The 115,343-nt window shown below is 38.0% G+C and carries 112 protein-coding genes and 1 other annotated feature (2 of these 113 running past the window's edge); of the genes, 91 read left to right on the forward strand and 21 right to left on the reverse strand.

The window, feature by feature from the left end; genetic code table 11:
• The 3 genes in view from AC6BKE_RS11555 to AC6BKE_RS11565 are tightly spaced (at most 1 nt apart) and all read left to right on the forward strand, a layout consistent with a single transcriptional unit that may run on beyond the window.
• Window positions 1–476 carry the final stretch of an ABC transporter substrate-binding protein gene (locus AC6BKE_RS11555; RefSeq protein ID WP_058843452.1) on the forward strand. Its footprint begins 517 nt before the window's first position, so the window shows 476 of its 993 coding nt (coding positions 518–993); its start codon lies off the left edge, out of view; it ends in the stop codon at window positions 474–476.
• Window position 477: 1 nt separating this feature from the next.
• The gene (locus tag AC6BKE_RS11560) at window positions 478–1,245 is read left to right on the forward strand and encodes an ATP-binding cassette domain-containing protein (RefSeq protein WP_141903382.1); all 768 of its coding nucleotides are present in this window, start codon (window positions 478–480) and stop codon (window positions 1,243–1,245) included.
• Entirely contained in the window at window positions 1,238–2,032 is a 795-nt protein-coding gene (locus AC6BKE_RS11565) for an ABC transporter permease (protein ID WP_036125362.1), read from the forward strand. Before AC6BKE_RS11560 ends, AC6BKE_RS11565 begins: the two co-directional genes overlap by 8 nt.
• Before the next feature lie 779 nt (window positions 2,033–2,811).
• Here the strand turns inward: AC6BKE_RS11565 and AC6BKE_RS11570 are convergent.
• Together AC6BKE_RS11570 and AC6BKE_RS11575 are read right to left on the reverse strand one after the other, a co-directional pair.
• The gene (locus AC6BKE_RS11570; RefSeq protein ID WP_036125360.1) at window positions 2,812–3,015 is read right to left on the reverse strand and encodes a YlaI family protein; all 204 of its coding nucleotides are present in this window, start codon (window positions 3,013–3,015) and stop codon (window positions 2,812–2,814) included.
• Window positions 3,016–3,026: 11 nt separating this feature from the next.
• A complete protein-coding gene (locus AC6BKE_RS11575) occupies window positions 3,027–3,527 on the reverse strand; it encodes a molybdopterin-binding protein (RefSeq protein ID WP_036125357.1) in 501 nt (166 codons plus the stop codon).
• A 182-nt stretch (window positions 3,528–3,709) separates the two neighbouring features.
• Here AC6BKE_RS11575 and AC6BKE_RS11580 point away from each other — a divergent pair, with 182 nt between their 5' ends.
• The 5 genes from AC6BKE_RS11580 to AC6BKE_RS11600 all read left to right on the forward strand — a co-directional run bounded on the left by AC6BKE_RS11580 (window position 3,710) and on the right by AC6BKE_RS11600 (window position 9,613).
• Window positions 3,710–3,991 (forward strand): Fpa/YlaN family protein, encoded by a 282-nt coding sequence (locus tag AC6BKE_RS11580; RefSeq protein ID WP_036125355.1) that lies wholly within the window; start codon window positions 3,710–3,712, stop codon window positions 3,989–3,991.
• 60 nt (window positions 3,992–4,051) lie between these two features.
• Entirely contained in the window at window positions 4,052–5,233 is a 1,182-nt protein-coding gene (locus AC6BKE_RS11585; RefSeq protein WP_101966399.1) for an FtsW/RodA/SpoVE family cell cycle protein, read from the forward strand.
• Between the two features lie 12 nt (window positions 5,234–5,245).
• Window positions 5,246–8,680 (forward strand): pyruvate carboxylase, encoded by a 3,435-nt coding sequence (gene pyc / locus AC6BKE_RS11590; RefSeq protein ID WP_499856850.1) that lies wholly within the window; start codon window positions 5,246–5,248, stop codon window positions 8,678–8,680.
• A gap of 131 nt (window positions 8,681–8,811) precedes the next feature.
• On the forward strand, window positions 8,812–9,432 hold the full coding sequence (locus AC6BKE_RS11595) for a TetR/AcrR family transcriptional regulator (protein WP_036125348.1): 621 nt from the start codon (window positions 8,812–8,814) through the stop codon (window positions 9,430–9,432).
• Window positions 9,425–9,613 (forward strand): hypothetical protein, encoded by a 189-nt coding sequence (locus AC6BKE_RS11600; protein WP_036125343.1) that lies wholly within the window; start codon window positions 9,425–9,427, stop codon window positions 9,611–9,613. The genes AC6BKE_RS11595 and AC6BKE_RS11600 overlap by 8 nt, the downstream gene beginning before the upstream one ends.
• A 54-nt stretch (window positions 9,614–9,667) precedes the next feature.
• On the opposite strand, the gene AC6BKE_RS11605 is transcribed toward AC6BKE_RS11600, so the two are convergent.
• A complete protein-coding gene (locus tag AC6BKE_RS11605) occupies window positions 9,668–10,591 on the reverse strand; it encodes a COX15/CtaA family protein (protein ID WP_499856851.1) in 924 nt (307 codons plus the stop codon).
• Between the two features lie 336 nt (window positions 10,592–10,927).
• On the opposite strand from AC6BKE_RS11605, the gene cyoE reads away from it, so the two are divergent.
• The 7 genes from cyoE (at window position 10,928) to AC6BKE_RS11640 (ending at window position 17,534) form a co-directional block, all read left to right on the forward strand.
• Window positions 10,928–11,845, forward strand: coding sequence for a heme o synthase (gene cyoE, locus AC6BKE_RS11610; RefSeq protein WP_036125331.1), 918 nt, complete (start codon window positions 10,928–10,930; stop codon window positions 11,843–11,845).
• A gap of 99 nt (window positions 11,846–11,944) precedes the next feature.
• Complete coding sequence (gene coxB, locus AC6BKE_RS11615; protein WP_036125330.1) at window positions 11,945–13,033, forward strand: cytochrome c oxidase subunit II; 1,089 nt, start codon at window positions 11,945–11,947, stop codon at window positions 13,031–13,033.
• Between the two features lie 40 nt (window positions 13,034–13,073).
• A complete protein-coding gene (ctaD, locus tag AC6BKE_RS11620) occupies window positions 13,074–14,957 on the forward strand; it encodes a cytochrome c oxidase subunit I (protein ID WP_036125328.1) in 1,884 nt (627 codons plus the stop codon).
• On the forward strand, window positions 14,957–15,583 hold the full coding sequence (locus AC6BKE_RS11625; RefSeq protein WP_036125326.1) for a cytochrome c oxidase subunit 3: 627 nt from the start codon (window positions 14,957–14,959) through the stop codon (window positions 15,581–15,583). Before ctaD ends, AC6BKE_RS11625 begins: the two co-directional genes overlap by 1 nt.
• A complete protein-coding gene (locus AC6BKE_RS11630; protein ID WP_036125323.1) occupies window positions 15,583–15,927 on the forward strand; it encodes a cytochrome C oxidase subunit IV family protein in 345 nt (114 codons plus the stop codon). Before AC6BKE_RS11625 ends, AC6BKE_RS11630 begins: the two co-directional genes overlap by 1 nt.
• A gap of 181 nt (window positions 15,928–16,108) precedes the next feature.
• On the forward strand, window positions 16,109–17,032 hold the full coding sequence (gene ctaG / locus AC6BKE_RS11635) for a cytochrome c oxidase assembly factor CtaG (protein WP_036125321.1): 924 nt from the start codon (window positions 16,109–16,111) through the stop codon (window positions 17,030–17,032).
• A gap of 40 nt (window positions 17,033–17,072) precedes the next feature.
• Entirely contained in the window at window positions 17,073–17,534 is a 462-nt protein-coding gene (locus tag AC6BKE_RS11640; protein WP_036125319.1) for a DUF420 domain-containing protein, read from the forward strand.
• Between the two features lie 18 nt (window positions 17,535–17,552).
• Here the strand turns inward: AC6BKE_RS11640 and ytvI are convergent, their stop codons facing one another.
• Complete coding sequence (gene ytvI, locus AC6BKE_RS11645; protein WP_080717108.1) at window positions 17,553–18,611, reverse strand: sporulation integral membrane protein YtvI; 1,059 nt, start codon at window positions 18,609–18,611, stop codon at window positions 17,553–17,555.
• Window positions 18,612–18,758: 147 nt separating this feature from the next.
• The gene (locus AC6BKE_RS11650; protein WP_051891699.1) at window positions 18,759–19,160 is read right to left on the reverse strand and encodes a YugN family protein; all 402 of its coding nucleotides are present in this window, start codon (window positions 19,158–19,160) and stop codon (window positions 18,759–18,761) included.
• Window positions 19,161–19,307: 147 nt separating this feature from the next.
• Here AC6BKE_RS11650 and AC6BKE_RS11655 point away from each other — a divergent pair, with 147 nt between their 5' ends.
• The gene (locus tag AC6BKE_RS11655; protein WP_036125317.1) at window positions 19,308–20,495 is read left to right on the forward strand and encodes a CAP domain-containing protein; all 1,188 of its coding nucleotides are present in this window, start codon (window positions 19,308–19,310) and stop codon (window positions 20,493–20,495) included.
• A gap of 150 nt (window positions 20,496–20,645) precedes the next feature.
• A complete protein-coding gene (locus tag AC6BKE_RS11660) occupies window positions 20,646–22,118 on the forward strand; it encodes a UDP-N-acetylmuramoyl-L-alanyl-D-glutamate--2,6-diaminopimelate ligase (protein WP_036125315.1) in 1,473 nt (490 codons plus the stop codon).
• Here AC6BKE_RS11660 and AC6BKE_RS11665 read toward each other — a convergent pair.
• Entirely contained in the window at window positions 22,099–22,596 is a 498-nt protein-coding gene (locus AC6BKE_RS11665) for a PaaI family thioesterase (protein WP_499856852.1), read from the reverse strand. The two genes, AC6BKE_RS11660 and AC6BKE_RS11665, sit on opposite strands and share 20 nt — an antisense overlap.
• Window positions 22,597–22,686: 90 nt before the next feature.
• Between AC6BKE_RS11665 and AC6BKE_RS11670 the strand changes: the two genes are divergently transcribed.
• On the forward strand, window positions 22,687–23,133 hold the full coding sequence (locus AC6BKE_RS11670; protein WP_036125306.1) for a YlbF/YmcA family competence regulator: 447 nt from the start codon (window positions 22,687–22,689) through the stop codon (window positions 23,131–23,133).
• Between the two features lie 520 nt (window positions 23,134–23,653).
• Here AC6BKE_RS11670 and AC6BKE_RS11675 read toward each other — a convergent pair.
• Window positions 23,654–24,568 (reverse strand): glycerophosphodiester phosphodiesterase family protein, encoded by a 915-nt coding sequence (locus tag AC6BKE_RS11675; RefSeq protein ID WP_036125304.1) that lies wholly within the window; start codon window positions 24,566–24,568, stop codon window positions 23,654–23,656.
• A gap of 327 nt (window positions 24,569–24,895) precedes the next feature.
• Here AC6BKE_RS11675 and AC6BKE_RS11680 point away from each other — a divergent pair, with 327 nt between their 5' ends.
• Window positions 24,896–25,168, forward strand: coding sequence for a YlbG family protein (locus tag AC6BKE_RS11680; RefSeq protein WP_036125303.1), 273 nt, complete (start codon window positions 24,896–24,898; stop codon window positions 25,166–25,168).
• A gap of 2 nt (window positions 25,169–25,170) precedes the next feature.
• Here the strand turns inward: AC6BKE_RS11680 and AC6BKE_RS11685 are convergent, their stop codons facing one another.
• Window positions 25,171–25,560 (reverse strand): DUF7147 family protein, encoded by a 390-nt coding sequence (locus AC6BKE_RS11685; protein ID WP_499856853.1) that lies wholly within the window; start codon window positions 25,558–25,560, stop codon window positions 25,171–25,173.
• A gap of 56 nt (window positions 25,561–25,616) precedes the next feature.
• Here AC6BKE_RS11685 and AC6BKE_RS11690 point away from each other — a divergent pair, with 56 nt between their 5' ends.
• The 3 genes from AC6BKE_RS11690 (at window position 25,617) to coaD (ending at window position 28,170) form a co-directional block, all read left to right on the forward strand.
• Complete coding sequence (locus tag AC6BKE_RS11690) at window positions 25,617–27,038, forward strand: hypothetical protein (RefSeq protein ID WP_036125299.1); 1,422 nt, start codon at window positions 25,617–25,619, stop codon at window positions 27,036–27,038.
• A gap of 72 nt (window positions 27,039–27,110) precedes the next feature.
• Window positions 27,111–27,677, forward strand: coding sequence for a 16S rRNA (guanine(966)-N(2))-methyltransferase RsmD (rsmD, locus tag AC6BKE_RS11695; RefSeq protein WP_058843462.1), 567 nt, complete (start codon window positions 27,111–27,113; stop codon window positions 27,675–27,677).
• Between the two features lies 1 nt (window position 27,678).
• Window positions 27,679–28,170 (forward strand): pantetheine-phosphate adenylyltransferase, encoded by a 492-nt coding sequence (gene coaD / locus AC6BKE_RS11700; protein ID WP_036125293.1) that lies wholly within the window; start codon window positions 27,679–27,681, stop codon window positions 28,168–28,170.
• Between the two features lie 57 nt (window positions 28,171–28,227).
• Here coaD and AC6BKE_RS11705 read toward each other — a convergent pair whose 3' ends face one another.
• Window positions 28,228–29,127, reverse strand: coding sequence for a hypothetical protein (locus AC6BKE_RS11705; RefSeq protein WP_230593889.1), 900 nt, complete (start codon window positions 29,125–29,127; stop codon window positions 28,228–28,230).
• Window positions 29,128–29,245: 118 nt separating this feature from the next.
• On the opposite strand from AC6BKE_RS11705, the gene AC6BKE_RS11710 reads away from it, so the two are divergent.
• Window positions 29,246–30,292, forward strand: a complete 1,047-nt coding sequence (locus tag AC6BKE_RS11710; RefSeq protein ID WP_036125288.1) for a SepM family pheromone-processing serine protease — start codon at window positions 29,246–29,248, stop codon at window positions 30,290–30,292.
• 51 nt (window positions 30,293–30,343) lie between these two features.
• On the opposite strand, the gene AC6BKE_RS11715 is transcribed toward AC6BKE_RS11710, so the two are convergent.
• Window positions 30,344–31,555, reverse strand: a complete 1,212-nt coding sequence (locus tag AC6BKE_RS11715; protein ID WP_089931931.1) for a nucleotidyltransferase — start codon at window positions 31,553–31,555, stop codon at window positions 30,344–30,346.
• Window positions 31,556–31,722: 167 nt separating this feature from the next.
• Between AC6BKE_RS11715 and AC6BKE_RS11720 the strand changes: the two genes are divergently transcribed.
• The 31 genes from AC6BKE_RS11720 (at window position 31,723) to ileS (ending at window position 61,951) form a co-directional block, all read left to right on the forward strand.
• A complete protein-coding gene (locus tag AC6BKE_RS11720; protein WP_036125282.1) occupies window positions 31,723–32,256 on the forward strand; it encodes a YceD family protein in 534 nt (177 codons plus the stop codon).
• Between the two features lie 24 nt (window positions 32,257–32,280).
• Window positions 32,281–32,454: a 50S ribosomal protein L32 gene (gene rpmF, locus AC6BKE_RS11725; protein WP_010858320.1), complete on the forward strand. Its 174-nt coding sequence runs from the start codon at window positions 32,281–32,283 to the stop codon at window positions 32,452–32,454.
• A 163-nt stretch (window positions 32,455–32,617) separates the two neighbouring features.
• The gene (locus AC6BKE_RS11730; protein WP_058843463.1) at window positions 32,618–33,385 is read left to right on the forward strand and encodes an enoyl-CoA hydratase/isomerase family protein; all 768 of its coding nucleotides are present in this window, start codon (window positions 32,618–32,620) and stop codon (window positions 33,383–33,385) included.
• Between the two features lie 110 nt (window positions 33,386–33,495).
• Window positions 33,496–33,873, forward strand: a complete 378-nt coding sequence (locus AC6BKE_RS11735) for a transcriptional regulator (protein WP_036125273.1) — start codon at window positions 33,496–33,498, stop codon at window positions 33,871–33,873.
• Window positions 33,874–34,085: 212 nt separating this feature from the next.
• Window positions 34,086–34,988, forward strand: coding sequence for a ketopantoate reductase family protein (locus AC6BKE_RS11740; RefSeq protein ID WP_340812630.1), 903 nt, complete (start codon window positions 34,086–34,088; stop codon window positions 34,986–34,988).
• Entirely contained in the window at window positions 34,985–35,380 is a 396-nt protein-coding gene (locus AC6BKE_RS11745; protein ID WP_036125267.1) for a DUF3397 domain-containing protein, read from the forward strand. The genes AC6BKE_RS11740 and AC6BKE_RS11745 overlap by 4 nt, the downstream gene beginning before the upstream one ends.
• 271 nt (window positions 35,381–35,651) lie before the next feature.
• Window positions 35,652–37,268 (forward strand): bacillithiol biosynthesis cysteine-adding enzyme BshC, encoded by a 1,617-nt coding sequence (gene bshC / locus AC6BKE_RS11750; protein WP_499856854.1) that lies wholly within the window; start codon window positions 35,652–35,654, stop codon window positions 37,266–37,268.
• 253 nt (window positions 37,269–37,521) lie between these two features.
• Window positions 37,522–37,953, forward strand: coding sequence for a division/cell wall cluster transcriptional repressor MraZ (gene mraZ / locus AC6BKE_RS11755; protein WP_036125263.1), 432 nt, complete (start codon window positions 37,522–37,524; stop codon window positions 37,951–37,953).
• A gap of 61 nt (window positions 37,954–38,014) precedes the next feature.
• Window positions 38,015–38,965, forward strand: a complete 951-nt coding sequence (gene rsmH, locus AC6BKE_RS11760; RefSeq protein ID WP_036125261.1) for a 16S rRNA (cytosine(1402)-N(4))-methyltransferase RsmH — start codon at window positions 38,015–38,017, stop codon at window positions 38,963–38,965.
• The gene (gene ftsL2, locus AC6BKE_RS11765; RefSeq protein ID WP_036125259.1) at window positions 38,966–39,337 is read left to right on the forward strand and encodes a cell division protein FtsL; all 372 of its coding nucleotides are present in this window, start codon (window positions 38,966–38,968) and stop codon (window positions 39,335–39,337) included. It abuts the gene before it with no gap.
• Window positions 39,334–41,556: a penicillin-binding protein gene (locus AC6BKE_RS11770; RefSeq protein ID WP_051891697.1), complete on the forward strand. Its 2,223-nt coding sequence runs from the start codon at window positions 39,334–39,336 to the stop codon at window positions 41,554–41,556. Before ftsL2 ends, AC6BKE_RS11770 begins: the two co-directional genes overlap by 4 nt.
• Window positions 41,557–41,613: 57 nt before the next feature.
• On the forward strand, window positions 41,614–43,530 hold the full coding sequence (locus AC6BKE_RS11775) for a stage V sporulation protein D (protein WP_036125256.1): 1,917 nt from the start codon (window positions 41,614–41,616) through the stop codon (window positions 43,528–43,530).
• A 125-nt stretch (window positions 43,531–43,655) separates the two neighbouring features.
• Window positions 43,656–44,627: a phospho-N-acetylmuramoyl-pentapeptide-transferase gene (gene mraY / locus AC6BKE_RS11780; RefSeq protein WP_036125252.1), complete on the forward strand. Its 972-nt coding sequence runs from the start codon at window positions 43,656–43,658 to the stop codon at window positions 44,625–44,627.
• The gene (murD, locus tag AC6BKE_RS11785; RefSeq protein ID WP_036125250.1) at window positions 44,627–45,976 is read left to right on the forward strand and encodes a UDP-N-acetylmuramoyl-L-alanine--D-glutamate ligase; all 1,350 of its coding nucleotides are present in this window, start codon (window positions 44,627–44,629) and stop codon (window positions 45,974–45,976) included. The genes mraY and murD overlap by 1 nt, the downstream gene beginning before the upstream one ends.
• A gap of 40 nt (window positions 45,977–46,016) precedes the next feature.
• The gene (gene ftsW / locus AC6BKE_RS11790) at window positions 46,017–47,096 is read left to right on the forward strand and encodes a putative lipid II flippase FtsW (protein WP_089931941.1); all 1,080 of its coding nucleotides are present in this window, start codon (window positions 46,017–46,019) and stop codon (window positions 47,094–47,096) included.
• Window positions 47,097–47,116: 20 nt separating this feature from the next.
• Window positions 47,117–47,947 (forward strand): cell division protein FtsQ/DivIB, encoded by an 831-nt coding sequence (locus AC6BKE_RS11795; protein ID WP_036125245.1) that lies wholly within the window; start codon window positions 47,117–47,119, stop codon window positions 47,945–47,947.
• On the forward strand, window positions 47,928–48,653 hold the full coding sequence (locus AC6BKE_RS11800; RefSeq protein WP_036125243.1) for a DUF881 domain-containing protein: 726 nt from the start codon (window positions 47,928–47,930) through the stop codon (window positions 48,651–48,653). The genes AC6BKE_RS11795 and AC6BKE_RS11800 overlap by 20 nt, the downstream gene beginning before the upstream one ends.
• A gap of 121 nt (window positions 48,654–48,774) precedes the next feature.
• On the forward strand, window positions 48,775–49,494 hold the full coding sequence (locus AC6BKE_RS11805; RefSeq protein ID WP_036125239.1) for a DUF881 domain-containing protein: 720 nt from the start codon (window positions 48,775–48,777) through the stop codon (window positions 49,492–49,494).
• Between the two features lie 3 nt (window positions 49,495–49,497).
• The gene (locus tag AC6BKE_RS11810) at window positions 49,498–49,869 is read left to right on the forward strand and encodes a small basic family protein (RefSeq protein WP_036125237.1); all 372 of its coding nucleotides are present in this window, start codon (window positions 49,498–49,500) and stop codon (window positions 49,867–49,869) included.
• A gap of 95 nt (window positions 49,870–49,964) precedes the next feature.
• Window positions 49,965–51,248: a cell division protein FtsA gene (gene ftsA, locus AC6BKE_RS11815; protein WP_036125235.1), complete on the forward strand. Its 1,284-nt coding sequence runs from the start codon at window positions 49,965–49,967 to the stop codon at window positions 51,246–51,248.
• A 53-nt stretch (window positions 51,249–51,301) separates the two neighbouring features.
• On the forward strand, window positions 51,302–52,459 hold the full coding sequence (gene ftsZ, locus AC6BKE_RS11820; protein WP_058843469.1) for a cell division protein FtsZ: 1,158 nt from the start codon (window positions 51,302–51,304) through the stop codon (window positions 52,457–52,459).
• A gap of 191 nt (window positions 52,460–52,650) precedes the next feature.
• Complete coding sequence (locus AC6BKE_RS11825; protein ID WP_499856855.1) at window positions 52,651–53,484, forward strand: sigma-E processing peptidase SpoIIGA; 834 nt, start codon at window positions 52,651–52,653, stop codon at window positions 53,482–53,484.
• Between the two features lie 13 nt (window positions 53,485–53,497).
• Window positions 53,498–54,205, forward strand: a complete 708-nt coding sequence (gene sigE / locus AC6BKE_RS11830; RefSeq protein WP_009373518.1) for an RNA polymerase sporulation sigma factor SigE — start codon at window positions 53,498–53,500, stop codon at window positions 54,203–54,205.
• A 114-nt stretch (window positions 54,206–54,319) separates the two neighbouring features.
• Window positions 54,320–55,093 carry an RNA polymerase sporulation sigma factor SigG gene (gene sigG, locus AC6BKE_RS11835; protein WP_004227313.1) on the forward strand — a complete coding sequence of 258 codons (774 nt, stop codon included), beginning with the start codon at window positions 54,320–54,322 and terminating at the stop codon, window positions 55,091–55,093.
• A 128-nt stretch (window positions 55,094–55,221) separates the two neighbouring features.
• Window positions 55,222–55,464, forward strand: a complete 243-nt coding sequence (locus AC6BKE_RS11840; protein ID WP_230593885.1) for a PRC-barrel domain-containing protein — start codon at window positions 55,222–55,224, stop codon at window positions 55,462–55,464.
• A 117-nt stretch (window positions 55,465–55,581) separates the two neighbouring features.
• Complete coding sequence (locus AC6BKE_RS11845) at window positions 55,582–56,286, forward strand: YggS family pyridoxal phosphate-dependent enzyme (protein ID WP_499856856.1); 705 nt, start codon at window positions 55,582–55,584, stop codon at window positions 56,284–56,286.
• Window positions 56,270–56,767 carry a cell division protein SepF gene (locus tag AC6BKE_RS11850; RefSeq protein ID WP_036125175.1) on the forward strand — a complete coding sequence of 166 codons (498 nt, stop codon included), beginning with the start codon at window positions 56,270–56,272 and terminating at the stop codon, window positions 56,765–56,767. Before AC6BKE_RS11845 ends, AC6BKE_RS11850 begins: the two co-directional genes overlap by 17 nt.
• Window positions 56,768–56,787: 20 nt before the next feature.
• On the forward strand, window positions 56,788–57,069 hold the full coding sequence (locus AC6BKE_RS11855; protein ID WP_058843470.1) for a YggT family protein: 282 nt from the start codon (window positions 56,788–56,790) through the stop codon (window positions 57,067–57,069).
• A 273-nt stretch (window positions 57,070–57,342) separates the two neighbouring features.
• The gene (locus tag AC6BKE_RS11860) at window positions 57,343–58,131 is read left to right on the forward strand and encodes a YlmH family RNA-binding protein (RefSeq protein ID WP_089931945.1); all 789 of its coding nucleotides are present in this window, start codon (window positions 57,343–57,345) and stop codon (window positions 58,129–58,131) included.
• Between the two features lie 95 nt (window positions 58,132–58,226).
• Window positions 58,227–58,751 (forward strand): DivIVA domain-containing protein, encoded by a 525-nt coding sequence (locus tag AC6BKE_RS11865; protein ID WP_036125171.1) that lies wholly within the window; start codon window positions 58,227–58,229, stop codon window positions 58,749–58,751.
• Between the two features lie 96 nt (window positions 58,752–58,847).
• Window positions 58,848–59,071: a binding site (T-box leader), on the forward strand.
• Window positions 59,072–59,182: 111 nt separating this feature from the next.
• A complete protein-coding gene (gene ileS / locus AC6BKE_RS11870) occupies window positions 59,183–61,951 on the forward strand; it encodes an isoleucine--tRNA ligase (RefSeq protein ID WP_499856857.1) in 2,769 nt (922 codons plus the stop codon).
• A 104-nt stretch (window positions 61,952–62,055) separates the two neighbouring features.
• Here the strand turns inward: ileS and AC6BKE_RS11875 are convergent, their stop codons facing one another.
• Window positions 62,056–63,252 (reverse strand): helix-turn-helix transcriptional regulator, encoded by a 1,197-nt coding sequence (locus AC6BKE_RS11875; RefSeq protein WP_036125166.1) that lies wholly within the window; start codon window positions 63,250–63,252, stop codon window positions 62,056–62,058.
• A gap of 203 nt (window positions 63,253–63,455) precedes the next feature.
• On the opposite strand from AC6BKE_RS11875, the gene AC6BKE_RS11880 reads away from it, so the two are divergent.
• The 14 genes from AC6BKE_RS11880 (at window position 63,456) to pyrE (ending at window position 78,715) form a co-directional block, all read left to right on the forward strand.
• The gene (locus tag AC6BKE_RS11880; protein WP_036125161.1) at window positions 63,456–63,791 is read left to right on the forward strand and encodes a DUF485 domain-containing protein; all 336 of its coding nucleotides are present in this window, start codon (window positions 63,456–63,458) and stop codon (window positions 63,789–63,791) included.
• Between the two features lie 24 nt (window positions 63,792–63,815).
• Entirely contained in the window at window positions 63,816–65,384 is a 1,569-nt protein-coding gene (locus tag AC6BKE_RS11885) for a sodium/solute symporter (protein WP_499856858.1), read from the forward strand.
• A 167-nt stretch (window positions 65,385–65,551) separates the two neighbouring features.
• Window positions 65,552–66,031, forward strand: coding sequence for a signal peptidase II (gene lspA, locus AC6BKE_RS11890; RefSeq protein WP_036125155.1), 480 nt, complete (start codon window positions 65,552–65,554; stop codon window positions 66,029–66,031).
• On the forward strand, window positions 66,028–66,939 hold the full coding sequence (locus AC6BKE_RS11895) for an RluA family pseudouridine synthase (RefSeq protein ID WP_036125153.1): 912 nt from the start codon (window positions 66,028–66,030) through the stop codon (window positions 66,937–66,939). The genes lspA and AC6BKE_RS11895 overlap by 4 nt, the downstream gene beginning before the upstream one ends.
• Window positions 66,940–67,179: 240 nt before the next feature.
• Entirely contained in the window at window positions 67,180–67,725 is a 546-nt protein-coding gene (gene pyrR, locus AC6BKE_RS11900; RefSeq protein ID WP_089931954.1) for a bifunctional pyr operon transcriptional regulator/uracil phosphoribosyltransferase PyrR, read from the forward strand.
• 17 nt (window positions 67,726–67,742) lie between these two features.
• On the forward strand, window positions 67,743–69,053 hold the full coding sequence (locus AC6BKE_RS11905) for a uracil-xanthine permease family protein (RefSeq protein WP_058843474.1): 1,311 nt from the start codon (window positions 67,743–67,745) through the stop codon (window positions 69,051–69,053).
• Window positions 69,054–69,247: 194 nt separating this feature from the next.
• Complete coding sequence (locus AC6BKE_RS11910) at window positions 69,248–70,126, forward strand: aspartate carbamoyltransferase catalytic subunit (RefSeq protein ID WP_271913535.1); 879 nt, start codon at window positions 69,248–69,250, stop codon at window positions 70,124–70,126.
• A 1-nt stretch (window position 70,127) separates the two neighbouring features.
• Window positions 70,128–71,405 carry a dihydroorotase gene (pyrC, locus tag AC6BKE_RS11915; protein ID WP_499856859.1) on the forward strand — a complete coding sequence of 426 codons (1,278 nt, stop codon included), beginning with the start codon at window positions 70,128–70,130 and terminating at the stop codon, window positions 71,403–71,405.
• Window positions 71,405–72,505 carry a glutamine-hydrolyzing carbamoyl-phosphate synthase small subunit gene (gene carA, locus AC6BKE_RS11920; protein WP_271912489.1) on the forward strand — a complete coding sequence of 367 codons (1,101 nt, stop codon included), beginning with the start codon at window positions 71,405–71,407 and terminating at the stop codon, window positions 72,503–72,505. Before pyrC ends, carA begins: the two co-directional genes overlap by 1 nt.
• The gene (gene carB, locus AC6BKE_RS11925; protein WP_499856860.1) at window positions 72,498–75,695 is read left to right on the forward strand and encodes a carbamoyl-phosphate synthase large subunit; all 3,198 of its coding nucleotides are present in this window, start codon (window positions 72,498–72,500) and stop codon (window positions 75,693–75,695) included. The genes carA and carB overlap by 8 nt, the downstream gene beginning before the upstream one ends.
• Window position 75,696: 1 nt before the next feature.
• On the forward strand, window positions 75,697–76,470 hold the full coding sequence (locus AC6BKE_RS11930) for a dihydroorotate dehydrogenase electron transfer subunit (RefSeq protein ID WP_036125045.1): 774 nt from the start codon (window positions 75,697–75,699) through the stop codon (window positions 76,468–76,470).
• Entirely contained in the window at window positions 76,467–77,378 is a 912-nt protein-coding gene (locus tag AC6BKE_RS11935) for a dihydroorotate dehydrogenase (RefSeq protein WP_499856861.1), read from the forward strand. Before AC6BKE_RS11930 ends, AC6BKE_RS11935 begins: the two co-directional genes overlap by 4 nt.
• On the forward strand, window positions 77,378–78,082 hold the full coding sequence (gene pyrF / locus AC6BKE_RS11940; protein WP_499856862.1) for an orotidine-5'-phosphate decarboxylase: 705 nt from the start codon (window positions 77,378–77,380) through the stop codon (window positions 78,080–78,082). Before AC6BKE_RS11935 ends, pyrF begins: the two co-directional genes overlap by 1 nt.
• A 3-nt stretch (window positions 78,083–78,085) precedes the next feature.
• Complete coding sequence (gene pyrE, locus AC6BKE_RS11945) at window positions 78,086–78,715, forward strand: orotate phosphoribosyltransferase (protein WP_036125070.1); 630 nt, start codon at window positions 78,086–78,088, stop codon at window positions 78,713–78,715.
• 73 nt (window positions 78,716–78,788) lie between these two features.
• Here pyrE and AC6BKE_RS11950 read toward each other — a convergent pair whose 3' ends face one another.
• A complete protein-coding gene (locus AC6BKE_RS11950; protein WP_036125068.1) occupies window positions 78,789–79,577 on the reverse strand; it encodes an MBL fold metallo-hydrolase in 789 nt (262 codons plus the stop codon).
• A gap of 735 nt (window positions 79,578–80,312) precedes the next feature.
• Between AC6BKE_RS11950 and AC6BKE_RS11955 the strand changes: the two genes are divergently transcribed.
• The 5 genes from AC6BKE_RS11955 to AC6BKE_RS11975 are packed head-to-tail and all read left to right on the forward strand — an operon-like array spanning window position 80,313 to window position 85,998.
• Window positions 80,313–81,326, forward strand: coding sequence for an ABC transporter ATP-binding protein (locus AC6BKE_RS11955; protein WP_089931966.1), 1,014 nt, complete (start codon window positions 80,313–80,315; stop codon window positions 81,324–81,326).
• Window positions 81,323–82,258 (forward strand): ATP-binding cassette domain-containing protein, encoded by a 936-nt coding sequence (locus tag AC6BKE_RS11960; protein ID WP_089931969.1) that lies wholly within the window; start codon window positions 81,323–81,325, stop codon window positions 82,256–82,258. The genes AC6BKE_RS11955 and AC6BKE_RS11960 overlap by 4 nt, the downstream gene beginning before the upstream one ends.
• A gap of 1 nt (window position 82,259) precedes the next feature.
• On the forward strand, window positions 82,260–83,222 hold the full coding sequence (gene opp4B / locus AC6BKE_RS11965; RefSeq protein WP_089931972.1) for an oligopeptide ABC transporter permease: 963 nt from the start codon (window positions 82,260–82,262) through the stop codon (window positions 83,220–83,222).
• A 35-nt stretch (window positions 83,223–83,257) separates the two neighbouring features.
• Window positions 83,258–84,157 (forward strand): ABC transporter permease, encoded by a 900-nt coding sequence (locus AC6BKE_RS11970; protein WP_036125031.1) that lies wholly within the window; start codon window positions 83,258–83,260, stop codon window positions 84,155–84,157.
• Window positions 84,158–84,174: 17 nt separating this feature from the next.
• Window positions 84,175–85,998, forward strand: a complete 1,824-nt coding sequence (locus tag AC6BKE_RS11975) for an oligopeptide ABC transporter substrate-binding protein (RefSeq protein ID WP_499856863.1) — start codon at window positions 84,175–84,177, stop codon at window positions 85,996–85,998.
• A gap of 269 nt (window positions 85,999–86,267) precedes the next feature.
• Here the strand turns inward: AC6BKE_RS11975 and AC6BKE_RS11980 are convergent, their stop codons facing one another.
• The 7 genes from AC6BKE_RS11980 to AC6BKE_RS12010 form a co-directional block, all read right to left on the reverse strand.
• Entirely contained in the window at window positions 86,268–87,194 is a 927-nt protein-coding gene (locus AC6BKE_RS11980; RefSeq protein WP_499856864.1) for an ABC transporter ATP-binding protein, read from the reverse strand.
• Entirely contained in the window at window positions 87,187–88,242 is a 1,056-nt protein-coding gene (locus tag AC6BKE_RS11985) for an ABC transporter ATP-binding protein (protein WP_499856865.1), read from the reverse strand. Before AC6BKE_RS11985 ends, AC6BKE_RS11980 begins: the two co-directional genes overlap by 8 nt.
• 13 nt (window positions 88,243–88,255) lie before the next feature.
• Window positions 88,256–89,176 (reverse strand): ABC transporter permease, encoded by a 921-nt coding sequence (locus AC6BKE_RS11990; RefSeq protein WP_499856866.1) that lies wholly within the window; start codon window positions 89,174–89,176, stop codon window positions 88,256–88,258.
• Window positions 89,176–90,105, reverse strand: a complete 930-nt coding sequence (locus tag AC6BKE_RS11995; RefSeq protein ID WP_043989660.1) for an ABC transporter permease — start codon at window positions 90,103–90,105, stop codon at window positions 89,176–89,178. Before AC6BKE_RS11995 ends, AC6BKE_RS11990 begins: the two co-directional genes overlap by 1 nt.
• Window positions 90,106–90,243: 138 nt before the next feature.
• Window positions 90,244–91,905 carry a peptide ABC transporter substrate-binding protein gene (locus tag AC6BKE_RS12000; protein ID WP_499856867.1) on the reverse strand — a complete coding sequence of 554 codons (1,662 nt, stop codon included), beginning with the start codon at window positions 91,903–91,905 and terminating at the stop codon, window positions 90,244–90,246.
• Window positions 91,906–92,814: 909 nt separating this feature from the next.
• Window positions 92,815–94,500 carry a methyl-accepting chemotaxis protein gene (locus tag AC6BKE_RS12005; protein WP_036125015.1) on the reverse strand — a complete coding sequence of 562 codons (1,686 nt, stop codon included), beginning with the start codon at window positions 94,498–94,500 and terminating at the stop codon, window positions 92,815–92,817.
• A gap of 247 nt (window positions 94,501–94,747) precedes the next feature.
• Window positions 94,748–96,442: an Rqc2 family fibronectin-binding protein gene (locus tag AC6BKE_RS12010; RefSeq protein ID WP_036125010.1), complete on the reverse strand. Its 1,695-nt coding sequence runs from the start codon at window positions 96,440–96,442 to the stop codon at window positions 94,748–94,750.
• Between the two features lie 261 nt (window positions 96,443–96,703).
• On the opposite strand from AC6BKE_RS12010, the gene AC6BKE_RS12015 reads away from it, so the two are divergent.
• From AC6BKE_RS12015 to spoVM, 15 genes are all read left to right on the forward strand, one after another.
• On the forward strand, window positions 96,704–97,579 hold the full coding sequence (locus tag AC6BKE_RS12015; protein WP_036125007.1) for a YicC/YloC family endoribonuclease: 876 nt from the start codon (window positions 96,704–96,706) through the stop codon (window positions 97,577–97,579).
• 43 nt (window positions 97,580–97,622) lie between these two features.
• Window positions 97,623–98,240, forward strand: coding sequence for a guanylate kinase (gene gmk / locus AC6BKE_RS12020; protein WP_036125005.1), 618 nt, complete (start codon window positions 97,623–97,625; stop codon window positions 98,238–98,240).
• A 4-nt stretch (window positions 98,241–98,244) separates the two neighbouring features.
• Window positions 98,245–98,472, forward strand: a complete 228-nt coding sequence (gene rpoZ / locus AC6BKE_RS12025; protein ID WP_036125003.1) for a DNA-directed RNA polymerase subunit omega — start codon at window positions 98,245–98,247, stop codon at window positions 98,470–98,472.
• A gap of 125 nt (window positions 98,473–98,597) precedes the next feature.
• Window positions 98,598–99,602 carry a bifunctional phosphopantothenoylcysteine decarboxylase/phosphopantothenate--cysteine ligase CoaBC gene (coaBC, locus tag AC6BKE_RS12030; RefSeq protein WP_271912496.1) on the forward strand — a complete coding sequence of 335 codons (1,005 nt, stop codon included), beginning with the start codon at window positions 98,598–98,600 and terminating at the stop codon, window positions 99,600–99,602.
• Entirely contained in the window at window positions 99,599–102,010 is a 2,412-nt protein-coding gene (priA, locus tag AC6BKE_RS12035; RefSeq protein WP_036124935.1) for a primosomal protein N', read from the forward strand. Before coaBC ends, priA begins: the two co-directional genes overlap by 4 nt.
• Window positions 102,011–102,096: 86 nt before the next feature.
• On the forward strand, window positions 102,097–102,591 hold the full coding sequence (gene def, locus AC6BKE_RS12040) for a peptide deformylase (protein ID WP_036124934.1): 495 nt from the start codon (window positions 102,097–102,099) through the stop codon (window positions 102,589–102,591).
• Between the two features lies 1 nt (window position 102,592).
• A complete protein-coding gene (gene fmt / locus AC6BKE_RS12045; protein WP_036124932.1) occupies window positions 102,593–103,534 on the forward strand; it encodes a methionyl-tRNA formyltransferase in 942 nt (313 codons plus the stop codon).
• On the forward strand, window positions 103,531–104,892 hold the full coding sequence (rsmB, locus tag AC6BKE_RS12050) for a 16S rRNA (cytosine(967)-C(5))-methyltransferase RsmB (protein WP_499856868.1): 1,362 nt from the start codon (window positions 103,531–103,533) through the stop codon (window positions 104,890–104,892). The genes fmt and rsmB overlap by 4 nt, the downstream gene beginning before the upstream one ends.
• On the forward strand, window positions 104,892–106,034 hold the full coding sequence (gene rlmN, locus AC6BKE_RS12055; RefSeq protein WP_036124927.1) for a dual-specificity RNA methyltransferase RlmN: 1,143 nt from the start codon (window positions 104,892–104,894) through the stop codon (window positions 106,032–106,034). Before rsmB ends, rlmN begins: the two co-directional genes overlap by 1 nt.
• A gap of 6 nt (window positions 106,035–106,040) precedes the next feature.
• Complete coding sequence (locus AC6BKE_RS12060; RefSeq protein WP_058843486.1) at window positions 106,041–106,790, forward strand: Stp1/IreP family PP2C-type Ser/Thr phosphatase; 750 nt, start codon at window positions 106,041–106,043, stop codon at window positions 106,788–106,790.
• 2 nt (window positions 106,791–106,792) lie between these two features.
• On the forward strand, window positions 106,793–108,778 hold the full coding sequence (gene pknB, locus AC6BKE_RS12065) for a Stk1 family PASTA domain-containing Ser/Thr kinase (RefSeq protein ID WP_499856869.1): 1,986 nt from the start codon (window positions 106,793–106,795) through the stop codon (window positions 108,776–108,778).
• An 11-nt stretch (window positions 108,779–108,789) separates the two neighbouring features.
• Window positions 108,790–109,674, forward strand: coding sequence for a ribosome small subunit-dependent GTPase A (rsgA, locus tag AC6BKE_RS12070; RefSeq protein WP_036124921.1), 885 nt, complete (start codon window positions 108,790–108,792; stop codon window positions 109,672–109,674).
• Window positions 109,675–109,676: 2 nt separating this feature from the next.
• A complete protein-coding gene (gene rpe / locus AC6BKE_RS12075) occupies window positions 109,677–110,345 on the forward strand; it encodes a ribulose-phosphate 3-epimerase (protein ID WP_058843488.1) in 669 nt (222 codons plus the stop codon).
• Window positions 110,342–110,992, forward strand: coding sequence for a thiamine diphosphokinase (locus tag AC6BKE_RS12080; protein WP_058843489.1), 651 nt, complete (start codon window positions 110,342–110,344; stop codon window positions 110,990–110,992). The genes rpe and AC6BKE_RS12080 overlap by 4 nt, the downstream gene beginning before the upstream one ends.
• A gap of 18 nt (window positions 110,993–111,010) precedes the next feature.
• Window positions 111,011–111,112, forward strand: a complete 102-nt coding sequence (spoVM, locus tag AC6BKE_RS12085) for a stage V sporulation protein SpoVM (RefSeq protein WP_099805045.1) — start codon at window positions 111,011–111,013, stop codon at window positions 111,110–111,112.
• Window positions 111,113–111,208: 96 nt separating this feature from the next.
• Here the strand turns inward: spoVM and rpmB are convergent, their stop codons facing one another.
• Window positions 111,209–111,397: a 50S ribosomal protein L28 gene (rpmB, locus tag AC6BKE_RS12090; RefSeq protein ID WP_004227417.1), complete on the reverse strand. Its 189-nt coding sequence runs from the start codon at window positions 111,395–111,397 to the stop codon at window positions 111,209–111,211.
• A 185-nt stretch (window positions 111,398–111,582) separates the two neighbouring features.
• Entirely contained in the window at window positions 111,583–112,326 is a 744-nt protein-coding gene (locus tag AC6BKE_RS12095; RefSeq protein ID WP_058843516.1) for an IclR family transcriptional regulator, read from the reverse strand.
• Between the two features lie 267 nt (window positions 112,327–112,593).
• Here AC6BKE_RS12095 and AC6BKE_RS12100 point away from each other — a divergent pair, with 267 nt between their 5' ends.
• The 3 genes from AC6BKE_RS12100 to AC6BKE_RS12110 form a co-directional block, all read left to right on the forward strand.
• Entirely contained in the window at window positions 112,594–113,466 is an 873-nt protein-coding gene (locus tag AC6BKE_RS12100; protein ID WP_499856870.1) for a dimethylarginine dimethylaminohydrolase family protein, read from the forward strand.
• Between the two features lie 14 nt (window positions 113,467–113,480).
• Entirely contained in the window at window positions 113,481–114,242 is a 762-nt protein-coding gene (locus AC6BKE_RS12105) for a dimethylarginine dimethylaminohydrolase family protein (RefSeq protein WP_036124824.1), read from the forward strand.
• Between the two features lie 101 nt (window positions 114,243–114,343).
• Window positions 114,344–115,343: the 5' portion of an amino acid permease gene (locus AC6BKE_RS12110; protein WP_036124822.1), read on the forward strand. It continues 422 nt past the right edge of the window; only the first 1,000 of its 1,422 coding nucleotides appear in the window; the start codon lies at window positions 114,344–114,346; the stop codon falls past the right edge of the window.

Genomic DNA, 115,343 nt, shown 5'->3' on the forward strand with positions numbered 1-115,343 from the left:
CCAATATTGCTACTGCTTTTGCCTCAGGTACTGGTGACTATGTACAATTATTTGAACCAACTGCGAGCGTCTTTGAGAAAGAGGGGAAAGGCTATATCGTAGCTTCGTTTGGAACGGAGTCTGGCAATCTTCCTTACACGTCTTTTATGGCAAAAAGTAGTTATTTAAAGGATGAAGCGAAAACGGTTCAGGCTTTTACAAATGCATTGCAACGAGCACAGGATTTTGTACAAAATGAGAGTTCAGCAGAAGTAGCAAAAATGATTCAGCCATATTTTGAAAATGTCGATATAGCGATCATTGAAACCGTGATTGAGCGTTACAAAGCGCAGGGCTCTTATGCTACTGACCCAGTTCTCGATGAAGGAGAGTGGGATAACTTGCAAACAATTATGGAGGAAGCAGGTGAACTTCCTCAACGAGTGGAATATGACAAACTTGTGAATACAACCTTTGCCAAAAAGGCTGCTGAGTAATATGGAATTTTTACAGCTGGAGAACATTCACCATAGTTATTTTTCAAACACACAGGCAAAGGAAGTATTACGTGATATTAGTCTAGCGATTCGTGAAGGAGAATTTGTGTCCTTTATTGGACCGAGTGGCTGTGGGAAAACAACATTATTATCAATTATTGCAGGATTATTTCCTGCAACTGAAGGCAAGGTCTATATAGATGGTGAAGAGCTATCAGCACATAATCAATCTAGCATTGGCTATATGCTTCAGCAAGATTATTTATTTCCGTGGAAGACCATTGAGGAAAATGTAACAATTGGTTTGAAAATTATGGAACGAAGCAATAAAACACATAAAGTGACAGCCAATGCACTGTTACAGGAAATTGGCTTACCACATGTCGGGAATAATTATCCACGAGAATTATCAGGAGGTATGCGACAGCGTGTGGCTCTTGCTCGCACATTAGCCGTAAACCCAAAAATATTATTATTAGATGAACCATTTTCCGCTTTGGATTATCAGTCGAAATTAAAGCTTGAGGATTTAGTTGTGGAGACCTTAAAAACGTATAAAAAGACGGCTATTCTTGTAACACATGATATTGGCGAGGCTATCGCGATGAGTGAGCGTGTCTTTCTATTTTCAGCCAATCCCGGGGCATTGCACAGAGTGTTTGAAATACCTGAAGCTCTTCGTGAGCTATCACCCTTTGATGTAAGACAGCATCCAGCCTATACAGATGTTTTCCAAACCATTTGGAAGGAGCTGGAGAGTCTTGGATAACACATTATTTAAACAATATCAGCAATTACTAAAAAAAGAAAAACGCTTTGTACGGTTATATCAGCTTATCATTCTACTGCTATTCTTTGGTGGGTGGGAGCTTCTTTCAAGACTAGAGTGGATTGATCGTTTAATATTTAGCTCACCGACGCATGTTTGGCATACATTTATTGAAAAAGTAAGTGATGGTACATTAACATTACATGTTGGTGTGACATTAATGGAGACGGTGATTGGTTTTATTGCTGGTACTTTACTAGGAACATTAATCGCTATAGTATTGTGGTGGTCTCCGCTACTATCAAAGGTTCTCGACCCGTATTTAGTAATTTTAAATGCGATGCCGAAAGTTGCGCTTGGCCCTATTTTGATCGTTGCGCTCGGACCAGGCTATTTTTCCATTATCGCCATGGGTGCATTGATTTCCATCATTATTACAACCATTGTTGTGTATACAGCTTTCAAAGGTGTCGATCCAAATTATAGTAAGGTCTTACAAACATTTGGGGCAACTAGATGGCAAATCTTTCGTGAAGTAATTTTGCCAGCTTCATTTCCTACGATTATTTCAACTTTGAAAGTTAATGTTGGCTTATCATGGGTAGGGGTGATTGTAGGTGAATTTTTAGTAGCTTCAAAAGGGCTTGGTTATTTAATTATTTATGGCTTCCAAGTTTTTAATTTTAACCTTGTGCTCATGTCGCTTCTGATCATTGCGTTTTTTGCGACCATTATGTATCAAGTAGTTGAATTGGTTGAAAAAATAATTATTAAAAATAACGGATAAAAGAGGTTCTCTATAGTTGAGGTACTTCTCAGACTGTTGACAAAAGGAATCGAGTGTGAACTTCTCGATTCCTTTTGTCATTTTTGATACCTTTTTTTCCATTCGCAAAGACATGCTTCAAGGTTCCTCTGCGCTTTGCATAGATTTGTTTAATATTATAAGGATGTTGTAAATATTCAACTTCCGCTACCACGATTCCCCAATAGGACGTTGAATGAGTTTCTGATGATTATTACTTTTTATTCATTGTAATAAGGCTTAGGCGAGGGCACTTAATACAAATCAAAGGATTTGGTTTATTTGGGTAATAGTCCACATTGAATGCGGTTTCTTTCATAGTTTGGGCATGGAGCCAATGCCAAAGATAAATAGAATAAATGTAAGAAAACATACTTGGACGTCCATAAGCTGAAGGGAGTTTTTCTACTAAGTTAAACGACAATCGATAGCAGCCTCTAGTATTCATACTAAGTAAACTTTGGGTATTAATGGATCAATCGCTAATTGTTCACGTTTATTGGTTTGCTTCATGGATTATCACCACAAAGGTTTACTTTTCATCAATACATGTAGATGGAGTACTTTATGTAAAAGTTGATTGGAACGAATGGCAGTGACTCCGCCCACGAAAAGCGTCCACCTGTAGTGGAAATCAACGGCTTTACTTTGTTTATTGTAAAAGAAAAAGACTGAAGGCAAACGCTCGATTTTTTTGAGTTTGTCTTCAGTCTGAGAGGTGTCTTTATAGTTGAGGCACTTCTTTTTAATCTGTCATTTAGTTAAAATTCTTTATCCATTTGAGGTGAAGTACGATAAAAACGGAAATTGCCCGTTTCTATCCGTGCAAACGTATTTTCTTTAATACGATCATGACAAATTGTACACATATACGTATGAATTGGACGGTTACGTAACTTCTTGGCTAAAGGCAGATTATCATCTAAATTATCAATCGTATCGCAAATAACGCATTTTACGCGCATTGCATTCCCTCCTATTCAGCGCGAATGGCTGATATGTTTTTAATAGGATTGTCAATATTTGAACCATCTTTTAATAATACATGGATTGGGCCATCTTCTAAAAGAGGCTTGCCGTCTTGGCTATATTTTAATATTAGTGTTGAAGCTTCTTCAATTGTGAATGGAAATTCTTGTCCATCTTTGCATTCTAAAACGATTTTTGTCGCTTCAGGTTTAATTTCAGCATTCTTCAAGAAATGACTTAATTGGATACCAAAAGTACCTGTTTCCATTCCTTTACGGTCAAATTTACGCTCTGATTTTAATGTAGGTGGGAATGTGGCCCCCTCCATAATTTCACGAGACCAGTGAGCACCAACCTCACGCATATATTTGATGTCAGAATCTTCCTCAATGTTTTGTGTCGTAAAGTAAGTGTTTAAATCTAATTTACGATCGTCGAATATCCATACAGTGGGATCTAATGTTAGTTGGTATGAGACGGCACCTGTGATAGGAATTATTGTTTCCATAATAGAAATCCTCCTTAAATCTTGTATATCCATGACATAGTATAACGCTAATGCCTAGAGATAATAAAGAAATATAAACCGAATTCTCTATTTTCCAATGAAGACACTTGCATTTTTAACGACTAGAAGATAAACTTTATTAAGATAGAATCGAAGAAATATCAGATAATGGGGGCGTCCTCATGGATACGAAATCACAAACTTCTTTTCAAGAGAAGGCTTTGGAGCTATTAGTTGCTGATGCAGACAAGATTGCTCGCCTTATTCGAGTACAAATGGATCATTTAACAATGCCACAATGCCCTTTATATGAGGAAGTATTAGATACACAAATGTTCGGCCTATCACGTGAAATCGATTTTGCTGTGAAGCTTGGACTGATTGAACGTGATAAAGGCAAAGAAATTCTCGATTCACTCGAGAAGGAACTGTCTGTGTTGCACGATGCGTATACAGACAAATAAAAAGAAAAACTCAAACGCTTCTTTGCGCTTTGAGTTTTTTTACTAGAACGAGGTTTTCTAATGAGACAATACTTAAAACGATATGCACAAAATTTTGATTACCCCTTATTTTTTACGGTCCTATTATTAAGTTTATTTGGGTTAATAATGATTTACAGTTCAAGTATGATGGTAGCGATTGCGCAAAAAGAGCAAGCACCTGATTTTTTTTATCAAAAACAAGTTACCAATTTATTGGTGGCATTTATTGGTTTTATAGTGGCAGCCTTTTTCCCCTACAAGCATTATGCGAATAAGAACATTATGTTATTACTAACGATCATACTAGCGGTGTTATTCACATGGTTAAAATTGTTTGGTCACGGGGCAGATCAAGTAGGCTCTCAGAGTTGGATTGCTATTCCAGGATTAGGGAATTTTCAACCTTCGGAATATGCGAAACTATTTATTATTTTATATTTTGCAGCTGCTTTTTATAGAAAAGCGCAAAAACATACGTTTGAAAAGCTACAACCAACTGAAATTTTTTATCCCATTTTCCTATGGATTTTAGTGGTTGCTGGGGTAGCTTTCGAAACAGACTTGGGAGCAGTTATTATTCTGTGTGGAATAGCTGTATCTGTAGTAGCTTCAAGTGGCATTCCCTTTAAAACATTTTGGAAGTTCTTTGGTGTATTAGTAGCCTTCGGTACAGCAATCCTTGGTATCCTTTTGCTATTCAAGGGGGAACTACTAACTGATAACCGTAAAGGACGGATTCTATCTTATTTAAATCCGTTTGAATATGAGAGTGGTAGTGGTCACCAAGTGGTGAATAGTTATTATGCCATTGGCGGAGGTGGCTTAGAAGGACGTGGTCTTGGTCAATCGATTCAAAAATTAGGGTACTTACCTGAACCACAAACAGATTTTATAATGGCGATTATAATGGAGGAATTGGGAATATGGGGAGTTTTAATTGTCTTAGGTGGTTTAGGATTTATTGTATATAAAGGTTTTTCCATTGCATTACGAACAAAAGATCCGTTGGCACGCATGATTGCAGCTGGTATTGCGAGTTGGATAGGCTGGCAATCGTTTATTAATCTTGGGGGGATAACCGGGTTAATCCCGTTAACCGGTGTAACGTTACCTTTTATAAGCTATGGCGGTACATCTATAATCATTCTATCTTTAGCGATGGGAATATTAATCAATGTTTCTATGTTTGAAAAGGTAGAGAGGAAAAAAACACAATCATAAAGGGGGATATCTATGGAATCAATCAACAAAATTCTCGTAGCCAATCGAGGAGAAATTGCAATTCGTATTTTCCGTGCCTGTACGGAGCTGAATATCCAAACCGTTGCCATCTATTCAAGGGAAGATAGTGGTGCCTTTCATCGCTTTAAAGCAGATGAAGCTTATTTAGTGGGAGCTGGCAAGAAACCAATTGATGCCTATTTAGATATTGAGGGTATTATTGCCATCGCAAAAGATGCAGATGTTGATGCGATTCATCCAGGGTATGGTTTTTTATCAGAAAACGTGGAATTTGCACGTCGCTGTGAAGAAGAGGGGATTGTCTTTATTGGACCAACTTCTCAGCATTTAGATATGTTTGGGGATAAGGTCAAAGCACGTTCGCAAGCTATTGCGGCTGAGATTCCTGTTATTCCTGGTACAGATGGTCCTGTAGCCGATCTAGCAGAGGTAGAGGCATTTGCTAACGATTATGGCTTTCCAGTTATGATTAAAGCGGCACTTGGCGGTGGTGGGCGTGGGATGCGTCTTGTGCATACACCAGAGGAGCTTGCTTCTTCTTACGAAAGGGCAAAATCAGAGGCAAAGGCTGCTTTTGGATCTGATGAGGTGTATGTTGAAAAGGCCATCATCAAACCAAAACATATTGAAGTACAAATTATTGGCGATCAGCAGGGCAATATTGTGCATTTATATGAACGTGATTGCTCGATTCAACGTCGTCATCAAAAAGTGGTTGAGATTGCGCCATCCCATTCGATTTCACAAGAGTTAAGAAATCGTATTTGTAATGCTGCTGTGAAATTAATGAAGAATGTCTCGTACATAAATGCAGGGACAGTGGAATTTTTAGTTGCAGGAGAAGATTTTTATTTCATCGAGGTGAACCCTCGCATTCAAGTAGAACATACGATTACAGAAATGATTACAGGTGTCGATATTGTCCATGCCCAAATTAAGGTGGCAGCAGGCTATGGTCTACACAGTGAAGAAATTCATATGCCGAAGCAAGAGGATATGCCAATGATTGGCTATGCTATTCAGGCTCGTGTGACAACGGAAGACCCTGCTAATGACTTTATGCCGGATACAGGAAAATTAATGGTTTACCGTTCAAGTGGCGGTTTCGGTGTGCGTTTAGATGCAGGGAATGGATTCCAAGGTGCTGTCGTTACACCATACTATGATTCTTTACTAGTGAAAATCTCAACATCAGGCATGAACTTTAAAGAAGCTGCTGCGAAAATGGATCGTAATTTAAAAGAATTCCGTATTCGTGGTGTTAAAACAAATATCCCGTTTTTAAATAATGTCGTCACACATGAAAAATTTTTATCAGGTGCTTTTGATACAAGCTTTATTGATACAACACCAGAGTTATTTGAATTCCCTGTTCGAAAGGACCGAGGAACTAAGCTGCTAAGCTATATTGGGAATGTTACATTAAACGGCTTCCCTGGAGTAGAGAAAAAATCTAAGCCCATTTTTGTGCGACCGAACATACCTAAAATCGATCCACTTATTGTGCCACCAGCAGGTACAAAGCAAATTTTAGACACACAAGGGGCAGATGGCTTAGTACAATGGATTTTAGCACAGGATGATGTACTGCTAACAGATACAACATTCCGTGATGCTCATCAATCCCTGCTCGCTACACGTGTTCGATCACAGGATATGTATCAAATTGCTGATGCAACAGCTCGTATGATGCATCAACTATTCTCGCTGGAAATGTGGGGTGGAGCAACATTTGATGTAGCCTATCGTTTCTTGAAAGAAGACCCGTGGGAGCGTTTAGCCAAACTACGTGAGCAAGTGCCAAATGTGTTATTCCAAATGTTATTGCGTGGAGCCAATGCTGTTGGTTATACGAACTATCCTGACAATTTAATCCGTGAATTTATCGCCGAATCGGCAGCATCAGGCATTGATGTCTTCCGCATTTTTGATAGCTTGAACTGGATTAAAGGCATGGAAGTAGCTATTGATGCAGCGCGTCAATCTGGAAAAATTGCGGAAGCGGCGGTTTGCTACACAGGAGATATTCTGGACGACAGTCGTGCCAAATATTCGGTGCAATATTATAAAGATATGGCGAAAGAGCTTGAAGCAGCAGGTGCCCATATTTTAGCGATTAAAGATATGGCTGGTTTATTGAAGCCAGAAGCAGCTTATCGTTTAATTTCCGAGTTAAAAGAGACGACAAGTCTGCCAATCCACTTGCATACACATGACACAAGTGGTAACGGGATTTATTTATATGCGAAAGCCATTGAAGCAGGAGTAGATATCATTGATACAGCTCTTGGCTCTATGGCTGGCTTAACATCTCAGCCAAGTGCAAACTCTTTGTACTATGCGATGAAGGGCGGTAAACGCGAGGTACGTGCGGATATAGATGTTTTAGAGAAATTATCGTACTACTGGGAAGATGTACGTAAATACTATAAAGATTTTGAAAGTGGTATGATCAGCCCACATTCTGAAATTTATGTGCATGAGATGCCTGGTGGACAATATAGTAACTTACAGCAGCAAGCAAAAGCAGTGGGTCTTGGCGATCGTTGGGAAGAAGTAAAACATATGTATTCCCGTGTAAATCTACTATTTGGTGATATTGTTAAAGTAACACCATCTTCCAAAGTGGTAGGCGACATGGCACTTTTCATGGTGCAAAATGATTTAGATGAAAACACAGTGCTAACTCGAGGGCAAACGATTGATTTCCCAGATTCTGTTATTGAATTCTTCCAAGGCTATCTTGGACAGCCACATGGCGGATTCCCAGAGGCACTACAGCAGGTTGTGCTCAAAGACCGCCAAGCAATTACAGTTCGTCCAGGAGAGTTATTAGAGCCTATTCAGTTTGAACAATTAGAGACTGTACTGGAGGATAAGTTAAATCGTCCTGTTACGAAAAAGGATGTATTAGCCTATGCACTCTATCCAAAAGTCTTTGAAGAGTACGCGAAAACGGAAGAATCCTTCGGCAATATTTCGGTTCTAGACACACCTACATTCCTATATGGCTTAAAGCTAGGGGAAATTATTGAAGTCGAAATCGAAAAAGGAAAAACGTTAATTATTAAACTTGTTTCCATTGGTGAACCTCAGCACAATGGGACGCGTGTTCTGTACTTCGAGTTAAACGGACAATCTCGTGAATTGGTTATTCAAGATATGACTGTAGAGGTAGATGGTAATCTAGCTTTAAAAGCAGATCCAAGCAATCCAAATCAAATTGGTGCTACAATGCCAGGTACTGTGTTAAAAGTCGTTGTTTCCAAAGGTAGTCCAGTTAAACGCGGTGACCACCTATTAATCACAGAAGCAATGAAAATGGAAACAACCGTTCAAGCACCGAAAGACGGCGTTGTGAAAGAGGTTTATGCAAGTGCAGGGGATGCCATTTCAACAGGGGATTTATTGATTGAAATTGAATAAATAATCATGAAAAAGGTTATGAGATGCTATTTGAGTATCTACATAACCTTTTCCATTGTATTTAGACATTAAATCCTTTAAAATTTGATTAAGTAATCAAAAAAATAATTAATCAATCAAAAGGAGGATCTATGGATAGCCATAAAAACACGTTTATTCAGGAAGCTAGAAAGCAACAAATTATTGCAGCAACTATAACGACGCTAGATGATATTGGTTATATCAAGGCAAGTTTAGCACAAATTGCTAAACGGGCTACTATCAGTACAGCATTAATTTCATACCATTTTGCAGATCGTCAAGATTTGATCGACCAAAGCCTGCAAGCGTTACTTGAACAATCCGCAACATTTATTTTGACAAAAACATATGCTGCCGATGATCCAGCTACACAATTGGCAAATTTCATAGAGGCAAGTATTGCTTATCAAGCGACACATCCGAAGGAGAATGCGGCATTATTAGAAATTATATTCAATGCTCGTACAGCTGAGGATGTTCCTTATTATAAAATTTCGGATGATGGTGAAGATCCTTTATTGAAGGCTTTATGTAAAATATTAGAGGATGGTAAAGAACAGGGGACATTTACTGTTGACTCTGTCCAGGTGATGGCAAAAGTGATTCAAGGTGCTATTGGTGAATATATGCTAATAGGGGGACCGATTTCGGTTGAGGCAGAGGAATATAGTCAAGAAGTAATTAAGATTATGTGGACAGCAATGAAAGTAGAGGGACATAAAAATGCTTAAAGCACTATTTAATTGGATGTTTGTCATTGGTTTAATTCTATTAGGAGGTCGTCTTGTAACGGTTATTTGTCGATATTTCGATATTCCTTTTACAACATTTTTTAAAGACTATGCGCTAGTATCTATGATTATTTTAATTGTAGGAATTATAGGAACGGAGACCTTGAAGAAACAAAAATAAGAATCATAGAAAAAAGATTCGTCACATAATAGGTGGCGAATCTTTTTTGATAGCCTATTTCTTTTTTTCATTATAATTACTACGAGCAACTAACATGATCATGTAGCATAATAGACCGAATAAAAGGGAAATGAATAATGAATGCAGTAAAGCGACTGTTAAATTCAGTCTAGTGAGGACTACTAACATACCAGCAACCACTTGTAAAACTACTATAGTAAAGGCAATAACCCATCCATAGTAAATAACACGTTGATTTTTATATTCTTTCACAGCGTGCAAAGTTATGTATGCAATCCAAATGAAAATAATAAGAACAGCTAGTCGATGTCCCATTTGCACCCACTCGTACATGTTATTCGGTAGTGCGAAAGGTGTTTCATTATAGCAAAATGGCCAGTCAGGACAAATTAAGCTCGAATCTGTATGACGAACCAACGCCCCTGTATAAACAACTAAATAAGAATAAATTGTGACAGCAATTGTATGCCAACGTAACTTTTTACCAATAAATACGTTATCGGCATCAAATTTTCGATCGACCTCAAATACAATCATAGAAAGAAGAAGAACCGCAGCAAAGGAAATAAGAGAAATTCCAAAATGAAGTGCAAGGATGAAATCACCTTGTCCCCATAATACTTGAGCTGCTCCAATAAGAGCTTGCGCGATTAAGAAAAACATCGCTAAGAAACCTAATAGCTTTACTTCACGAATATGTCCGAGTTTACGCCATGTCCAAATGGTTAACACAAGAATTGAAATAGATACGACTCCAGTTACAAGACGATGTGAAAATTCAATCAGGACTTCTGGTGTAATCTCCTTTGGAATAAGAGATCCATTACAATCAGGCCAGTTTCGACCACAGCCTAAGCCACTATCTGTTTTGGTAACGAGAGCTCCACCTAGTAATATAAGGAGCATCCCTACTGTAGCGGCAACAGCAAACCACTTTAAATACCTGTTGTGTTGCATAAAATGAGTCACCTACTTTATCTATCAACATTACAAGAGCGTAATGTTTCTGCTACTAGATAATATCGAAAATACGTATAAAAAACAACTTGTAAAGAGAAGGGAGTAATAGATGTCGAATCCATTTCACAAATTGTTCATAATTTCGTGCTTTAACCTTCACAATTCATTTTAGAAAATGTTTTACTATAGATATGTTGTTTTTATTTATATTTCTAGACAAAACTAATTTTTACAACTTCATCTAAATTTCACTTAATGTCTAGAAATCAATCGCAAATTTCGCTATAGTTATTGTTAGCGGAATATGCTTACAAAAATGAAAGGAGAGGTATTATGTCAAACGGTCGTACACTGGCGGCTACTAGAAATACTGGCCCAGAAACAACATCTGTTGTAAAAGATTTCTTAGCACTAATAAAAATTGGCATCGTTAACTCGAATCTTGTCACAACGTTTACAGGGATGTGGCTGGCTTTTCAGTTTACTAGTAGACATTTCTTGCAAGAGCTTGATGTTATATTCTACACCATGCTGGGTGCGGCATTAATCATTGGTGGCTCAGGTGCAATGAATAATTTCATTGATCAGGATATTGATCCTATCATGAAAAGAACAAAAGCAAGACCGACAGTGACTGGCAGATTCAAGCCGAATTTTGTATTGACCATTGCCCTCTCATTTTTAATTGTAGGTGAAATTTTGTTATTTGCGGCATCGTTTGCAGCCGGCATGTGGGGACTAGCAGGAATATTTGCTTATGTCGTTCTGTATTCAATGTGGTCAAAGAGGAAGCATGTTAGTAACACGGTTGTAGGAAGTATTTCAGGGGCTATACCTCCGGTTATTGGATTTGCAGCGGTTGAACCTGCTTTAGGTCTAGGAGCACTTGCCTTATTTCTTATTATGTTTGCATGGCAGCCACCACATTTTTATGCGCTTGCTATGAAACGTACGGAGGAATATCGTGCAGCTAAAATACCAATGCTACCTGTAGTAAAGGGATTTAAACGTACAAAGTACTCAATGTTATTCTGGATTCTTTTATTATTACCGTTACCTTTCCTTTTACCAGAGCTTGGAATTGGCTTTTTAACTCTTGCCACTGCATTGAATTTGGGTTGGTTAATACTAGCTCTGAAAGGCTTTACAACAAAAGATGATATGAAGTGGGCAAATAAAATGTTTATTTATTCGTTGAATCATATGACCATACTATTTGTAGCCATCATAATATTTGCGCTGTTTAGCTAAAGTTAGGAATTCTTTCTTTTTTTTAAGAATTCATATAGACAGAACTAATGTCCTAGGAACACATGAAAATACAACAAAGAAAGAGGGGTTTAATTAAGCATGATGAAAGGGCTTAAAAAATGGCGTCTTTTTTCACTTCTAGCAGTGATGATGGTTTTCCTTTCAGGTTGTGGTGAAGATTATCTTTCTACACTAAAACCATCTGGAGAAGTAGGTAAACAACAATTAAATTTATTACTGTTAACTACTATAATTATGACGCTAGTAGTAGTAATCGTATCCGTTATTTATTTACTTGCATTCCTAAAATACCGTCGTTCACGCGTTGGTGAAAATGTTATCCCTAAGCAAGTAGAGGGTAGTCACACATTAGAAGTGATTTGGACAGTTATACCGATTATTTTATTATTAATTATCGCTGTACCAGTTGTTACAACTACTTATAAATTTGCAGATGTTGCTGCAATGGATGAGGTAGATGAAGAAGGGAATAAAACTGCCCTAACGATCAATGTAACAGCAAAATTATACTGGTGGGAATTCGAATACCCTAACCAAGGTATCGTAACGGCTCAAGAGCTAGTAGTACCAACAGGTGAAAAGGTTTACTTTAATTTAAAAGCTGCCGATGTTAAGCACTCATTCTGGATTCCTGCTGTAGGCGGTAAAATGGATACAAACGTAGAAAACTTAAACAAATTCTACTTAGTATTTGATAAAGAATCTAAAGATCTTAAAGATGGCGTATTTTATGGAAAATGTGCTGAATTATGTGGACCTTCACATGCATTAATGGACTTTAAAGTAAAAGCATTAAGCCCAGATGCATTTGACGCATGGGTTGATGCAATGAAAGCAACAGAAGGACAAATTGCTGACAAAGCTTCAACAGATCTTGGTGAAGCAACTTTTGCTAACAGCTGCTTAGGCTGTCACGCTATCTCAGGTTCAGGAGCAGGCGGTACACCAGGTCCAAACTTAACTACGTTTGGTGACCGTAACCGTGTTGCTGGTTTCTTAGAACACAATGAAGAAAACTTAAAAGCTTGGATTAAAAACCCAGAGGAATTTAAACCAGGTAACTTAATGATGAACGCTGAAGGCACTGCGCCTATTTACGGTGATTTATCTGATGAAGAAATTGAAGCTCTTGCAACTTATATCATGAGCTTATCAGTTGAAAAATAAATTTCGTTCTATGTAACAAATTTTGAGGGAGGTAAAAGTTGTGAGCTCATACACACAGAAAAAGGGCTTTGGAGCAACTGTCTGGGATTACATTACTACTGTTGACCATAAAAAGTTAGCAGTCATGTATTTATTAGCCGGCACATTGTTCTTCGCTATCGCTGGTTTTGAAGCGTTATTAATGCGTATTCAGTTAATGAAACCAAATAACGATTTCGTGTCAGCTGGTTTTTTCAATGAATTATTAACAATGCACGGAACAACAATGTTATTCCTAGCTGCTACTCCATTACTATTCGCATTTATGAACATGCTTGTACCATTACAAATTGGTGCGCGTGACGTTGCATTCCCGTTCCTTAACTCTTTAGGGTTCTGGTTATTCTTCCTAGGTGCTGTATTCCTTCACCTGTCATTCTTTATGGGTGGCGCTCCTGATGCGGGCTGGACTTCTTATGCATCATTATCTTTATATTCTCCAGGACATGGTATTGACTTCTATGTTCTTGGTTTACAAATTTCAGGGGCAGGTACATTAATTTCAGGTCTTAACTTCATCGTTACGATCATTACAATGCGTGCTCCTGGTATGACATTCATGCGTATGCCATTATTCACATGGACAGCTCTTGTATCAAGTGCATTAATTTTATTCGCATTCCCTCCATTAACAATTGGTTTATTAATGATGTTATTCGACCGTATGTTCGGTGGTAACTTCTTTGACCATACAATGGGTGGTAACACAGTAATTTGGGAGCACTTATTCTGGATCTTCGGACACCCAGAGGTTTATATCTTAGTATTACCGGCGTTCGGTTTATTCTCTGAGATTATTCCAGCGTTCTCTCGTAAACGTTTATTCGGATACTCTTCAATGGTATTCGCAACAATTTTAATTGGTTTCCTAGGGTTCATGGTTTGGGCTCACCATATGTTTACAGTTGGTCTTGGGCCAACAGCAAACGCAATCTTCGCTGTTGCAACAATGGCAATCGCGGTTCCAACAGGTATGAAAGTATTCAACTGGATCTTAACTATTTGGGGCGGATCTATTAAAGTTACAACACCAATGCTTTATGCACTTGGTTTCATCCCGTCATTCGTTGCGGGTGGTGTTACAGGGGTAATGCAAGCATCTGCACCTCTCGACTATCAATTACACGATTCTTACTTTATCGTTGCTCACTTCCACTACGTAATCGTTGGTGGTATCGTTACAGCATTATTTGGTTCAGCGCACTTCTACTGGCCAATTTTCTTCAACCGTATGTTAAACGAAACGCTTGGTAAAATTACTTTCTGGGTATTCTTTATTGGATTCCATTTAACGTTCTTCGTTCAACACTTCTTAGGTTTAATGGGTATGCCACGTCGTGTATTCACTTACATGGAAGGTCAAGGTTGGGATCAGTTCAACTATATCTCTACAATCGGTGCATTAATGATGGGTGTAGGGGTTATCTTAATGGTAATCAACTGCTTAATGTCTATTAAAGGCAAGCCAGCAGGTCGCGACCCATGGGGCGATGGACGTACTTTAGAATGGTCAATTCCACAACCAATTCCATTCTACAACTTCCGTCAAACGCCACTTGTACGTGGTTTAGATCCATGGTGGATTGAAAAACAAGAAGGTAATAAAGAAGTGACATTTGCAGAGCCAATCGGTGATATTCATATGCCAAATAACTCAGCGATTCCATTCGTTATTTCATTAGGTATGTTTATTGCAGCATTCGGTGCACTTTACAATCCAGATGCAGATAAACCATGGTCTATCTATGTATTAATCATTGGTTTAGCTATTACATTTGGGGCGATGATTGTTCGTTCAGTTAAAGACGATCATGGTTTCCACTTACACAAAGAAGAAATTCTTGAAATTGAAGAACATCTTTACGGCAAAGGAGGAAATAAATAATGGATTTCAATACTAAATTTACTCCTCATACTTGGCCAGATCATCCTGAACAAGCTACGATGGAAGGTAAAAATAAAGTCGTTGGTTTCTGGATTTTCCTTGCCTGTGAAGTTGTACTTTTCGCAAGTTTATTCGCTACTTATTTAGCGCTTAAGAACAAAGGGCCAGCTGGCATGGAGTTCACAACTCAAGGTTTATTTGAATTACCATTAGCATTTGCTATGACGATGTTATTATTAACATCATCACTAACTTCTGTTTATGCAATTTACCATATGCGTAACTTTAACTTTAAAGGGATGCAAACTTGGTTAGCCATTACTTTAGCTTTAGGTCTTGGATTCTTAGCACTTGAAATCTATGAATTCCAACACTATGTGCACCTTGGTTTTACATTTAACCAATCTGCATTCGCAACTGCGTTCTATTCTTTAGTTGGTACACACGGTTTCCACGTAACTTTAGGACTTGTATGGATTGCAACTTTAATGATCCGTAATGCGAAACGTGGTTTAAACTTGTACAATGCACCTAAATTTTTCGTAGCTGCTTTATATTGGCACTTTATTGACGTTGTTTGGGTATTTATCTTTACAGTAGTTTACTTGATGGGAGTGATCGGATAATGTCTTCACACGATACACCTATAGTTGCTAAGTCACAGGCACAGTATGAGTATGATCGTCATCATAATGCCGTTCATATGCGTAAACAAGTAATCAACTTTGCGATCATGATTTTCTTTACGTTTATCGCATTCGCAGTAGTTGCAGCTGATTTTTCTAAATACTTAATCATGCCATTCGTATTATTATTGGCTGGTGTTCAAGTTGTACTTCAGCTTTATTCTTTCATGCACTTAGAGGACAAAAAAACACACTTTGGTGGTGTTATTGGCTTCTTCATGTGGATGGGGATGTTAATCGCATTTACATTCTTCTTAGCATTTTTAACAATCATTTGGTGGTAATCACCAAAAGAGCACGTTCGTTATTTGTACGAACGTGCTTTTTCTTATGTTTTAAAGTTGTGAAGGTTTCAAAAAGAGACAAACACTGTTAAACTTAACATTTGTTCACCTTTCGTTCATTGCAGTATAGCTGTAAGCGTTTTATAATAGGAGTACTGAAGTTTAAAGGAGTGCGTTCTATATGCCACTTAGTATATTTGGTTTCCAAGCATTGTGGAGTCCCTATTTAATAGGAGTTCTTGTTTTTATAACGATTATCTATTTTTTAGTCACAGTAAAGTGGCGTAATGATTTTAAAGTAAGTGAACCTTTGAAAAAGGGAGAAGCCATTTATTTCGTGTTAGCCATGATTACTATTTATATCATTAAAGGTTCTCCAGTTGATTTAATGGCTCACATTATGTTTACCATGCATATGGTTCAAATGGCGATCTTATTATTGCTTGTTCCGATTTTCTTAATTAAAGGAATCCCTTGGTGGGTTTGGAAAGTTGCGATTGAAGCACCGGTTGTTAGAACGTTGTTTAAAGTACTGACATTACCAGTTGTTGCAGTCTTTGTGTTTATTGGTCTATTTTCCTTCTATCATTTGCCTTCAGTATTAGATTACATTAAATTAAATGAAACATTACATGGTACCTATACATTTGTATTATTTCTTTCAGCTATTTTTATGTACTGGCCTTTAATTCAAAATATGCCTAATAGTGCTAAAATGAAGCCTTTGCATAAATTAGCCTATATTATTGCAAATGCTGTGTTAATTACACCTGCTTGTGGATTAATCATTTTTGCTCCTAATGCAATGTATGAGACATATACAAATGGTGATGCATGGTTAAAAGCAATGGAGCTGTGTGTACCAGCCTCTACATTATCAGGCTTATCATTATCAGGACCAGAGCTGTTTACAGACATGAAACCTGTTGCAGACCAGCAATTAGGTGGCGTATTAATGAAAATCTTACAAGAGCTTATTTTTGGTGTATTAATTGGGACAATCTTTACGAGATGGTATCGTTCTGAACAAAAAGATCCAGATAAAATTACGGCTGATGCATTAGCTGCACACCAAAAAAAATGGGAAAGTCAACAGCAACATTAATTGTAATATAGAAATTTACTTTGTATAAGGGGTTTTGACAATGGAATTGCAAATTTTGCCTACTATTAGTACATCGTTTATCGTCATTAGTGCTGTACTAGTAGCGATAGGATGGGGCTTAATTATAAAAAGAAATGTAGAGGGGCATAAGAAAGTAATGCTTGCTGCAGGTGTTGCGGCACTTATATTCTTTATTATCTATGCATCCCGTACAATCTTTATTGGAAATACGGCTTTTGGCGGTGGAGAACATTTAAAACCATATTATACGTTCTTTTTGATTTTCCATATTATTTTGGCGACATCTGGAGCCGTGTTTGGTATCGTTAGCATTATTTCGGGTTTGAAAACAAATATTAAGTTACACAGACGTATTGGACCAATCACAAGTATTATTTGGTTCTTTGTTGCCATCACTGGTGTACTTGTTTATTTATTGCTATATATTTTATTTGAACCAGGTGAAACAACATCCGTTATTAAAGCCATTTTAGGGTTTTAAAAAAAATCTCCCTCTTTATTATTGTAAAGGTGGGAGATTTTTTGTAGTTGGTTGAAATATAGAAAGTATCACTACAACAAGTAAAGGGCCTATTAATATCCCAAGAAAACCAAATATTTTAAAGCCGATAAACATGGCAATGAAGGTATTTAAGGAGGAAAGGCCAATTTTATCACCAATAATTTTTGGTTCAATCATTCTGCGGACTAGAAATTGCCCCACATTTAGTAACGTTAGAACGACAGCATATATATAGTCGCCTGCAAATACTTGATAAATGGCCCATGGGACTAAAAGGATAAATGAATCGAGAAAAGGGATAAAATCTAATACAACGAGTGATAAAGCTAACAGTATGGGAAATGGCGTTTTTAAATAATAAAATGCTGCGAAGGATATCGCAAAGATACTAGCACCAACAAGCAATTGTGCTTTTAAAAAGCCGAATAAGGCTAGTTTAACGCGCTGCCCAATAAAAATGATTTTTTGATGATAGTGAAAAGGAAAGGGCATTAATAATTTACGATTAATGGCTGGCAAATCTAAGAGCAACATATACAAGACAATCCAATAAACAAAAACATCAAATAAAAGGGAGGGGATATATGTTAGTAAAGTAGACAATACATTCACATTTGTTAAGGATATGGCGAATTTTTCTATAGAGGCTAAAGCATTTTCAATCATGAATTGAATTTGTAAAACGAGTTCTACAGGTAAATGATAGGTGTAGTTACTGAGCTTGGATTGCATTTGAATCCATAAGGCCGATAGTTGATTAAGGTACTCAGGAATATCGATGATAAAAGAAGAAAATTGTTTCCAGCTTATATAGAGTATAAGTGTACATAATAATAAAGAGATACTGAGAAAAAATAAAAAAAAGATGAAAACAACTATTTTACGTTTTTTTCGAAACCGTTTGCACATTCGAACAATAATCGGTTCTAAAAGTAACGCGGTTAAGTAGGCAAGGAGGATTGGTAACGATATAGAAATGAACCAGAGAAGCAGAAGCCCAATCGCTATGACGATTATGGGATGCCGAAAAAAAGGACGATTAAAAAAAGATAACATTTTTCTCACCTACATCCATGTAATAGATATAGGTAGTATGAGGAGAAAAAATTTTTTTACTCAAAATAAAAAAAGACTGGACCACCAGTCTTTTCATAAAATGAAGCTACTTACGCTATACTTGCTGTCACTTTAGTTTATTAAAGATTAGCGTGCGTTAACAGGTTCGAAGTTATTTTTATTTGTTGGCTCAATTGAGAATTGATCTAATTCTAATTTAACCTTTTTTAAGATTTCTTCACATTTTGTTACAAGATGTGCTGGGTAAACTTCATCATCCCCATATTCAACACCATGTGGGTAATAGTATTTACCTAGGGCTGGTTTCATTAACGTAAGGATGGCATCGTGTGCACCTACATCACCAGAAATGGCATATGCGAATACGCGTAGGTAATAGCGACCTTCACGAGTATCGAAACGTTTATCGAATGTCATACGTTCGTAATCCCAACCGCCATCACATTCTAAACCATGCTTTTTCATAATGCTGACAATTAGTTCTTGATCAGCTGTTAAATTTTCAAGGTTAGTATTTTCAAAATACATGTATAGTCCTCCTTTAGGTTCTCGTACAAAGTATACGCTCATTTTTATAATAGAGCATATTCGACATTGTTGCAATGACAACATTGTGTCAACCCAATTACAATTGATATAATAACTTACAATAATGGTGATGAAAAGGAGTCCTGTATGAAAGCTTTATTCCGCATTTTAATGGTTTGTGGCGCAATTGCATTAATTGGCTTTATGTTTTTCAATACCCCGCAGGAAAATGAGCCGTTAGAAGGACCAAATACCAATTCTAATATAATCCCTCAAACACAACTAAAGCAACAGTCTGCTGTAGGAGCAATGACACGTCCTCAAACAGGCATATCAACTTTGGTAGGAAAAGGCATTCAAACCGTTTTAGAGCAATATGGGGAACCAACGAGAAAAGAACCGTCTTCATTTGGCTATCAATGGTGGGTCTACAATAAAGATGTTGCTACGTTTTTTATGATTGGTGTTGAAAATAATATTGTAACGCAAGTTTACATAGCTGGACAAGAAATCGATGCATTTCCTTTTAAAGTTGGACAAAAACGCGATGAAATATACCGTATGACGATTATTGATTATGAGGTAGCGGCCACTGTGGGAGAAAATATTTTCATTTTCTCGATGAGTGAAGAAGATATGCAAACAAGGTTGCTTGTCAAATTTGATGGCCTTTATGCACAGCTTTATATAGATAGGGAGACAAGTGAGCTACAGGGAATACGTTATACAGACAGTGAAACACTTGTCCTTCATCAACCATATGAAATGAGTTATCAAGGTGAACTAGTGAGACGTACGCCACCGTCCTCATTTTTGCAGCAAGAAATCGATGTAGCTAGCGCCAAACAGCTTGATGATCTCTTAAATGTTACGAGGGTACATCATGAATTACCACCTTTAGCAATGGATGAATCATTAGAAGAAGCTGCAAAAATGCATAGTGAAGATATGAAGGTGCAAAATTTCTTATCACATGAGTCTCCAACTAATGGAGATTTAAAAAAGAGATTACAGGCACATGACATCGACTATAGTGCAGCGAATGAAAATCTTGCCACTGCTTATTTTGATGCGATAGAAGCTATGCATGGTTGGACAAATTCGCCTGAACATAGGAAGGTGTTATTGGATGATCGATATACACGCGTTGGTTCCGGTGCTTTCGTAGATTATTATACGCAAATCTATATAGAGCCTACTGCACAGACGATGGATAGTGAAGAGCAAGATAGAAAAAAACAAGATATTGAAGAACAGGATAACGAAGAACAGAGAAATAAAGAACCAGATAGTGAGGACCCTGTAGAGAATACAGAGCAATCCTCCTCATCCTAACAACAGAATATCAGTTTGAAGACAAGCTCGAATAGCCGAGCTTGTCTTTATTTTTTTATAAGGTAGTACTTTCACTGTGGGCTTCTATATTTTTCGTCACACCGTTACAAACGCCGTCATATGATAGAGAACGGAAAGGGGGAATGAGGCTTGCAACTAGCTGAGTTATTAAAAGATTGGCCATGTAGTGTGACAGGAGGATCCATTCGAACAGAAATTACAGGCGTAGAAGATTATGCACAGGCCGTACAACCCGGCGACATTTTTATTGTACGAAAGGGCAAAAAAACATCAGGAAGTCGTTTTGTTAAAGAAGCGTTGGCACGGGGGGCTGCTGCCATTGTTTCGGAAGAAAGTATTTCTTTGCCGATTATGGATAAAGAAATTCCTTTTGTGTGGGTTCCGAATACAGCATTATTTTTATCGTATGCGAGTGCGAAGCTTGCTGCTTTTCCAGCAGAGGCTTTAACGGTTATTGCCATTACCGGTACAAATGGAAAGACCACGGTGAGCCATTTTGTTAGTCAGCTTCTAAATGCCTTACATAAAAAAGCAGCAGTTATTGGAACGGTTGGCTTTTTCATCAATGGCGAGAAACAACAAACGGCTTACGAGCAACTAACAACATTGCAGGCCAAAGAATTGCATCCGATATTAAAGCAATGTGTACGAAAAGGGGTTACACATGTTGTGCTAGAAGCTTCTTCAATGGGCTTACAGCAGCATAGACTCGACCATTGCGATATTGACTGTGGTGTATTTTTAAATCTATCAGAAGACCATTTAGAAGATCATGGTGGTTTAGAAGCATATAAACGTGCAAAAAAAAGATTAGCCGATTTATCCAAAAAGTTAGTATTAAATGGAGATGATAACTTTTGTCGTTCTGTAGGGATTTATGATAAGAAAAAATCCTGTTCATTTGGCTTTGATAATCACAATGATCTACATATTCAAATTGTCAGTGAAACAGTTGGAAAAACCGTACTTTGCTTACAAACAACAGCGAGTGAGCATATTGTGGAAATTCCTTTTGTCGGAAAATATCATGTACAAAATACTATTGCTGCCTTAATGGCTATATGGCGCCTAGGTGTCCCGATGGAAGATCTAGTTGGTCATATGTGGTCCTTAAAACTACCAGAAGGACGACTTGAGAAGATTGATAATCCTTTGGGTATAGAGGTTTATGTAGATTATGCGCATACAGCAGAAGCCTTACAAGCCGTTTTACAAACCTTTAATCGTTCCAAAACAATTTACCTTGTTTTTAGTTGTGGTGGAAATCGTGATAAGGCGAAGCGCTTCGCCATGGGAGCGGTAGCAAGTAAATACGCGGACGTTATTTATTTAACAACAGATAATCCACGAGATGAAGATCCAATCGTGATAAATGAAAGCATTATTGCAGGCTTTACAGAGCAACAATATTATGAAATTTACTTAGATCGGAAGCTTGCTATCCATCAAGCGTTAGCAAAGGCGAAAAAGGGCGATATTGTCCTTGTGGCCGGAAAAGGGCATGAACAAACACAGCAAATTAAAAATCAAAAATTGCCTTTTTCCGATCAACAATGCATCAAAGATTATTTTGCCAGTCTCATTACAGACGACGCTGAATAATAAAGAAAGATCCTGTAGCAATAGCCAGCTTGCGACCTGTCTCATCTTCGATATCACATGCCATGACGAGTGTTTGACGTCCTTTATGAACAAAACGACCGCGCGCAATCAATTCTTTATTCGTTGTTGTGGCAATATACGATAGATTCATATTCGTTGTAACCACATTATATCCCTCTGGTACAGAGCGTGAAGCAAGTCCGCCCATAGCTGCATCGGCAATTGTTGCAATAATGCCACCATGAGGCACCTTAATTGTATTATGAATAACTGGTGTAATAGGGATACGAACCTCACTAATTTCAGGCTCAAATTTACCTGCCATATGTAGGGCAGCATTAAGATAACGACGATGAATGCCTTGCTGCTTCTCTCTTAGCCCATTTAAAAGATGTAATAAAACTTCTTCATCTTCCTCAGTACTTTCTTGTAAAATTTCAGCTAGTAATTGTTCTATCTGTCCTTTAGATGTTGTCATTAATTGGCAAACCTCTTTCATTAAAAGTATCAATAATGTAAAATTACCATAAAATCTGTTATGATGGGAAAGAGATTGGGGGAATTAAAAATGATGATGACCTCTGACTGGGTACTCATTTTGGATGAGACCGAAGCGCTTTGTGAGATGATTCTTTCCTCAGAACCTGCGATTGCGCTACAGCAAGCGTATGATGCAGTCTATAGTGATGCACAAATTGTAGAAGCTATTTACGCATTTAATCGCATGAAAGAGCAGTACGAAGATGTACAACGTTTCGGAAAATATCATCCAGACTACCATACAATCATGAAGTCAATTCGCCAACAGAAAAGGGCACTTGACTTGAATGAAAAAGTTTCAGCTTTAAAAATTGCTGAAAACGATTTTCAGGATTTACTCGATGAGATTAGCCTATTAATAGGTAAAACAGTCTCTGAAGCTGTAAAAGTTCCTGTTAGTAACCCATTCTTTGCATCTGGTTCATCTTGCGGAGGAGGATGTGGCTCGGGCGGCTCATGCTCTTGCTCAGCATAAAATACGATGTGTATGTTACACATCTCTTCTAGACTGTAGACAACTCCAAGTATTCACAGGAGGTTGTTTACAGTCTTTTTTCAATTGATAGGAGGAAACATACTTGAATGGCTGTCATCCCTGGTGACAGGATAGGAAAAAAGTTGTTTAGGCTGCTAAAAAGGTTCTAAATCAAGCAGCTTTATTGGATGGCCTTACAAATATCCTTTTATATTATAGTAAAGTTGGATCCGTGGTATGCAAGGTCAAAAGGATTGGATACTTGATTTGAGGATTATTAAGATTTAGAGGCTTTCCTCAGATTTAAGACAGGGAGTTGGCCTATTTTTAAGGAGCTATCGTGGGAACCATGACGAGTTAGTAACGGTTTCTGGGGAAGAAAACGATACAGTAATTCTTCAATATATTATTGCTCATGAAATCCATCAGATTAGACAAGCCCATATCTGCTCATTATATAGGTAGAACATTCAAATGAAGGGAAGGCACGTAACTAGTGTCCTTCCCCTTTATGTTCGTATCATGATAACGACTCTTGTTCCTGTAATAATTCAGCAGCTATATCAGGGCGATCTGTAATGATCCCTTTGGCGCCATTATGGATTAATTTTTTCATCGTGTCGATATCATTGATTGTCCAATAGTGGACAGGTATGTTGAGATGATTCAAAAATTGAATAAATTTAGGTGAATCTAATGCGATAACGCCTGATTTAGGTGGGATTTGGAAAACATCAACTTTCGGATGATATAAGTGCCCAAATTGACTTGAGAAGGAGGCAAATGCTTTTCTCACATCTGATTCACCGGCACCAAGTGCTACTTGATTTTGGGCATATAAATTAAAACGATCGATTTGCTCACCATAGAAGCTTGTCACAACGACACGCTGTTCAGCGCCTAGCTCTTCGATTAAGCGCCAAAGTTTAGAAGGCATCAAACTTCCCTCATAAGTATCTGGAGCATCTTTAATATCAATATTGATGAGCATATTTGGATAAGTTTCAAGTAGCTCTCGTAATGTCACTACATTAATTTTTTCCTCTCGATATGGAAAAGCGCCATCCAAATCTTCAAATTGATAGCCGTGATTTAAGGCATTGATTTCTGCTAAGGTCATATCGGCAATGAGACCATAGCCATCCGTTGTACGATCAACTGTATCATCATGGAAAACAATGATTTCCTCGTCTTTTGTTAAACGGATATCAATTTCAAAGCCATCGACTCCTAACTGTGCTGCTTTTTCAAATGCGATCATTGTATGCTCAGGTGCTAAAAGAGCCCCGCCACGATGCGCCAGAATGATGGGGCGATCAAATTGCAATGCTTGTTTGCCTTCACGTTGCTGTGGTTTAGAAATAGCTTTACTACCTGCCCAAGCCGCTGCACTTGCCGCAGCAATAGCAAGGGCAATTTTTGTTTTCTTACCCATATTCGTCCTCCTTAACAATTATCTTCATATAAAAAGTAATGGTGAATTCATTGTCAGTATTGATAATTAAAGTACCTACTAAAACTAATAGCTAGTAGAAGTGAATGATGCCTTTTTCATGCTGATATATGCAAAAGCAAAAAAATACGGAGCTATTACGCGGAGGCGTAAATGTTCCATGAAAACAACTAATTCATATCTCTACGATGTTTCTCGCAGTATGCTTTTCCATTATAACGGAAAATTGAGCTTTCTGTCAGCTAAACTCTGTTGCTATCATTTTCCGGTCTATGGTATTCTTTTATGTAAGAAATGAGGGAATCCAATATGAACGAACGACAAGGGCTAATCGTTTACGTCCATCAATTAAAACATGCTAAATCTCTTCGGAAATATGGTCATGTTCTTTATATTTCAAGAAGGCAAAAATACGTAGTGCTTTACTGTAATCGTGAGGACATTGATATGATGACAACAAAACTACAACGCCTTCCATTTGTGAAAGACGTTGTGGAGTCTTATCGTCCATTTGTGAAAACTGAATATGAAAATGCAAAACCAGATAAAGCAAAGGAATATGACTACAAAGTAGGTCTATAATCTTACGTCAATGCAGGTATATAGTTATTTAGTCTTAATATACCGATTAAGTATTGATAAAATAGTTTTGATTCCGAAAATATAGATGAGTGCTTTATTTCTACAACAACTGCTTTCCGATCGAGTTGTTCTATTTGTACTTCAAACATTTTTTGTCGCATTGTAGGTTGTTCTTCATTATATGGGATGCCTTCTCGGCAAATATAGATAGGCATGAACTTACTTTCACCAACTGGTTTGAGAGCTACAGCTAATGAGATCACCTTTTTATCTTCTTTTGTAGATGTTAGTATAAAGGCTTGATGAAAGCGTTCCTGATTTGTTTTGATAATTTCGAGTAACTCGTAAACATCACCATAGCCTTCTCCTAATTCTATAAATTGTTGTGGCATAATAATTGCACATCCTTTCCAATACTCATAGTATCATGCTGCGGGAGGTCAAGCACATGAAATTTGCATTAAGCTTTTTTTCTATTTTAGCACTAATTATTACAGGAACGATATTTTTCCAGTATCATGCTTATTCATCTGATTTAGAAACAGGCATAGGGGATTTTCATTACTCTCAAGAAATAGAGATTGTCTATCGTGAAAATAGCTTAGATATTCGCCAGCATTTTAAAAATTTACCAAATCAAAAGGTGAAAATTAAATGGCCAGAAAAAGCGACAAATCCTAGTTGTTTTATCGAGAGCGAAAATAGCTGTGATCGTTTATCAGATGAGGTCTCTTATTTTGCCAAAGGGGAAACGAAATCACAATCTGTGTCATACATAATTCCAATTGAGGGCGGCTTAAAAAATAAGATGCTCCTTCAAAATGTTTTTGCTACACTAATAAATGGTGAAGCATCGTATTCAATTGTTCATATTTCTACAGATAGTAAAGTGAATGGACAGTGGATTACAGGTTTACCTTTAGTAGGGCAACAACAACTGTCTCTTGTGAATTACACAATGTTTAAAGGAAACGGTACCGTTCAAGATCTTTATTGGCAAGCAGGTAAACTTAAAGTACAAGAGCAAACACCGATTTTATCTATCTATGCACAGCAGTCAATTCCTAATGATTTCCTAAAATCATTAGAAAGCTTGCAGTTTTTGAATGATGAGCATATTGCTATTATTCAAGAAAAAAGTCCGGTAACAGCTCATGATGAAAGATTGTTATTTTTACCAACTCTTACTGCACAAGCCGTTGAGCAGGAAGTGATTTTATCACAAATCAAATCACAATTTAAATTTGTAGATTCTCCAGAATGGTTGCCTGAAGTTGTGGCATCCTATTTAGTAAACGATTCAATTGGTGGAGACAAAACAAAGAAAATGGTTAAGACATTAAATGACTATATGACAGATAGTCAACAGCAAGCTTGGCAGGAAAAGCTGAAAAACCTTGGGGAAGAACCGCTTTCGCCTGATACATTGGACAAGTATTTATCACAAGCGTTAGATGCGAAAACATCTTATTTTACATTAAACGCAGCTCAGAAAGATGGAACATATCCGCTCTTATTTGAGGATGCTCGTGATGTGTATGTGGATGATGTATTAAAAGAAGACGTTCATGTTATTCTATATGAGGGTCAAGTGTTGTATACGGCAGATACGTTATTGCCTTATCTTGGCTATTCGGCTGAGGAAGGGAAGAATGGCTATTACGTAAATAGCGAGCATCGCACATTCCGATTCCCGAAAGAGCCTGGTTTCTATGTATTTAATCAGCGGAGATATGCAACAATTTCAGAGCCAATTATTAAAATTGCTGATCATTATTATGTGGAAGAAGCTTGGTTGCAACGTTTATTCCTAGTTGAACTACAAAAGAAGGACGAGCGAATTCAAGTATTAACACAAGAACAACAATAACTTTTGCAGCGGAGGGTCATCCTTTCGCTGCAAAAATACTTTATATGGATGAAAGTACGGTGATATGCTGTTATGAGAGTTGTAGCAGGAGAGCGCAAAGGAATGCCGCTAAAAGCAATAGCTGGAAATACGACAAGACCTACAACGGACAAAGTGAAGGAATCGATTTTTAATATTATAGGTCCGTTTTTTGATGGAGGAATCGCGCTTGACCTGTTTGCAGGAAGCGGTGGCTTGGGCATTGAATCACTAAGTCGTGGGGCAGAGCAAGCAATCTTTATTGAAAAAGATGCAAAAGCATTCCAAGTGCTACAAGAAAATATAAAAAAATGTCGTTATGAAGAAGATACAGAGCTTTTTCGTATTGATGCAAAGCGTGCTGTGAAAGCGCTGTTAAAACGTGATCTTACGTTTAAATATGTCTTTTTAGATCCACCTTACCATCAACAGGAATACTATGATTTAGTTCAGATTCTTGTGGACAATGATAAAGTTCAACGAGATGGTATTATATTATGTGAACATGCGAAAGAGGTACAATTGCCTCGAAATTTTGGTGAGTTTGTGTTAACAAGACAAGAAACATATGGCGGAACAATTATTTCTGTTTATCGCTGTACAGAGGAAGAGGGAGAATAAGTTGTCTGAGAAAATTGCTGTAGTTCCAGGAAGTTTTGACCCTGTCACATTCGGCCATCTTGATATTATCAAACGTGCGGCAGATGTGTTTGACATCGTATATGTAGCAGTATTAAACAATTCAGCAAAGAATCCGTTGTTTTCTGTAGAGGAACGCATGGCCTTAATGGCTGAAGTAACAAAAGCATTACCGAATGTCCGTATAGAAAGCTCTTCAGGTCTTTTAATAGACTATGCTAAAGAAAAAAAGGCGAAGGCCATTGTACGTGGTTTACGAGCTGTTTCAGACTTTGAATATGAAATGCAAATTACCTCTATGAACCGTTTTCTAGATGAAACAATTGAAACATTTTTCATTATGACGAAAAACCAATATTCATTCCTAAGTTCCAGTATAGTAAAAGAGGTTGCGAAATACGGTAGCGATGTTAGTGAGCTAGTTCCTACTTGTGTCGTAAAGGCTTTACAAGATAAATATGATTTTGCGCAATAATTATGCAGAGGATGTCAAAGCAAAGTGACATCCTCTTTTTGGTACATAGAGCGATCATTATTTCAGAAAAAATAGAGCATAAATAGTCGGAACAATGATTATGCTAAGGAGGCGGAATTTGATATAGGGTCTGACAGAAAGTTTTGCTGATTTTGCGATAACGAAGATTTGTAAGTGAATACTAATACTTTGCATCGTTAATAAAATGACAACTAGTAAGGTGATATGTGGAAGATCTGGGAAGGCTGTAACGGTCATTTTAAGACCATTCGTCACCTCAAGAATAGCTGCAAGAGAAAGTTCAATCGTATAGGGAAGTTTAGGGATTAGTTGATCTAGCCCCTGTTGGACAATGGTCTGAATGGTTGTGAAAAAGATGATGGTTGTACCAACTAACAGAATTGTTGGAGCTGTTTCTTTAATACTTTCTGAAAATGGTGCACTATACAGTGGTGTGTTGTGTACGGAAATAGTGGGTGGGTCAGTTTTGCGAAATAAGTAGTAGCCAATTACTAAGCAACAAATATTAAACGTATGTAGTAAACATAAAAACAACCATCCAAACGTATTACTGTGTAGTAAATCAAGACTTACAAAACCTAAAACGAACAGTGGACTTGGTGCATGACAAACAGCTAGTAGAAAATTTGCCTCTTTGGGGTGTAATTGACCACTATTTTTTAAATAAACAATGGTTGTTGCCCCTGTTGGATAGCCTCCAAGTGCGCTAATAATGTAGGCTTGTACGTATAATGAGGCCCTTTTCGTTTTAGTACGCATAGGGGCAGTTAAACGCAGAAGCCATTGTGTTAATACTAGATACGGCAATAAATACGGAAAAAGTGCTTCCATGAAAAGGTTAACGCCTAAATCAGTACCACTATGAGCGGTTTGTGGGAATAACAAGAGTAAGAGAATTAGAATTACGCAGAGCACTATTTGAATTGTAGCAAACATGTTATCAACTCGTTTCAACTTTTTGTCATTCACATAGGCAAATGCTAAAATCAATATATGTGAGAAAGGCAAAAACATGAACGTATGGTTTTGCAAGCGTCCTAGGAGGTGTTTTCAAGTGAAGAAAAAAATTGGTATTTATGCAGTGTTAATAGTCGTGATTTGTTTTATGATGTTATACCGACTAGACGCGTATATTATGAAACCTGGAAGTGCATATGATGTCAGTAAATTCGTGACGGTAGATAGCAAAGAGGCTGATAGTGTGGGGTCTTTAAGCTTAATGACTGTCGCGATGCAGCAAGCCACCCCATTTTCGTATTTGTGGGCTAAAGTTCAAAAATATCAAAAGCTAATGGATATTGAACAAGTACGCAATCCTTTAGAGGATGATGAGGAATATAATATTCGACAGTTAAAATTAATGTCTGATTCCCAATTTAATGCGAAATATGTAGCTTTCCAAAGAGCAGGATTAGAGACTAAAGTTCATTTTAACGGTGTATTTATATTAAATGTGTTAGATGGAGGAGCGTCTGATGGCATTTTAAAAGCTGGGGATGAAATTATCGAGGTTGACGGTCAAAAAATAACTAGTCAGCAAATGCTTGTTGACCTTTTAAAACCTAAACAGCTTGGAGATAAGGTAACAATACAATTTATACGTAATGAAGAGCAAAAACAGGAGACGATTACCTTACAGGAGATTCCGAATACACAGGAACATAGAGCAGGGTTAGGTATTTCTTATACGGAAAGTAAATCGATTGAAACAATGCCAAAAGTGACGATGAAAACAGAGGATATTGGAGGGCCCTCTGCTGGCTTGATGTTTACACTTGAAATATTGGACCAGCTTCTTGATGAAGATTTAACAAAGGGTTATGCTATTGCTGGTACGGGTGAAATGTTAGTAGATGGATCGGTTGGTAGAATTGGCGGGATTGATTATAAGGTCATTGCCGCTGATCGGGACGACATGGAAATCTTCTTCGCGCCCGATGATGAAATTTCTCAAGAAATGAAAGCGAAATACCCAGAGCTAGAATCTAACTATTCGACGGCTGTTAAAACGGCCAAAGAGATCAAAACTAAAATGAAAATCGTTCCGGTGAAAACGGTTGACGATGCCATTAGCTATTTAAAGCAACTACAGCCGAAATAATAGAGCGAAAAAGGGATGCTAGAATTTTACTAGCATCCCTTTTGATAGCCATTAACAACGGATAGGGGGTGTTTGATAATCTTTGGGAAGAGTCCAATCCTTTGTGCCTTGTTCGATACTTAAATTGTATAGCTCTGCTGCATGTATATCTATTGCTAACATTGCATCATTGGTAGCTGCCACTCGGCTAATTAAAGGTAATTGGATATCCTTTTTTTGCTTACCTAAATAAGCTTGCCCCACCGAGCTCATACCTAATAGCCGAATATAAGAGGGTGCTTCGAAACTTTGAAGCTGCTCTTTTGTAAACCCCGTGTATATATGTGTTATCATGCGTTGAAGGCGGGTCCATGTATAACGTTTAGATTTAATTTTTTCCATAAAGCTATTGAAGGAGGAGCTAGTTTTGGCTGCTTTCACAATAGCATTTTCAATTCCCTCTGTTACTTCTGCATAACGAGTCAGTTCTGAAGGCGTGTGTCTGATGATGGTAAACTGTAATAACGGCCAAAATGCTTCCCAGCTTGCAAATTGACTATACTGTTTATGCCAGTCTGTTAAATAACTATAAGTAGTCTCAGGAACAACATTTTGCACACTCTGTAAAGAATTTGTAGACGCAAGTGCTTTACGTATACCAGTGGCACTTGCAATCGATGTGTCTTCCTTTAATGCATCATGGTATCCTGCAGCTACGCGAGAAATAGTTAGTGGTTTGATGTGACTGTTAAGTGATTTCGCTGCTTCAAGATAATGAAAGCCTAGTATATTATTTGGCTGTGCGAGATCAATGTATGGAGCAGGGAACTTCTGAGAAAGCTGTTCATAGGCATAATGTAGGCTTTTCGGATAGCTTGCACCTGTTTTAAGGCTGTTTTTAATAAGCATGTCATATTCTGCACGGTTGTGGTCTATCAACTCATATGTGTTTAAAAAGGGTTGAATCGAGCCGTCTTCACTTCCGAAGGCAAATGAGTCACAGCCAACGGCGCTTAATAAGGAAATGGCACCTTTTGCGAAATCTGTGGCTGGTGCTGTACTATAGACGTAGGGCAGCTCAATAACAATATCTACACCACCAGCAAGCGCCATTTTAGTACGTGTCCATTTATCTACCATGGCTGGCTCTCCACGTTGTAAAAATGTGCCGCTCATAACAGCGATAACAAGTTCCGCCTGTGCTACTTTTTTAGCCTGTTTTAAATGATAAGCATGTCCGTTGTGAAAAGGATTATATTCAACGACAATTCCAACTGCTTGCATGCTTTTCCCCCTTATAATTTGTGTCATTATTTGAAACTGTTAGGAGCAAATACACTTCTCATAGTATTTAATTATAAGTGGGTTTTTAAGTGGTGACAAGAAATTATCTTGACATCTATTTTTACACATTATATAATCAACATTGTTGTCTCGAGGTGATTAAACGAATGAAATGGTCAATTCATCAATTATCTAAATACCGCCAAAACGGGATGCCAATCGATGCCTTTGTCCAGCTGGACGAAGTGATGGAGCGAAACCAGGATATTCGAGCAATTTCGCCCGTTCATGTAAAAGGGCTATGTACTTTTGGTGCATCGCAAATGACATGTCAGTTAACTGTGACAGCAACGTTAACACTGCCATGTGCTCGCACGTGGGAGGATGTTGAGTTTCCAATTGAAGTCGAAACAGTTGAAATTTTTAGCTGGATTGATGAAGATAAACGAGGAGACGATGACGGAGACATTCACTATATAGAAGGTGAAGTCATCGACATGAAACCAATTCTCGAGGAATTAGTATTGCTTGAGGTACCAATGCAAGTGTTCAAGGAAGATTCTGAAGGACAAGTGCAGGGCGGTAAAAACTGGTCTTATGCAACAGATGAAGACGTAAAGCTACACAAAAAAGCTGACGAACAAAAAGTGGATCCAAGACTAGCTTCTTTAGCTAAGTATTTTGATCAAACAGACGAATAGACGATCTGTAAGGAGGTGCCATCAATGGCTGTACCATTTAGAAGAACTTCTAAAACTGCAAAAAGAAAGCGTCGTACGCATTTCAAATTATCTGTACCTGGTATGGTAGCTTGCCCTAACTGTGGTGAGGCAAAATTATCACACCGTGTTTGCAAAGCTTGCGGACAATACAAAGGTAAAGAAGTAGTAAGCAAATAATACAGTGTTTGCTCACTTAAAAGGCTAGTAGAGAGACCATGGCTCTTTACTAGCCTTTTTGTTAGCTTGAAAAGACGGAATATTTCGTTGATTATGAAGTTCTTTACAATAGTAAAATAATTGTGTGATACAATTTATTCACAGGAATAAAGGGGGTAACAGTATGTCTTACACAATTGATAATCATGATGGCATTATGACATTTACCATTAACCGTGAAGAGAAGCGGAATGCTGTCAATGATGAGGTTATGAATGGTCTTCAAGAAGTCATTACATATATTCGTCAGCATGAAGATGTGCGTTTTTTGGTAGTGACAGGTGCAGGCGATAAATCATTTTGCTCAGGAGGGGATTTATCTGAGTTTCATTCACTGGAAACAGAGGATGAGGCATTTGGTATGTTAAGTAAGATGGGGAAAATATTATACGATCTTGCTACGTTACCTGTGCCCACTATAGCGCTTATAAATGGTACTGCTGTTGGCGGCGGCTGTGAAATTGCAACAGCTTGTGATTTCCGTTTAGTGGCAAGTCACGCGAAATGTGGCTTTATTCAAGGTACATTAGCCATTACAAGTGGATGGGGTGGCGGTACATATTTATTTGAACGAGGTTTACGCCATGATCGCGCGATGAAGATGCTAGTAGATGCAAAGCCGTATCCTGCACAGCTACTATATGAAATTGGATGGGCGATGCGTGTATTTGAAGGCTCAAAAGAAGAGGCTTTAAATGATTTTATTGAACATATGCGAAAAATTCATCCTGCTGTTCATAAAGCCTATAAGGAAATTGAACTTCGGAAGTGGCGTGAACGCAATATGTATGAGCGTGTGATGGAGGAAGTTCGTACTTGCGCGAAGCTGTGGGAAAGTGAAGCGCATCACCAAGCAGTTAATAATTTCTTGACCAAGAAGAATAATAAGTAATGTATAAAGGCAGTGATGAGAGGGAAACATCATCACTGTCTTTTTTCATGCAATGATTCTATTTTGCCCACTTGTGCATATAGTAGTAAAAAATGCGAGGGTGATAGATTATGGAATTGAAAAAAAGAAAAGATCAATGGACAAAGGAAGACGATGAAAGACTAGCAGAAATTGTGTTGCATAATGTGCAAAATGGCAAAACACAGCTAGAAGCCTTTGAAATGGCGGCTGTAGAATTGGGTCGTACAAAGCAAGCTTGTGGCTTCCGCTGGAATAAAACATTGCGTGGTCAATATAGTCAGTCACTATTAGCTGTTCGAAATCAGCCCCAACAATCTATGCGAAGTCACTTGAAATTGGCATTGACAAGTTTTGACGAATTAACGGAGGCTTATCAAACGCTTGAGATGAAGCATCGTGAATTGCAAAATGAGCATGATAAGTTAGTGAAATGGCTACAACAGGGCTACTCATTGATGAAAGATTAAAGTTCTAAGTATGATGACTACATTATTTTTCTTTCCTGGCGATAAAACCCTTTCAGTGTATCGTCAACAATCGGTCTATCCTGTATAATAAAAGAACCTGCATAGAAGGTGCCTTAGAAGTAATCTGAGGCACCTTATTCTTATAGTTTTATTTTGGTTTAGCAATTGTTTTTTTGTGCCGAAAACATTCAAACGAAGGAGGGGTGGAGAAGATGGACGTAGCGGTAATTGGTGCAGGAGCGGTAGGTCAACTAACAGCGAGCTTTTTAGCGGAATCGGGTATGTCAGTAACGTTGGTTGCAAGGAGGCAGGAACAGGTCAATGAACTAAATACAAAGCAGTTAACACGTATCAATGTTGATGGTACCAAAACTGTGCAAAATGTTGTTTCTACTACAGATTTGGCCACTCTACCACCACAAGATTTACTTGTGATTGCTGTTAAATATGGTCATTTGCAAAAGCTCTACAAACAATTTGCTGCATTATCGAGTGATATGCCATTGCTTTTTATGCAAAACGGCTTAGCGCATTTCGAGGAGGCACTCACCTTACCACAAAAAAATATTGCCTTTTGTTCAATTTCTTTTGGTGCTCAAATGATGGGGCAAGCAACAGTTCAACATAGAGGGGTGGGACACTGTAAACTTGCGGTAGAAAGAGGGGATCAACGGATCTTTCAAAAGCTATTACAATTACAAAATTCTTTGTTTCCTGTTGAGCTGGTTCGTAATGCTGAGCAAATGCTTTTTGAAAAAGCAGTGCTAAATAGCTTAATTAATCCATTATCAGCTGTATTGAAAGTGAAGAACGGTGAGTTGGTAACGAATCAACAGGCGTTTTTACTTATGGAAACTATTTATAAAGAGCTTACAGAAGCTTTTGAAGCTATTGAACAGACTATACCTTTTACTGATGTGGTAGACTTATGTAGGAAAACGGCCAAGAATACATCATCTATGCTTACAGATCGTCTACAGGGTCGAAAGAGTGAAATTGAAACAATTGTTGGTGTCATTCTAAACAAAGCTTTGGCTAACGGTCATAATTTACCTACTTTGCGTACTTTATATCACCAAGTACTTGCAATAGAGGAGAGCGGTGAACGAAGTTGAAAGACTTTTTACATATACTGATTAGTATCATCATTTTTTGTCCAATTGTTCTTTTTGTCATTGTTTATCTTGTTGGCAGAAAGGTTAAAATTCGCGGCACACATGCTTTTGGAGCAGCATCTGATGTGACGACATTGTGCTTGTTTTTTTCTGTTCCATTAGCTATTGGGGTGCTGTGGCGCGTGAATGTAGGAGCACTTTTAGTCATGCTTGCGATAATGATGGCTATGATTTTTACATATATTGATTGGAGAACTAAAAAGGAAATAGAAGTAAAGCCGTTACTAAAGAAAATTTGGCGTTTTTTATTTTTAATACTTAGTACAGCCTATGTAGTGATCTGGATAGTGGGGGTTATTCAATCCATTGTAGAATATTTACAGGTTGTCTAAGCATTTTCTTTTCATGTTGAAGCTATAAGCGTTAAAATAATAGCATCAAAATTAGTTATAAAAAAATCATTCTTTATGAATGGGAATATTGATTAAATTCATAGATCTTAGTGCTATAAGCATAGTTTAGTCATCTTGTGCTGTTGCTAGCTTATGTAATGATGAAAGATGGGCTAAAAACATTTAAGACATCATGTGCATAGTATGAATGGAATTAATTTCTCATTATGGAGTAAGAAAATGATTTAGTGAGTAGAGGAGTTTATGTTAAATGAAACTGGAGTCTATCCAAGTACCTATAAAAAATCATGTGCTAGCAGATTACTGGTCGCCAAATACCGCCATTCATCAATTTTTTGAGTATGAGTATAATGATCAAGCTTTTGAGGAAAGAGCGAAGCATTTAGCACAACATGCTCGAGACCAAAAAGAATTAACAGCCATCATTCGTCAATTTATGGAGCCGCTTGGGCTTTCTAACAAGGCGAATGAACATTTAGAACAACTAGAGCAAGGAGCTATGGTGGTAGTCGGTGGACAACAAGCAGGTATCTTAACTGGCCCTCTTTACTCCGTTCATAAAGCTATTTCAGTGATAGCATTAGCGAAAGAGCAAAGTGCTAAGCTTCAACAGCCTGTCATTCCTGTTTTTTGGATAGCTGGAGAGGATCACGACTTAGAAGAGATTAATCACACTTATACAGTACATGGAGAATTACTAAAAAAGCGTGCGTATAGTGAGCGCTCTAGACGTAAAACGATGGCTTCTGCAACAGTTCTAAATAAAGAGTTGATGACGCAATTGATTAATACAATTGTTCGGGATATTGGTGAGACAGAGTATACGGAAGCGTTGATGAAGCAACTAGTAGACGCGCTGAACGAAAGTGAAACATTTACAGACTTCTTTGCCTGTTTGATGAATCAACTATTCAAAGAGGAAGGTCTGCTGTTAATTGATGCAGCCAACTTCCAATTCCGTAAATTTGAAAGCAAATATTTTGCGCAAATTATCCACTACAATGAAGAAATTGCTAGAATAGTAACGGAACAGGAAGAGGAACTGGAGCGTGCTGGCTATGGTAAGCCTATTTTGGCGACATATGAAGCGGCCAATTTATTTTATGTAGAGGATGGAGAACGTCATCTTTTAGAAAGAAAAAATGAGCTATTTGTTAATTTAGCGGCAAATCTCAAATTTACACAGGATGAGCTGTTGGCAATTGCTGACAAGCATCCTGAACGTTTAAGTAATAATGTAGTGACTCGTCCGTTAATGCAGGAGATGACACTGCCTGTGTTGGCATTTGTTGGTGGCCCAGGTGAATTGGCTTATTGGGCAACACTGAAAAATGCATTTTCAGCATTAGATTTACAAATGCCGATTTTTGCGCCTCGTCTTCATATCACAATTGTTACACGTCACGCAGAGCAATTATTACGTGAGCATCAACTAACTGTGACGGATGTATGGGAAGGCAAAGCATTGCAGTTAAAAGAACGTTTTATTGCAGACGTGCAGGACAGTGAAGCAAAACGACAAATACAAGCTATGCAGCAGATAGTAACAGAAAAATATGAGGAGCTAGCTTCCTATTTAGAAAAACAGCATTTGCATTTAGAAAAGATCCTTGTGAAAAACCAAGAAAATCATGAGAAGCAATTTGATTATCTACAGCAAAAAATTGAACAAACTGTACTAAGCAAGCATGAAGCGACGATTCGTAAATTTATGACGCTGCAACATGAATTGTATCCAAATGATGGTTTCCAAGAGAGAACCTATAATCCATACCAATATATCAATGAGTTTGGACCTATGCTAATTACCGAAATGCTGAAACAAAATTACAGCATTGGTAAGCACCACTATTTACTCTATTTATAAATAATGAAATAAGTTCTTTTTACCTAATTATTTGTTTACCTCCATATGGATTTGGTGAATAATGTCGAGAAAAATAGTATATAAAGAGCTATCCTACTAAGGGTAGCTCTTTTCTTATGTCCTTTAGCATATATCAAAAAAAATCCTAAAGGCCAAATTGCATATTAAGTGATAAAATGTCAAGTTTTTTTTAAAAAAAGTGGAGGAAAGTGGGGGGATGTGGTACATTATTTAATAAAGTGGGGTGAGTAGTATGTTCATGGGAGAATATCAACACTCCGTTGATGCAAAAGGGCGAATAATCGTACCGGCAAAATTTCGTGAAGCTTTAGGCGAAACGTTTGTTGTCACAAGAGGTCTCGATAACTGTCTATTTGGCTATCCTATGAATGAATGGCGAAAACTCGAAGAAAAATTAAAAGGTTTACCAATGACCAAAAAAGATACCCGAGCATTTGCAAGGTTTTTCTTTTCTGGAGCAACAGAGGTAGAAATAGACAAGCAAGGGCGTATCAATATCCCAACTACTCTCATGCAACATGCACATCTTGTAAAAGAGTGTGTGGTGTTAGGGGTTTCAAATCGAATTGAGATTTGGGCAAAAGATGCTTGGGAAGCTTACTTTAGTGAGTCTGAACAATCTTTTAATGAAATTGCAGAAAATATGATTGGCTTTGATTTTTAACTTTTATAGGTATTACAACGCGATAGTTGTATGAGGTTAAGGCCTGAAAGGAGCGTGTGGTATGTTCGATCATACAACCGTGTTATTAAAAGAAACTGTTGATGGGTTGAACATCGATCCTGATGGTGTATATGTGGACTGTACGCTAGGTGGTGCAGGTCACAGTGAATATTTAGTACAACAATTATCAGATAAAGGTCGTTTGATTTGCTTTGACCAAGATACGACGGCCATTGAAAATGCGAAAATTCGATTAGCGCCCTATATTGAGCGTGTTACATTTATTCATTCGAATTTCCGTTATTTAAAAGAGGAACTAGTAGCTCATGGTTTCGAGCAGGTTGATGGCATTTTGTATGACTTAGGCGTATCTTCTCCACAATTAGATACACCTGAACGAGGCTTTAGCTATCACCATGATGCACCACTTGATATGCGTATGGATCAAACAGCAACGCTGACAGCATTTGATGTTGTCAATCATTGGGCATATGAAGATCTCGTTCGGATATTTTTCCGTTATGGGGAAGAAAAGTTTTCAAAGCAAGTGGCTCGTAAAATCGAAGAAGCTCGTAAAGTAGCTCCAATTGAAACAACTGGTCACCTTGTAGAATTAATTAAAGAGGGTATTCCAGCAGCGGCACGCCGAAAAGGTGGACATCCAGCAAAGCGCATTTTCCAAGCAATACGAATTGCTGTCAATGATGAGCTAGGCGCAGCAGAGGATTCATTAGTCGATGCGATTGATATGATTAACGTAGGGGGGCGCATTAGTGTCATTACGTTCCATTCATTGGAGGACCGCCTATGTAAGACAATCTTTAAGGAAGCGTCATCATTACCGGAATTACCACCAAACTTACCTGTAATTCCTGATGACATGAAGCCAACTTTAAAGCTGATTACACGAAAGCCAATTATTCCTTCTGATGAAGAATTGGCAGTCAATAATCGTGCACGTTCAGCGAAGCTTAGAGTGGTGGAGAAAATTAACGACAAAGGGCGTGAGTAAATGGCAGCAGTTCGTGTAAGGCAACAGCACCAACATCAACAAGTGCAACAACCGATAACACCACCTAGTCCACAACCCACTATCATACGTCGTAAAAAACCGAACCAGAAGTTTGAAAAGACAATGCTACTTGCTTTAGTTGGCATTATTATAGTTTTAGGAGTAATAGTGTTAAATAAACAAGCAGCTATTCAAACAACAAGTATAGACATTCAAAACATTGAATCAGAAGCAGAAGAGATTGCGAAACAGAATGTTGACTTGACGGTTCGTGTGAGTGAACTTTCTACATACGAAAACATATGGAAAAAAGCGAAAGAACTCGGTTTAACTCAAAATGAGAAAAATGTAAAGGTAGTGCCGGGAGAATGAAAAAAAAGAGATTTCGATTCCAATGGGGAGCCTTTCTATTATTAATTTTTTATGGAGGGCTCTTTTTTCTATTATTTACAAGAATGGTGACGATTCAGGCGACAGGGGAAGTAGAAGGACAAGAGCTTGCAGCGAGAGCCGCAGCGAAGTATGGTAAAGAAAGTGTACTTACAGCAAATCGTGGGAAGATTTATGATCAAAATGGGCAAGTAATTGCGGAAGATACATTAAGTTACCGCATAATTGCCATTGTAAGCGAAAAGGCTACGACAGATCCTAAGAAACCAAGACATGTAGTAGATTCTGAAAAAACGGCCGAGGTTTTGGCTAAGTATATTCCAGCAATGAAGGACAATGAAGAAGAGATTGTTAAAAAACTGAACAATCGATATAGAAGTGATGGCGAGCCTTTATACCAAGTTGAGTTTGGCAGCGCTGGACGAGGCATTAGTCACGAAGTCATGAGTAAAATAAAGGATGAAAAATTACCAGGAATCCTATTTGTCAGTGACTTAAAACGTTATTATCCAAATGGTGTATTTGCCTCCCATTTAATAGGCTATGCACTGAAAAAGGATAATGAAGATGGAACAGTTACAACAAAGGGAGAAATGGGCCTAGAGTATACGTACGATAAAGAGCTAACAGGCGTCAATGGCAAGATTAAATATGAGACGGATGCATTCCATTACTTACTCCCAAATAGCGAGAAAATGGTGACACCTGCCAAAAACGGGAATGACATTTATTTAACGCTCGATAAAACAATCCAAAGCTTTTTAGAGGAAGCAATGACAAAGGTTGAACAGGAATATAATCCTGAATCTATGACAGCGGTCGTAGCAGATCCGAAAACAGGGAAAATTTTAGCGATGTCTCAGCGTCCTACGTTCAACCCTGAAACACGTGAAAGTCAAAATATGAAGTGGTTGAATGAGGTGATTGAGGAGACAATCGAGCCTGGATCAACGATGAAAACATTCACGCTTGCTTCAGCTATTGATACAGGAAAATGGACACCGAATGAATGGTTTATGTCAGGATCATATACAGTATTTGACCGTACGATTCGAGATCACAATAGATATGGTTGGGGACCGATTACTTATTTAGAAGGGTTCCAACGATCTGCCAATACGGGTATGGCCCATTTATTAACGAAGATTGGTGATGATGTCTTTATTGAATATCTGGACCGCTTTGGTTTTGGTCATAAAACAGGTATTGATTTACCGAATGAAGCGGCAGGTACTATTTTATCGAAGTATCCTATTCAACGAGTGACAACAACTTACGGCCAAGGTTCTACAGTAACGCCTATTCAGTTAATCCAAGCGATGACAGCAATTGCGAATGATGGAAAAATGATGCAGCCGTATGTTATTGATCGTATTGTCGACTCATCAACTGGAAAAGTTATTCAAAAGCATGAGCCCGTGGAAAAAGGACAACCAATTAAAGCTGATACAGCGAAACAAGTACGAGAAATCCTTGCTTCAACGTTAACCTCAGAAAAAGGTACGGCGAAGGATTTTATACTGGAGGATTATGAGGTTGCTGGGAAAACGGGGACTGCCCAAATTCCAAAAGCTAGTGGTGGATATCTTTCAAACCAATACCTCTATTCATTCTTAGGCTTGGCTCCTGTAGACGATCCACAGTTAATTGTCTATGTCTCAGTGAAAAAACCTAAGTTGAGCAACGAGCTTGGATCTGTACCAGTGTCAAAAGTATTTAACCCAGTTATGTTAAATAGCTTAAAGCATCTTAACATCAATCCAGATGATGTACAGCATGTCAATAAAGTTAGTATACAAGATTATACAGGTCAAAGTGCTGAAGCGGTGGAGGTAGAATTAGCGAATGATGGTTTACAGCCAATCATTGTTGGCGCTGGTGGTAAAATTATTGAACAATATCCAACGAACACTCAAAAACTTGTAAAAGGTAGTTTTATATTTTTAAAGACAGATGGCGAAATAACATTGCCAGACTTTACGAATTGGTCATTACGCAATTTACTTGTTTTTAAATCTATGACAGGGCTAGAGATGGAAATTTTCGGTGAAGGCTTTGTAGCGAGTCAAAGTGTATCCGCAGGAACTATCATCACTGATAGTTCACCGATTGTTGTCAAGCTCAAAACACCTGCAGAAAGCTTTGTGCAAGATGTTGAAGCCCCCGCTGAGGGTGAAGTTGAAGAAATAGAGGATGAATAATACTGAATAGAAGTCCACTTTATTTCATACGTTGTAAAAAACAAGGTGTGATGTCGAATGAAGTGGATTTCTATCCATTCTAAAAAGCGTTTACGTATTTTATATGTGTTGTTTATGTGTGTGGCTGTGGCAATTATTGTAAGACTGCTCTTTTTGCAAGTATTAGATCAAAAAGAACTGACAACGAAGGCAGAGGAGAATTGGGACCGAGAAATTCCATTTGCAAATGAACGTGGGCATATTACAGATCGAGATGGTGAAAGCATCGTAACCAATAAGCTAGCTCCAACCTTGTATTTCATGCCTTCACAAAGTAAGGATATTGAAGGGGCTGCAGAGAAAATTGCGCAAGTTCTGGAAGTAGACAAAGAGAAGCTACTAGAGAAAATGCAGAAAAAAGCCTATTTAGTGAAGTTAGCGCCGGAAGGGAAAAATATACCCTATGAAAAAGCGGTGGAATTACAAGGTATGCAAATTGAAGGATTATACAGTGGTGTGGACTATTCTAGGGATTATCCTTACGGCACACTCTTATCTCGATTTTTAGGCTTTACTGGCTATGATGCTCAAGGCTTAGCTGGGATTGAATATGAATATGATAAATTATTGCAGGCTAATTCTTCTGCGATTCGCCTCTTTACAGATGCAAAAGGTAATAATTTACCAAATGTTTCGAGTGCATGGAAAGCGGGAGAGGATGGTGCAACGATAGAGTTAACCATCGATGTCGATGTCCAGCAGGTTGTTGAGCGTGAATTGTCACAAGCTATGAAGCGCTATGAAGCTGACCAAGCATTGGCTATTGCTATGAATCCAAATAATGGTGAAATTTTGGCATTAGCCTCCTATCCGACTTTCCATCCAGCTGAATATCAATTAGTAGAGCCTGCGATTTATAATCGAAATTTACCTGTATGGATGACATACGAGCCTGGTTCAACTTTTAAAATTATTACCTTGAGTGCAGCCTTGGAAGAAAATTTAGTGGATTTAGAACATGATACTTTTTATGACCCAGGCTATACAATGGTTGCTGGTGCAAGGCTTCGCTGTTGGAAGCGTGAGGGGCATGGGCATGAAACATTTTTAGAGGTAGTTGAAAACTCCTGTAACCCAGGTTTTATAGAATTAGGACAGCGGTTAGGTAATGAGCGGTTGTTGCAATATATTAAAGATTTTGGTTTTGGTCAAAAGACAGGATCTAATATTGCTGGTGAAGCTTCAGGGATTTTATTTTCTAAGGAAGCCTTTGGACCTGTTGAGCAGGCCACCACTTCATTTGGGCAAGGGGTAGCCGTGACACCTATTCAACAAGTGCAGGCAGTAGCTGCTGCAATCAATGGAGGCAAGCTCTATACGCCATATGTTGTGAAAAAGGTATTTAATCCGAATACAGGGGAAGTTATACAAGAGACGGAGCCAGTTGTTAAAAATCAGGTGATTCGTGAGGAGACATCTGCCAAAGTACGAGGCGCATTAGAATCGGTAGTGGCGAATGGTTCAGGTCGACAAGCCTTTCGTGATGGCTTACGAATTGGCGGTAAAACAGGAACCGCACAAAAGGTTGAAAATGGTCGTTATAAAAGTGGAGAATATATCGTATCATTTATAGGCTTTGCGCCTGCAGACAATCCGCAAATTGTCGTCTATGTAGCTGTTGACAATCCGAAAAAGACAACACAGTTTGGCGGTGTTGTAGCAGCACCGATTGTTGGGCAAATTATTGAGGATGTTGCACCTTTTGTAGGTATTGAAAAATCGAAGGAACAGCTTGAAAAGGATTATCGTTATGGTGATCCAATTACTGTGAAGGTACCGAATTTTATTGGTCAAACAAAAGATGATATTGCCAAGCAATTTTATCCATTCCGCATAGAATGGCATGGGGAAGGGACCAAAATTGGTAACCAATTACCTGAAGTGGATAGTGTTATCAAACAAGATGGTACCATTCATTTATATTTGGAGAACTAAAATAACTTTACCTTTAAAAAATGGGAAAGAACCACTATTATTATGAAGGGTAGTAATAAATAAATGAAAGTTTATGCTTTTTTCTTAAAGAAGAAAGTGAAACAAGATTTAAAGGAGATTTTTCAATGAAACTCGCAACAACACTTACCATTTTAGCTCTTGCTTTTATAGTAACAGTTATCCTGGCACCAATTAGTATTCCACTTCTTCGTCGTCTAAAGTTTGGGCAAAGTATTCGTGAAGAGGGACCAAAATCACATATGAAAAAAGCTGGTACACCAACAATGGGAGGAATCATTTTTTTAATATCTATCGTCCTTACAACTGTTGGTGTAGGTAGCTTTTTAGATTTATTAACGACACAAACCGTAGTACTTTTATTAGTATTAGCAGGGTTTGGTTTAATAGGTTTATTGGATGATGGTTTAAAAGTTGTATTTAAAAGAAATTTAGGTTTAACTTCTCTTCAGAAGTTGATTGGTCAAATTGTTATTGCTATTCTTGCTTATTTCCTGCTGTATGTAGGATCATTTGATACAACGCTCGCTATTCCGTTTACTGAGTGGACAATAGATCTTGGGGTATTCTATGTAGCCTTTTTAATTTTCTGGCTAGTAGGCTTCTCCAATGCCGTAAATTTGACGGATGGTTTAGACGGGCTAGTGGCAGGCACTGCTTCAATTGCCTTTGCAGCATTTGGCGTTATTGCGCTCTTCCAAAATCAAGCGGATATTGCACTATTTACATTTGCTGTAACAGGTGCTTTATTAGGATTTTTATTATTTAATGCCAATCCTGCCAAGGTATTTATGGGAGATACGGGTTCGTTAGCATTAGGTGGGGCATTAGCGATGGTATCTGTGCTAGTAAAGGAAGAATTCTTGCTTTTGCTAGTTGGTTTAGTGTTTGTTATCGAAACATTATCCGTTATTTTACAGGTAGGTAGCTTTAAGCTTCGCAAAAAGCGTATTTTTAAAATGAGTCCTATCCACCATCACTTTGAATTATCAGGTTGGTCAGAATGGAAAGTCGTGCTTGTCTTCTGGTCAACTGCTCTAGCAGTAGCATTGATTGCAGTCTTATCGGAGGCGTTCTAATGAAAAACTATACAGATTTACAACATAAAAAAGTACTTGTGTTAGGTCTAGCAAAGAGTGGTGTAGCCGCTGCTGAAATTTTACATGAGCTTGGCGCCTTTGTAACCGTCAATGATTCCAAACCATTTGATGAAAGTCCAGATGCACAAGGTTTATTACAAAAGGGGATTACAGTGATTTGTGGTCGTCATCCTGAAGATTTACTAGATGAAGGCTTTGAATTAGTAGTCAAAAATCCTGGGATACCATATAGCAATCGAATTGTGGCTGATGCCCTTCGTCGTGAAATACCTGTCTGGACAGAGATTGAGCTTGCTTATTTAATTAGCGATGCGCCATTTATTGGTATAACAGGATCAAATGGCAAAACCACAACGACAACTTTAATTTTTGATATGTTAAATAGTGGGAGCAAAAATCCTCTAATTGCGGGGAATATTGGGACAGTAGCCTGTGGTGTCGCAAAAGAAGCTAATAAAGATGACATCATTGTAACTGAATTGTCTTCATTCCAATTGATGGGAATAAAAACGTTTAAGCCAAAAATCGCTATTTTAACAAATCTTTATGATGCACATCTTGATTATCATGGGACATTTGACAATTATGCTGGAGCAAAGTTTGGTGTGACACGTAATCAAGATGATAGTGATTATTTTATTTATAATGCGGATCAACCGATTGTTGTTGGATATGCAGCACAATCGAATGCTCAAAAAGTTCCATTCAGTTCAAAGGGACGTACTACAAGCGGCATTAGTGCAGATGAGACAACGATTTATTGGCAAGGTGAGCCATATATGGAGCGTGCTCATATCGCCCTGCCTGGCAAGCATAATTTAGAAAACATCCTAGCAGCCGTTGCAGCTTGTATTTTAGTTGGCTGTGACAAGGCGAAGATGGAAGAGGTGTTAGCGACTTTTGGTGGCGTTCGTCACCGTACACAATTCGTTCGCGAATGGAATGGTCGAAAGATTTACAATGATTCTAAGGCAACCAACTGCTTAGCAACAAAGAGTGCTTTAGATGCTTTCCAAGCACCTATTATTTTACTCGCAGGTGGCTTAGATCGTGGACATTCTTTTGAAGAACTTCGCCCTTGTATGCAGCATGTAAAAGGTGTTGTTGCATTTGGAGAAACAGGCTTACGCTTTGTAGAATTTGCAAAGTCGTGTGGTGTCCAACAGACAGTCATTGCCCAAAATGTAGAAGACGCTGTACACTATGCAGCACCGATGTCGGCAGAGGGAGATATTATCTTACTATCTCCAGCATGTGCAAGCTGGGATCAATATGACAGCTTTGAAATACGCGGAGATGTTTTTATTGATGCTGTAATGAAGCTGTAATGAGCCTGTAACTATTTTAGAATATACTTGACTTGGAAGGATGGCATTACTGAGAGGTAAAGAAAGTTACTTATTGCTCGTCACAACTTTGATGCTATCAATAATCGGCATTGTTTTCGTCTATTCTGCAGGTACCTACTGGAGTGCCGTTCATTATAGTGGAAAAATGCCGTTTTATATGAAGCAAAGCATATACTTTGTGGTAGCCATTGTCGTATTTTTAATCACGATTCGATTAAATATTTTGAGAGAGCAGTCCTTTTGGAAAATGGCCTATATATTTTCGTTAATTTTACTTGTTCTCGTACTAATTCCAGGTATTGGGCTTGTGAGAAATGGCTCGCAAAGCTGGATTGGTTTAGGTCCATTAACAATTCAGCCAGCAGAGCTAACGAAAATTACAGTCATTGTGTACTTGAGTCATATATTAGCGCAACATAAAACAGGAAAACCGATTGTTAATTGGCGCCATGGGGCGATTCTTCTACTACCCGTTGCCCTTATTATGTTGCAGCCTGATTTCGGCTCAGTATTTATTCTTGTTGTCTCTGTGTTTTTATTATTTTTTGTCGCTGGCTATCCTCTAAAACTGTACGCCATGATTATGCTAGTTGGTGTTGCTGGATTGGTAGGGCTCATTGCGACAGCACCCTATCGTCTAAAGCGTATAGAAGCATTTCTTGATCCATGGGCGGATCCCTTAGTAAGTGGATTCCAAGCAGTGCAATCCTTAATGGCAATTGGTCCAGCAGGGATATTCGGTCATGGTTTTGGTCAAAGTCGTCAAAAATTCCTTTATTTACCTGAACCGCAAAATGATTTTATTTACGCGATTATTTTAGAAGAAGTCGGATTAATTGGTGGCCTTGTCATTTTAGCGCTCTTTGTACTGACAATTTATGCAGGCTATAAATTTGCTGTACAGGCTAAAAATCGAACATCCTATTATGCGATTATCGGGCTTGTTACGATGTTGATGGTGCAAGCATTTCTAAATATAGCTGTCGTAATAGGTTTAGTGCCAGTAACGGGTGTTACATTGCCCTTTATTAGCTACGGAGGTACATCTTTAGTAACAATGTGGTTAATAATAGGTATTATTTATCAATTAGCGAAATAAATATAAAGGAGGAGTACTTTTTGGAGAAAGTAATCGATATAGAAGATCGCATACCTACGCTTAAAAAGCGACGAAAAAAGCGTACTAACCGGAAATTTATAGTGCTAATATTACTTTTCTTTATTGTGTTAGCAGTACTCCTTTATTTTCAATCTCCATATAGCAATATCAAGAAAATCACAGTTCATGGTGCTAAGCTAGCGAATGACGAATATTATTTGGAGACAAGTACCCTTGTTCCAGGTAAATCAATGTGGGGTTTCAAAGTGGAAGATGTTGAGCAGATTTTATTAAAGGATAAATGGGTAAAAGAAGCACATGTTAAACGTAACTGGCTACAAGGCGTTACAATTGAAATAAAAGAATGGAAAAAGGTTGCGTACTTAGCTGGAGACGGCACCTACTATCCTTTGCTAGAAAACGGCAAACGCTTTGAACAAACTGGTAATGATACACCAATTGATGCACCTGTTTTTATCGGGATAACCGGTGAAAAAACCATTAATAAGCTTGTTGAGCAGCTAGCGCAATTAAAGCCGGAAGTTTTGGCTTTAATTTCTCAAGTTAACACGAATAGTAATGATGCGAATCCAAATGCGGTCAAGCTTTATATGAATGATGGCTATGAAGTACGTGCTGTGATTCAGACGCTGGCGGAAAAGTTAGATTACTACCCCTCGATCGTTGCGCAAATTGCCAACTTAGAAAAAGGTGTGATCGATTTAGAGGTCGGTTCATACTATCGTCCTTTTAATGAGGAGTACAACAAGATAAGTATTGACTTGGAAGCAAGTGCAGATGGGGAAATGGTTAACCAGGAAGTGACGGAAGATGAACAACAAGAAGAATAGCAAAGGGAGTTTTTTTTCTAGAAAACAATTTGAATTACTAATTGTTTGTGTAACAACAGGATTTATCATAGGCTATTCATACAACCAAGCAAAAGACAATCGGGAAGCAGGCACTATTAATTCAGAGCTTTTTGAGCAAGAGGACTCTTATCGTGAGGAGTTAATCACTCAACAAGAACGCAATAAAGAGCTTACAGAAGAGCTAAATAATTTACAAGAACAGATTCGAAAGTATGAAAAATCATTTGCTTCAAATGAAAAGGATTATAAGAAGCTTGTTGAACAAGCAGAGGATTTACGTTTATTACTTGGTGAACTAAAAAGTGAGGGAAAAGGCATACGTGTAACTCTTCAAGATGGAGACTATGATCCGAAATCTTTGAATCCAAATGATTATATCGTTCATGAAAGCCATGTTTTTAAATTGTTGAACGAACTGAAAATTTCAGGTGCTCAAGCCATTGCTATCAATGGACAACGTGTTATGGCTAATTCCTATATTCGCTGTAATGGACCAGTGATAACAATTGATGGGACACAGCACCCAGCGCCATTTGTGATAGAAGCAGTAGGTGATTCAGAAACTTTAATGGCTTCTTTAAATTTAAATGGTGGTGTGGTGGATCAGCTATTAAATGACAATATTATCGTGTCATTGGAAGAAAATCAAAAGCTGACAATGCCAAAAGTAAAAGTAGAGAGTTAAGGACAAGCTTTATTGATCCTACTTAAAGTCTAACTTAGCCTCCAGATAAATAGACGATTGTAGTATTTACAATTCAAATATGAATTCTGCGGGGCATGCGATACGTCTAGGAGGGGCTATTTTGAAAAGAAATATGTACACCCGAATAACGATCGTGCTATTTATTATCGGTTTGATGATAGCGGTACAATACAATACCATACAAAAACCAGCTGAGCGAGATACACGAGATATTTGGGCAATAAGAGAGGAATTAGCACAAGAAAAACAAAGACATTCCGCATTACTGGCAGAAATTCGCTCACTTCATGAAGTAGTGGATCGCTATGAGCAATCTGAGAAAGTAAATCAGCAAGCAGCTTTAAATGAAACATTAAATCGTTTAAAGCTACAGGCAGGATTAACAGAAGTTATGGGGGCAGGCGTCATACTACATGTTGAACCTGCACCAGAATTAATTGAAATGGGGTATGAAATTAAAGAAATTTCACCCGATTTATTAACTCAGTTATTAAATACGCTTTTTAAAAATGATGCTACGAGTGTTTCCATCGACGGCAACCGTGTTGTACAAACAACAGCCATTCGGGATATAAATGGTAAGACAACAGTGAATAGTATACCATTGTCTTCCCCTACTTTCGAGGTTCATGTTGGGACAAGCAATTATAAAGCAGCACAAAAATTGTATAATTCACTACAAGCCTCAACATTTGTAGACTCATTTTATTTAGATAATTTTAATTTAGTGATTGAAGAGCCAACTGAGCAGTTACAAATTCCAGCATTTGATCAGCCATTGACAAATGATTATTTAGCAGAGGTAAAAAAAGGAGATTAATATATGTGGCTACCATTTTTAGGTTTGCTATTTGGACTTGCCCTTGGCTTGTTAACAAATATACAAATCCCCTCTATGTATGAAAATTATCTGTCAATAGCTGTTTTAGCAGCTTTAGATACATTATTTGGTGGTATTCGCGCGCAATTACAGCAAGTTTACGACGATAAAGTATTTGTATCAGGATTCTTTTTTAATATAGTTCTAGCAGCGGGTTTAGCCTTTATAGGCGTGAACTTAGGGATTGATTTGTATTTAGCAGCCATTTTCGCTTTTGGAGTACGTTTGTTCCAAAATATAGCAATAATTAGGCGTATATTACTAACCCGCTTAGATGAAAAACGTCACAAGAGAAAAAGAACTTCCATAGAATGAGAGAAAAATTGACCAAAATACTCGATTTGCTTAGACATTATGCCAAATTTACAATAGAATGAAAATAAGAGCATTTTTCAAGGAGGTGCAGCGAATTGAATCAGCAAGATTTATACATTTCACTTGATATTGGGTCCTCCTCTATCAAGGTATTAATAGGTGAAATGAGTGACGGGCAATTACATGTAATTGGCGTCGGAAATGTAAAATCGAATGGCGTTCGAAAAGGTGCAATTGTTGATATTGATGCAACAGTACAATCTATTCGAAAAGCAGTAGAACAAGCCGAACGAATGACAGGTTATCAAATTCATGAAGTCGTTTTAGGCGTTCCAGCTAACCAGACGATGTTACAGCTAGTTAAAGGTGTTGTCGCTGTGAATAGTGAAAATAGAGAAATTACAGATGATGATTTAGACAGAGTGGTAGAATCTGCACAAGTCATGTCGATACCTCCTGAACGTGAATTAGTTAACATCATTCCAAGACAGTTTATTGTAGACAACCTTGATGAAATTAAAGATCCTCGTGGTATGATTGGCATCCGCCTTGAGATGGATGCAACAATGATAACGACTTCCAAAACGCTTCTACACAACGTTCTTCGCTGTGTAGAACGAGCTGGTTTAAGTATACGAGAAATATATTTGCAGCCATTAGCATCAGGCTACTTTGCATTAACTGAAGATGAAAAAAACCAAGGGACTGCCTTTATAGACTTAGGAGGCGGATCTACAACAATCACGGTATTTGAAGAGGGTTTGTTAACGCATACGGGTGTCATACCAGTTGGTGGTGATCATATAACGAAAGATATTTCAATCGTTTTAAAAACACCAACAGAACAAGCAGAGCAGATCAAACACCAATTTGGACATGCCTTTTATGACGATGCATCTGATGATGAAGTCTTTGAAGTGCCTGTTGTAGGTACAGATTCAACTGATCAGTACAGTCAGCGTTATATTTCAGAAATTATTGGCGCTAGATTAGAAGAATTATTGGAGTTAGTGATTGATGAGTTGGCGCGTTTAGGTGTTCGAGATTTACCAGGTGGCGTTGTTTTAACCGGTGGCGTTGCAAAGCTTGAAGGAATAGCCCAATTGGCACGTCAAATTCTACAAACGCGTGTAAGAATCTATACACCCGATTATATTGGCGTTAGAGAGCCTTCATTTGCGACGGCAGTTGGACTTATTCGTTACGCCTATTTAGAAGATGATTTTTACGGTAAGAGTACGAATACGCAACCTGTTGAATATGCAGCTGTAGGGGCTCAACCAGCTATAAATAAAAAGCAAGAGTATTCTACACCTTCAGAACCAAAAGAAAGCGTAATCGGGAAAGCAAAAAAATTATTTGATAAGTTTTTTGATTAACTAGAATGCGTAATGAATGATACAGAGTCGAGTTACCGTGGGAGGAAAAAGAGATGTTAGAATTTGATACAAGTGTTGATGAACTTGCAGTAATAAAGGTCATAGGTGTTGGTGGCGGCGGTAACAACGCGGTCAATCGAATGATAGAACATGGTGTACAAGGCGTTGACTTTATCGCAGTGAACACAGATGCACAGGCATTAAACTTATCCAAAGCGGAAATAAAGCTACAAATTGGTGCTAAATTAACGCGTGGACTAGGTGCAGGTGCAAATCCTGAAGTAGGAAAAAAAGCTGCTGAAGAGAGCAGAGAACAGCTAGAAGAAGTTCTTCGTGGGGCAGATATGGTATTTGTGACAGCCGGTATGGGTGGCGGAACAGGTACTGGTGCAGCCCCAGTTATTGCACAAATTGCACGTGAATTGGGAGCCCTTACAGTAGGGGTTGTCACACGCCCATTTACGTTTGAAGGACGTAAGCGCCAAACACAAGCAATCGGTGGAATTGGTGGTATGAAGGAATCAGTAGATACACTGATTGTGATTCCGAACGATAAGCTTTTACAAATTGTTGATAAATCAACACCAATGTTAGAAGCCTTCAGAGAAGCTGATAATGTTTTACGTCAGGGTGTACAAGGTATTTCGGACTTAATTGCAACACCTGGTCTTATTAACTTAGACTTTGCTGACGTGAAAACAATTATGTCTAACAAAGGTTCAGCATTAATGGGCATTGGTATCGCAACAGGCGAAAATAGAGCTTCTGAAGCTGCGAAGAAAGCAATTTCAAGTCCATTGCTTGAATCGTCAATTGATGGTGCTAAAGGTGTCCTTATGAACATTACAGGTGGTTCAAATCTAAGTTTATTTGAAGTACAAGAAGCGGCAGATATCGTAGCTTCTGCGTCAGATGAAGAAGTAAATATGATTTTCGGTTCTGTTATTAATGAAAATCTTAAAGATGAAATCATTGTTACAGTTATTGCGACTGGCTTCACTGAAGAAGCACTACAGCAACAACGTAATACAGCAAAACCGTCACTCAACATAAACAGACAATCTGCTCCACAACAACAGGCGCCGATTCGTGAACAACGACAAGAAACGCATGTTCAACAAGAGCAGCCACGTCAAAATCAGCAACATTATGCACAGGATGACATGCTTGAAGTACCTGCATTTTTACGTAACCGCAAAAATCGCGGATAAAACAAGCATAAATCTTCTAGAAAGCTCGTATTCTACTTAGGTAGGGTACGAGCTTTTTATATTGCATAACATGTTGTTCAAATGTGTAAGGAAACCATGTATTTTGTCAAAACATTTTCAGGAAATGATGCGATTGTTTGACAATATTTGTGGGAATAACGTGCTAACTTTGTAAGTAGGAGGCGGCTGTTATGTATGGAGAATGGCTGGTGCTCATTAATACGCTTTTTAATCTAGCAATACTCACGTTTACGGCAAGAGTAACAGGGGTCTTGGTGAAGAATTCAAGATTATTAATGAGTTCAATTTGTAGTAGTTTTGTAGCTGTCATTGGCGGTCAAATGCTGTGGACGACGATTCTTAGTTTTATATTGCTAATTGGTATAGCATTTCACTTCAAGATTCGAAGTTTTCAGAAGCAAGGTCCTATTGTATTAACAGCAACAATCGTTATTGGCGGTTTATTAACAGCTCTACAACCTTTTTTGAAAAATCTTTCTGTTACCCATTTTATTATGATTTGCTTTTTACTTGCAGTTTTAAATCTTATTGCATTCTACAAGCAATGGGGTTTTGTAAAGCTAGAACGCTTAAGTGGTCAATTTGTTTTTGATACAACTTTAAAAATTTTGGGGGCAACCATACCACTTTCTGCTTTTGTGGATACAGGTAATCAAGCTATTGAGCCATTATCAGGAAAGCCGGTTCATTTTGTTTCCTATACAGCTTTACGGCCACATTTACCTTCAGCGTTCCGTCAATCATTAATAGAATGGCAAGAAACAGATCCGTACAATGTATCCATGTTTTCAGAAGATTATCAGCGTTATATACGATTTATTCATGTTAATACGGTACAGCAGCAAACCGTAGTGCTTGGTTTTCGTTTTGATGAGTGGCATATAAAGGGGGAGCCCTCACAAGTGAAAACGAATGAATATATCGTTTTAACCAAGAAAGCTAAAAATTTTCCACATAGCACAGCAGCAATTTTACATTTTTCAGCGCTTTCAAATAACTCATAGAGGGGGAGAACTATTGCTTCTTAGGCTACTTGCTAGCTTGAAAAAATTATGGAGTAAGTTTCGGAGTCGTGAAACGTACTATATAGGGGGAAATGATTCATTGCCAGTGCCATTAAGTCGAGAAGAAGAAGTTACAGTCATTGCATCCTTTATGAACGGTGATTTACGTGCTAGAGACACACTAATTGAACGTAATTTACGTCTTGTTGTATATATTGCAAGACGTTTTGATAACACAGGCACGCCAATAGAAGATTTAATCAGCATAGGCTCGATTGGTTTAATTAAGGCGATTGAAACGTTCAATACTGATAAAAATATTAAGCTTGCAACATATGCATCACGTTGCATTGAAAACGAAATTTTAATGCATTTACGAAAAACAAGTCGTATGAAGGGTGAAGTTTCACTAGATGAACCACTAAATTCTGATGCAGATGGAAATGAATTATTACTGTCAGATATTTTAGGAACAGAAGAGCATATTATTCTTGATAATGTTGAGAAGAAAATTGAACGTCAGCATATGTTCCATGCGATTAATTTATTAGGTGCGCGAGAGCGGTATATTATGGAATGTCGTTTTGGTCTCAATGGAAAAGTTGAAATGACTCAAAAAGAAGTGGCAGATCATTTAGGCATATCGCAATCATATATTTCCCGATTAGAAAAGAAAATTATTCAAGACTTACGTGAAAATTTAAATCAACCGATTTCGTAGAAAGGGAAATTTAACCTACCTAAAATTGGTCGCAGCTTTTGTGCATATTCTTGTTTCTCTCGGACAAACTGATGTCACGGTTTAGTCAGAGAATAACATCCGGAGGAATCGAATATGCGAACAAAAGTAGATCTTTGCGGCTTAGATACATCGACTTTGCCAATTTTAAAGCACGAGGAAATGAAGGAACTCTTCATCCGTTTACAAGCTGGAGAAACTGAGATTAGAGAAGAGCTTGTCATGTGCAATTTAAGGTTAGTGCTTAGTATTGTCGGTAGATTTGCCTATCGGGGTGAACAGGCAGATGATTTATTTCAAGTGGGCTGTATTGGGCTCATGAAAGCCATTGATCATTTTGATTTAAAGCATAATGTACGATTTTCGACATATGCTGTACCAATGATTATTGGTGAAATTCGTCGCCATCTGCGTGATCATCATGCATTGCGTGTATCGCGCTCTCTAAGAGATATAGCTTATAAGGCAATGCAGGCAAAAGAGCAATGGATAACCGATAATTTGCGTGAACCAACGATTGAAGAAATTGCTGAGATGATTGACATGAAAAAAGAAGATGTTTTATTCGCTTTAGATGCCATTCAAGATCCAGTTTCATTACAGGAGCCCATTTATTCAGACGGTGGAGACGCTGTTTATATGATGGACCAATTACGTGATGATGATGTATCAGAGGATCAATGGGTTGCCTACGTGTCGGTAAAGGAAAGCTTGCAAAAGCTAGATGAACGTCAGCAAATGATCGTTGCAAAACGTTTCTATTATGGCGAAACGCAAACGGAAATCGCGAAGGAATTGGGGATTTCCCAAGCACAAATTTCACGTCTTGAAAAAAATGCTATTGAAACAATGCAAAAAGATTACAAATAAAAAAATGCGCATCGGATTATTCGGTGCGCATTTTATCTTCATTCAATGAACAAGTGATACATAAATATAAAGTAACAGCTAAGTTTGATGATAGAAATGAATGTACAAAAATAAAGAATAGAGGAGGTATGTCATTGCGTTTTTCATTATTACAGCAAAAAGAAGTGATTGAAGCAGGAAATGGGCGATTTATAGGTTTTGTAATAGATGCTGAAGTCTCAAAAGAAACGGGCTATGTGACAGCATTTTTGATTGCAGAGCCTCGTAAATATCTTGGTTTTTTTAAAGGGGAAGAGTCTGTAAGAAAAGTGTATATGAAAGATGTGCTTGTCGTTGGCAAGGATGTTATTTTAGTTAAAGCACTTTCCTAAGACTATGTTAATAAAATTGTGGTGAATGTAAACTGACATAGGTCAGGCTATTCATTGATAAATCAAGCATTGCTTGTTACAATAAAAGAAACTATTGTTGTAAAGTTGGGAAAAACAGTGACAAAAATCTTAACAAATTTAAACAAACTACATGATTTAATAACAGCAGCAGAAAAAAAAGGGAATCGTCAGGGTGATAAAGTCCAAATAATTGCCGTAACGAAAGAAGTTTCTGTTGAAAGAACACAAGAAGCAATTGATGCAGGACTCTCTCATTTAGGAGAAAATAGACCTGAAGGCCTGCAACGTAAAATTGCAGAGATTCATGCTGATGTACATTGGCATTATATCGGGTCACTTCAAACACGTAAAGTAAAACAAGTCATTAACAGCATTGATTATTTACACTCCTTAGATCGTTTGAGTCTGGCAGAAGAAATTGAAAAAAGAGCAGATCGGCCAGTTAAATGTTTTGTACAAGTAAATGTTTCGGGTGAAGAATCAAAACATGGCTTAAGTATCGAAGAAGTTTTGCCTTTTGTAGAAGCGTTAAAGAGTTTTACAAAGATTCAAGTTGTAGGTTTAATGACCATGGCACCAAATACAGAAGACGAAGCAATCATTCGCTCTGTTTTCAAGCAATTAAAACAATGTCAACAGCAAATAGCCGAGCAAGGATTCGCACATGCACCTTGTACCGAGTTATCAATGGGCATGTCTAATGACTTTGAAATTGCGGTAGAGGAAGGGGCTACTTTTGTTCGAATCGGAACGGCTCTTGTTGGAAATGAAAGAGGGGAACAGGATGAGCATGAAAAATAAAATTAAAAACTTCTTTTACCTTGAAGAAGAACTAGAAGAAGAAATCACGCAAGCTCCTATTCAGCAGCAACAGCCCATACAACAACAGCAACCGATTCATTCCGTAAAGCCTAAAAAAACGATTAAAGAGCGTAGGGCGCCTATTCAAGAAATTATGCCGCAAAGTTCAGCAACGCCTAACAACATTGTAAGCTTGCAGGCAGCTATGAGCTCTAAGGGAGCAAAAGTTGTTTTAATTGAGCCTAGAGTTTATGCAGAAGCACAAGATATCGCGGAGCATTTAAAAAATAAGCGTGCTGCAATCGTCAATTTACAACGTATTGAACGAGAGCAAGGTAAACGCATTATTGATTTTTTAAGTGGTACAGTCTATGCACTTGCCGGGGATATCCAACGTATCGGTAAAGATATCTTCCTTTGTACGCCAGATAATGTAGAAGTGACTGGTGAAATTACAAACTTTATTTTAGACGATAATTAATAGCGAGGATTGTAGTTTATATGACTTTTTTTATAATACTTGGTTATGTATCATTAGCATTTAGAATCTATTCATTTATGCTAATTGGCTATATTTTAATGTCTTGGGTGCCTGCCGCTCAAAATTCAGCCATTGGACGTATGCTTGAAAAAGTGTGTGAGCCGTATTTAGGGATTTTCAGAAAGTTCATTCCACCACTTGGAATGATTGATATTTCACCAATTGTGGCTATCTTCATGTTGAATTTTATTGAACGAGGGCTTGTTATAGTCATCCAGAAAATATTTCTTATGTTCGTTTAGCAGTAAATCCTCACTCTTAGGTGGGGATTTTTTATTTAGCAATGTTTTTGTACGGAAAGAGCAACGGTGGTTCAAAAAAATAGAGGGTGATAAAGGTTTGTTTAACGGCTGTTCAAATATCCTTGTATAATGAGACTGCCCCAGTGGAAAAAAGAGCTTTTCAAGTAAATGTAAAAAAATTATACTCAATGATGCAAAGACGTCATAACTTGGAAATACTATGTTCATCCAGCCCACCAAGCATATAGAACTAGTGAAAGAGGAGACAACGAGATGGAACACTTAATTCAGCATTTTCGAAAAGATGAACAACCGTTTATTGAACAAGTAATAAGTTGGCAGCGTGAGGTAGAGGATCGCTATGCACCTAAGCTAACAGATTTTCTTGATCCCAGACAGCGTTTTATCGTGACATCTATTATCGGACAGGACGACATATTGAAAACGGCATGTGCAGGATTATTTGACGGGGCAGAGAGACAGCGTATGCTTATTTATCCTGCTTACTATGAAGTTATGGAGGAAGACTTTCAGCTGACAGCATTTACGATTCACTATCCTATGAAATTTGTCCAGCTCCGGCATCCAGATGTGTTAGGGGCCTTGTTATCATTAGGCTTGAATCGTGGTAAATTTGGTGATATACGTGTCAATGAGCAGCAGGTGCAATTTGTAGTAGCACAAGAGGTAGCAGATTATGTTCGTTTGCATTTAACGGGTATTGGTAAAGTCAAGGTACATGTTGAATCTTTAAAGCAAGACGAGCCACTTCTCTTCAATGAGGATGAGTGGTTTGAGGAATCTCATACTGTTTCATCCATGCGTTTAGATGTGATTATCGCTACCATTTTAAATGTGTCACGTCAAAAGGCACAAGCTTTGATTACTGGGAATAAAGTACGTGTCAATTGGACAGAGCGAGATACAGTTGCCTTTGAATTACAAGAAGGGGATATTTTATCGATACGAGGGAGCGGTCGTGTGAAAATTATTATGACAGAAGGCCGTACAAAAAAGGATAAAATCCGTCTGCAAATCGGTCGATTGGCCCAAAAAAGCTGAAAGTGAAGTAAATTTCATTAATTTTTACTGCTAAGTTGTCGGAACAATTGTATAATAGAAATTACGAATGTACATGTAAAGGAGAGAAGGATTGTATGCCATTATCACCTATTGATATACATAATAAGGAGTTTACAAAAGCTTTCAGAGGTTATGCTGAAGATGAAGTAAATGAATTTTTAGACCAAATCATTAAAGACTACGAAATTTTGTTACGTGAAAAAAAAGAGGTTGATAAGCAATTAGAGATGGCCTTAGAACAGGCGAGGCATTTTAGCTCCTTAGAAGAAACTTTGCAGAAGTCCATTGTTGTTGCACAAGAAGCGGCTGATGAAGTGCGAAGAAATTCACAAAAAGAGGCTAAACTCATTGTAAAAGAGGCTGAGAAAAATGCTGATCGAATTGTCAATGATGCTTTAACAAAAGCTCGTAAGGTGACGATTGAAATTGATGAGCTTAAAAAACAATCTAAAGTATTCCGTAATCGTTTCAAGATGCTTGTTGAGGCACAGCTTGATTTGCTTAATGCTGATGACTGGGATCATTTGCTTCAATATGATATTGATTTAACAGAAATTCAAGCATCTGTTGAGGAAGCACAAGAATCTGAAGAGATGTAACTTTTCTTTTTAATGGTTGCACTCGACAAATGAAACTTGACGCCATTGTTTGAATTTCATATACTTTGTAATAGTAATTATTTTGAAAAGATATGCATACAGGCAGAGACGAAGACAGTATTTGTTAGGCGTAGTTAAGCGATTTGGGGACAGTGAGAGCCCAAACATGCAACTAACATTGAACATCACTTCTGAGCTAAATAGCTGAAAAAAGTAGGTTATTTCGTGATGCACGACGTTAACGTGCTTGAAAGAGGTAGTGCAATATTTTTGTGCTACAAGTAGGGTGGTACCGCGAGTAGAAGCTTCTCGTCCCTTAGTGGGATTGAGGGCTTTTTTTATTTGTTCACGAATTGTTTGAGTTGCGTTTGCCAATAACTGTCCTAGAAGTAATTGTCTATATGCTTGGGTAAAATAAAGGAGGAATTTTAATGGTTGAATACAAAGATACGTTATTAATGCCAAAAACAGATTTCCCAATGCGTGGGAATCTACCGGCGAATGAGCCAAAAACGCAAGAAAAATGGAATGACATGGATATTAACAAATTACAGATGGAACGTACTGCCGATCGTCCAGAATATGTTCTACATGATGGTCCTCCCTATGCAAATGGTGATATCCACATCGGCCATGCCTTAAATAAAGTATTGAAGGATATGATTACACGTCATCGTTCAATGACTGGCTACCATGTGAATTATATTCCAGGCTGGGATACGCACGGTCTACCAATTGAACAAGCACTGACAAACAAAGGTGTAAAGCGTAAAGAAATGTCAGTAGCAGCATTCCGCCAACTTTGTGAAGAGTATGCATATGAGCAAATTGATAATCAACGTGCCCAATTCCGTCGTCTAGGCATTCGTGGTGATTGGGAAAACCCTTATATTACATTAAAGCCTGAATTTGAAGCACGTCAAATTGAAGTGTTCGGTAAAATGGCTGAAAAGGGTTACATTTATAAAGGCTTAAAACCAGTTTATTGGTCACCATCTTCTGAATCTGCTTTAGCAGAAGCTGAAATTGAATATAAGGACATCAAATCACCATCAATCTATGTTAGCTTTGCTATTAAAGATGCGAAAGGTATTGTACCAGCAGATGCTAAATTTATTATTTGGACAACAACACCTTGGACATTACCAGCAAACTTAGGCATTTCTTTAAATCCTGAATTTATGTATGTTGTAGTTGCTGTAGCTAATAAAAAATTCATCATTGCCAAAGAATTATTAACATCAGTAGCGAATGCCCTTGGATGGGAAGACTATGAGGTTGTTCAAGAAGTAAAAGGGGAAGCACTTGATCGTCTTGTAGCGCAGCATCCATTTTATGATCGTGAATCTCTTATTATGGTAGGAGAACACGTAACTGCTGAAGCGGGTACAGGTTGTGTTCATACAGCTCCTGGACACGGGGAAGACGATTATCATATTGGTAAACAATATGGTTTAGGCATTCTTAGCCCTCTTGATAATAGCGGCTGTTATACAGATGAAGCACCTGGCTTTGAAGGCGTGTTTTATAATGATGCCAACAAACTTGTAACAGAAAAACTAAAAGAAGTAGATGCATTAGAAAAACTTGACTTCTTTACGCACTCTTATCCACATGACTGGCGTACGAAAAAACCTGTTATTTATCGTGCGACACCACAATGGTTTGCCTCTGTTGAAGCATTCCGTGGTGAGTTGTTAGAAGCTGTAAAAGCTACAGCATTTACACCAGCTTGGGGAGAAACTCGTCTTTATAATATGATTCGTGATCGTGGAGACTGGGTTATTTCACGTCAACGTGCTTGGGGTGTGCCGATTCCAATTTTCTACGCAGAAAACGGAGAGCCAATTATTACACCTGAAACAATTAGCCATATCTCAGCATTATTCCGTGAGCATGGATCCAATATTTGGTTCCAAAAAACAGCAAAAGAATTATTACCAGAGGGCTTTACACATCCAGGTAGCCCGAACGGCGAATTCACAAAAGAAAATGATATTATGGACGTCTGGTTCGATTCAGGTTCATCCCACCAAGGTGTACTTGTAGAGCGCGGCATGAAATATCCAGCTGATTTATACTTAGAAGGCTCTGACCAGCATCGTGGTTGGTTTAACTCATCTCTTATTACATCTGTTGCTATTAATGGTTATGCACCATATAAAGGACTATTAACACATGGTTTTGTTCTTGATGGTGAAGGACGTAAAATGAGTAAATCATTAGGAAATGTGATCATTCCACAAAAAGTAATGGATCAGTATGGAGCAGATATTCTTCGTCTATGGGTTGCTTCTGTTGACTATACAGCGGATGTACGAATTTCGATGGATATGCTAAAGCAAGTATCAGAGGTGTACCGTAAAATTCGTAATACATTCCGCTTCTTACACGGCAATATCGCTGATTTCGATCCAAAGAAAGATCGTGTTGCCTATGCAGAGCTTCGTGAGATGGATCAATATGTCTATATGCGTTTACAGGATGTCTTACAAACTGTTCGTGCAGCATATGATCGTTATGATTTCGCTGCTGTTTATCACATCGTCAATAATTTTGTCGCAGTCGAGTTATCTTCATTCTATTTAGATATTGCAAAAGATGTTGTCTATATCGAAGGTCACGACAATAAAGATCGTCGAGCGATGCAAACAGTTATTTACGATACATTAATGACATTGGTTAAAATCATGACACCAATCATCCCTCATACAACAGATGAAATGTGGTCTTATCTACATGCCCAAGGTATTGTAGAGGAAGTTTCTGTTCAATTAACGGACTTCCCAGAGGTAGATGTTCAAGGGAATTTTGAAAGCCTACGTACAAAATGGGAAAATATTATTGATGTACGTGACGATATCTTAAAAGCATTAGAGGAAGCTCGTAATGCTAAAACAATAGGTAAATCACTAGAAGCAAAAGTAACAGTATATGGCAAAGAGGATGTTGTAGCCTTATTGAATGATGTGAACATTGACTTTGCACAGCTTTCAATCGTTTCTGCTTTTGAAGTAGCTACTATTGATGAGGCGCCTGCTGAAGCTTTAGCACTTGAGCATGTATCCATTGTAGTTGAGAAGGCAACAGGGGAGAAATGTGAGCGTTGCTGGTCAATTTCTGAAACAATTGGTGCAAATGAGGCACATCCTACAGTTTGTGCGCGCTGTGCAGAAGTTGTAGAAAAATATTACGTTTAACGGAAATGAATAATAAGAATCTGCATTTCTATTGTAGATCATACGCAAGTCTCCTTGATGGGGGCTTGCTTTTTTTCATGGAGGTTTTGCAGATTCTTGTTAGATTATTTAAATAAAATTTCTGTCGTATTGCGATAGTCCGTTGGAGAGATTCCTACATATTTTTTAAAGGTTAAACTATAGTAATTAGGTGTATTAAAGCCACAGGTGGAGGAGATCTTTTCTACGGTATAGTCGTACTTCCGTAGAAAGGGTAAGCTCTTGATGAGGCGTGTAAAGGCGACATAGTCAACGAAATTACGACCAGTCTCTTTTTTAAATAGCCTGCTAAAATGTGTGGGACTAAAGCTTATATATTTTGCAACATCACGAACGGTCAATTGCTCATCATAATGTTCTTCAATATAATGAATGGCCTTTTGAAGCTGCACATGCTTTGTTAAATCTTCATAATATCTGATATGAATATTATCTATAGGTGGTTTTCTACGTGCTTTTCGTGCTTGACTATAGGACTCCTTTACGTGCATTGCGTCCTGAAACACTCCTCCAACCCCCATGAAAAGATGGATACAATAGTCCTTTTTAAGTGTCTCGATGACCTCCAATAGACATGATTCGCCTACTGTCCAATGTTTAAAAGAGTTATACTCAGTCGGAATTCTCATGAGAAGTAATAAGTAGCGTTCGAAATGTAAAAAAGATAAGGGTGCTTTATTGGCAAAATGCTGACGAAAAACATTTGTAATGTTACTGCTTGCGTCATGAGGAATAGCATCACTATCGATATAGCCCTGAATTAAGAACACAATATTAGGAATACAATTTGTTGATAAAAATGATGCAGATTGAATGATTTCTTGTTCATTATCAATTTCGCCACGTATAAGACGTTTCAAAAATGCTTCTCTGAACGGAGAGGTATGATGCTGGGACACTTGTTGTGATAGCTCAAGCATTGTGAGTGTACTTGCTTTCTTGTCCTGATAGGATGTGTACAGTTTTTTTACGATTCGTAAAAATTTTGATTTCTGTAATGGTTTTATGAGAAGTGCAGGTAAAACTAATTCAATTGCTATACCAGTCGAGTAGGTGAGGTGTTCTGTAACAATTGGGACAATTATACTATTAGGATAATTTCTTTTTAATCGATTAATCTTCACCCAATCAAATAACCGATTGACCTCATAGACAATAATGACCTCATCTTCTCGCTTAGGCACTTTACACTCCTCCAAAGCATTTGGTAAAACCTCTTTTAACCATTCACTCATTTGCTGTTTATCAAATGAGCTTTCCATATACCATACCACCTTTAAAATGCTACCAGCCTCCTACGAATGAAAAGATAAAAATATTTTAACTTAAAATAGCAATTATTTGTACTAATACAGCAAAATTTTATATCTATATTGTGGTTGAAATAGAATAAAATAATTGTAGTGCATAATAATTTGAAATTTCAGATAATTATTCGCTGATATGACAAAGGGGGAGTTAGCTTATGGCGGAAGTAGGCAGTCATGATTATGACTACGTGGAGGCAGGAACAATTGATGTGAAAGATCTACCGCCTCTAGATGCAACAACAAATAAAATTATGAAGGATGAATTTACAACAGGTTTAGGCTTAACGGTATTTTACTTTATTTTGATTTTTAGTATTCCTGTTATGAATTGGTTTGCTCCAGCATTTGCATTCAAGAAAATATGGGGCGGCATGACAGTCACATGGTTTGTGACAACGATTGTCATGATGGCTATGGCTTTTATTATTGCGTATGTGCATACGGCCATGTATGAGAAGCGTTTAAAAAAATACGATATAGCAAATAAGTAGGTGAAACAAAGGGGGAAGTGTTGAATGATGGAAGCTCTTTTAGAACCAAAGATGTTAATGACCGTTGCGTTAATGGGAACGATTGTCTACATTACGTATTTAACCAAGAGAAATGCAACAGCTTCGGATTTCTTTGTAGGTGGCCGAAGCTTTGGATGGTTTACAAATGGTTCTGCCATTGGCGGAGATTATTTAAGTGCAGCAACATTTCTTGGAATAGCTGGTTTAACATTTCAACTAGGTTATGATGGTGCTTATTATGCTTTTTGTTTCTCTATTGGATTAACATTATTAGCTATTTTCGTAGCGGGCCCTTTAAGAAGATTTGGTGCATTTACGGTTGCTGATTTTTTAGGTTATCGTTTTCATAGTAGCAGGGCTCGACTCGTAGCGGTTGCAGTCGTTTTAGCCATCTCAGGCTTTTATGCGGCTCCTCAATTACTAGGTGCTGCTCAAATATTAAGTATGTTTTTTGGTACTTCCTATGAATTTGGCATTATCTTTACATGTGTTGTCATGGTTTTTTATGTAGGGATAGGTGGAATGAAAGGTACGACAATCAACCAAGCTTTGGAGCTGTGGATTCGCCTTGGCGCATTTATTGTGATGTTAATTGCTGCAGTTTATGGTGGTTTGCATTACGATAAAATTTTAGCTGCCATCCATTCATTCAGTGGCCCTATTACAGGAACTTCTCCGTATGCCTTAGATGGTAATGATGTGAATTTTGATGGTGCCGCTTGGACAGGCACAGGCTTTTATTTCCCAACATTTTGGCAAACTATTAGTATGACCATTGGTTTAGCCTTAGGGACAATTGGGCTTCCCCATATATTATTACGCTTTTATACAAACCCAAGTGCTAAAGCAGCGCGTAAATCTGCGCTCATGGCTATTGGCATTGCTAGTACGTTTTTCTTATTAGCTGTTTATTTAGGTGTTGTAGGCCGATCTATTTTCATTTCGGGAACAGCTAGTGAGGAGGTAATGCGTGATTTAATATTAGGTGGGAATAACATGGTCATTCCGACGACAGCCCTTGCGCTAGGTGGTAAATGGTTACTTGGTTTAGTAATTGCAGGTGCATTTGCAGCTATTTTCTCTAATCTTTCAGGGCTATTTATTACAAGCTCTGGCGCATTAGCCCATGATTTATATGCCAATATTATGAAAAAGGATATAACACAAAAACAACGTGTGGTTGCTGGTAAAGTGGCCATTGTATTATTAGGGATTTTATATGGAGCACTTGGTTTACTTGTCAAGGATGCATCCATCGGTCATTTAGTGGCGCTCGCCTTTACGGTTGCAGCAAGTACATTCACGCCAATCTTTATTCTCGGTATTTGGTGGAGGGGCATGACAGAGAAGGGTGCCATTGCAGGATTGCTCATTGGTCTTGGCGTGTCAATGTGGATGATCTTTTTACCAGGAACATTACCAAGTTTCTTGCAGTTTAAAATACCAGGTATTGTGACAGTACCGGTTGGCTTCTTATCTGTTATTATCGTGTCACTACTAGATCGTAAAGTTCCGGCTGATGTCAATGATTTCATGAAGCGAGTGCATTCGAAAGAATCTGAAACCGTTTAACTCAACAAGTCAGAGCTATTTCTATTGCTTAAAAAGTAAATAGAAATAGCTTTTTTATATTCTTGAAAGAGATTGGGCATCCGCCATCTTTTGATGTGATATTAGTTATTGTGATGGGTGCTGTTATGGTAGAATAGGTAAGATGTTGAGTGAACGGAGGAATGACTGTGTATAAATATTATGGATTGGCTGCTTTTGTCGTTTTATTAGATCAATGGACAAAATGGCTAATTGTGAAAAATATGGAGTATGCTGAACGCATTGCTGTGTGGGACCCATGGTTTGGCATTTTATCTCATCGTAATAGAGGTGCAGCATGGGGGATGCTAGAAGGGCAAATGTGGTTATTTAGTATCGTGACAGTTGCTGTCATTTGTGCCATTCTCTACTTTTATCATAAAGAGGCAAAAGGAAAGCCCGTTTTTCAAGTGGGTTTAATGCTATTACTTGGTGGCGCATTAGGAAACTTTATCGATCGTCTTTTTAGAGGAGAAGTGGTCGATTTTGTTGATGTTTTAATTCCAATTATTAATTATGACTTCCCTATTTTTAATGTGGCAGATGCTGCATTAACTATAGCTGTCGTTGTACTAATGATTGGTTTGATTATGGAAGATAAAAAAGAAAAGAAACAGGTGAAACAATGACGCAAGTAACATATACAATCGAAGAACAGCAGCAAGGAGAGCGCATTGATAAAGCACTTTCAAGCTTACAATCAGAGTGGTCACGTACACAAATTGGGAACTGGGTTAATGATGGGATTATCAAAGTGAATGGCGATGCTGTAAAAGCAAAATATAAAGTAAAAGCTGGTGATGTCATCTTGATTGATGTACCAGAAGTAGAAATTCTAGATGTAATAGCCGAAAAATTAGATTTGGATATTGTTTATGAGGATGCAGATGTCCTTGTTGTCAATAAACCAAAGGGGATGGTCGTTCATCCAGCACCAGGCCATATGTCCGGTACACTGGTAAATGGTTTAATGTATCAATGTAAGGATTTATCCGGTATTAATGGTGTGATGCGACCTGGTATTGTCCATCGTATTGATAAAGATACGTCAGGTCTATTAATGGTGGCTAAAAATGATACAGCCCATGAATCGTTAGTGAATCAGTTAGTGAATAAAACGGTGACACGTAAATATATTGCCCTTGTACACGGTCATATCGCACATGATAAGGGGACAATTGATGCACCGATTGGTCGCGATCAAAAGGATCGTCAAAAACAGGCAGTCGTTGATAACGGTAAACATGCGGTGACACACTTCCAAGTTGTGGAGCGTTTTGGTGATTATACACTAGTAGAATGTCGTTTAGAAACGGGACGTACACACCAAATTCGTGTGCATATGAATTATATCGGCTTCCCACTAGTGGGAGATCCAAAATATGGTCCGAAAAAGACAATAGACTTTGGTGGACAAGTTTTGCATGCTGCAACTTTAGGATTTGATCATCCTTCTTCTGGTGAATATTTGGAGTTTGAAACACCACTTCCAGTTGATTATGAGCAATTATTAAATGATTTACGAAATAGGCATTGACGAATAAGAAAAGAAAGTCTATACTAACCACAGTGAATGAACAACATAACTAAATATTCACCTTTAATAGCAGTCCAGAGAGGCTGAGAAGGGACATGTGATAGTGTTGCAAAAATTTGTGCTGCAAATTTTTCGACATGCTTTTTTCGACACGTATACAACCCCTCTCAGGCTATTCGCCTCGAGAGGTTTTTTTATGGACACATGGCTGACACTAGAGTAGAGAGAGGAGGAACGGATATGGCACAAAATGAATTATTAGATGGCCCATCAATGACAAGGGCACTCACACGTATTGCCCATGAAATTATTGAACGCAACAAAGGAATCGATGAATGTATTTTAGTTGGCATTAAAACAAGAGGTGCCTTTCTAGCCAAACGTTTGGCACAACGAATTGAAAAAATTGAAGGTAAACCTATTCGTACAGGGGAAATTGATATTACGCTATACAGAGATGATTTAACAACCAAACATGAAAACGAACAAGCACATGTAGAACAAGTTGATATTGAGTATGTAGTGAAAAATCAAAAGATCATTTTAGTAGACGATGTACTTTATACAGGACGAACAGTACGTGCAGCACTGGATGCTGTAATGGATTTGGGGAGACCTGCTCAAATTCAACTAGCCGTGCTAGTGGATAGAGGGCATCGAGAGTTGCCAATTAGAGCAGACTATGTAGGGAAGAATGTTCCGACTTCTGGCTCTGAGCGCATCATTGTCAACTTACAAGAAGTAGATGGAGAAGATTGCGTCATTATTTATAAAGAAGACGAATAATAAAGTGAGGAAACAATATGTCAAATGCAGTTTTAGATATTAAGGATAAACCAACTCCACTTCAGCTTGTGACATTAAGTTTCCAGCATATGTTTGCGATGTTTGGATCAACAATTTTAGTGCCACAGTTAGTAGGACTTAGTCCAGCGATTGCTCTTTTAACAAGCGGGATTGCTACATTATTCTTCCTATTAATTACGAAATTTCAAGTACCAGCCTATCTAGGGTCGTCCTTCGCCTTTATAGCACCAATCATACTTGCGGCAGGCGGTTTAAATGATGATGGCTCGAGTGTCCACCCAGGCAATGCCATGATCGGTGCGATGGCTGTCGGGATTACGTATGGAATTGTATCCTTAATCATTTGGAAAAGTGGTTATAAGTGGATTATGAAAATTTTGCCGCCAATCGTGGTAGGTCCAGTTATTATGGTAATTGGACTTGGACTATCTGGTACAGCTGTGAATATGGCCATGAACGTCAATGGAGAGTATAGCTTTTTACACTTCTCAGCTGCTTTAGTTACGGTCTTTACAGCGATTATCTTTACGATTTTCTTTAAAGGAATTTTAAGCACTATGCCAATTTTGATGGGCTTAATCGTAGGGTATATTTACTCCATGATCGTAGACATCGTAGATTATACACCAATTGCCCAAGCAAAATTCTTCGCAATGCCTGATTTCTTAATACCAGGTGTGCATTATGAGTTTGAAATAACAACAAAAATTCTACTTATCATGGTACCAATCGTGATTGTAACAATTTCGGAACATATTGGTCACCAGCTAGTATTAGGAAAAGTAGTAGATCGAGATTATATTAAAGAGCCAGGGTTGCACCGTTCCCTATTAGGAGACGGACTTGGAACATTTGTGAGTGCTATAATCGGGGGGCCTCCGAAAACAACTTACGGTGAAAATATTGGTGTACTAGCTATTACTCGAGTGTACAGTATTTACGTTATTGCAGGTGCAGCAGTGGTTGCCATCTTACTATCATTCTTCGGGAAAGCAATGGCAGTGATTGCAACGATTCCAACCGCAGTACTTGGGGGAGTGTCCATCTTACTCTTCGGAATAATCGCAGCAAGTGGCCTACGTATGCTAGTAGATAATCATATTGATTTTGGTAATAGCCGTAACCTAGTTATTGCCTCAGTCATATTAGTCATTGGTATTGGCGGTGCCAAGTTTGTTATCTCTGAATCATTAAGTGTTGAAGGGATGGCGCTAGCCGCGATTATCGGTGTGCTATTGAATGCGATTCTACCAGGTAAGAAAGAAGCAGATATACCTGTACAATACAATCAAAATAAAGATTCATAGTAGTACCTTTTAATGAATTGTCCAGAGAGGCAAAAAAAGGGAAGTTGTGGACAGGCTGAAGTAGGATGTATGTCTTGCTGTAGTTTGTCACGCCTCCTTATGCCTCGTTGATGACATCAACGGGGCTTTTACTTTATATACAGAGAACGTCATACATAGACGTTCACGATTCACAACCTAATGGAGGTCACATGATGAAGAACTTATTATCGATGGAACATTTAACAACAGAAGAGATTAACCAAATCCTAGATCTTGCGCAAGCATTTGAAAATGGTGAAACATCATCGTTATCTCGCCCGTACAAAGTGGCCAATCTATTCTTTGAACCAAGTACTCGTACAAAAACAAGCTTTGAAATGGCAGAATACAAAATTGGCTGTCATGTTATCCCTTTCGATGCAGGGTTTTCGAGTGTTACGAAAGGGGAAACGATGTATGATACTGTCAAAACGTTAGAAATGATTGGTTTAGATGCTGTCATCATTCGAGCTTCAGAAGATGAATATTACAATGAGCTGCTGGGTGGTATTAATGTAGCGATTATTAATGCAGGGGACGGTGCTGGGCAACATCCTTCACAATCCTTATTGGATCTTTATACCATCAAAAAAGAGTTTGGCTGTTTCGAAGGGTTGAATGTCACAATTGCAGGAGATATCTCTCATAGTCGAGTAGCCAAATCAAATGCAACAGCATTACAAAATTTAGGGGCAAATGTTCATTTCCTTTGCCCAGAAGAATGGTCTGGCGGTTTTGAAGCGCATCATTCATGGGATAATCTGATCGAAATAAGTGATGTCATTATGTTACTACGTGTGCAACATGAACGTCATAAAGTAAATAAAAGCTTCTCAAAGGAAGGTTACCATCAAGAGTTTGGTTTAACAATTGAACGAGAAAAGCAAATGAAAGAATCCGCCATTATTATGCATCCAGCACCCGTAAATCGTGATGTTGAAATTGCTTCTGAGTTAGTAGAGTGTGATCGCTCTCGAATTTTTGAACAGGTGCGGAACGGTGTTTACACACGGATGGCTATTATGGAAACCATTTTAAAGGGGAGAGAATAACATGACAAAGGTACTTCAAAATGTACAAATGCTAGATGAACAAGGTGAATTGAAGACAGTCAATATTGCAATGGCAGACGGAAAGATTACGGCTATTGGTCAGGATGTGACTGTAGCAGGTGCAGAACTGATTGAAGGACATGGTTTAATCGTGGCACCAGGCTTTATCGATGTTCATACACATTTACGAGAGCCAGGATTTGAGCATAAAGAAACCATTGCTACAGGCTCCGCCTCAGCAGCAAAGGGTGGCTTTACGACAATTTGTGCGATGCCTAATACAAAGCCAGTACCTGATTCGGTTGACAACATGCAGCTCATCAATGGGCTCATTAAGGACAGCGCTGTTATTCGAGTACTCCCATATGGTTCCCTAACAAAGGATATATCGGGCGAGGTTCGAACAAATATTGAAGAATTAAAATCACATGGAGCAGTGGCATTCTCTGATGATGGTGTAGGCATTCAGCTAGCCTCAACGATGTATGAGCAAATGAAAGATGCGGCTCAGCACGATATGGTTGTTGTAGCACATTGTGAGGACAACTCATTAATCTATGATGGTGTGATGCATGAAGGAAAGCGTAATAAAGAGCTTGGGCTTCCAGGGATACCTTCCATTTGTGAATCAGTACAAATTGCACGAGATGTACTACTAGCAGAAGCGGCAGGGGCACGCTACCATGTTTGTCACGTTTCTACGAAGGAATCGGTGCGTGCAGTAAGAGATGCGAAGGCAGCAGGTATTCGTGTCACAGCAGAAGTTTGTCCACATCATTTATTACTAGAAGAGATGGATATACCATCTGACGATGCAAATTGGAAAATGAATCCACCATTACGCGCAGTTGATGATAAGGATTCTCTACATGCAGCACTACTTGATGGCACAATCGACTGCATCGCAACAGATCATGCACCACATACAGTAGGAGAAAAATGCTGCGGTATGGTTGGCGCACCATTTGGTATCGTCGGTTTCGAAACAGCTTTCCCATTGCTTTATACACAATTTGTTGAAACAGGAAAATGGACTTTAAAGCAATTAATTGATTGGATGACAGTGAGAGCAGCTGAGATTTTTGATCTGCCATATGGCACATTAGCAGTAGGCGCTTCAGCGGATATGATTTTAATTGATATTCAAAAAGAACAAACAATTGATGCAGATGGCTTTGTATCAAAAGGTCGTAATACACCATTCAACGGCTGGGTGGCAAAGGGTTGGCCAGTACTAACGATTTTTGAAGGCAATATCGTATATCAGGAGGCAGAGTAATGAAAAAACGTTTACTAGTTTTAGAAGATGGCACAGTATTTACAGGTACAGCATTTGGTAGCGAGCGCGCTTCACAAGGTGAGGTTGTATTTACAACAGGGATGACAGGTTATCAGGAAACGATTTCAGATCCTTCATTCTATGGACAAATTGTTACATTGACATATCCTTTAGTTGGTAATTACGGCATTAACCGTGATGACTTTGAATCGATTACGCCAGCCATTCGTGGATTCGTTGTGCGTGAATTGGCTAAAAAACCTTCAAACTTCCGCTGTGATTTAACTTTAGATGACTATTTGACAGCAAAGGATATCCCAGGAATTGAAGGCATTGATACGCGAAAATTAACACGTATCATACGCAGTAAAGGATCGGTTAAAGCGATTTTGACGGCTGCTGATGAAGAAGTAAATGTGGATGAAATTGTAGCACAATTACAAGTGACACCAGCCATTACACACCATGTCCGTGAAGTATCTCCAAAAGCTGCTTATCCATCTCCTGGTCGTGGTAAACGAGTTGTCTTAATTGATTATGGTATGAAGCACGGAATCCTACGCGAATTAAACAAACGTGATTGTGATGTGTTGGTAGTACCTTATAATACACCAGCTGAGGAAATTTTAGCTTGGCATCCAGATGGTATCATGCTATCCAATGGACCAGGGAATCCTGAAGATGTTCAGGAAGGTATTGAAACAGTACGTAACTTAATAGGAAAAGTGCCAATGTTCGGTATTTGTTTAGGACACCAAATCTTTTCATTAGCTAGTGGAGCAAAAGCCTTCAAACTACCGTTTGGACACCGCGGTGGTAACCACCCAGTCAAAGACTTACGCACAGGACGTACAGATTTAACATCTCAGAACCATGGCTATGCTATCGACATCGATTCATTAAAAGAAACGGATTTAGAATTAACACATATCGCATTAAATGATGGAACATGTGAAGGTGTGCGTCATAAGAAATATCCGATTTTCACAGTGCAATATCACCCAGAAGCATCACCAGGACCAGAGGATTCAAACCACTTATTTGATGAATTCATCGAAATGATGGAAGTAGAAGCAGGGAAGGGGAAACAACATGCCTAAACGTACAGATATTGAAACTATTTTAGTAATTGGCTCAGGCCCAATCGTTATCGGACAAGCAGCAGAATTTGACTATGCAGGTACACAAGCTTGTCTTTCATTAAAAGAAGAAGGCTACCGTGTTATTTTAATCAACTCAAACCCTGCCACAATCATGACAGATACAGAAATTGCGGACAAAGTATATATCGAGCCAATTTCTCTTGATTTTGTCTCTCGTATTTTACGTAAAGAGCGTCCAGATGCGATTTTACCAACACTTGGCGGTCAAACAGGTTTAAATATGGCGATTGAGTTAGACAAATCAGGTATTTTAGACGAGCTTGGTATTGAAATTCTTGGTACAAAACTAGATGCTATCCATAAAGCAGAAGATCGTGATTTATTCCGTAATTTAATGTATGAGCTAGGTGCTCCAGTTCCTGAGTCTGATATTATTCATAACTTAGATGAAGCGAAAAGATTTGTTGCGAAAATTGGATACCCTGTAATTGTTCGACCAGCCTTTACACTTGGCGGTACAGGGGGCGGGATTTGCTACAACGATCAAGATTTAGAAGAGATTGTGACATCGGGTTTAAAATATTCACCCGTAACACAATGTTTATTAGAAAAATCGATTGCTGGCTATAAAGAGATTGAATATGAAGTAATGCGTGATGCGGCTAACAATGCCATTGTTGTATGTAACATGGAAAACGTTGACCCAGTAGGAATCCATACAGGTGACTCAATCGTTGTAGCACCAACGCAAACACTATCAGATCGTGAAAACCAAATGCTACGTAATATTTCGCTAGATATTATTCGTGCACTTAAAATAGAGGGTGGCTGCAACGTCCAGCTAGCACTTGATCCATATAGCTTTAATTACTATGTGATTGAAGTAAACCCACGCGTATCGCGTTCATCTGCACTAGCATCTAAAGCAACAGGTTATCCAATTGCTAAGCTAGCAGCTAAAATTGCAGTTGGTTTAACATTAGATGAAATTAAAAACCCTGTAACAGGATCAACATATGCTTGTTTTGAACCTGCACTTGATTATATCGTAGCTAAAATTCCTCGCTGGCCATTCGATAAATTCGAATCAGCTAAACGTAATCTTGGTACGCAAATGAAAGCGACTGGTGAAGTAATGGCATTAGGTCGCACATTTGAGGAAGCTATGTTAAAAGCGGTTCGTTCCCTTGAGACAGGTCAAGTACACTTAGAGTTAAAACATGCTGAAGAAAACTCAGATTCTTGGATTGAAAAACGTATCCGCAAAGCTGGAGATGAGCGTCTATTCTTCATCGGTGAAGCTTTACGTCGAGGTGTAACTATTGAGCAAATTCATGAATGGTCAGAGATTGATCTATTCTTCTTAAATAAATTTAAAAATATCGTGGATATGGAACAAACACTTGCTGACAATAAAAATGACAAAGATGTCCTTCGTATGGCAAAACGTTTAGGCTTTGCAGATAAGAAAATTGCTGAGCTTTGGGAAACTACACCTGAGGATCTTTATTCTTACCGAAAAGAACATGGCATTATTCCAGTCTATAAAATGGTTGATACATGTGCAGCGGAATTTGAATCGGAAACACCATATTTCTATGGCACATATGAGGAAGAAAATGAATCCATCAAGTCGGAAAAACCTTCTGTTGTGGTACTTGGATCAGGTCCAATCCGCATCGGCCAAGGGGTAGAATTTGATTATGCAACAGTACACTCAGTATGGGCGATTCAAGAAGCTGGTTATGAGGCAATCATTATCAACTCCAACCCAGAAACAGTATCAACAGACTTCTCTATTTCTGATAAGCTTTACTTCGAGCCATTAACAATTGAAGATGTTATGCATATTATCGATTTAGAACAACCAATTGGTGTTGTTGTTCAATTCGGTGGTCAAACTGCCATTAACCTAGCCGATAAATTAGCAGCAAATGGTGTGAAAATCTTAGGTACATCTTTAGAAGATACTGACCGTGCAGAAAACCGCGATAAGTTCGAGCAGGCTTTACGTGAATTAAACATTCCGCAGCCGCTAGGGGAAACAGCCGTTTCTACAGAGGAGGCTCTTGCCATTAGTGAGCGTCTAGGCTTCCCAGTACTTGTTCGTCCATCGTATGTACTTGGTGGACGTGCAATGGAAATTGTCTACAATCAAGATGAATTACAGCACTATATGGAAAATGCAGTGGAGGCATCTCCAGATCATCCTGTTTTAGTAGACCGTTACTTAACAGGACAGGAAATCGAAGTAGATGCTATCTGTGACGGCGAAAATGTTCTAATTCCAGGAATTATGGAACATATTGAGCGTGCAGGGGTTCACTCTGGAGACTCAATCTCTGTCTATCCACCACAAAAATTAACACAGGTACAAAAGGATACATTAGTTGATTATACAACTCGTCTCGCGACGGGCCTAGGCATCGTTGGCTTAATGAATATCCAATACGTAATTTCACAGGGCGAAGTATTTGTGATTGAGGTAAACCCACGTTCATCACGTACAGTACCATTCTTAAGTAAAATTACAAATATTCCAATGGCTAATATTGCAACGAAAGCAATCCTTGGAAAATCTATTGTAGAGCAGGGCTACCCAACAGGTTTAGCGCCTGAACAAAAGGGTGTATTTGTAAAAGTACCAGTGTTCTCATTCGCAAAATTACGTCGTGTAGACATTACATTAGGACCTGAAATGAAATCCACTGGTGAGGTAATGGGGAAAGATGCAACATTAGAAAAAGCCCTTTATAAAGGTTTAGTTGCAGCAGGTATGGAAATTCGTACAGAAGGTACAGTATTGTTTACTGTATCTGATAAAGATAAGGAAGAAGCGATTGCATTAGCAAAACGTTTCTCTACGGTAGGGTATCGCATTGTAGCTACTGAAGGTACAGCAAAAGCATTTGAAGAAGCAGGAGTACGTACAGATATTGTTGGCAAGATTGGTGCGAAAGGACAAACATTGATTGACCTTATCCAAAATGGTGAAGCTCAGCTTGTTGTCAATACATTAACTAAAGGGAAGCAGCCAGCTCGTGATGGCTTCCGAATCCGTCGTGAGTCTGTAGAAAATGGTGTACCTTGTCTAACATCTTTAGATACAGCAGAAGCAATGGTTCGTGTTATCGAATCCATGACATTTACAGCAGAACAAATGCCAAAAGCGGAGGTAGTACACTAATATGATACGTCAAGAGAAAATGACGGTCGTCTCTCAAAAGCAAATTGCGACAAACATTTTCGAACTGACACTTCATGGTGAACTGGTTCAGGAGATGACTCCTGGCCAGTTTGTCCATGTAAAGGTGTCAGATTCATTGGAGCCGCTTTTACGTCGACCAATTAGTATTGCAAATATTGATAAAGAAAACAATGAGTTTACTATGATTTATCGTGCTGAAGGGCGTGGTACGAAAGTGCTGGCGACGAATCGAGAAGGTCAACAAGTCAACGTGCTTGGTCCAATAGGTAATGGTTTCCCAGTAGATGCGGTACAAGAGGGAGGCACTGCACTATTAGTTGGCGGTGGAATTGGTGTACCACCTTTACATGAATTATCCAAACAATTGAATGCTCGTGGTGTGAAAACCATCCATGTCCTAGGCTTCCAAACAGAGGATGTCTGCTTTTATGAGGATGAATTTAGTGCACTTGGTGAAACACATTATGTGACTGTGGATGGCTCGAAAGGTACAAAAGGCTTTGTAACAACTGTATTAGAGTCAAGTGCCCCAAAGTTTGATGTATTTTATTCCTGTGGGCCATTACCGATGTTAAAAGCATTAGAGGGCTTTTATCCTGAAAAAGTGGGTTATTTATCATTTGAAGAACGTATGGGCTGTGGTATTGGAGCTTGCTTTGCATGTGTATGTAAAACAACTGATGAAGTTGAAAAAGACTATGTTAAAGTATGCTCTGATGGTCCAGTTTTCCCGAAAGGAACGGTGGCACTATGAGTCGTTTAACCATTCAAATACCAGGCTTAGCGTTAAAAAATCCAATTATGCCAGCTTCGGGTTGCTTTGGCTTCGGCCGTGAATATGCACAGCTTTATGATTTGTCAAAACTAGGTGCTATCATGATTAAGGCAACAACGGTCGAAACACGTGCCGGTAACCCAACGCCACGTGTTGCTGAAACAGCGGCGGGGATGTTAAATGCAATTGGTTTACAAAATCCAGGCATTGAAAAAGTGATGAATGAAGAATTGACATTTTTAGAGAGCTATGATGTGCCAATTATCGCTAATGTTGCTGGTACTGAAACGGCAGATTATGTGGAAGTAGCGCGTCGTATTTCAGCAGCATCAAATGTCAAAGCGTTGGAACTGAATATTTCTTGCCCTAACGTGAAGTGTGGTGGCATCCAGTTTGGGACAGACCCAGCCACAGCACGTCAGCTTGTTGAGGCTGTCAAGGCTGTGGCTGAAGTGCCAGTCTATGTGAAGCTATCACCAAACGTGACAAATATTGTGGATATTGCTTTAGCTGTTGAAGCAGGTGGAGCAGATGGTATTACGATGATAAATACATTGGTAGGTATGCGTTTAGATGAGCGTACAGGAAAGCCTGTCATTGCTAATGGAACAGGTGGACTATCAGGTCCTGCTGTTAAACCTGTAGCAATCCGAATGGTTTATGAGGTGTACAAGGCTGTCAATATTCCGATAATTGGTATGGGTGGTGTAACAGAAGCACAGGATGTCATTGATTTTATGTCTGCAGGTGCTTCAGCTGTAGCAGTAGGAACAGCAAACTTTGTTGACCACTTTGTCTGTCCAAACATCATTGAAGAATTACCAGCAAAGCTTGATGCATTAGGTGTAGAACATATAACAGAGATTATCGGAAGGAGCCATCGCTGATGAATACGAAACCAATATTAGCACTAGATTTTCCAGGAGAAAAAGAAGTGTTTGATTTTCTAAAACAGTTCAATGAGCCTCTTTTCGTGAAAATTGGTATGGAATTATATATGCAAGAAGGGCCTGACATTGTTCGAAAAGTAAAGGATTTAGGTCATGATATTTTCCTTGATTTAAAATTACATGATATCCCGAATACAGTAGGCTCGGCGATGAAGGGTCTAGCAAAACTAGGGGTAGATTTAGTCAATGTCCATGCTGCTGGGGGACGTCCTATGATGGAGGCAGCACTAGAAGGACTTGAAGCGGGTACACCTACTGGCAAAGAACATCCAGCATTAATAGCCGTTACACAATTAACATCAACAACAGAAGAACAAATGCAAGCAGAACAACAAATTGCTCTATCTTTACAAGAGTCTGTCTTACATTATGCAAGTCTTACAAAACAAGCAGGTTTACAAGGTGTAGTTTGCTCTGTACATGAGGCGAAGGCAATTGCAGAAGTGTGTGGAGATGATTTTCTACGTGTAACACCTGGAATTCGTCTAGCAGGCGGTGCTGCACACGATCAAAAGCGTATTGCCACACCAGATGGCGCAAAGCGTGACGGTTCATCACTCATCGTTGTTGGGCGTGCCGTAACTGGTGCACAGGATCCAGTAGCTGCATATAAAATCGTAAGTGAATTATGGGAGGCATAAATGATGACATTACAAAATGAAATTGCACACGCTATGTTAAAAGTGGGTGCTGTAGAATTAAATCCAACTGAATTATTTACATGGGCGTCTGGTATTAAATCTCCTATTTACTGTGATACTCGTTTAACAATCTCAGACCCAGTTATTCGTAAACAATTAGCAAATGGCTTAGCAGCTGTTATCAAAGAGAATTTTGGTGCAACAGAAATCGTAGCAGGAACAGCTACAGCGGGTATCCCACACGCAGCATGGGTAAGTGATATTTTAGAATTACCGATGGTTTATGTACGATCAAAAGCAAAAGAGCATGGTCGTGGTAATCAAATCGAAGGAAAATACGCAGCAGGTCAAAAAGTAGTTGTTGTGGAGGATATCGTTTCCACAGGCGGTTCTTCGATTACAGCAGTAGAAGCATTGCGTGCAGCTGGCTGTGAAGTATTAGGCGTAGTTTGTGTCTACACCTATAATCTTCCACGCGCTGAGCAAGCATTTGATGAGGCTGGCATTCAGTATGTATCGTTAACAAACTTCGATTATTTAATTGAAGCAGCAAACGAATCAGGTGCTATTAAAGAAGAAGATATTCCATTTTTAAAAGAGTGGCATGCGAAATTAAAGGCTGGAGAGTTATAATGAAAAGCTGTTCTATAGGTTATTTGACCTGTAGAACAGCTTTTTTCTTTCTATTTAAATAGGATGAGGGTATTTAAAATTGAATACTAAAACCATTAAAACGATGAATACCTGTCCCAAAACGTACTAGATTATTCTCACGAAGTGTCATAATTGCCCGTTTCACCTCCAATAAAATAGAAGGATCAAGACCTAATGTGTGATGTGAACCAAAAATTTTCGTAAGCGAAGGTAAGTTAGCTATTTTTTCTAAAGATTGAACTAAATCCTCGGGGGAAGTAGTTGGAAAAAATGCATAAATAGGTGCTTGATCATAGAGTAAGTCCCCTGTAAACAAATAACCATATTTATGATCCAAAATAGCAATATGGCCAGGCGAATGCCCGGGTGTGTGGAGAATTGATAATTTTCGGTTCCCCATATCTATAACATCCCCATCTTCTAAAAATCCAGAAGGCTGTCCCTGAAAAGGCTTGTAATTCGATGGATTAAACGTTTTAGGTGTAGGTAATGTAATATTACGTCCAATATCCTTTCTAATCTGTTCGATAGATAATTTAGGGATACCATTGATTAACCAATCAACTTCATCCTTATGAACATAAATATCATCAAATGCTCCATGGCTACCAATATGATCCCAGTGGACATGTGTTGTCATCACAGAAATGGGCAAAGAGGTTAATTGTTTACTAATCCTTTGAATATTATCAATGCCAAGACCTGTATCAATGAGAACAGCCCGTTTTTCTCCAAGCAATAAAAAGGAATGTACTTTTTCCCAATGACCATATTCACTTATAGCATATGTTTCATTATTGATTTCTTCTACTGTAAACCATTCATCATTAATTTTTGCCATCACAGACAACCCTTCCTTATGTTAATAATTTAATAAAACTTTGTCATTGGAAATTTTAACATAAAAACATGTAATTTCCTTTAAAAATATTCTAAATAGTATTTCTATATCGAAAATTGGAGAAAAAATCGGCAATCAGAAATAATTAAGAAGTATGGTAGATAGCTATAAACTAATAGCTATAAATTATTTTTTTAAAGTAATTTGAAATATTAGCACTTCAACGTCCAAAATTATTTATTGAAAACAAAAATGTGTGAAATATAACTTTTTCATAAAAAGTATTTTTTTACTTTTTGCTTTAAAATACTGAATTAATCGAATTTTTAAGCATTTTATTTGCGCGAATAAATATAATGTGAAATATCATTAATTATATTTATATAATATTCATTTGTGAGAATTGTAACTTTGTAAAGAAAAAGTAAAATAATTCTTAACTTTAAATACTGAAATTACTATTTTTTTAAGGAAGAGGTATGGTGGAAATTTATATTTTGGTTTGTAATAATTTGAAAAAGGTACTTGCGTTTATACATGTTTTCTAGCTAAAATAATAGCACGGTTTAATTTTCAGATAATTCTATCAGCGGCTTACGCGTTTAAAGCGAAAAAATTATTAAAATTATACTAGCTATAATGAAAAAGAGAGGGGAAGAGAGAAAAATTAAATATGATTCTGATATAAAGTATCATTTGTATTTTCAGAATATTGAATAATAGAGGAGAGATTGTTTGAATACAGCAAAAGACTTATTAACAATTACAAATTTGTCTACAAGTTTTCGCATTAAAGATACATACCACGCTGCTGTAGATGATGTCTCACTTTCCCTTAAAAAAAATGAGGTATTAGCAATAGTTGGAGAATCTGGTTGTGGTAAAAGTACATTAGCGACTACTATTGTAGGCTTGCACAATGAAGTAAATACAAAGGTTTCTGGTGATATTTTTTATAATAATCAAAATTTAGCTCAATTGAATGACCAACAATTTAATAACTTACGTGGTAATGACATAGGATTTATCTTTCAGGACCCACTTTCAGCACTTAACCCTTTAATGAGAATTAACGAACAAATAGAAGAAGGGTTAATTTATCATACTAAGCTTTCAAAACAACAGCGAAGTGAAAGAGTATTAGAACTACTAAATCAAGTTGGGATTGCGAATCCAAAACGTGTCGCTAGACAATTTCCGCACCAGTTATCTGGTGGTATGCGTCAGCGTGTTATGATTGCAATTGCCTTATCATGTAAGCCTGCTATATTAATTGCTGATGAACCGACAACTGCTTTAGATGTGACAATTCAGGCCCAAATTTTGGACCTATTAAAAACATTACAGACTGAAACGGAGACAGGTATTATTCTCATTACGCATGATTTGGGTGTTGTAGCGGAGATGGCTGATCGAGTTGTAGTTATGTATGCAGGGGAAGTAGTGGAAGAGGCTCCAGTTCGGGAATTATTCAATAATCCAAGACATCCATACACTCGCTCGCTACTAAATTCAATTCCACAAACACATAGCGAAAATGAAAGACTCGAGGTCATTCAAGGGATGGTACCATCTCTAATAAATTTACCTCGAGAAGGTTGTCGTTTTTCAGGAAGAATTCCGTGGATTGATGCATCTTCACACGAAACAAAACCTCAATTACATGAAATTGCGCCAGGACATTTTGTGAGATGTACCTGCTGGAAACACTTTCATTTTGAAGGTGAAGAAGGGGGCGGGGCTATATGAGCTTTATGCAGATTAAGGATTTAAATGTTCACTATCCAATACGTGGTGGATTTTTTAATACTATTGTCGATCGAGTATATGCGGTGGACGGCGTGACGATGGAGTTTGAAAAAGGGAAAACCTATGGATTAGTAGGTGAATCAGGATCCGGTAAATCGACTACTGGAAAAGCGATCATTGGCTTAGAAAAAATCACCTCTGGTCAAATTTTTTATGAGGGCGAAAATGTCACAAATCAACGAAGACAGCGTGATTCAGCCTATAACAAAGATATTCAAATGATTTTCCAAGACTCTCATTCAAGTATGAATCCTAGGAAACGTGTTCTTGATATTCTTGCAGAACCCATTCGAAATTTCATGAAGCTTAGTGATCAAGAGGAACGCAAACGTATTAAAGAGCTACTAGCTATTGTTGGGATGTCAGAGGATGTCTTACTCAAATATCCACATGAATTTTCGGGAGGACAAAAGCAGCGTCTTGGCATTGCGCGAGCGGTTGCATGTAACCCTAAAATGATCATTGCGGATGAGCCTGTTTCTGCACTAGATCTATCTGTACAGGCACAGGTCTTAAATTTTATGAAAGATATCCAAAACGAATACGGTCTTACTTACTTATTCATTTCCCACGATTTAGGTGTTGTTAAACATATGTGTGATCATATTTCTATTATGTATAAAGGCCGCTTTGTGGAAACTGGTACAAGACATGATATTTATAAGAATCCACAGCATATTTACACGAATCGGCTTTTATCAGCCATTCCGAATATCGAACCAGAGACTAGGGATGAGCGCAAATTGATTCGACAAAAAGTAGAAGAGAATTATCAACAAGAGCAACATAAATATTATGATGAGCATGGAAAAGTCTATCCACTGAAATCCATTTCAAACACACATATGGTTGCAATGTCGGGAGGAATGTGAAATGTGGAAAACAATTGTTAGAAGAGTAATTTTAATGATTCCTCAAATGTTTGTATTAAGCTTAATCATTTTTATCCTAGCAAAACAAATGCCAGGTGATCCTTTTACGGGGTTAATTACTCCAGAGACGGATCCTGCAAGAATTGAGGAACTAAGAATTCAAGCGGGTTACTATGACCCTTGGTATGTACAATATTACCATTGGGTAATCAATGCCTTTCAGGGTGATTTTGGACAAAGCTATACATATAAACTTGCAGTGTCCACATTGATTGGCGAGCGTGCATTAAACACATTCTGGCTCGCTCTACTTAGTACCATTCTCGTTTATTTAATAGCTATTCCATTAGGAATGATAGCTGGACGTAAACAGGATACTTTGTACGATAAGTCGATTACTCTGTATAGCTTTATAAGCTATGCAATACCGACCTTTGTATTGGGTTTAATCTTCTTATATATCTTTGGATACCGTTTAATGTGGTTCCCAACGAGCGGAACAGTCGATGTAGGTGTAGAGCCTGGAACACTCGAGTATTATTGGAATCGCTTGTATCATTTAATATTACCTGCAATGACGTATGCAATTTTAGCTACAACGACGATTATTCAATACTTACGTTCAGAAATTATCGATGCCAAGACACAGGATTATGTTAAAACAGCACGTAGTAAAGGTGTACCGATGAAAAAAATCTATAGAAGACATATTTTCCGTAACTCCTTATTACCAATTGCAGCCTTCCTTGGCTTTACAATTACAGGTTTATTAGGCGGCTCGATATTCATAGAGACAATTTTTGGCTTCCCGGGCATGGGGCAATTATTCATCCATTCCGTAACAAGTCGCGATTATAGTGTTATTACAGCTCTTGTTATGCTTTATGGCTTCTTAGCGTTATTAGGTAGTCTATTGTCAGATATAATTATGAGCATTGTTGATCCACGTATCCGCATAGACTAACAGCTAAATTGAACGCATAAGGAGAGGTGAATAAAATGGATCAAAAAAATGATGTAGTGAAAGTTGAAAGTACTCCACCAACAGGAATTCAAGTGGTTATACGTGAATTTAGAAAAGATAAATTAGCATTATTTTCATTTATAGGAATAACATTACTTATAATTGCGATATTAATTATGTCCTTTTTTATGAACCAGGATGAAATATTACGAATTAAATTATTAGAGCGCTTTACAGAGCCTGGCGTTAATGGATATATCCTTGGGGCTGATGAAGCTGGGCGTGATATGTATGGACAGCTTATTATCGGTGCGAAAAATTCTATTTTAATTGCAATTGCTATCACTCTTATTGCAAATGCTTTAGGGATCGCACTAGGTATAATAATGGGCTACTATGGTGGCTTTATTGATAATTTATTTATGCGTATCATTGATTTTCTTATGACATTACCGACATTAATGATTATCATTGTATTAGTTACAATTATTCCTAAATATGGTGTTTTAGAGTTAATTTTGATTTTAAGTGCCTTTCAATGGATAGGTACTGCACGTCTTGTTCGAAGTAAAGCTTTATCTGAAGGACGACGAGATTATGTAAGTGCCTCCAAAACAATGGGGACTAGTGATTTTGCCATTATGTTTAAAGGGATACTACCAAATTTAAGTTCGTTGCTAATAGTCGAGTTAACGTTGAACTTTGCAGGGAATGTGGGTATTGAAACAGGTCTATCATTTTTAGGCTTTGGTTTACCTCCTTCTACACCTAGCTTAGGGACATTAGTAAGCTATGCAACAAACCCGATAGTATTATCTACAAAATGGTGGATTTGGTTGCCCGCATCATTATTAATTTTAGTTTTGATGCTTGGTATAAATTATGTTGGTCAAGCGCTAAGACGTGCGGCTGACGCAAAACAACGATTAGGATAAAAGGGGAGGATTTACACATGAAGAAGAATTGGTTATTCCTATCCGTACTTTTTGCATTCATGCTAATTTTAGCAGCCTGCAATGGTGGTGGAGGCAGTGGGTCTGAAAAAGGCTCAGAAACAGATAATACAGAAAAGTCAGGTGAAACAGAAAAATCCGGTGAATCTGAGGCAACAAATGATTCGTTACTTCCAATGGAGGTAACAAATGAAGGAGAAGCAATTCAAGGTGGTACATTACGTGTAGGACTTGTAGCAAGCTCTCCATTCCAAGGGATTTTCAACTATGAACTTTATGAAGATGCCTATGACTCAGATATTTTAGCATTTATGACAAATTCAATATTTGACGTTGATGGTGACTTCCTTATTACTGATAAGGGCGCTGCAAAATTAGAAGTTGACACTGATGCTAAAACAGCAACAGTCACATTGCAAGGTGATTATAAATGGTCTGATGGTACACCAGTAACAGCAGAAGATTTAATATATCCTTACGAAATTATTGGACATCCTGATTATACAGGTGTACGTTACGATGATGACTTCAGAAATATTGTAGGGGCTGAAGAATATCATAATGGCAAGGCTGATACAATCTCAGGTATTACAAAAGTAGATGATAAATCAATTAAAATTCAATTTAAAAAAGTATCACCTGCAATTTATTATGGCGGGGATGGCTTATGGGGTTATGCAGAACCAAAGCATCAATTAGAGTCAATTCCAGTAAAAGATTTACTAGCTTCAGATGCAGTACGAAAAAATCCTGTGACTCTTGGCGCATTTAAACTTGATAAAGTTGTTAATGGTGAATCTGTACAACTTGTAGCTAACGAACATTACTTTAAAGGAAAGCCGAAAGTTGATAAAGTTGTAATCGAAGTTGTTCCACCAACTTCAATTGGTGAGGCGTTAAGAACAGGGAAATATGACCTAGCAACATCTTATCCAACTACTCAATTTGATAGTATTAAATCTTTAGAAAATATTTCTGTACTTGGTCGACCAGAATTGTCTTATTCTTATATCGGTTTTAAGTTAGGAAAATATGATACAACGGCAAAAGTAAACGTGTTTGATGAAAAATCAAAAATGAACAATGTAGAGTTACGCCAAGCAATTGCTTTCGCAACAGATGTTGAGGGAGTGGCTGAAAAATTCTATCAAGGCTTGCGTGTACGTGGGAACTCTTTAATTCCACCAGTATTCTCATTCTATGATGAAACATTAGAGGGTTACCATTACGATCCAGAAAAAGCGAAAGAGTTATTAGATAAAGCTGGTTTTAAAGATGTTGATGGTGATGGAATTCGTGAAGATAAAGATGGTAAAAAATTCTCTATTCGTTTAGCTTCTATGGCTGGGTCAGAAACGGATGAAGCAATTGTTGAATACTTCCGTCAAAATTGGAAAGAAGTTGGTTTAGATGTACAGTTAACAACTGGACGTCTTATCGAGTTCAATGCATTTTATGATAAAGTACAAGCAGATGATCCGGAGATCGATATGTTTATGGCAGCTTGGAATACAGGAACAAATCCATCTCCAGCGGGTTTATATAGTGTAGGTGCTGAATTCAACTTTAGCCGCTATGTATCACCTGAGTTAACAAAATTATTAGCAGCTATCGACTCAGAAGAGGCTATGGATCAAGATAAACGCTCTAAAGCTTTCCGTGAATGGCAAGAATATATGAGTGATAAAGCAATGGTAGTTCCAACATTCTTCAGAACTGAAGTTATTCCAGTTAATAAACGCGTGAAAAATTACAATGTTGATTATGCAAATCTTACAGAGTTACAAGATATTGAATTAATAGCAGATGCTCCAATAAAATAATAGGTATCAAAGAAGCAGTCTTTCTTGATAGAAGAAAGACTGTTTTTTCAAAACCTATTTAAGGATGCTGTGAATGAAAGAAAATTAAAGAGGTTATAGAGTAGAAAAGTTAATAAAATTTATTGTAAACATTCAATAACAATTATGTAAGTCTGGTATAGATGCCTTTTATAGAGAATTACTTTATACGGGTTTAGACTACAGTTAAATGTGGGTATAAAATAAAAAAACTCCTATCACAGCTGTAAACTGCGATAGGAGTGTCAATTTTATCGATTAGCAACCCATGTTTTTACTAAATCAGCAGTACCATAAACATAGTGTTGGTCGCCTACTTCATGATACGATGCACTTTCGTCAACTTCAGTATGTTTGTACGGAATACGTTGACGACGTTTCTCTGACATTGGATCAGGAAGTGGGATTGCTGATAATAAAGATTTTGTATACGGGTGGACAGGGTGATTGTAAATATCATCTGCTTTACCGATTTCCATGATTTTACCGCGGTACATAACAGCAATACGGTCACTGATGTATTTTACCATCGAAAGGTCATGAGCAATGAAAAGATATGTTAAGCCACGTTCTTTTTGAAGTTGTTTTAACAAGTTAACAACTTGAGCTTGGATCGATACGTCAAGCGCAGAGATTGGCTCATCAGCAATGATAAACTTAGGATCTAAGCTTAGCGCACGGGCAATCCCAATACGTTGGCGTTGACCACCAGAGAATTCATGTGCGTAACGATTCGCGTGCTCTTTGTTTAAACCAACAGCTTCAAGTAGCTCTTGAATTTTTGCACGACGTTCTTTTTTATCCTTGTAAAGGCCATGAATATCAAAGGCTTCACCAATGATTTCACCAGCCGTCATACGAGGATTTAAAGAAGCGTAAGGGTCTTGGAAAATCATTTGCATTTGGCGGTTAAAATTCTTTAACTCATTTTTAGACTTTTTTCCATGAACGTTTTCACCATCGAAAACAATCTCGCCACCTGTAATATCATATAATCGAATGATTGAACGACCCGTTGTTGACTTTCCACAACCTGATTCGCCTACAAGACCAAGTGTTTCCCCTTCATAAACATCGAAGCTAATACCATCTACGGCTTTGATTGGATTACTTGGTGATCCAAAATGCTGCTTTAAGTTTTTAATTTCAAGAATTTTTTTAGCACCAGTTTTAGTCATTTTCTTGTGCCTCCTTTGCTAAATACCCTTCAATACGTTTAGCAACCGCATCTGGAAGAGGAATCTTTGGTGCATCAGGATGCAACAACCAAGTTTTTGCAAAATGTGTATCACTTACTTGGAACATTGGTGGTTCTTGTTCATAATCAATTGCCATAGCATATTCGTTACGAGCTGCGAATGCATCACCTTTAGGCGGGTTCGTAAGATCTGGTGGTGAACCTGGTATTGTGCGTAATAACTCATCCGTATCATTATCTAGATCAGGCATAGAACCTAGTAGACCCCATGTGTATGGGTGTTTCGGATTATAGAAAATATCATTAACAGTACCATACTCCACGATTTGTCCAGCGTACATTACGGCTACACGATCTGCAATGTTTGCCACAACACCTAAATCGTGTGTAATGAAAATGATAGATGTTTTTGAGTTTTTCTGGATTTCTTTCATTAGCTCTAAAATTTGTGCTTGAATTGTTACGTCAAGGGCTGTTGTTGGCTCATCAGCAATCAATAGCTTCGGATCAGCTGCAAGGGCGATGGCGATGACAACACGTTGACGCATACCACCTGAAAATTCATGTGGGTATTGATTATAACGTTTCTCAGGGAAGGGGATACCTACCTGTGTTAAAAGCTCAATGGCACGTTTTTTCGCATCATTTTTGGAAACCTTTTTGTGTTGCAAAATTACTTCAGTTATTTGACGTCCGACCTTCATCGTTGGATTCAAACTTGTCATAGGATCCTGGAAAATCATTGCAATTTCATTTCCACGTACTTTAGACATTTCTTTATCCGTTAACGGAACTAAATCACGGCCATTAAATAAAATTTGTCCTGACTCATAAATACCAGGTGGCTGTGGAATTAGTTTCATTAATGCATTACTTGTAACACTTTTACCGGAACCTGATTCACCAACTATAGCGAGTGTTTCACCTTCCTTTAAATCAAAGTTAACACCACGTACAGCATGAACAAGCCCTGCATAAGTTTTAAAATTAATTTTTAAATCTTTAACTTCAAGAATTGTTTTACTCATTTCGGCCACCTCCTTATTTACGTAGTTTTGGATCTAGGGCATCACGTAAGCCGTCACCAACTGCGTTAAACGCAAAGATTGTTAGTGAGATAAATACTGCTGGGAAAATCAAGCGCCATGGAGCATTCGCAATGGCTTTATTTCCTTCAGAAGCCATCGTACCCCAAGAAGCTGTTGGAGCAGGAACTCCAAGACCAAGATAACTTAAGAAAGACTCAGTGAAGATAGCAGATGGAATTGTTAAAGTCATCGTTACTAAAATAGCACCAAGAGCATTCGGAACTAAGTGTTTAATAATTAAATGGCCTGTACTAGCACCTAATGTACGAGCTGCAAGAACGTATTCTTGATTTTTAATAGATAATACTTCCCCACGTACAATACGTGCCATGTTAATCCATCCAGTGATAGACAAGGCAATAATCATAGGGAATAAACCTGGTTGCATAACAACTAACAGTACGATTACTACTAAAAGGTAAGGGACAGCTGTTAAAACGTCAGCAATACGCATCATAATATTATCAACACGACCGCCTGCTAAACCTGAAATACTTCCCCAAATAACACCGATAATTAAGTCAATAACCGCTGCGGCAATTCCGATAAATAGGGAAATACGAGCTCCTTCCCAAATACGAACGAAAATGTCACGACCTAGATCATCTGTTCCAAACCAAAATTGTGCAGATGGAGGTGCATTGTAAACACCTAGTTGATCACTTGATTTATACGGAGAAAGCATTGGTACGAAAATAGCCATTAAAATAACAATGATTAAAATAATTATCCCAATGATGGCCATTTTGTTATGAGAGAAACGGAGAAATACTTCTTTCCAAAAGGAAACGGATTTATCAGCTAATTTTTCCGTTGCTTCATGATTGCCACCAACAATTTTGAACTTATCTTTTTCAATTTGCTGCTGTGTCATTATTTTTTCGCTCCTTTCAGTTTAATACGCGGATCAATCACACTATATAGTATATCAACGATTAATACCGCAAATAAAAGGATGATGGAATAGAACACAGTCGTACCCATAATGACTGTATAGTCACGGTTTGTAATACTTTGAACGAAGTGTTTACCAAGTCCAGGAATAGCGAAAATTTGCTCTACAATGAAACTACCTGTAACAACCCCAGCTGTTAAAGGACCAATGTACGTTACAACTGGTAATAGAGCATTTCGTAATGTATGGCGGAATACGATTGTCCATTTACCAATACCTTTCGCACGAGCCATTTTTACATATTCACTATTGTTTTGTTCAAGCATGCTTGAACGAGTTAATTTCGCGATAAAGCCCATGTGTGAGAAAGCGATTGCAAGGGCTGGCAATATACTATAAACAAAGCCTTTCCATCCACTGATTGGGAACCAACCTAGCTTAAAGGCTAAGAAATACTGCATTAAACCTGCTAAGATAAATGAAGGTACTGATATACCGAGCACCGCAAAGGACGTTGCCAAATAATCCGGGAACTTATTATGATATAGCGCGGAAACTACGCCAATTAATACACCGAATCCAATTGCTAATAGCATAGCCTCAATCCCTAATGTTAAAGAAACAGGGAAACTTTCAGAAATCATATCATTTGTAGAACGCGCTTTATATTTCATTGACTCACCGAAATTGAAAGTGGCCGTATCGATTAAATAATCTTTATATTGTATATACCAAGGGTTATTTAATCCATACGTTTCGTTTAACTTCTCCTCGATTTGAGGTGGGAAATTACGTTCACTCGCAAAAGGACTACCAGGAGCGAGACGCATTAAGAAAAACGTAACCGTTACGATGACGAAAAGCGCGAGAAGTATATACATCAGCCTTTTCAAAATATATTTAATCACATAAAACTCCTCCTTCTATTTGTCAATTGTCTGACAAATAAATGCCTTCGTATTTTAAAAAGAGCTGACTCGCGCCGTAGTGGCTACGAGGCAGCTCTTACTGTAGAGCTAAAAAGCAAGATAAAATAATATAAATAATTATTTTTCTTCTACTACAACCTCTTTAAGTGGAATGTTACCAAGAACATCTGCTTGCATGTTTTTCACGTTATCGTGTACTACAGAAAGGTTAGTGTAGTAGTAGATAGGTGCAACAGGTAAATCAGTCATGATAACTGACTCTGCTTGTTTTAGAAGCTCAAGACGTTTAGCAGGATCTGTTTCTAAATTAGATTGATCTAATAATTTTTTGTATTCTGGGTTTTCCCAACCAGTATCGTTGTTACCGTTTGCAGCAGTATCATAGATTTCTAAGAATGTATATGCATCATTAAAGTCACCAGTCCAGCCTAGACGTCCAGCTTGGTAATCTAATTGATTAAGTTTCTCAAGGTAAACTTGCCACTCAGAGTTATCTAGACCTACCTTAATACCAAGGTTTTTCGTCCAGCCCTCTTGTATAAATTGTGCGATTGCTGCATGTGCTTCACTTGTGTTGAACGAAATGTTAACAGTGATTTCTGAAGGATCTTTAATACCAAGTTCCTTCATACCAGCTTCAAGTGCAGCTTTCGCACCTTCAATATCGTTATCTTTGAAGTAACCACGGTCTTCTTCAAAACCACTAACTGCGATTGGCACCATACCTAATGCAGGTTTTTGCTCACCTTTAGTAACATTGTCAATTAAACCTTGACGATCGATTGCTAAAGTTAACGCTTTACGAATGTTAGCGTTTCCAGTAAATTTATCTTTTGTATTTAATTTATAGACATATACAGAAGCTTGGTCAGCAATATTTAAAGAACCATCAGCTTTAAATCCTTCGATTGAATCAAGTGCAACAGTTTGGTATGGAGCACCAAGATAGTCGATTTCACCAGCTTTAAACATTGTAGCAGCAGTTGTTTCAGATTCAACCATACCGATATTAATTGTCTCTAATGAAACTTTATCAGCATCCCAATATTCTGGGTTTTTCTTTAATACGATTGCGTCGTTGTGTCTCCATTCACTTAAAGTAAATGGTCCGTTTGTTACATAGTCATCACCAGCATCAGTGTACCAGTTTTCATTACCTTCAACTGCTTTTTGATTTAACGGAGCATATGTTTTGAATGCTGTTAATTCTAAGAAGTAAGGTGTTGGGTTTTCTAACGTTACGACTAATGTTTTGTCATCTTCTGCTTTAATGCCTACTTCATCAGCAGAAATTTTACCATCGTTGTAAGCAGCAGCCCCTTTAATTGGGTAAAAAATTGAAGCATACTCAGAAAGATTATCTGGGTTTAATGCCCATTTCCATGCGTATTCAAAGTCTTTTGCCGTTACTGGATCTCCATTTGACCATTTATTATCACGTATTGTGAATGTGTACGTTTTTTGGTCCTCGCTAATCGTCCAGTCAGAAGCAGCAGCAGCAACTGGTTTAGCATTTTCATCTAGTGTTGTTAAATTTTCGAATACATTTGTAAGAATAGCACTAGAAGTTGTATCAGTTGCTAATCCTGGGTGTAATGATGGTGGCTCAGAAGTTACTACTAAGTTTAACTCGCCGCCTGAAGTTGTTTCAGAAGAACCTGAATCTTTTCCATCGTCTTTAGATTTTTCAGACGAATCTCCACCGAAGCCACATGCAGCAAGTACTAAAGAAAATACTGCAAGAACTGTTAATAATAAAAACTTTTTGTTTTTATTCATGTGAATCCCCCTTATACAATTTTTAAGCCTTTTGTGAAGCTCCTATTTAATATACCAAAAAAATCATTGTGCACAAAATAAAAAAGATTCAAATTTATATAGTATTATCTGACATTTAATAGAGTGATAAATTTTTCTGATTTATCACTCTAATGGAATAGAGTGTTTATATGATAATATTTTGATAATTATCTATTTTGAATATCAAAAATAAATCAAAAATAAAAAAATGATTTACTATACCGAAAATTCCTATTTTTTTGATAATATTATCGATATTTGAAAAATGAATCAAAAGTCATGGATGTAATACCTTGAGGGATTTGTATAGATTTGTAGAAAATCTGTGTAAAACTAAGTGAATTAGTTTCTTTTGGAGGTAATTTCTTGTAATTTATGATCGCGAAACATGATTATTTTTATCTATTAATGATATATAAGAAACTTGTTTTGTAATTTTCTAGGATTAACCAATTGTGGATAGGAACAAGAAAAAATAGAGCAAATCTATGAAAAAAGGTACCCATTCTAAGGAAATTTTGGGTTTAACGAGAAGTGAATGATGATAATTATATTTTTTTGAAATAATTTACTAGCTAACTGACTATACATGCATATATGCAATGCTAACCTATTTTATTCATCCATTAATTAATGCAAGTATTGCTTGATTTTTGACCATATTCTCCCAAAACAGCCAACTATGTCAATGATGTTTTTTTAAGGATGTCATTTGTCTTGCTGACAAGGATTGATTATGCAAATAATTACTAAAAATCTGATTTTTAATTGATTGAAATCGCCTTCATTAGCTTTTCAGAAAGATATGCTTCTGGATTCATGAGGATAATATGTATGAAAATTACAAAAACAGTGCTCTCATATATATGAAATGCACTGTTTTTTAAGTTAAAGTTTGAAATGATTGATTTGATTCTGTAAATCTAAGGACTTTTCACTTAGATCAGAGGCAACTTGATTTATTTGTTGCATCGTAATAGATTGCTCCTTACTTGCTGTAGCTACGATTTGAGTATTGTCTGAGCTAGTTGAAGCACCATGAGCAATTTCTGCAACAGAGGCGGCTACTTGTTCGGCACTGGCTGAAATTTCTTCAGAAGTAGCTGATATATCTTCTATTTGATCTGTCATCGTATTAATCGCTTTTACGATTGATTCAAATGCTTGCCCTGCATGTCCAATGGTTTTTACACCCTCTGTGACAGAGTGAAGCCCATCGAAAACTGCTTTTTCTACATTATGTGTATCTTCCTGAATTTCCTGTGTTAATGTAACAATTTGATTGGCTGATTGCTTGGACTCTTCAGCTAGCTTGCGAACCTCATCTGCAACAACGGCAAATCCTTTCCCATGCTCTCCAGCACGTGCCGCTTCAATCGCTGCATTAAGTGCCAATAAATTCGTTTGATCGGTAATGGCTGTAATGACAGCTGTGATTTGACTAATCTCTTCGGATTGTTTGCTCAACTTTTGAACAAGGGTATTGATTACTTGTGTTGATTCATGAATTACATTCATTTGTTGTTGAGCTTCTTCTACTGTGTTATTGCCATTTGTCGCTAATTCAGATGTTGTAACAGCATTATGATGTAGTTGTTGAGTTGCTTCCGCTATACGTTGAACACCTACTGCCGTTTCATCCATAGCATGTGCGCTTTCGTTGGCTGCAACTGTAGCGGCTACAGCTGCATTAGCTGTTTCATTTATACGCATTGTAATCTCGTCTGCAGAGGTAGTGATTTCTTCAGTTGAGGCAGAAAGTTCTTCTACGGAAGCTGTTAAATGCTCTGCATTATCTTGAATATGGGTTAATAAATTTTTTATATTTCCCTTCATTTCATTAAAAGCTGTCGATAGCTGACCAATTTCATCCTTTGAATAGTGAGTAAGATTTTCATGAAACAATTCACCGCTGGCAATATGGTTAGCTGCTTGAACTACCGATTTTAAAGGACGAGAAATAGTGCGTTGTATGTAGAATATTAGGAAAACACCTAGGGCAATACCAATAATAATAGCAATGACAGAAATAATTTGAGAGTTGGATACTGCCTGTTTCGATTCTTTTGTCACCGTGTCAAGCTGTTGTTTTTGATAGTTCCCAATTTTATCTGATATGTCCTGTATATTTCTATTGGCTTGCTGTACGTCACCATTGACCTTTTGCAAAGCTCCTTCAAGATTACCAGCTTCAAATAGTGCCAGTGCTTCTGTCGCCGACTTGTTAAAAGCATCATTATATGTAGCTAACTCGTTTGCATATGTTTCCATTTCAGCTGAATCCGCTTTTTCCGTTATTGCTTCTACATGCTTATCTAGCATACTTGCATATTTTGTAAAACTCTCTTTATTTGCTGGATTGTCTTCAATGATAATGGCACGAATGAAAAGTCCTTGCATGGCCATTTCAAATTGAATATCATCTGCTAACTCTACAAGAGCGACATGTCCTTCTAATGCATTTTCAATCTTTTTTTCAATGTTTGAAAATAGCAGGAACATAATCATTAATGAAATGATTAGCGTGAGAATAATTGTAAAGAAACCAAAGCTTAATTTTTTACCTACAGACATGTGGATACGCCCTTTCTGATGCTATTCAAGTTTTATATTTAAATATTGCTTTTCTGAAAGGGAGAAGTCAATAACTGATGGGAGAAACAGTTCAGATTATTCATATGTTTTTTTAATGTTATTATAATAAGGAAGATTGTCTGTAAAAAACAATGAAGATATGGCTGTTTTCATCGTTTTATAGTACGGATTACGTGTTTGTACTATAAAAAAGAAGAAACCGAGATGTTTTGTCTCGGTTTCTATCTTATGACTGTTTTTTTAACTGTAAAATGACAGCCTCATCAGGGTCAATATACAGTGTTTTCTGTTCAAAGTAAATGACAAAACCCGGTTTAGCCCCATTTGGTTTCTTGACCTGTCGAATTTCTGTGTAATCCACTGGCACAGAAGAAGATTCTCTAGCTTTAGAAAAATAAGCGGCTAATGTGGCAGCTTCTCGTAATGTTGTGTCGTCTGGTTCACTTGAATGGATGACAACGTGAGATCCTGGAATATCCTTTGTGTGCAACCAAATATCTGTGCGTTTTGCTATTTTAAACGTCAACATATCATTTTGCTTATTGTTTTTTCCAACAGAGATCGATACACCTGTAGATGAAACATAGCGCTCTGGTTCTGGCTTTACTTGTTTTTTCTTTTTCTTGGCATGACGTAGTTTTAAGTAGCCTTGCTCTGCCAGCTCTTCGCGAATTTCCTCAATATCCCCTGGAGAAGCTTGCTGTACTTGTTGTGCCAGCATTTCAAAGTAGGCAATTTCTTCTGTCGTTTTTTCAAGCTGCTCTTGAACCATAACCAAGGCGTTTTTTGCCTTTGTATATTTTGTGTAATAGCTTTGCGCATTTTCAATCGGTGTTTTACGTTCACTTACTGGAATCGTAATCACTTCGCCTGTTTCACTATAGTAGTTTGTTACCGTTACCTCTTTGACACCTTTTTCAAAGGCATAAATATTTGCCATTAATAGCTCACCATAAAGCTGAAATTGATCAAGCTTGGAGGCACGCTCGTAGTCCTTCGTCAGCTTTTTCGTTTTTAAGGATAGTTTATCAATTTCATTTTGTAGCCAGCGCTCTAAATCACCTGCTTGTTGTTTCACACGGTCTCGTTCTGCACGTGCAAAAAATACGCGGTCGAGAAGCTCGTGAACATTAGGGTAGACAGTTACTTCTCCCTGCAAATGACTCAACTCAATAGGTGAGAAATACGTTTTGTTATTAGAAAGTACATACATTGGCTTCATACCACCGTTTGCAAAGGATGTCATAAATTCCTTGAAACAGGCTGGTGCATTAGATGCTGTTGTCATGCGGTACAATAATTCTTCAGCGTGAAGAGGCGAAAAACCGGCTAACTGTGTTACGATCTCTTTGGTCGTTTTTGCTTCAGCGAAAAACATTGTTAGCTCTTCATCTGTAACCGTTAATGGGTTCCATTTATTTTGTGTGGGTGGTGCAATATACGGTTGACCTGGTAACACAGTTCGGAAGCTATTTACGGATGGAGGTAAATGCTTTAAGCTATCAATAATTTTCCCCTGTTCTTGATCAATCAACAGTAGATTGCTATGTCTACCCATGATTTCAGCGTGTATTTCCCTTACAATAGGATCGCCAATTTCATTTTTACTGTGAATTTCTACTATTATAATACGATCAAAATCATGTTGTTTTATGGATGAAATAAAACCACCCTCTAAATGTTTACGCAAAAGCATACAAAACATGGGAGGCTCTGCTGGATTTTCAATCGTATGCTCCGTAAGATGGACACGTGCATAAGAAGAGTGGATGGAGAACAGTAGTTTTTGATTTTTTCCGTTTGCCCGCACATGTAACACAACTTCTTGTGCATTAGGTTGATGTATTTTTGTAATCCGACCAGTGACAAGCTGTTGTAGGTCGGCCGTTACTGAATAAGTAAATAAGCCATCAAATGCCATATGAATTCCTCTTTCCAACGATATCAAGCATCTTGGTACTTTCGTATTTTTTTCATGGTGTAGTTGCTTTCGCTATCTGTCAGCTCCGACAAATACACAATTTGTATGTTTATCATAGCATTTTTTAGGTGAATATTAAAATATAGCTTCAATTGTGGTAGAATTAGCTTTTATTCTAACCAATTTTTTTGGGAGAGTCGTCATAATCGACAGAGCTTATGTTATAATAATCCCAGTATGCAAAGAAAGGTGTGACGAACCTTGGTGCGTAGTATGACTGGTTTTGGCAGAGGTGTCACAACAACTAGAGACTTTCAATTAACCGTGGAAATGCGCTCGGTCAACCATCGTTTTTTAGAAATTAACGCAAAATTTCCGAAAGAATGGCTTGAAGCAGAAATTTTTGCAAAGAAACTAATTTCACAAGCTTTGTCACGCGGCAAAATTGATGTGATGGTATATGTGAAAGACTTAGAGAACGTAGAGCAATCTATTGAAATTAATTGGTCATTAATTGAAGCGTATCGTAAGGCAAAAGAGCAATTAGCAAGTAAAGTACCACTTGAAGAAAAATGGACGATGCAAGAGCTTTTATCGCTAGAACAGGCACTTGTACAGCAAAAGCCACAGCTTACACCAGAGGATTTGCTAAGTGCTGTTGAACAAGCGATTTCACAAGCAATTAAACAGCTCGTACAAATGCGGGAACGTGAAGGGCAAGAATTACAAGAAGTTGTTGTACAATATAAAGAACAGTTGATGGAACAAGTGAATCAGATTCGTTTGTGCTCTTCTCTTGCTGTTGAAAAATATCGTACACGATTAATAGAACGAATTGCTGAAGTCGCAGATGGCACATTGCTAGATGATCGTTTACTAGCAGAAGTAGCGATTTTTGCAGAACGCGTAGACATCTCCGAAGAATTAGACAGACTAGATAGTCACTTTAATCAGCTGGAGGAAACATTACTTGAAACCATTTCAGTTGGACGTAAATTAGATTTTTTAATGCAGGAAATACATCGCGAAATTAATACGATTGGTTCAAAAAATCAATCTACAGAAGCAGCGGTTGCTGTTGTTCAGGCGAAAACAATTTTAGAAAAGATGCGTGAACAAGTGCAAAACATCGAATAACTTGCACGTGTCTGTTATAAATTAAGGGAGATATAGAGAATAAATGATAAAAGAACGTGGATTATTAATTGTTCTGTCTGGCCCATCTGGTGTAGGTAAAGGGACAGTGCGAAAAGAATTATTTTCTCAGCCGAATACGAATTATGAGTATTCCATCTCGATGACAACACGAAATCCTCGCGAAGGGGAAGTAGATGGTGTAGACTATTTTTTCAAGACACGTGAAGCATTTGAAACGTTAATTGAACAAGGTGGCTTATTAGAGCACGCTGAATTTGTTGGTAACTATTATGGAACACCACTAGCCTATGTGAATGAAACACTGGATGCAGGTCGTGATGTATTTTTAGAAATCGAAGTGCAGGGTGCAGCACAAATTCGTAAAAAAGCACCAGATGCCTTATTTATTTTTTTGGCCCCTCCAAGTTTAACGGAATTAAAAGACCGTTTAGTTGGGCGTGGGACGGAAACAGAGGATATCATTGCGAAACGCATAGCTACTGCAAGTGAAGAGCTTGAAATGATGAGCTTGTATGATTATGTTGTGGAGAATGATGAAGTGACGAATGCCTGTGATCGTATAAATGCGATTATTAAAGCCGAGCATTGTCGTAGAGAACGTGTTGAAAAAAGATATTTGTCAATGTTGAGAGGAGAATAAAACAATGTTATACCCATCAGTGGACGCTTTAAAAAAAGAAATCGATTCAAAATATTCATTAGTGAGCCTTGCTTCTAAACGTGCTCGCCAAATGCAAGAAGAGCAAGATACAGAACGTTTACACAAGTATGTTTCTCATAAATACGTAGGAAGAGCACTTGAAGAAGTAGCGGCAGGTGTACTTACGAAGGTATCACAGGATGAGTCCGCTGTGTACGAAGACGAAATTTAACATACATGTAACGTAGTTGGGTTACATGCATGCTAGTTCGCAGTAGATTTTGATTATACAGAATGCCGAGAGCTCCCAGGGAATCCTTCTTTGGGAGCTTATCATTTGAAAGGACGACACCTAGCATGAATAAAAATATTTTACTATGTGTTTCAGGCGGAATTGCAGTATATAAGGCTGTTGCGCTCGTTAGCAAGCTATCACAAGCAGGGGCCAATGTAAAAGTTATGATGACAGCTTCTGCTAGACAGTTTGTGAATCCATTAAGTTTTCAAGTGATGTCCAAAAATGACGTTTATTTTGACACGTTTGATGAAAAAGATTCAAGTGTGATTGCCCATATCGATTTAGCAGATTGGGCTGATTTGATTTTAGTGGCTCCCGCTACGGCCAATATGATTGGCAAATTAGCCAATGGTATTGCTGATGATATGGTCACAACAACCTTGCTTGCTACTACAGCCCCTGTCTGGATTGCACCAGCTATGAATGTACACATGTATGACCATCCAGCGGTAAAACGAAATTTAGATCGGCTATCAGCTGATGGATACCAATTCATTGAGCCTTCAGAGGGGTTTTTAGCATGTGGCTATGTCGGGAAGGGACGTTTAGAGGAACCTGAAAAAATAACGGCCCTAGTAAAGGCTTTTTTTTCAGGACAATCCAAACCATTAAAAGGTAAAACCGTAATTGTGACAGCAGGTGCGTTGCAAGTACCATTAGATGAAAAGCATATGATTAGCCCACAGGCAAGTGGCATTATTGGACGAGCATTAGCGAATGAGGCAAGGATACGTGGGGCACATGTGATTGAAATTGAAAATAGCAATTTGTATGATGTTATTCAACAACTGGAAGCCTATAAAATCCAATATCCCCAAGCATTTTTTATACATGCAGCGAATGTACCAACCATCGACGAAACGCCGATTATTTCTGTAGAAGGAACGAATGCAATCACTTTCGGACAGCAAGTGCAAGGTAAACCAATGATCAATATACTTTCTGATAGCTGGATTGATTTTAGTGAAAATGCTCAGCTTAATGGACAATTTTTGGCTACGACAAATCCCCAGCTTTTTGCACAGACACTCTGGTCTCATATTACAAAGGATGAGGTGCAATGAGCTTTTTAATAGCAGAGGTCATTGTAGACGTCTCTACCTACCATGTAGACCGTCCCTTTGATTATCAAGTACCTCTCGAATGGGTAAACGTAATAGAATTAGGCTGTCGTGTGAAAGTGCCATTTGGTCCAAGAAATGTTTTAGGCTTTATCGTTGGCTTGAAAAAGGAAACAGATGTACCACTGAATAAATTAAAGGCTATCACTCAAATTTTAGACATGGAGCCGGTCCTGACAGAAGAAATGCTGCTAATGGCGAAATGGTTAAAGAACAACACGATTTGCTATGAAATAGATGCCTTGCAAGTGATGTTACCATCTGCACTTCGGGCTAAGTATGAAAAAATAATTAAATTACAACAGTCTCAAAGTCTACCAGAAGAAGTACAGTACATTTTTGGTAAACGCCAACAAGCCAACTTTAAAGAATTTGAGCGAGCAGGTTTACTTCCTTTATTAAAGCAGTTGGTTGCAGAGAGCATTGTTTCAATTGAGAATGTTGTGAAGCAGCAGGGCAATGTAAAAGAAATCCGAATGGTTCAAATTACAGAAGACCAGCAACTTGTAGAACAGGCTTTGGAACAGTCAAAAAGAGCCGTTAAACAACGTCTATTACTACAATGGATGTGTCAACATCTAGGAGAAATTTTATCACCCCAGCACATTTGTGAGGAAACAGGAGTCTCGATATCGGTATTAGAGGCAGTAATTGAAAAAGGAGCTGCCCAGTTTATTCAAGAGGAAGTTTTTCGTGATCCATTTACGAAGAAAGTTTCTCGTACACAGGCCTTACAATTAACAGAGGAGCAGAGGGGTGCTCTTCAAGCTATTACTACAGCTATAGAGCAGCAACAAGCGCAAACATTTTTGCTACATGGTGTAACAGGGAGCGGTAAGACAGAGGTTTATTTACAGGCTATTCAAAAGGTGCTAGATGAAGGGAAAGAAGCCATTATGTTGGTACCTGAAATCTCTTTAACACCTCAAATGACTGAGCGATTCCGCAGTCGCTTTGGTGAGATGGTTGCTGTTATGCATAGTGGATTATCTGTTGGAGAGAAGTATGATGAATGGCGTAAAATTCAACAAGGTAAAGTGAAAGTAGTAGTTGGTGCTCGTTCCGCTATTTTTGCACCCTTTACGAATATTGGTCTTATTATTTTGGATGAGGAACATGAATCAACGTATAAGCAAGAAGACTCGCCGCGTTATCATGCAAGAGATGTCGCCATATGGAGGAGCGAATTTTATAAATGTCCTATTATTTTGGGTAGTGCAACACCAGCTCTAGAGTCATTTGCCAGAGCTAAAAAGGGCGTATATACGCTACTCTCATTAACGCAACGTGCTTTACACCAAGCATTGCCGACTGTTTTTATTGCAGATATGCGTGAAGAGCTTCGTCAAGGAAATCGTTCGATGTTCTCAGACTCTCTTGCTGAGGCGATTCGTATAAGACTTGAGAAAAAAGAACAGATGGTGCTGTTTTTAAATCGTCGTGGTTATTCATCGTTTGTTCTATGTAGGGATTGTGGTACGGTTGTACAATGTCCAAATTGCGACATTTCCTTAACCTATCATCGGACAACGGAGAAATTAAAATGCCATTATTGCGGTTACGAGGAATCTGTTCCTAAAATATGTCCACAATGTCAAAGCGATCATATTCGTTACTTTGGTACAGGTACACAAAAAGTCGAGGAAGAACTTTTTAAACTATTTCCTGAGGCAAGAGTGTTACGTATGGATGTAGATACCACGAAGCATAAAGGGGCACATGAAGAAATCTTAGATACATTTGGAGCTGGACATGCAGATATTTTACTGGGGACGCAAATGATCGCAAAGGGTCTTGATTTTCCTAATATTACTCTTGTCGGTGTACTAAGTGCTGATACATCCTTGCATTTACCTGATTATCGTGCAGCAGAGCGCACATTTCAGCTACTAACACAGGTAAGTGGAAGGGCAGGACGACATGATAAGCCAGGGGAAGTAATTATTCAGACGTATACCCCTGAGCATTATGCAATTGAGCTAGCCAAAACGCAGGAGTATGAACCATTTTATGAACGAGAGATGTTTTTACGTCGTCGCTCCAGCTATCCACCTTATTATTTTGTAGCCCTTATTCAATTATCTCATGAAGATGTCATGATGGCTGCTGAATATGCTGGACGAGTGGCAGATTGGCTACGAGGAAATTTATCGAATCAAGTAGCCATTATAGGACCAACAACGGCAAGTATTGCTCGTCTCCAAAATAGATATCGTTATCAATGTTTGATAAAATATAAAATTGAACCAAATCTAATTCCAGTGTTACAGCGACTGCTTGCCATGTATCGAGCAGAATGGATTAAACAAGGAATATTAATGACGGTAGATTTAGATCCGTCTACTATATAGTGAAATTAACAGCAAGATTTTTTTACAATAGTAAAATGAACAATCAGCTATTGCACTAGCTTGAATACAGAAATGAGGAAATGAGAATGGCTATAAAAAAAGTAATCGAAAACCCAGCAAAAGTACTATCAACACCATGTGCAGAAGTGACAGAAATTAATGATGGAATCATTGCATTACTAGATGATTTATATGACACAATGGTGGAATATGATGGCGTTGGTATTGCAGCGCCACAAATTGATGTAGGCTTACGCGTAGCAATTGTAGAACTAGGTGAGGAACGCGATATTTTAGAAATGATTAATCCAACGGTTATTGAAACAGATGGAGCGGAAATAGATATTGAAGGTTGCTTGAGCTTTCCAGGGTTATATGGTGAAGTAGAACGTCCTAACTATGTTAAAATTGAAGCTTGTGATCGTGAAGGACGTGTATATGAATTAGAAGCAGGAGGCTTTGATGCCCGTGCCATCTTACATGAAATTGATCATTTAGACGGCGTGCTGTTTGATTCGAAAATCAAGCGTATTATTACAGCAGAAGAACTTGAAGAACTGTACGCAGAAGAGGAGGAATAAAATGACGTCTATAATTTTTATGGGGACACCTGACTTCTCAGCACCTATTTTGCGTATGCTACATGATGAAGGATACGATATTAAAGCAGTTGTGACACAGCCAGATCGTCCAGTTGGGCGAAAGCGTGTATTGACACCACCACCTGTGAAGGCTGCAGCTTTGGAACTTGGCTTACCAATTATTCAACCAGAAAAATTGCGCGGCTCTGAAGAGTTACAACAAATTCTTGCTCTACAGCCAGATTTAGTGATAACAGCAGCTTTTGGACAAATACTACCAAAGGAGCTATTAGATGCTCCTGCTTTTGGCTGCATTAATGTTCATGCCTCACTACTTCCAAAATACCGTGGAGGCGCTCCTATTCATCAAGCTATTATAGATGGCGAGAAAGAGACTGGGGTAACCATTATGTATATGGCAGAGAAGCTTGATGCTGGAGATATTATCTCTCAAAGAGCGATTCCTATTGAAGAAAACGACTATACAGGTGGCCTTTTTGAAAAGCTAAGCATAGTGGGTTGTGAGCTCCTAAAAGAGACACTTCCTTCTATTATAAATGGTACAAATAGCCGAACAGTCCAAGATGAAGCACTTGTTACCTTCGCCAGCAATATTTCGAGAGAGCAAGAACGCATCGATTGGACAAACGATGCTGCTACTTTATACAATCAAGTACGTGGTCTTCATCCGTGGCCGGTTGCTTATACAACTTTTGAGGATGGTAATTTTAAAGTATGGTGGGCAGCTATTGGTAAATGCAAGCATGAGACGAATCCAGGTACAGTTGTAGCGATTGAGAAAGATCATTTTGAAGTAGCAGCTGGCAACGGTACAACTTTAGCATTATATGACGTGCAGCCAGCTGGCAAGAAGCGTATGACCGCAGAGGAGTATTTACGTGGTACAGGTTCTAAATTACAGATTGGGGACCAATTTAAATGAGTAAAAAAAGTGTAGTGATTTGGGATGGAAATGTGCGAGATGCTGCATTATCTATTCTATTAGCAGTTGATAAAAACCAAGCATATAGCAACTTATTGCTAAACGAAACAATTAAACGACATAAAATTGAGGCGAAAGATCGTGCCTTATTAACTGAAATTACGTATGGAACTTTACAGCATAAAATGAAGCTTGATTTTTATTTAGAGCCTTTTATTCGTGGGTCAGTCGATCATTGGGTACGTTGGTTATTAAGAATATCGTTGTATCAAATTCATTATTTAACTCGTATCCCACCACATGCTGCTGTAAATGAAGCAGTGGAAATTGCCAAGCGTAGAGGGCATCGTGGTATTGCTTCGACGGTGAATGGGATTTTAAGATCGGTGTTACGTAGCGGCGTTCCTTCTACAGAGGATATAGCAGATCCAATGGAGCGACTTGCTATTGAAACAAGCCATCCCGAGTGGTTAGTGCAACGATTTGTAGCAAACTACGGTTTAGAGCTAGCAACAGCAATGTTGCATGAAAACAATGTGCCAGCTATGCAAACAGTGCGTGTGAATACAACAAAAACAACGGTTAAACAGGCTATTGCTGAACTAGAGGAAGAAGGATTAACAGTACAGCAAAGTGATTTAATGCCTGAATGTTTACGTGTAACCAATGGTCAACCTGCACGTACAAAAGTATTTAAAGAAGGTCACATTACTATCCAAGATGAAAGTTCAATGATACCTGCTAAAGTGTTAAATCCATCTCCTGGCATGCGTGTCCTTGATATGTGTGCAGCCCCGGGTGGAAAAACAACACATTTAGCCGAAATAATGAAAAATGAAGGATCTATTTTAGCGACAGACCTTCATCCACATAAATTAGATTTAATCGACCATAATACAGAACGTCTAGGGCTTGATATTGTTGAAACAGCCCCAATTGATGGACGGAAAGCACCAGAATTTTTACAAGCAGCGTCTTTTGATGCTATTTTAGTTGATGCACCATGTAGTGGGCTAGGGGTTATGCGACGTAAGCCCGATATTAAATATACAAAGCGAGAAGAAGATTTAGAAAATCTACAAAAAATCCAATTAGCTTTACTTGAGGCAGCAACTAAAGTATTGAAAACAGATGGAAAGCTTGTGTACAGTACTTGTACAGTCGATCTACAAGAAAATGAAGGCACAGTTCATGCCTTTTTAACAGCGCATCCAGAAATGGAAGCAATACAACTAGAGTCTTTACCAACAAAATTAGCGGAAAAGCAAGCTAATGGCATGCTTCAAGTCTTTCCACAAGACTTTGGCAGTGACGGTTTCTTCGTTGCCGCCTTTCGTAAAAAAGGAGAATCCAACTAATGGTGGATCAAGAGAAATTTAATGAACGTATTAACGATTTAGTTGATGAAGCGGAAGACAAGCCCGTCCGACGTGTCAAGAAAGAAAAACCAAATTTAAAAGAATCTATTTATTCTTTACAGCCATATCAGTTAGAAGAATGGTTAACAGAAAACGGTGAAAAACCTTTCCGTGCTACTCAAATTTTTGACTGGCTGTATAATAAACGTGTAAAGACATTTGAAGAAATGTCGAACCTTTCAAAGGGATTGCGTGATAAGTTAACAGCCAATTTTGCGTTAACAACACTATCAACCATTATTAAGCAAGAATCTAAAGATGGTACCATTAAATTTTTATTTCAATTGCAAGATGGCTATTCAATCGAAACCGTGTTAATGCGCCATGAATATGGCAACTCTGTTTGTGTAACAACACAAGTTGGATGTCGAATCGGCTGTACATTTTGTGCTTCCACTTTAGGTGGTTTGAAGCGACATCTACTAGCAGGAGAAATCGTGGAGCAAGTTGTCAAAGTGCAGCAGACTTTAGATGAAGTGGGCGAGCGAGTATCGCATATTGTCATTATGGGTATTGGCGAACCTTTCGATAACTATGATGCGATGATGAACTTCTTAAAAGTAATCAACCATGAAAAAGGGTTAAATATCGGTGCACGTCATATTACTGTATCAACATCAGGGATTGTTCCAAAAATTTATCAGTTTGCAGATGAACAATTACAAATTAACTTCGCCGTGTCACTACACGCACCAAACCAAGAGGCACGTCAAAAGCTAATGCCAATTGCTCGTGCATACAAATTGGATGAATTAATGGAGGCTGTTCGTTACTATACTAAAAAAACAGGGCGACGAGTGAGTTTTGAGTATGGATTGATGTCTGGTGAAAATGATTCAGTGGAAATTGCAGAGGAGTTATCGGCATTAATTAAAGGAATTAAATGTCACGTCAACTTGATTCCTGTCAACTACGTACCAGAACGTGATTATGTTCGTACGTCTCGTAGTCAAATTTTTGCTTTTGAAAAAACCTTAAAGAAAAATGGGATTAACGTAACGATCCGCCGAGAGCAAGGCTCAGATATCGCAGCTGCGTGTGGTCAATTACGTGCTCAAGAGAGATCTGAAGAAACGAGGTGACCAGTGTTGGAATACACAGTCGAAAGTGATATTGGTTTAAAACGATCAATTAATGAAGACCGTGCTGCATTTTTTAAACGTCCTGACGGGCTTGCACTAGCACTTGTGGCGGACGGCATGGGTGGTCATAATGCTGGTGATGTAGCAAGTGATATGGCAATTAAACAGATGGAATCCTTTTTTTTACAGGCAGACGCACATCATTTTGTATCAACAACATCAAAAAAAGAATGGTTATTGCACACAGTTAAGCAATTGAATAAAACGATATATGACTATTCTTTATCACATGAAGACTGTAAAGGAATGGGCACGACGTTTATTGCGGTGTTAATAGAAGAGTATCATTGCTTCATTGCACATGTTGGGGATAGTCGTGTGTATTATTTCTTTGAAGATGGTGCACAACAAATAACAAGAGATCATTCATATGTAAATGTACTGGTAGAAAATGGCGAAATAAGTGAAGAAGAAGCTTTGACACACCCAAAGAAAAATTTCATTTTAAAAGCTGTTGGAACAGAGGAAACGCTAGAGCCAGACTTTTATGAAGTAGATTTAGCATCAGAATCGTATTTACTCATTTGTTCAGATGGCTTAAGCAATAAACTCACTGTCTATGAAATGGCTTCAATTATAACGTATCCAGATGCCATTGAAGAAAAAGGACGTAAGCTTGTAGAATTGGCAAATGCCAGCGGGGGAGAAGACAATATCTCCCTCGTGCTACTAACAAAAAAGGATGAGGAGGTGTAAGAATGCTTGTAGGTAAAAGAATTAGTGACCGTTATAAAATTTTGCAGCTCATTGGTGGCGGAGGTATGTCCAATGTTTATTTAGCGCACGATATGATATTAAACCGTGATGTAGCCATAAAAATATTACGCTATGATTTTTCCAATGAGGATGAATTACATCGACGTTTTCAACGTGAGGCACTGTCTGCTACAAGTCTTACACATCCAAATATTGTTAGTGTTTATGATGTAGGGGACGATGGCGATCTACATTATATCGTGATGGAATATGTTCAAGGAAAAACGTTAAAGCAGTACATACAAGAATTTGCACCAATTTCTCCTGCTAGAAGTGTGCATATTATGAAACAATTAACGTCTGCCATTGCAAATGCCCATGAAAATCATATTATCCACCGTGATATTAAGCCGCAAAATATTTTAATGGATGCGGAGGGTAATGTAAAAATAACTGATTTTGGTATTGCCATGACGTTAAGTGCTACATCGTTTACACAAACGAATTCAGTGTTAGGTACGGTGCATTATTTATCGCCTGAGCAAGCCCGAGGCGGGACGGCTACTAATAAATCAGATATTTATGCACTTGGCATTGTGCTATATGAATTATTAACAGGTGAATTGCCGTTTTCTGGAGAATCGGCTGTTTCCATTGCACTCAAGCATTTACAAACAGAAACACCTTCTGTTCGTGCTTTTGATGCAACCATTCCTCAAAGTTTGGAAAATGTGGTGCTGAAGGCTACGGCTAAAGACGCTTCCCATCGTTATAATACAGTGGAAGAAATATATGATGATTTGGAAACAGTCTTATCACCAACACGAATAAACGAACCAAAATTTGTCATACCTGTTGATAATGATACGACGAAAGCTATACCAATTATTAAAGAGCCTGTTCATAAAAAAGGCGAAGATTTAACCCAAACGAGAGTTATGGAACCGATTATGGAAGTGAAAACACCATCTCAAGCAAAGCCTAAAAAGCCCGTAGAAAAACCAGCTCCTGTTAAGGGAAAGAAGAAAAATTGGCCAAAGTATGTTGCTGGATTATTGATTGCTGTGATTGTCATCTTCCTATTCTTTTTATTTGCAACAGATTCGTTTAGCCCGAAAAAGATTTCCGTACCTGATGTGACAAATTTAACTGTGGAAGAAGCTACAAAAAAATTAGAAGCAGAGGGGTTTGTTGTTGGTGAGGAGCATCAGGAGCGGAACCATGAGGAAATTGAGAAAGGTAAGATCATTGAAACAGATCCAGCAAAAAATGCATTGCGTGCAAAAGGTACAGAGATTGATTTAATCGTCAGCTTAGGTGTGGAAATGACGACTGTAGATAATTATGTTGGACAGAATTATAGTCAAGTGGAAGCTTTAATAAAAGGAAAGTATAAAGAAGTACTAAAAGAGGATGTCCCTTCTAATGAACCAGAAGGAAGAATCATTGAGCAAAGTATACCCCCAAATACTGAAGTTGTTGCGAAGGAAGAAACAATTACGTTTAAAGTAAGCCAAGGGGTTAGAATGATAAGGCTTGAAAACCTCAATAATTATACAAAAGCGGATATGGATGACTATGTGAGGAGAGTTGGCCTTAATTGGCGTATTTCACGTGAAGAATATCATGAGTCGATTCCTGCGGGCAGTGTGATATCACAATTGACAAAAGCGGGTACTATGGTGGAAGAAGGTTCCTTCATATCCGTTGTGATCAGTAAAGGACCAGCGAAAAAGCCTGATAAACCACTGGTCATACCTGTAGTCATTGAGTATAAACCTACAGAAGAGGGTATAGCTCAAAACATTCGCATTGAAATTCAAGATAAAAATCATACATTTTCTGAACCAGTAGAGTTTCCAATTTTAGATGATACACCTTACAATATACAGCTTGTTATTGAAGAAGGCAAAGATGCAAGTTATAGAATTATCCGTGACTCAGAAATAATCTTAGAAGACAAAGTTAAATATGAGGATGTCAATTAAGGAGGAATTGGATGGCGCAAGGCCAAATAAGAAAAGCATTAAGCGGTTATTATTATGTTTATGATGGTCATCAACTTATTCAATGTCGAGGACGTGGGGTCTTTCGCAATCGCGGAGAATCCCCGCTTGTTGGTGATATTGTAGAATATTCAACGGAAACAGAAGGATCGGATGGTACCATTCAAAAGATTTTGGAGCGTCAAAATGAATTAGTTCGTCCGCCAATTGCCAATATTGATCAAGGTATTTTAGTATTTTCCGTAAAAGAACCTAATTTCAATACCATTTTATTGGATCGCTTTTTAGTTGTTTTAGAATCATTCCATGTACATCCTATTATTTGTTTAACAAAAATGGATTTGCTGGAAAATGATAAACGTGAGGAATTACAGCAATATATCGTCGATTACCAAAACATGGGCTATACGGTTTTACAAACCTATAAAGATGAAGAAGAATTAGTTGAACGCCTACAGCCTATTTTAAAAGGAAAAACCACTGTATTAGCAGGTCAATCTGGTGTTGGAAAATCAACTTTGCTGAATACACTAATTCCTGAATTAAACTTAAAAACAGGCATCATTTCGCAAAGCTTAGGGCGAGGAAAACATACTACTCGTCATGTCGAGCTTATTGAGGTCTGTGATGGTTTATTGGCAGATACTCCTGGATTCAGTTCTTTTGATTTTGATGAAATTGATAAAGAGGAATTAGGCGCATGTTTTCCTGAAATGGTCAGAGTGGCGGATGATTGTAAATTTAGAGGCTGTTTACACTTGAAAGAACCAAAATGTGCAGTAAAGGCAGCAGTAGAAACGGGAGAAATTCGTGACTACCGCTACAAGCATTATGAACAATTTATGCAAGAAATTATGGATCGAAAGCCGAGGTATTAATGATGATACAAATAGCACCATCAATTTTAGCAGCAAATTTTGCAAAATTAGGGGAAGAAGTAAAAGAAGTAGAGCAAGCAGGTGCAACACTGATTCATATTGATGTCATGGATGGTCACTTTGTACCGAATATTTCATTTGGCTCAATCGTATTGGATGCTATCCGTCCATTAACGAATTTACCGTTAGATGTACATTTAATGATTGAAAATCCAGATCAGTATATTGAACAATTTGCAAAAGCTGGTGCAGATTATATTACAGTGCATGTTGAAGCATGTCGTCATTTACACCGAACAATACAATTAATTCGTTCGTATGGTGTAAAGGCTGGCGTAGTATTAAATCCACATACACCAATAGAGTCGATTCAACACATTTTAGAAGATATCGATATGGTATTGTTGATGACTGTTAATCCAGGCTTCGGTGGACAAAAATTTATTCATTCTGTTGTACCTAAAATTGAAGCATTATCGGCAATTATTAAAGAGCGGGGTCTAGAGATTGCCATTGAAATTGATGGTGGTATTACTGCTGAAACGATTGTTCCATGTGCACAGGCTGGAGCGACGATTTTTGTGGCAGGATCAGCTATTTATAGTAAAGAAGATCGAACAGCTGCACTCCAAGAGATTTTAGCGGCTGGTGAGGCAGCGATTAAGAGATGACGATAGTCGTTGTTTGTGCAGGTGGTCCAAAACAAGAGCTTTGCTCATTTTCATCGTTTCAACAACAGGATGTAGTATTTATTGGAGCAGATCGTGGTGCTTTATATTTACTGGAGCATGGGATTACCCCTCATGCCATTGTTGGTGATTTTGATTCCTTAACAGATGAGGAATATCAATTTGTGATGGCACAAACCAATGACCAACAACGTTTTCAGGAAGAGAAAAATGAAACAGATACGGATTTAGCTTTGCTTAAAGCCTATACTTATGCACCTCAAGAAATTGTCCTAACAGGTGTTACAGGTGGGCGCTTAGATCATTATGAGGCAGCGGTTCGTTCCATTTATCGACTCCAAAAAGAGCATCCTCAAGTTGAGCTGAAGATTATTAATCATGCAAATATGTTGCAATTTTTATTACCTGGTACGCATACTATTTTTGCAGATGATCGATACCGATACTTGTCTTTTTTTGCTCATGAGGAACCGATTCAAAATGTGACATTACGGCAAGTAAAATATGAAACAACGAATGAGGAAATCTCTTTAGGAACATCACGATTTACAAGTAATGAAATAATAGGAACTTCAGGGTCTATATCTTTCTCGCATGGCATATGTTTAATGATAAGAAGCATAGATTAGCGTAAGGGGGAGAGAGTCCTGAAAGTATATACGTTCCAGCTGCCGAAATTCGTGAGTAGTATCACGCGTACGTGTATTAACCTATTTAAAAAAGATAAGAAAGTAAAAAAATCCGACTAATGTTAGTCGGATTTTTTACGTTAAGTATATTGAATACTGTAAAAAGAAAAAAATCGATTTGCGCCCAATGCGAAATCGATTTTTTAGAAGCGGCGATTAAACGCGCTCGATTTTACCTGATTTTAATGCACGAGCAGAAACCCATACACGTTTTGGTTTACCGTCAACTAAGATACGAACTTTTTGAAGGTTAGCACCCCAAGTACGTTTGTTAGCGTTCATAGCGTGGGAACGGTTGTTACCAGTACGAGCTTTACGTCCAGTGATTACACATTGTTTTGGCATGTTGTATTCCCTCCTTACTGTTGATGCTGAAAGATTATTATTTCAGTTCGGTATTTCACATACCATAATAATTTAACATACGATGGCGTTCAGTGCAATAGTTTTCACATATCCTTTCAAGAAAAAAACCTTTACAGGCAAAAATCAGTTAGTAAAAGAAGGGAAACTTAAGAAAAGAAGTATTACTACCCTTTTCCACGATAACCAAGTTTTGTCGATACACGTTTACCAGTATCAACTAAGCGCTCAATTAATGTATTAATATGATCTTGAGAGACATTAAAATTCACAAAGCCGATGCTCACTGCACCTATCACTTCACCAAAACCATCTTGTACAGATACCGCAATGGAGGAAGTACCAGCAGTTCGTTCTCCATGACTTATTGCATAGCCCTGCTGTCGGATGTTTTGAAGTTGTCCTTCTAATTCAGCAATTTCGTCTTTCGTTATTAGCTGTTCCAAAATTTCTTTTGACTGAGTGTCAGGCATAGAGGCAAGAATGGCTTTATTGGCTGCGCCGATATGCATAGGTATGCGAATGCCAAGTTGGTCATAAATACGAATCGGATTTGCAGCACTGTCTATTCTTTCTATAATAATCGTATCTAAACCAGCAGGCTTACTTAAATAGACACTTTCTTCAACTTCTCTTGCTAAGCGTTCTAATTCAGGTCTAATTTTACTAATATAATCCATCGTGTCATATACCTGTAAGCCAAGTTCCATCCATATTGTTCCGAGGCGATAATGCTTAGTCTGCTCATCCTGTTCAATCATACCTTGTTTAATCATGGCTTTTAAAATTCTATGTAAAGTACTTAGTGGTAAATCGCATTTTGTAGAAAGCTCTGAAATAGACAAGCTACGGTCATTTGCTTCAGATGCTAAAACCTTCGCAATCGTCATAGCTCGCTCTAATAATTGCATTTGTCCCACCTCCCTTCCTCCTATTTTATTTTTATTCTCCAATTACGTCTAGTTCCAATATTTTCGAGCGAATAGATGTCTATACAAAGATGTGTAAAATGAATCCTCGTACAATTGTTTTTCAATGAATAAATCAAATTTAGATTAAAGGAAAAATAAAAAGTTTTCTAAATATATTGACAGTATAGCATAAAACGAATATATTTTTCATATAAACTTTCCTCTTAACGGAAACGTTTTCCACTACACGGAAAAGGGGTGAAGGGAATGCATTATTGTTCATCAATGTATGCACCTTTGAAACACGTTATAGTAAAACATCCGAAAGATGCTTTCCGAAGCCAGGCACATCTTAGCGATGAATGGAAAACATTTAACTATTTATCTGAGCCTAACTATGAAGAAGCGCTAAGAGAATATGCTGAATTTATTAGGATTCTTGAAAAGTATGTTGATACGATTGATTATTTGCCTGCTAATGATGAAGTAGGGTTAGATTCGCTTTATGCACATGATCCAGTTAAATTCACACCAAATGGCGCCATTATACTGAAATCTGGCAAAAAATTGAGACAGTCAGAAGCAGCAGTATATAAGGCCTTTTTACAGGAGAAAGGTATTCCAATCATTGGGGAACTAACAGGAGAGGCGGTATCAGATGGTGGAGATCTTGTTTGGTTAGATGATCGAACACTCGTTGTAGGTAGAGGTTATCGTACAAATGATGAAGCTATCCATCAATTAAAGGAAATGACAGCGGATATGGTGGATGAGTTTATTGTTGTGCAGCTACCCCATGACTTAGGTGAAGCTGAGTGTTTACATTTAATGTCTTTCATAAGTATGGTAGATCGAGATTTAGCTGTTGTACATTCACGTTTAATGCCAGTATTTTTCCGACAACTGCTTATCGAGCGAGGCATCCAATTAATAGAAGTACCGAAGGATGAGTATGATGCACTGGGCTGTAATGTCTTGGCGCTTGCACCAAGAGTGTACGTTATTCCTGAAGGGAACAAAGTAACAAAACAACAGCTACTTGATGCTGGTGCAACAGTGTTTGAATATAAAGGTGATGAAATTACTGTTAAAGGAACAGGTGGGCCAACATGCCTAACTTGTCCAGTAGTAAGAGGATAAAGGAGACGAAAATTATGTTTAAAAATGTTATTGTTAAAAATCCAGGAAATAGTTTTGTAAACGGTTTAACAACTAGTGATTTAGGTAAACCCATTTTAGAAAAATTGTTTGAACAGCATGAAAAGTATATAGATGCTTTGAAAAAATGTGGCGTTGAGGTTACACAATTACCAGCAAATGAAGCATTCCCAGATTCAACATTTGTAGAAGATACAGCAGTATTAACATCTGAATTTGCTATTATCTCAAACCCTGGAGCAGCTGCTCGTAATCGTGAAATCGAAGATATTGAACCAGCAGTGAAACCATTCTTTGAAAAAATTTACTATATTAAAGGCTCTGGAACGCTTGATGGTGGAGATGTATTACAAGCAGAGAAGAAATTTTACGTAGGGATCTCAGACCGTACAAATGAAGAAGGCGCACAGCAATTTAAAAAAATTGTTGAGCAAGAAGGCTATGAAGCGACTATTATTCCATTAAAAGAGTTCTTCCATTTAAAAACAGGGGTTGCCTATGTTGGGGATAATCGTATGGTGGTAGCTGGTGAGTTTGTCGATCACCCTGCATTTGAATCTTATGATAAAATCGTGATTCCTAAAGAAGATGAATATTCTGCTAACTGTATTCAAGTAAATGATTATATTATTATTCCAGCTGGCTACCCAGAAACAAATCGTAAATTACAAAATCTTGGCTATCAAACTATTGAACTTGAGATGTCTGAGTTTAGAAAACACGATGGTGGCTTAAGTTGTTTATCATTACGTTTTTAAGACATGCTAACATTGCCCAATCAATTTAAAAGGGAAAATTGATTGGGTACTTTTATTCTTTGATTATCTGAATATTTACACTATATGGGAAGTAGGGATGGATGTTGAATAAAGGGGATCAGCTTCACAACAATCAATTAAATCGATCGATGAAAAGCCGTCACTTATTAATGCTTTCGCTTGGGGGTGTTATTGGAACGGGCTTATTTTTAAATGTTGGCTATACCATTAATCAAGCAGGACCAGGTGGTGCTCTAATTGGTTACTTGTTTGGTGGCCTAATTTTGTTTATGGTCATGAACTGTCTTGGGGAATTGGCTGTTTATATGCCAGTTACAGGCTCCTTCCAAACATACGCTACACGTTTCATTAGTCCTTCAGCTGGTTTTTCATTAGGCTGGATGTATTTTGTCGGGTCTGCCGCCACAGCTGGTGTTGAATTTACAGCTGCTGGGATTTTAATGCAACATTGGTTTCCGACTGTACCGATATGGATTTGGTGTGCTGTGTTTATGGTTCTTTTATTTGTCTTAAATGCTTTAACAACAAAGGGCTTCGCTGAAGCAGAGTTCTGGTTTGCTAGTATCAAAGTTGTTGCAGTCATAGCATTTATCATTATAGGTGGTGCGGCCATTTTCGGATTAATTCCATTAGCAGATCGTCCAACGCCACATCTGACAAATTTAGCACCTACTGGTTTATTCCCAGCAGGTATTTCTATTATTTTTGTCACAATGATGAATGTTATTTTCTCTTATCAGGGATCAGAGCTTGTTGGTATTGCAGCAGGTGAAACCGAGAACCCTGAAAAAAATATTCCAAGAGCGATTCGTACTATTCTTTTTAGAATTATAGTCTTTTATATTGCCTCCATTATTGTATTATCGGCGATATTCCCAGCATCAGAGCTTGGTCTTGTAGAAAGTCCATTTGTAACGTTGATGAATATAGCAGGTGTTCCATATGCAGCTAGTATCATGAATTTTGTTATATTAACGGCTATTTTATCAGTCGGCAATTCATGTCTGTATGCGTCAACACGTTTATTATTCTCTATGTCACAAGAGGGAATGGCACCTAAGTTATTTGGTCGATTGACTA

The organism is Lysinibacillus sp. COL-1, assembly GCF_059814265.1.

Coding starts and splice junctions, on each gene's coding strand:
- AC6BKE_RS11560 (WP_141903382.1), top strand. CDS start 478: ATGGAATTTTTACAGCTGGAGAACATTCACCATAGTTATTTTTCAAAC.
- AC6BKE_RS11570 (WP_036125360.1), bottom strand. CDS start 3,015: ATGCGCGTAAAATGCGTTATTTGCGATACGATTGATAATTTAGATGAT.
- AC6BKE_RS11575 (WP_036125357.1), bottom strand. CDS start 3,527: ATGGAAACAATAATTCCTATCACAGGTGCCGTCTCATACCAACTAACA.
- AC6BKE_RS11580 (WP_036125355.1), top strand. CDS start 3,710: ATGGATACGAAATCACAAACTTCTTTTCAAGAGAAGGCTTTGGAGCTA.
- AC6BKE_RS11585 (WP_101966399.1), top strand. CDS start 4,052: ATGAGACAATACTTAAAACGATATGCACAAAATTTTGATTACCCCTTA.
- pyc (WP_499856850.1), top strand. CDS start 5,246: ATGGAATCAATCAACAAAATTCTCGTAGCCAATCGAGGAGAAATTGCA.
- AC6BKE_RS11595 (WP_036125348.1), top strand. CDS start 8,812: ATGGATAGCCATAAAAACACGTTTATTCAGGAAGCTAGAAAGCAACAA.
- AC6BKE_RS11600 (WP_036125343.1), top strand. CDS start 9,425: ATGCTTAAAGCACTATTTAATTGGATGTTTGTCATTGGTTTAATTCTA.
- AC6BKE_RS11605 (WP_499856851.1), bottom strand. CDS start 10,591: ATGCAACACAACAGGTATTTAAAGTGGTTTGCTGTTGCCGCTACAGTA.
- cyoE (WP_036125331.1), top strand. CDS start 10,928: ATGTCAAACGGTCGTACACTGGCGGCTACTAGAAATACTGGCCCAGAA.
- coxB (WP_036125330.1), top strand. CDS start 11,945: ATGATGAAAGGGCTTAAAAAATGGCGTCTTTTTTCACTTCTAGCAGTG.
- AC6BKE_RS11625 (WP_036125326.1), top strand. CDS start 14,957: ATGGATTTCAATACTAAATTTACTCCTCATACTTGGCCAGATCATCCT.
- AC6BKE_RS11630 (WP_036125323.1), top strand. CDS start 15,583: ATGTCTTCACACGATACACCTATAGTTGCTAAGTCACAGGCACAGTAT.
- ctaG (WP_036125321.1), top strand. CDS start 16,109: ATGCCACTTAGTATATTTGGTTTCCAAGCATTGTGGAGTCCCTATTTA.
- AC6BKE_RS11640 (WP_036125319.1), top strand. CDS start 17,073: ATGGAATTGCAAATTTTGCCTACTATTAGTACATCGTTTATCGTCATT.
- ytvI (WP_080717108.1), bottom strand. CDS start 18,611: ATGTTATCTTTTTTTAATCGTCCTTTTTTTCGGCATCCCATAATCGTC.
- AC6BKE_RS11650 (WP_051891699.1), bottom strand. CDS start 19,160: ATGTATTTTGAAAATACTAACCTTGAAAATTTAACAGCTGATCAAGAA.
- AC6BKE_RS11655 (WP_036125317.1), top strand. CDS start 19,308: ATGAAAGCTTTATTCCGCATTTTAATGGTTTGTGGCGCAATTGCATTA.
- AC6BKE_RS11665 (WP_499856852.1), bottom strand. CDS start 22,596: ATGACAACATCTAAAGGACAGATAGAACAATTACTAGCTGAAATTTTA.
- AC6BKE_RS11670 (WP_036125306.1), top strand. CDS start 22,687: ATGATGATGACCTCTGACTGGGTACTCATTTTGGATGAGACCGAAGCG.
- AC6BKE_RS11675 (WP_036125304.1), bottom strand. CDS start 24,568: ATGGGTAAGAAAACAAAAATTGCCCTTGCTATTGCTGCGGCAAGTGCA.
- AC6BKE_RS11680 (WP_036125303.1), top strand. CDS start 24,896: ATGAACGAACGACAAGGGCTAATCGTTTACGTCCATCAATTAAAACAT.
- AC6BKE_RS11685 (WP_499856853.1), bottom strand. CDS start 25,560: ATGCCACAACAATTTATAGAATTAGGAGAAGGCTATGGTGATGTTTAC.
- AC6BKE_RS11690 (WP_036125299.1), top strand. CDS start 25,617: ATGAAATTTGCATTAAGCTTTTTTTCTATTTTAGCACTAATTATTACA.
- rsmD (WP_058843462.1), top strand. CDS start 27,111: ATGAGAGTTGTAGCAGGAGAGCGCAAAGGAATGCCGCTAAAAGCAATA.
- AC6BKE_RS11705 (WP_230593889.1), bottom strand. CDS start 29,127: ATGTTTGCTACAATTCAAATAGTGCTCTGCGTAATTCTAATTCTCTTA.
- AC6BKE_RS11715 (WP_089931931.1), bottom strand. CDS start 31,555: ATGCAAGCAGTTGGAATTGTCGTTGAATATAATCCTTTTCACAACGGA.
- AC6BKE_RS11720 (WP_036125282.1), top strand. CDS start 31,723: ATGAAATGGTCAATTCATCAATTATCTAAATACCGCCAAAACGGGATG.
- rpmF (WP_010858320.1), top strand. CDS start 32,281: ATGGCTGTACCATTTAGAAGAACTTCTAAAACTGCAAAAAGAAAGCGT.
- AC6BKE_RS11730 (WP_058843463.1), top strand. CDS start 32,618: ATGTCTTACACAATTGATAATCATGATGGCATTATGACATTTACCATT.
- AC6BKE_RS11735 (WP_036125273.1), top strand. CDS start 33,496: ATGGAATTGAAAAAAAGAAAAGATCAATGGACAAAGGAAGACGATGAA.
- AC6BKE_RS11740 (WP_340812630.1), top strand. CDS start 34,086: ATGGACGTAGCGGTAATTGGTGCAGGAGCGGTAGGTCAACTAACAGCG.
- bshC (WP_499856854.1), top strand. CDS start 35,652: ATGAAACTGGAGTCTATCCAAGTACCTATAAAAAATCATGTGCTAGCA.
- mraZ (WP_036125263.1), top strand. CDS start 37,522: ATGTTCATGGGAGAATATCAACACTCCGTTGATGCAAAAGGGCGAATA.
- rsmH (WP_036125261.1), top strand. CDS start 38,015: ATGTTCGATCATACAACCGTGTTATTAAAAGAAACTGTTGATGGGTTG.
- ftsL2 (WP_036125259.1), top strand. CDS start 38,966: ATGGCAGCAGTTCGTGTAAGGCAACAGCACCAACATCAACAAGTGCAA.
- AC6BKE_RS11770 (WP_051891697.1), top strand. CDS start 39,334: ATGAAAAAAAAGAGATTTCGATTCCAATGGGGAGCCTTTCTATTATTA.
- AC6BKE_RS11775 (WP_036125256.1), top strand. CDS start 41,614: ATGAAGTGGATTTCTATCCATTCTAAAAAGCGTTTACGTATTTTATAT.
- mraY (WP_036125252.1), top strand. CDS start 43,656: ATGAAACTCGCAACAACACTTACCATTTTAGCTCTTGCTTTTATAGTA.
- murD (WP_036125250.1), top strand. CDS start 44,627: ATGAAAAACTATACAGATTTACAACATAAAAAAGTACTTGTGTTAGGT.
- ftsW (WP_089931941.1), top strand. CDS start 46,017: ATGGCATTACTGAGAGGTAAAGAAAGTTACTTATTGCTCGTCACAACT.
- AC6BKE_RS11800 (WP_036125243.1), top strand. CDS start 47,928: ATGAACAACAAGAAGAATAGCAAAGGGAGTTTTTTTTCTAGAAAACAA.
- AC6BKE_RS11810 (WP_036125237.1), top strand. CDS start 49,498: ATGTGGCTACCATTTTTAGGTTTGCTATTTGGACTTGCCCTTGGCTTG.
- ftsZ (WP_058843469.1), top strand. CDS start 51,302: ATGTTAGAATTTGATACAAGTGTTGATGAACTTGCAGTAATAAAGGTC.
- AC6BKE_RS11825 (WP_499856855.1), top strand. CDS start 52,651: ATGTATGGAGAATGGCTGGTGCTCATTAATACGCTTTTTAATCTAGCA.
- sigG (WP_004227313.1), top strand. CDS start 54,320: ATGCGAACAAAAGTAGATCTTTGCGGCTTAGATACATCGACTTTGCCA.
- AC6BKE_RS11840 (WP_230593885.1), top strand. CDS start 55,222: ATGTCATTGCGTTTTTCATTATTACAGCAAAAAGAAGTGATTGAAGCA.
- AC6BKE_RS11850 (WP_036125175.1), top strand. CDS start 56,270: ATGAGCATGAAAAATAAAATTAAAAACTTCTTTTACCTTGAAGAAGAA.
- AC6BKE_RS11855 (WP_058843470.1), top strand. CDS start 56,788: ATGACTTTTTTTATAATACTTGGTTATGTATCATTAGCATTTAGAATC.
- AC6BKE_RS11860 (WP_089931945.1), top strand. CDS start 57,343: ATGGAACACTTAATTCAGCATTTTCGAAAAGATGAACAACCGTTTATT.
- AC6BKE_RS11865 (WP_036125171.1), top strand. CDS start 58,227: ATGCCATTATCACCTATTGATATACATAATAAGGAGTTTACAAAAGCT.
- ileS (WP_499856857.1), top strand. CDS start 59,183: ATGGTTGAATACAAAGATACGTTATTAATGCCAAAAACAGATTTCCCA.
- AC6BKE_RS11875 (WP_036125166.1), bottom strand. CDS start 63,252: ATGGAAAGCTCATTTGATAAACAGCAAATGAGTGAATGGTTAAAAGAG.
- AC6BKE_RS11880 (WP_036125161.1), top strand. CDS start 63,456: ATGGCGGAAGTAGGCAGTCATGATTATGACTACGTGGAGGCAGGAACA.
- AC6BKE_RS11885 (WP_499856858.1), top strand. CDS start 63,816: ATGATGGAAGCTCTTTTAGAACCAAAGATGTTAATGACCGTTGCGTTA.
- AC6BKE_RS11895 (WP_036125153.1), top strand. CDS start 66,028: ATGACGCAAGTAACATATACAATCGAAGAACAGCAGCAAGGAGAGCGC.
- pyrR (WP_089931954.1), top strand. CDS start 67,180: ATGGCACAAAATGAATTATTAGATGGCCCATCAATGACAAGGGCACTC.
- AC6BKE_RS11905 (WP_058843474.1), top strand. CDS start 67,743: ATGTCAAATGCAGTTTTAGATATTAAGGATAAACCAACTCCACTTCAG.
- AC6BKE_RS11910 (WP_271913535.1), top strand. CDS start 69,248: ATGAAGAACTTATTATCGATGGAACATTTAACAACAGAAGAGATTAAC.
- pyrC (WP_499856859.1), top strand. CDS start 70,128: ATGACAAAGGTACTTCAAAATGTACAAATGCTAGATGAACAAGGTGAA.
- carA (WP_271912489.1), top strand. CDS start 71,405: ATGAAAAAACGTTTACTAGTTTTAGAAGATGGCACAGTATTTACAGGT.
- carB (WP_499856860.1), top strand. CDS start 72,498: ATGCCTAAACGTACAGATATTGAAACTATTTTAGTAATTGGCTCAGGC.
- AC6BKE_RS11930 (WP_036125045.1), top strand. CDS start 75,697: ATGATACGTCAAGAGAAAATGACGGTCGTCTCTCAAAAGCAAATTGCG.
- AC6BKE_RS11935 (WP_499856861.1), top strand. CDS start 76,467: ATGAGTCGTTTAACCATTCAAATACCAGGCTTAGCGTTAAAAAATCCA.
- pyrF (WP_499856862.1), top strand. CDS start 77,378: ATGAATACGAAACCAATATTAGCACTAGATTTTCCAGGAGAAAAAGAA.
- pyrE (WP_036125070.1), top strand. CDS start 78,086: ATGACATTACAAAATGAAATTGCACACGCTATGTTAAAAGTGGGTGCT.
- AC6BKE_RS11950 (WP_036125068.1), bottom strand. CDS start 79,577: ATGGCAAAAATTAATGATGAATGGTTTACAGTAGAAGAAATCAATAAT.
- AC6BKE_RS11960 (WP_089931969.1), top strand. CDS start 81,323: ATGAGCTTTATGCAGATTAAGGATTTAAATGTTCACTATCCAATACGT.
- opp4B (WP_089931972.1), top strand. CDS start 82,260: ATGTGGAAAACAATTGTTAGAAGAGTAATTTTAATGATTCCTCAAATG.
- AC6BKE_RS11970 (WP_036125031.1), top strand. CDS start 83,258: ATGGATCAAAAAAATGATGTAGTGAAAGTTGAAAGTACTCCACCAACA.
- AC6BKE_RS11975 (WP_499856863.1), top strand. CDS start 84,175: ATGAAGAAGAATTGGTTATTCCTATCCGTACTTTTTGCATTCATGCTA.
- AC6BKE_RS11980 (WP_499856864.1), bottom strand. CDS start 87,194: ATGACTAAAACTGGTGCTAAAAAAATTCTTGAAATTAAAAACTTAAAG.
- AC6BKE_RS11985 (WP_499856865.1), bottom strand. CDS start 88,242: ATGAGTAAAACAATTCTTGAAGTTAAAGATTTAAAAATTAATTTTAAA.
- AC6BKE_RS11990 (WP_499856866.1), bottom strand. CDS start 89,176: ATGACACAGCAGCAAATTGAAAAAGATAAGTTCAAAATTGTTGGTGGC.
- AC6BKE_RS12000 (WP_499856867.1), bottom strand. CDS start 91,905: ATGAATAAAAACAAAAAGTTTTTATTATTAACAGTTCTTGCAGTATTT.
- AC6BKE_RS12005 (WP_036125015.1), bottom strand. CDS start 94,500: ATGTCTGTAGGTAAAAAATTAAGCTTTGGTTTCTTTACAATTATTCTC.
- AC6BKE_RS12010 (WP_036125010.1), bottom strand. CDS start 96,442: ATGGCATTTGATGGCTTATTTACTTATTCAGTAACGGCCGACCTACAA.
- gmk (WP_036125005.1), top strand. CDS start 97,623: ATGATAAAAGAACGTGGATTATTAATTGTTCTGTCTGGCCCATCTGGT.
- rpoZ (WP_036125003.1), top strand. CDS start 98,245: ATGTTATACCCATCAGTGGACGCTTTAAAAAAAGAAATCGATTCAAAA.
- coaBC (WP_271912496.1), top strand. CDS start 98,598: ATGAATAAAAATATTTTACTATGTGTTTCAGGCGGAATTGCAGTATAT.
- priA (WP_036124935.1), top strand. CDS start 99,599: ATGAGCTTTTTAATAGCAGAGGTCATTGTAGACGTCTCTACCTACCAT.
- def (WP_036124934.1), top strand. CDS start 102,097: ATGGCTATAAAAAAAGTAATCGAAAACCCAGCAAAAGTACTATCAACA.
- fmt (WP_036124932.1), top strand. CDS start 102,593: ATGACGTCTATAATTTTTATGGGGACACCTGACTTCTCAGCACCTATT.
- rsmB (WP_499856868.1), top strand. CDS start 103,531: ATGAGTAAAAAAAGTGTAGTGATTTGGGATGGAAATGTGCGAGATGCT.
- rlmN (WP_036124927.1), top strand. CDS start 104,892: ATGGTGGATCAAGAGAAATTTAATGAACGTATTAACGATTTAGTTGAT.
- pknB (WP_499856869.1), top strand. CDS start 106,793: ATGCTTGTAGGTAAAAGAATTAGTGACCGTTATAAAATTTTGCAGCTC.
- rsgA (WP_036124921.1), top strand. CDS start 108,790: ATGGCGCAAGGCCAAATAAGAAAAGCATTAAGCGGTTATTATTATGTT.
- rpe (WP_058843488.1), top strand. CDS start 109,677: ATGATACAAATAGCACCATCAATTTTAGCAGCAAATTTTGCAAAATTA.
- AC6BKE_RS12080 (WP_058843489.1), top strand. CDS start 110,342: ATGACGATAGTCGTTGTTTGTGCAGGTGGTCCAAAACAAGAGCTTTGC.
- rpmB (WP_004227417.1), bottom strand. CDS start 111,397: ATGCCAAAACAATGTGTAATCACTGGACGTAAAGCTCGTACTGGTAAC.
- AC6BKE_RS12095 (WP_058843516.1), bottom strand. CDS start 112,326: ATGCAATTATTAGAGCGAGCTATGACGATTGCGAAGGTTTTAGCATCT.
- AC6BKE_RS12100 (WP_499856870.1), top strand. CDS start 112,594: ATGCATTATTGTTCATCAATGTATGCACCTTTGAAACACGTTATAGTA.
- AC6BKE_RS12105 (WP_036124824.1), top strand. CDS start 113,481: ATGTTTAAAAATGTTATTGTTAAAAATCCAGGAAATAGTTTTGTAAAC.